This is a genomic window from Enterobacter quasiroggenkampii (genome assembly GCF_043972695.1).
GTDB classification, from domain to species: domain Bacteria; phylum Pseudomonadota; class Gammaproteobacteria; order Enterobacterales; family Enterobacteriaceae; genus Enterobacter; species Enterobacter quasiroggenkampii.
The window spans coordinates 3,383,612-3,498,626 of the sequence record NZ_CP143745.1; the positions used below are offsets into that span (position 1 = coordinate 3,383,612).

A 115,015-nucleotide genomic window follows, 5' to 3' on the forward strand; every position below is an offset into this window, starting at 1 on the left:
CGGGGTAGACGTGGTGATTGAAGCTACCGGCTTCTTCACTGAACGGGAGAAAGCGGCGGTGCATATCACCCACGGCGGCGCTAAGCGCGTCATCATTTCCGCTCCCGCGAAAAACGACGACCTGACGATTGTGATGGGCGTCAACCATGATCAGTACGATCCCGACCGGCACGCGGTGGTGAGCAACGGGAGTTGCACCACGAACGGTCTGGCACCGGCCGCTCAGGTGCTGCACCAGCAGTTCGGGATTGAGCATGGCCTGATGAACACGACGCACGCCTACACCAACAGCCAGGCGCTGCACGATCAGCCGGAAAAAGATCTGCGCGGTGCACGCGCGGCGGCGCTGTCGATTGTGCCCTACTCCAGCGGCGCGGCGAAAGCGCTCGGGAAAGTGATCCCCTCCCTGGACGGCAAGCTGACCGGGTACTCCCTGCGCGTGCCGGTGCCGGTGGTGTCGATTGTCGATTTAACCGTGACGCTGAGCCGCAACGTGACCGCCGAAGAGGTGAATGACGCGTTCCGCAACGCGGCCGCCAGCGGCCCCCTGAAAGATATCCTGGGCTACAGCGATGAACCGCTGGTGTCCAGCGATTACCAGGGCGACCCGCGATCGTCAATTATCGACGGGCTTTCCACGCTGGTGATTGGCGGGAATATGGTGAAGATCCTGGCGTGGTATGACAACGAATGGGGCTTCTCTAACCGCCTGGTGGATCTGGCGGTATTGATGGATAAGAAAGGGCTGTAAACCTGAGGCCGGGTGGCACGAACGCTCACCCGGCAAAAAATCACTCCGCTTTCACTTTCACACCCATAAACACAATCACCATCGCCGTTACCAGCAGGAAACCGCTGCCCGCGAACACGCCGCTGGCGCCATTAAGATCAAACACTGCCCCACCTCCGGCCGCACCGGCGCTTATCGCCAGCTGGATTGAGGCCACCAGCAGCCCCCCTGCACTTTCGGCTTCATCTGGAACAGTGGTCGCAAGCCAGGTGGACCAGCCCACCGGAACCAGGCCAAATGCAAAGCCCCACAGCGCAACCAGCAGCCCGTCCAGCATGGCCAGATGACCAAAGGCGACCATCATGAGCGCGAGAACGCCCATCGCAAACGGCACCAGCGCCAGCGTCAGGCGCAGATTACGTGCCAGCAGATGCCCGGCCACGGAGGTGCCCACAAAGTTGGCGATACCAAAGCCCAGCAGGATCAGGGAAATGGTCTCCACGCTCGCCTGGCCTACCGTCTCCAGGAACGGACGCAGATAGGTAAAGAAAGCGAAATGGCCGCTGAAGATCAGAATGGTCGCCAGCATGCCGCCGATCATCCCCGGACGGCGCAGCACGCGGAACAGCGTACTCAGGCTACCGCTGCTCTCCGGCTTCATGGACGGCAGCACCCAGAGCTGCCACAGCAGCGCCAGCATGCTCGGCAGAATGCAGAGCACAAAGACGTTGCGCCAGCCGATCAGGCTGCCCAGATAGCTGCCCAGCGGCGCCGCGACAACCGTGGCAATCGATACGCTGGAGAAGATCACCGCCAGCGCTTTCGGCACTTTATCTGCCGGAACCAGGCGCATCGTCGTGGCCGTCGACATCGCCCAGAATCCCCCGATCGCTATCCCCAGAAGCAGGCGCCCCATCAGCAGGACGTGCAGATTAGGCGCAAAGGCCACCAGCAGGCTGGAGATAATTTGCAGCACCGAGAAAAACATCAGAACCCAGCGGCGGTCGATACTCTTGGTTGCCGGGGTGATCAGCAGTCCGGTGACCAGCGCCACCAGCGCGGTGGCGGTGACAGCTTGTCCAGCCATCCCCTCAGTAACGCCCAGGCTCGCGGCCATGGGGGTTAACAAGCTGGCGGGCAGAAATTCGGCCGTAATCAAACCAAATACCCCCAGCCCCAGTGAATAGACGGCCCGCCAGGCGGGTTTTGCAGGCGCTACCGCCTCGCTCGCCGCGACACATGAACTCATCTGTTGATCTCCCGTTATAAAAATGTGACTAGTGTCGCAAAAGAATAGAAGGTTCACCCAGGACGATCTATGACATATAATCTCCACTTATTGATTATTCGTCCGGAGTTGCGCCATGACCGTACAGTCACCCGATTTGATCAGCGAACTTTTACGCGGCATGCGCCTGTCAGGCGTGAAATACCGGCGGATTGAAGCCAGTGCGCCATTTGGCGTCGCGTTTCATCAGGCTCCCGGCAGGGCGCAGTTTCATTTTGTGAGCCACGGTAGCGCCCTGTTGCGCATGGAGAGCGGTGCAACGTTCGAACTGAGCGGTGGCGACGCCCTCTTTATTCCCGGCGGAAATTCTCATGCCCTGCTCTCTGACGAACAGGCCACCCTTACCCCGGTCAACGCCTTTCCGAGCGAGCCTATCTGCAGCTCGGTCTGTGCTATCACCTGCGAGCCCTGCCCGGAGAGCGAGAACACCCTTATCTTTAGCGGATGCATGGATTTTGAGCTGGGCGGCATGCAGCCGCTGATCAAGGCGATGCCGGAAGTGATGATGGTCAGTCGGCTGATGTCCACCTGGCCGGAAATTCATCCGCTGCTGGCGGCAATGGAGCGGGAATCCGCGGCGCGTCAGGCTGGTTATGCCGGGATCCTTGCGCGGCTGGCCGATGTGGTGGCGGCGTTAATTGTGCGGGGCTGGGTTGAAGGCGGCTGCGGCAAAGCCACCGGCTGGGTGCAGGTGCTGCGCGACCCGCGCCTGAGCCGGGCCATTTACGCTATGCACCAACAGCCTGGCCTGAACTGGAGCGTCGCCGATCTGGCAAAAGAAGCCGGGACTTCCCGATCCGTTTTCGCGGAACGGTTTCTCGCGGCGACGGGAACGACACCGGCAAAATATCTCAGCGAGCTGAGAATGCGGCTGGCCATTCAGTATATTCGTCATGAAAACCAGCCGATCGAAACCGTCGCGCTGCGGCTGGGTTACGGATCGCTGGCGGCTTTTAGCCGGGCATTTAAGCGCATCATTGGCCATGCGCCGGGCACGCTGCGGGAAGCCAGCCAGACTCCGGAAGAAGCCTGACTGGCGTACGGCATCAGAAATAGTATTTAAAGCGTACGCGTCCGCCGTAGCGATCGTCGTTTTTATTGTCACCCTCTTTTGGAGAGGCGTTGACCCAGGACGCATACGCGCCCAGATAGATGTTGAAGTTTTTCATCTTCATGACGTTCGGAATGAGGTACGACGTATGGATGGTATGAATGTCGTACTCGCCCGGGTCGCTGATCCAGCAGTCGTTTTCACACTCGGCGTTAAAGGTTGAGGTATTAAACTCGTCGATTTCGTTATGAGCATAAATATAGCCCAGCTCAAAATTACGCCAAAGGGCATTGATGCCTGAGGTAAAGTCGGTTTCGCCCGTGGCGTCCAGGTAAGCCGTGTTGAAGTTCATGACCACCCCGTTCTCCGGATCGGTTTTAAGTCCGTCCCAGGTCATAGTAAACCCGTAGCCGGTCCGGTCTGACTGATCGACCCAGCGCCCAGCATCGTCACGATAGCCGTAAGCGTTGTTTACCAGGTTGGTCTCCATAGCGAACGCGGTTGAAAACGGTCCGCTCTGCCATGAGACAACCGGGCGCACGTAGGCGACGTTTTTATCGTTCTCAAGCTCCGCGCCGTGATAACGCTGGTCGACGTACAGATCGCTGCCGTCCTTAAACAGGGTATTCAGTTCGAAATACCAGTTGTCCAGCGTTTTGCTCACCAGGAAGTTACCGCCGCTGTCGGTTCGGCCACGCCCCTCTTTCAGCATATAGATATAGCCGTAGCCGTCGCTGTAAAGGTCGTCTGCCGTATTGCCCGAGTATTCCACAAAGGTATCCTGATTGAGCGGAAACATATCATACGCTTCGAAGCGACCAACCTTAATTTCCCAGTCTTTTTCAGAACCGAAGAAAAATACGGCGTCATCCAGATACATTTGCCCAGCAAGATCGCCGAGCGGCTGAACGGAGAATCCGGCATAATTTCCGTTATTCATTTTACGATAACCATCAAAACCCAGCAGAATACGGCCATTAATATCCCAGCGTTCTTTGTCCCCGGGTGCCCAGTCGTTATTAGCGCTTTGCTTAACAGACGTCAGGCTACCCGTTTTACTGGCGGCATCCATATTAAGCTCAACGTCACCATAAAATTTAATATCGCCAAAACCTGACAGCGTCAGTTTCGGCGGCGCCTCGTTGTTGACCGGCTCCTCTGACTGCACGGTGACCGTCGCTGCCTGCTGTACCGTCGCCTGTTGCTGCTTAAGCACTTCGATTTGCGCTTCCAGCTGCGCCAGCTTTTCCTCCACGCTTGCTGAGGACTGGGCGGCTAAAAGCGCCCCGGAATAGAGCGCACCTGTCAATATGACCATTTTCTTTAATTTCATAGATTCCGTCCTGATTAAAAAGGAAATACCCAATGATTGAGTTTCGCCATTTCGTACAAATACAGTCAGGAACGCTATTATGTTTTTTGATAACTGAATTACGAATTTTAACTTGTGTGAACCGGGCAGAATAATTCCTTTATTATTAACGAGAGAAACACAACCCGCCTCACATTATTATTTCATCGACTTGCCCGACGTTAATTATATAAAATACAAATATAATTATTTAAGATAATAATTAGACCGGTTTCATTCCCACAACAAATTATCAAACGTCCTGCAGCCTGCCTGAGAACGCGGTAATTTGTCTGGTTCTGCGCAAAATGGGATATTCAACACGCGAAGCGGGCAATATTCGTCTAAGGTTTTCAGGTGATTGACAACAGCGGTCACGCTGCCCGGTAAAGACAGGAGACGAAAAGATGATAAAACCTCGTACATTGCGCCCCGCTTGTTTACATCTCGCGCTGGGAGGCGCGCTGCTCGGTGTCGCAACGTTTGGCTATGCCAACGAACAGCCTGCGGCTCAGACAACCCCGCCCGATATTTTACTGGGGCCCCTCTTCAATGATGTGCAAAGCGCTAAACTGTTTCCCGATCAAAAAACCTTTGCGGATGCAGTCCCCAAAAGTGACCCGCTGATGATTCTGGCGGATTACAGGATGCAGCACTCGCAGTCCAGCTTTGACCTGCGCCATTTTGTCGAGATGAATTTCACCCTGCCCGAAGAGGGAGAAAAGTATGTTCCACCGGCGGGGCAATCGTTACGTGAGCACATTGACGATCTCTGGCCCGTACTGACGCGCACCACCGATAAAGCCAGCAACAAATGGGATTCCCTCCTGCCGTTACCGAAGCCTTACGTTGTGCCCGGCGGTCGTTTCCGCGAAGTCTACTACTGGGACAGCTATTTCACCATGCTGGGCCTGGCTGAGAGCGATCATTGGGACAAAATCAGCGACATGGTGGATAACTTTGCGTATGAGATCGACACCTTCGGCCACATTCCCAACGGCAACCGCAGCTATTACCTGAGCCGCTCCCAGCCGCCGTTTTTCTCACTGATGGTTGAACTGCTGGCGACCCATGACAGCGACGCGCTGAAGAAATATCGTCCGCAGATGGAGAAAGAGTATGCCTACTGGATGGACGGCGTCGATGCCCTGCAGCCGGGCCAGGCCAGCAAACGCGTGGTGAAACTGGATGACGGCGCGATCCTCAACCGCTACTGGGACGATCGCGACACCCCGCGCCCGGAGTCCTGGCTTGACGATGTGAATACCGCGAAAAGTAACCCTAACCGACCGGCAACCGAGATCTACCGTGATTTGCGTTCCGCCGCGGCCTCGGGATGGGACTTTAGCTCCCGCTGGATGGACGATCCGCAAAAACTCGGCACCATCCGGACCACCAGCATTGTGCCCGTGGACCTGAATGCTCTGATGTTCAAGATGGAAAAACTGCTGGCCCGGGCAAGCCAGGAAAGCGGCGATGCCGCCAGCGCAAACAAGTATGAGGCGCTGGCCACCGCGCGCCAGAAAGCCATCGAGAGCCACCTGTGGAATGATAAAGAGGGCTGGTACGCCGATTACGATCTGAAGAGTAAGAAGGTACGCAATCAGCTCACGGCTGCGGCCCTGTTCCCGCTTTACGTGAAGGCGGCGGCGCAGGATCGTGCCGATAAAGTCGCTGCGGCAACCTCCTCACGTCTGCTGCAGCCGGGCGGAATAGCGACCACCACCGTCAACAGCGGTCAGCAGTGGGATGCGCCAAACGGCTGGGCTCCGCTGCAATGGGTGGCGGCGGAAGGGTTGCAGAATTACGGGCAAGAGAAGGTCTCAATGGATGTGACCTGGCGCTTCCTGAAAAACGTTCAGCATACTTATGACCGGGAAAAGAAACTGGTCGAGAAATACGACGTGTCGACGACCGGTACGGGCGGCGGCGGCGGCGAGTATCCGCTGCAGGACGGCTTCGGCTGGAGCAACGGGGTGACGCTGAAGATGCTGGATCGGGTCTGCCCGAAAGAGAAACCGTGCGACAGCGTGCCGGAGAATCGGCCTGCCGCGAATGATGAGGTGGCGCCGGTGAAGGCGACGGCGCAGTAAGTGAGTATTGCCGGGTGGCGGCTACGCCTTACCCGGCCTACTTTTTAAACTTACAGGGCTTTGCTTAGAAACTGTAACTCGCCCCTAACTGATACGTTCTGTCGCGCCCAATCCAGCAGTTGGTCGCATCGTAGCAGGTCAGCGTCTCTTTGTTGGTGATGTTCTGCGCGCTGGCCTTAAGCGTCAGCCCTGCCAGCGAAGGCAGGATTTCGCCCATCCGATAGGATGCCGCCAGATCGTACTGGGTGGTACCGCCCAGCTTACCCGCATCGTTAGCGGGTGAGATTTCCATCGGGCCGGTATAGCGCGCCCCCGCCCCCAGCATCAGCCCTTTCAGCGGCGTGTTCTCAAAGGTGTAATCCCCCCAGAGATTGAAGGCATTCTCCGGCACCTGCGTTGGACGTTTCCCTTTGTACTTATCATCTTCCGTATTGATCGCGTGGGTGTAGGCATAGTTCGCAATCAGCGTCAGGTTGTCCGTCGGGCGGCTGATGGCAGACAGCTCAGCCCCTTTGGATTCCACCTCCCCGGTCTGACGATAGTTCAGGAAGCCCGGATCGGAGGTGACGACATTTTTCTGACGGATGTTGAACACCGAGGCGGTAAAGGTAGTGGCGTAGTCGGCCAGCAGATATTTCACGCCGCCCTCCACCTGCTTGCTGGTGGTCGGTTTGACGTCTTTCGCCGCGAGCGTTCCCTTCGGCGACACCGGTGCAAAGCCTTCGGAATAGCTGATAAACGGTGACAGACCATTATCAAAAGCGTAAAGCGCGCCCAGGCGTTTGGTGACGCGATCCTGAGAGACCCAGTCCTTATCACCGTTTTGCAGATAATTGGTGGTCACGGAGCGATAATCGTCGTAGCGCAGGCTGCCCAGCAGATTTAAGCCCCCCCACTCCACCTGATCCTGCAGGTAGTAGCCGTTCTGCTGATAGCTCAGACGGTTTTTCTGGGCGGTATACAGGCCCAGCGCGCTTTCGCCGATCTGCGAATAGTCAGGGTTGCGCATATCCATGCCCGGCGTGGCCGACGCGTAACGGTAGTGGAAATGGGAATTCAGCTTCTGATAGTCAAACCCGGCCAGCAGATGGTGTTGCCAGTCGCCCAGCGCCACGGTTTTCGTCACCTGGTTATCGATGTTAAAGCTCTGCAGATCTTCATCGGTGGTGTAGGCAAAGCGGTTGAGCTGATAGACCTCGCTTCCCGTGCCCGTCGCATAGACGCTGCGCTGATGCGTATCGACGTCGAAATAGCGCGCCTTCTGGTTAAAGCCCCAGCCGCTGTCGAACGCATGTTCAAAGCTGTAGCCCAGCATCCACTGGCGCTGCTTAAATCCGTTCCACTCATCACCGGCGTAGTCGCGCTTGCCCGCGTATTTCGAGCGCAGGTAGGCGAGCGGCAGCGGGTTCGACGGCGTCAGGCTCGGGGAGTTCTGCGCCAGCGCATCCAGAGTCAGGCGGGTTTTGCTGTCGGGTTGCCAGGTGACGGACGGGGCAACCAGGTAGTTTTCATACCGGGTGGTGTGCGGCTGATCGTCATTTTCCGTCGCTTTACCCAGCAGGCGATAGTTCCAGTCGCTATCGGCGATCTGCCCGGTTGAGTCGAGATAGCCCTCTTTCAGGTTGCGGTTACCGGTGTTAAATCCGAATTCGGTTCGCGCTTCTCGCTGCGGCTTTTTACTCTGGATATTCACCAGCCCGCCCGGCGAGCCGCCGCCGTAGAGAACCGATGAGGGGCCTTTCAGGATATCAACGCTGTCAATCAACAGCGGATCGATGCGGGCTTTGGTATTGCCGGTGACGTTATAGGGCAGCTGCAGCCCGTTGTAGAACTCCTGGTCGACGGTAAAGCCACGAATTTTATATTCGCTCATGTAGGAGGTATTTCCCCGCACCTCGGTTGAGACCCCTGGTGCATAGCGCAGGATTTCATTCACGGAATTCGCATGGCGCTTGTCAATTTCCGGTGCAGAAACGGTCGTGATGACCTGCGGCGTTTTACTTTCAGCAACGGCCGATTTCGTGGCGCTGTTCGTCCAGGCCGGCAGCGCGCTGCCCTGCTCTGCGCCGGTGACGACGATAGTGGATTCTTCGGCGAATGCCGGAACGTGCAGTGCGAGCGAGACGGCGCCTGCCAGGGCGCATAGCGTAAAACGTGAAGGAGTCATAATGTCGTCTTGTTGTTAGATGCAATACGGAACGACAATTATTATCATTTAGATTAACAAATCAATACGCAGGCAAAAAAACGGCCCTCCGCAGAGAGCCGTTTACGTCATGTTATGCTCGTCGCAGTAACCTGAATATGCCCAGCACCACAATGGCACCCACGACAGCGACCAGAAAACTGTGCAGGTCAAAACCACTTATGTTGCCTCCGAAGCCAAACATCGTCGCCAGCCAGCCGCCCACAACCGCACCAACGACCCCGAGTACACAGGTCAAAATAAAGCCGCCGCCATCGTTTCCCGGCATGATCAATTTCGCGATAGCGCCAGCAATAAGACCAAAGATAATCCAGGCGATGATACCCATAGCGATGCCCTCTTGCAGGTTTAACGCATGCGCAGAAAACCTTCTGCACAGCTAACATAAGTATAGGTCATCGCCGGAAAATCATTTTCTTCTCACCGACTTATCTTTGTCTAAACAGGCAAAAAAAACTCACCGGTTTGTATTAAGTTTCATCGCAGATTGCCGATAACGCTAAGACAGTCTGTCATCTATCAAGGAGCCATCCGGCGTGAGTCATTACAGTGAGCAGTTCCTCAAGCAAAATCCGCTGGCTGTATTAGGGGTATTACGCGACCTGCAAAAAGGTGAAGTGCCGCTGCGCATCAGCTGGTCGAATAATCAGTTCATCAGCAAGATCCTTGACGCCTCGCAGGAGCGGCTGGTGATTGATTTAGGCAGCCAGGAGTATGAAAACCGCGCGGCGCTGAAGGCGGAGAATATCGCCGTGATGGCCGAAACGCAGGGCGCCAAAGTGGAGTTTGTCCTGTCGCGACTGGAACTGAGCGAATATCAGGGGCTTCCGGCCTTTGTGACCCCCCTTCCTGGCAATCTCTGGTTTGTCCAGCGTCGCGAATATTTCCGCATCAACGCCCCGCTTCATCCCGCTTACTTCTGCAAGGCCAAAATGCCGGACAAAAAAGAGATCCGCTTCCGTCTCTTCGATCTGTCGCTGGGCGGCATGGGCGCGCTGATGGATACGCCGAAGCCTGACGGACTGGTAGAGGGCATGCGGTTCACGCAAATTGAACTGGATATGGGGGGCTGGGGGCGCTTTTATTTCGATGCACAGCTGATTGCCATCAGCGACCGCACCGTCGTGGACAGCAAAAATGAAACCATCACCACGCCGCGTCTGAGCTTCCGTTTCCTGAATGTCGGGCCCGGCGCAGAGCGCGAGCTGCAGCGCATTATCTACTCCCTGGAGCGCGAGGCGCGGGAACGCGCAAATAAAGTTCTGTAAGGAACATCGGGCAGCGTGACCGCCGCCCGTCTGCGGCATTACATGGCATCCATCGCTTTCTGTACTTTCCAGATATAACGAGGCGCCTGTGGTGCCGGGTGATTTTTCGCCACATGCTCAAAGAATTCGTCTTTGTCCATGCCGTTAATCTCTTCTATCGCCTCTTTGCGGTCAGAGGAGAAGGTTCTCAGCAACGCGCCGGCACCGTTAACGTAAGAGACCACCAGCGCGTACTGCATCACCTCCGGATCCTTAATGCCCTTCAGCACGCCGTGCTCCATGATGCTCAGATAGGCCGTGCCCATTGAAATGTTGCGTTCCGGATTCTTCAGCTCGCTGGTCGACGGCTGACCGCTCCAGCCCATATAGCGGTAAACTTCTTTCCCCGCCGTTGACGCTTTAAGCTGCATCAGCCCCACCGCGTTGGACTTGCTGACAAGCGTGGGGTTACCGCCGGACTCCACCGCAATGATCGCCGTGATGAGACGCGGACTGACGCCCCAGGCTTTCCCGGCTTGTTCACTGATCGGCATCCACTGCATCGCGCGCTTCACCGGCACTTCCGGGTTCCAGGGTGGGTTTTGATAATCATGTTTTGAACTACAGCCAGCGAGCAACACAATCAAAAAAGCAAACCATCTCAATTTCACGTCATCTATCCTTATAGCCGGTCATCGCGGTGCGCCGCTCTTGAAGCAGGCGGCGTATAAGCGGCATGATATAGACAATTAGTTTCTCATTCAGCAAGGAATTGCCATGTCTCAGTTTCATCTCATCGCGCCGTCGGGCTACTGCATTAACCAGGACGCGGCGCAGCGGGGCGTTCAGCGTTTGCTGGAGTCGGGCCACCGGGTAGAAAATCAGACGATTATCCCCCGCCGCCAGCAGCGTTTTGCCGGTACCGAAGCGCAGCGGCTGAATGATATCAACAGCCTGGTGAACCTGAAGGGTGAAAACAGCATAGTGCTGGCGGTGCGCGGCGGATATGGCGCGAGCAGGCTGCTGGAGAGCATTGACTGGCAGGGTCTGGCGCAGCGCCAGCAGCAGGATCCGCTGCTGATATGCGGCCACAGCGATTTCAGCGTCATCCAGCTTGGGCTGCTGGCGCTGCATAACGTTATCACCTTCAGCGGCCCGATGCTGGCCGGTAATTTCGGCGCCCCGGAGCTGAATGCGTTCACCGTGGAACACTTCTGGCGCGCGCTGCGCAATCCCACCTACAGCGTGGAGTGGCAGGGGAATGGACCGCACTGGGAATGTGAAGGCCAGCTCTGGGGCGGCAACCTGGCGATGCTGGTTTCGCTTATCGGTACGCCGTGGATGCCGCACATCGAGGACGGCATTCTGGTGCTGGAAGATATCAACGAACATCCGTTCCGCGTCGAGCGCATGCTGTTGCAGCTCTATCATGCCGGTATTCTTGAGCGCCAGTCCGCGATCGTGCTGGGCAGCTTCAGCGGCTCTGCCCCGAATGACTATGACGCGGGTTACTCCCTGGAAACCATGATTGAGTTCATTCGCTCGCGGCTGGATGTTCCGGTGATCGCCGGTCTGGATTTCGGCCATGAGCAGCGCACCGTCACCCTGGCGCTGGGGGCGCACGCCTCCCTGATCCATAATGATTCCGGCTCCCGGCTGACCATCAGCGGCCATCCTGTCATAAAGGCATAAAAAAGCCGTTATACCCCCTTAATAAAACGCTGTTGCCGTCGTTAATATGTTAGGGTTTTAGTAACAGCGTTAACATTGAGGTGGGAGTAAGAGAACATTGGATGCCGCAGCGATAATCAGCCTTTTCATTCTGGGTTCGGTCCTTGTAACCAGCAGTATTTTATTAAGTTCATTTTCATCGCGTCTCGGCATACCTATTCTTGTTATTTTCCTCGCCATCGGCATGCTGGCCGGCATTGATGGCATTGGCGGTATCCCATTCGATAACTATCCTTTCGCCTACATGGTGAGTAACCTGGCGCTGGCGGTGATCCTGCTGGACGGCGGCATGCGCACCCAGGCAAGCTCCTTCCGCGTGGCCTTAGGGCCCGCGCTGTCGCTCGCGACGGTTGGCGTGTTGATAACCTCCGGCCTCACCGGAATGATGGCCGCGTGGCTTTTCCATCTCAACATCATGGAAGGTTTGCTGATTGGCGCGATTGTCGGCTCAACCGATGCGGCAGCGGTGTTTTCTCTGCTTGGTGGAAAAGGGCTCAACGAACGTGTTGGCTCCACGCTTGAGATTGAATCCGGCAGTAACGACCCGATGGCGGTGTTTCTCACCATTACGCTTATCGAGATGATTCAGCAGCACGAAAGCGGGCTGAGCTGGACGTTTGCGTGGCATATCCTGCAGCAGTTTGGCCTGGGGATTGTCATCGGCCTGGCGGGCGGCTATCTGCTTCAGCAGACAATCAACCGCATATCGCTGCCGTTGGGGCTTTACCCGTTGCTGGCGCTGAGCGGCGGCATCCTCATTTTTGCCGTTACCACGGCGCTGGACGGCAGCGGCATTCTCGCCGTCTACCTCTGCGGGTTCCTGATGGGCAACCGCCCTATTCGCAACCGGCATGCCATTTTGCAGAACTTCGACGGTCTGGCCTGGCTGGCGCAGATCGGCATGTTCCTGGTGCTGGGGCTTCTGGTCACCCCCTCAGACCTGCTGCCCATCGCGGTTCCGGCGCTGCTGCTGTCCGCGTGGATGATCTTCTTCGCCCGTCCGCTGTCGGTATTTGCAGGTTTGCTGCCGTTTCGCGGCTTCAACCTGCGCGAGCGGATATTCATCAGTTGGGTGGGCCTGCGCGGCGCGGTGCCGATTATCCTTGCCGTCTTCCCGATGATGGCAGGTCTGGATAACGCCCGGCTGTTCTTTAACGTGGCGTTCTTCGTGGTGCTGATTTCGCTGCTGTTCCAGGGAACGTCCCTCGGGTGGGCGGCGAAAAAAGCCAAAGTGGTGGTGCCTCCCGTGGGCTGGCCGGTTTCCCGCGTGGGGCTCGACATTCATCCGGAAAACCCGTGGGAACAGTTCGTTTATCAGCTGAGCGCCGACAAATGGTGCGTGGGGGCTTCGCTGCGCGATTTGCACATGCCGGCCGAAACGCGCATTGCCGCCCTGTTCCGCGACAATGTTCTGCTGCACCCTACCGGCAGCACCCGCCTGCGCGAAGGGGATATTCTCTGCGTGATTGGCCGCGAGCGCGACCTGCCCGCGCTGGGCAAGCTGTTCAGCCAGTCGCCTCCGGTGGCGCTGGACCAGCGTTTCTTCGGCGATTTCATTCTGGAAGCCAGCGCCAGATTTGCCGATGTGGCGCTGATTTACGGCCTGGATGAAGGTGCTGAAGACGGAGATAGCCAGCAAACGCTGGGCGAAATCATCCAGCAGCGGCTTGGCGCTGCCCCGGTCGTGGGCGATCAGGTCGAGTTTGCCGGGATGATCTGGACGGTAGCAGAGAAAGAAGATAACGCTGTGAGGAAAGTCGGTTTGAGGCCGATGGAAGAGGAAGCGGAGTAGCGGTTTTTTTGCCGGGTGGCGCTAACGATTACCCGGCCTACACTCGAGGATTTTGTAGGTCGGGTAAGGCGAAGCCGCCACCCGACACAAACATTTGTTACACCGTCACAACAGGCACCCTTGGTGCCAGCGCGCACATCAGTTCATACCCTACCGTCCCTGCTGCGGCCGCCACGTCATCAATTTTGATTTCGTTACCCCACAGCTCAACCGGCGAACCGATACCCGCCTGCGGACATGGCGTCAGGTCAACGGCCAACATATCCATTGATACGGTGCCTACCGTCCCCGTGCGAACCCCATCGACCCACACAGGCGTGCCGGTCGGCGCAATCCGCGGGTAGCCGTCGGCATAGCCGCCCGCCACGATACCAATTCGCTGCTCGCCCTTTGCCCGATAGCGGCTACCGTAGCCCACCGTGTCGCCGGCCTTCAGGGTTTGCACACCAATGATTTCGCTGCGCAGGGTCATTACCGGCTTCAGGCCGCTGTTGGCGATATCCTGCCACTGGCCCGAGGGCGACGCGCCGTACAGAACGATCCCCGGACGCACCCAATTGTAGTGCGCCTCGGGATGCCAGAGCGTGGCCGCCGAGTTGGACAGCGAGCGCGGACAGTCCAGCCCTTCTGCCGCCTGCTCAATGCGGACCATGGCATCGGCAATGCCGTCCGGTTTTTCCGCGTCGGCAAAATGCGCCATCAGCGTCATTTCACCTACGTTCTTCAGCGCGCGCAGCTGCTGCCAGACCGTATGCACCCGCTCAGGCTGGAAGCCCAGGCGGTTCATGCCGCTGTTCACCTTGAGATAGATATCCAGCGGCGCGTGGAGCTTCGCATCCTGAATCGCTTTGATCTGCCAGTTGCTGTGAACGCTGGTGGTCAGCCGGTACTTATCCAGCAGCGGCAGATCGTCGGCGTGGAAGAAGCCCTCGAGCAGCAGTATGGGCCCTTTCCAGCCGCGCTCGCGCAGCAGAATAGCCTCTTCCAGATTAAGTAACGCAAAGCCATCGGTGGCGCTCAGCGCGCTCCAGATACGGTCAATGCCGTGGCCGTAGGCATTCGCTTTCACGACCGACCACACGCGTGCGCCAGGTGCCGCCCGGCGAACAATCTGCAGGTTATCCTTCAGGGCCTGCAGGTTCAGCTGAGCCAGAACAGGACGGGACATGACAACTCCTTAGTTATGCGCGCCGTGCAGGTGCTGTGGACGCGACGGCGTAAACCCCGATTGATAGCGCGCGGCGCTTAAATCGTCAAACGGAATGGCTGGCGTGCGTCCGGAAATCAGGTCACTCAGCAGTTGGCCGGAGCCACAGGCCATCGTCCAGCCAAGCGTGCCGTGTCCGGTATTGGTCCACAGGTTTTTGAACGGCGTGCGCCCCACAATCGGCGTACCGTCCGGCGTCATCGGACGCAGGCCGGTCCAGAACGTCGCCTGCTCGACAAAGCCACCGCGCGGGAAGAGATCTCCAACCACCATCTCCAGCGTTTCACGACGCGGTTTCAGCAGCTCGGTATTGAAGCCAACGATCTCCGCCATGCCGCCTACGCGGATGCGGTTATCGAAGCGGGTAATGGCAATTTTGTAGGTTTCATCCAGAATGGTAGAAACCGGTGCGCCGCTCTCCTCTTTTACCGGAATGGTCAGCGAGTAGCCTTTTAGCGGGTAGACCGGAATATCGAGAATGCCCTTCAGCATGGCGGTGGAGTACGAGCCAAACGCCATGACGTAAGCATCTGCTTTGATCACCTCTTCGCCACACTTCACGCCGTAAATTTTTTCCCCTTCCGACAGCAGCTTGTCGACAGCAGTGTTAAAGCGGAACTTCACCCCCGCCTGCTCGCACATCTGCGCCAGACGCTGCGTAAAGAGCTGGCAGTCGCCGGTTTCGTCGTTCGGCAGGCGCAGGCCGCCCGTCAGCTTATGCGCCACTTCCGCCAGCGCCGGTTCAACCTGACCAAGCTGGCTGGCTTCCAGCAGCTGGTACGGTACGCCAGCATCTTCCAGCACGGCGATATCGCGGGTGGCATTTTCGTACTGCTGCGCCGTGCGGAACAGCTGCAGCGTTCCGCCCTGACGGCCTTCGTACTCAATCCCCGTTGACGCGCGCAGCGCTTTCAGGCAGTCGCGGCTGTATTCCGCCAGGCGCACCATGCGCCCTTTATTCTCCATGTAGTGGCGGGTGTCGCAGTTACGCAGCATCTGCCACATCCACTTCAGCTGAAACTGCGTGCCGTCAAGGCTGATGGCCAGCGGCGCGTGGCGCTGGAACATCCATTTAATCGCTTTCAGCGGAACGCCCGGCGCTGCCCATGGTGCCGCATAGCCGGGAGAGATTTGCCCGGCGTTCGCCGCGCTGGTTTCCAGCGCAGGGCCTGACTCACGATCGATAACGGTGACGTCATGTCCCGCCTGACTTAAATACCAGGCGCTGGTTACCCCAACGACACCACTTCCCAGTATGACAACACGCATAGCCACTCCATTATGTGCAAAAGAACAATCTTCTAATTACAGATTGATAACCTAGTTGAAAATATTATTCAACATACGACTTTTTTATGGTGACTTACCTCACACATCCCCCAGCATCAGGGGATAGTGCTAATTTGGGATCTCCTGCTGCGCGTTATTTTTAACCAGCATAATATGCTGAGGGACGCCCTTTTTTTGCCGTATCAAAAACGCGAAATCGCAAAGAAAAAATTTCTGCCTCAGCACGCTTTTTAACACGTTGATCTATGCTTGAAAGGAGGCTCTCCAGACAGAGAGAGCACCCACAACGAGGGCGCGCTAATGGCTACTATTGATTCCCTGAACAAGGACAACACACGTCTGAGCGATGGACCCGACTGGACCTTCGAGCTGCTGGATGTTTACCTCGCCGAGATCGACCGGGTCGCAAAACTGTATCGCCTGGATACCTACCCCCATCAGATTGAAGTCATTACGTCCGAACAGATGATGGACGCCTACTCCAGCGTCGGGATGCCGATCAACTATCCGCACTGGTCGTTTGGTAAGAAATTTATTGAAACGGAGCGGCTGTATAAGCACGGCCAGCAGGGTCTGGCGTATGAAATCGTCATCAACTCCAATCCGTGTATCGCCTATTTAATGGAAGAGAACACCATTACCATGCAGGCGCTGGTGATGGCGCACGCCTGCTACGGGCATAACTCTTTTTTCAAGAATAACTATCTGTTCCGCAGCTGGACGGATGCCAGCTCCATCGTCGATTACCTGATCTTCGCCCGTAAATACATTACCGACTGCGAAGAGCGCTACGGCGTGGACGAAGTGGAAAAACTGCTCGACTCCTGCCACGCGCTGATGAACTACGGCGTTGATCGCTACAAACGTCCGCAGAAAATCTCCCTCCAGGAGGAGAAAGCGCGGCAGAAAAGCCGCGAAGAGTATCTCCAGAGCCAGGTGAACATGCTGTGGCGTACCCTGCCGAAGCGTGAGGAGGAAAAAACGATCGCCGAAGCGCGTCGCTATCCGTCCGAGCCGCAGGAAAACCTGCTCTATTTTATGGAGAAGAACGCCCCGCTGCTGGAGCCGTGGCAGCGTGAGATCCTGCGTATCGTGCGCAAGGTCAGCCAGTATTTCTATCCGCAAAAGCAGACGCAGGTGATGAACGAAGGCTGGGCGACATTCTGGCACTACACCATTCTCAACCACCTGTATGACGAGGGGAAAGTTACCGAGCGGTTCATGATGGAATTTCTCCACAGCCATACCAACGTGGTGTTCCAGCCGCCCTACAACAGCCCGTGGTACAGCGGCATTAACCCGTATGCGCTTGGTTTTGCCATGTTCCAGGATATCAAGCGTATCTGCCAGTCACCGACGGAAGAAGACAAGTACTGGTTCCCGGATATCGCCGGATCTGACTGGCTGGAAACGCTGCACTTTGCGATGCGCGACTTTAAGGATGAGAGCTTCATCAGCCAGTTTATGTCGCCGAAGATCATGCGTGACTTCCGCTTCTTCACCGTGCTGGACGATGACCGCAACAACTATCTGGAGATCTCCGCAATCCACAACGAGGAGGGATACCGTGAGATCCGCTCTCGCCTCTCTTCCCAGTACAACCTGAGCAACCTTGAACCGAATATTCAGGTCTGGAACGTGGATTTACGCGGTGACCGCTCCCTGACGCTGCGATATATCCCGCACAATCGCGCGCCGCTGGATAAAGGGCGTAAAGAGGTGCTTAAGCATGTGCATCGCCTGTGGGGCTTTGACGTGCAGCTGGAGCAGCAGAATGAAGACGGGAGCGTCGAGCTGCTGGAACGCTGCCCGGCGCGGTTGAATACGCTGTAGTGCAGCCTTTTTTGCCCGGTGGCGCTACGCTTACCGGGCCTACAAGACCCGTAGGTCGGGTAAGGCGTAGCCGCCACCCGACGAAAAAAAACCTCTCATACGAGAGGTTTTTTATTTCAGCGGCTCTGAATCGCCAAATCACCCGGCAGCGTTTTCTGCATACGGTGCCAGATTTCACCGGAATCGTGACCGTAGCGGCGCACCGTCTCATAAACCTGATCGTGCAGGCCTTCAGAGCACAGCTTGCTCAGCTTATGGTAGAAGCCCAGCGCCAGGCTGCGGGCTTCTGGATTGGCAAAGTAGTGGCGGCCAATGCGGGTGTAGAGCCCTTTCATGCCGTTGAGGATCAGACCGTACACCGGGTTGCCGGAGGCAAACGCCAGCCCACGGAAGACGTTGTAATCGAGGGTGGCGAACGCGTCGGCGTGATCTTCCACTTCGTTGGCACTGGCCAGTACCGCAAGCGCATCTTCCGGATGCTGACGGAAAGCCGTACGAATGAAGATCGTCGCGATGTTGGTGCGAACGGAGAGCAGATTATCAATGAGCTGTGGCACGCTTTCATGATCGAGACGCGCCAGCGTTTCAAGAATGTTCAGCCCGGAGGTTTCCCAGAAGTTGTTCACTTTTGTTGGCTTGCCGTGCTGGATCGTCAACCAGCCATCGCGCGCCAGTCGCTGAAGCACTTCACGCAGCGTGGTGCGAGTGACGCCAATCAGTTCAGAGAGTTCGCGTTCAGCCGGAAGAATGGACCCCGCAGGGAAACGATTATTCCAGATGCTTTCAATGATGTACTCTTCCGCGAAACCCGCCGGGCTCTGCGCCTTAATGACCATAGTGAGATTTCCATTACACAGCTTTAGCAAATTGGACTCATCATACCAGAGGCACGCAGTGGCAGGTAGCGCGGCAAAGAGAGAAAAGAGGGATCGCCGTTTCATTTTTGTGAAATTTACACTGCAGCGTTATCCGCCTCCGGCCCGCGATTTTTGCGTATACTGATGTTTTGTCTTACTTGACGGGGAAGGACGTCTGTCGTGGAAATTTCATTTGGGCGCGCGCTGTGGCGCAATTTTTTAGGCCAGTCTCCTGACTGGTACAAACTTATACTTCTGGTGTTCCTGGTCGTAAATCCCCTCCTCTTTAGCGTGAACCCGTTTATGGCCGGGTGGCTGCTGGTGGCGGAATTTATCTTCACCCTGGCAATGGCGCTGAAATGTTATCCCCTTCTGCCGGGCGGACTGCTGGCGTTTGAGGCCGTCGTCATCGGCATGACCCGCGCTGAGCACGTCAAGGCCGAGCTGGCAACCAATCTTGAAGTGCTTCTGCTGCTGATGTTTATGGTGGCGGGCATCTACTTTATGAAACAGCTGCTGCTGTTTATCTTCACGCGTCTGCTGCTCAGCATTCCGTCGAAAATGTTCCTCTCGCTGGCGTTTTGCCTTGCGGCTGCCTTCCTGTCGGCCTTCCTGGACGCGCTGACGGTCGTCGCGGTGGTGATAAGCGTAGCGGTGGGGTTTTACGGTATTTATCACCGCGTGGCCTCCTCTCGTCCGGGCGAGGATTTGCAGGATGATAGCCACGTCGATGCGCATAACCGTGAGGTACTGGAGCAGTTTCGTGCCTTCCTGCGCAGCCTGATGATGCATGCCGGCGTCGGTACCGCTCTGGGGGGCGTGATGACGATGGTGGGCGAGCCGCAAAACCTGATCATTGCCAAAGCGGCGGGCTGGCACTTCGGTGATTTCTTCCTGAGAATGGCGCCAGTGAGCGTGCCGGTGCTGATCTGCGGTCTGGCGACCTGTCTGCTGGTGGAGAAGTTTCGCCTCTTTGGGTACGGAGCACAACTTCCGGAGCCGGTGCGCCAGGAGCTGCATAAATTTGATCTGCAGAGTCGACGCCAGCGGACGCGCCAGGAGACGCTGCGCCTGATTGCTCAGGGGATCATCGGCGTCTGGCTGATCGCCGCGCTGGCGTTCCATCTGGCTGAAGTGGGGCTGATTGGCCTGTCGGTCATTATTCTCGCCACCACCTTTACCGGCGTAACGGATGAGCATGCCATCGGCAAAGCCTTTACCGAAGCCCTGCCGTTTACCGCCCTGCTGGCTGTGTTCTTTGCGGTCGTGGCGGTGATTATCGACCAGCATCTGTTCGCGCCGATTATTGCTTTTGTCTTAAAGGCGTCGCCGGATGCTCAACTGTCGCTGTTTTATCTGTTTAATGGCCTGCTCTCGTCGATCTCAGATAACGTCTTTGTCGGGACGGTCTACATCAACGAGGCCAAAGCGGCCATGGAGCAAGGCGTTATCAGCGCCGGACAGTTTGAGCTGCTGGCCGTGGCGATCAACACCGGTACCAACCTGCCGTCGGTGGCGACGCCAAACGGCCAGGCCGCCTTCCTGTTCCTGCTGACCTCCGCCCTCGCCCCCCTCATACGTCTTTCTTATGGCCGGATGGTGTGGATGGCGCTGCCCTACACGCTGGTGCTCACGATCGTGGGATTGCTTTGCGTCAAAATTACCCTCATTCCCTGTACGCAATGGTTGATACAAGCGGGTATACTTGCGGCGCAGTAAATACTGCAACTCGGGCAGTTCGCTGCCCGTTTGCCTTTTCGCACGATAAACATCCAATTACGTTTTATTTCGCCAGGTACAGGTGGCGCGAAAAACGAATTCGTTTACACTGCGATTTCTAAGCATGTTCCAGGGAAATGATTATGTTGAGATTTTTAAACCAGTGCTCCCGCGGTCGCGGAGCGTGGTTGTTAATGGCCCTGACCGCCTTTGCGCTGGAAATGGTGGCGCTATGGTTCCAGCACGTAATGGGACTGAAACCTTGCGTACTCTGTATTTACGAACGCTGCGCCCTGTTCGGCATTATGGGTGCGGGCCTGGTGGGCGCGATTGCCCCGAAATCGCCGCTTCGCTATGCCGCTATCGCGATCTGGCTGTACAGTGCCTGGAAAGGCATTGAACTCTCCTGGCAGCACACCATGATGCAGCTGCATCCGTCACCGTTTATGACCTGCGATTTTGCCGCCCGCTTCCCGAGCTGGCTGCCGCTGGACAAATGGCTGCCGCAGGTGTTTGTTGCATCCGGTGACTGCTCAGTTCGCCAGTGGGAATTCCTGACCCTCGAGATGCCGCAGTGGCTGGTGGGCATTTTTGCCGCCTACTTCGTCGTGGCGCTGCTGGTGCTGATCGCTCAGCCGTTCAAACCGAAGAAACGCGATTTATTCGGAAGGTAAAAGCAAAACGGCAACCTCGGTTGCCGTTTTTAGTGTTTGCGCCCTCTCCCGTGGGAGAGGGTTGGGGTGAGGGCATCAGGCCGCACAAACATAATAAAAAACCCGCCTCGGCGGGTTTTTTAATCTCAGCGCGTCGGGTGGTTCATGATGTGGTCTTCCCAGTCACGCACCTCAGACTCTTTCACCGCAATGTGACGCACGGAGATACGCTCGCCGTGCATCGCCGCTTTTGAACCGGTCAGCAGCGGATGCCAGGCCGGCAGGTCTTTCCCTTCCGCCAGCAGGCGATACGCGCAGGTATGCGGCAGCCATTCGAAGGTGGGCAGATTATCCCGGGTTAACTTGATGCAGTCCGGCTCGAACTCGAAGCGGCGCTCATAGTTGCGGCACTGGCAGGTCTTAATGTTGAGCTGCTTGCAGGCCACGTTGGTGAAGTAGATTTCGTCCGTGTCTTCATCCATCAGCTTGTGCAGGCAGCACTGACCGCAGCCGTCGCATAAGGATTCCCATTCCGCATCAGTCATGTCGTCGAGAGTTTTGCTTTGCCAGAAAGGGATGTCGTTCATCAGGATGTCCACACGTCAAAAGAAAGCGCACCTTATAACGAGTCTGGCACGTCGTTGCAAGTTTTGCCGCCCTTTTCAGGCGGCAAGAGGAAGTTACAGCACGCGGGTTTTCAGCGACAGGCCGTTAAAACCGACCTCAAGTTCATCACCGCTCACGAGCGGACCAACGCCTTCCGGCGTGCCGGTCAGGATCACATCACCCGGTTTCAGGGTAAAGAAGCGGCTCATGTAGGCGATCAGCGGCACAATCTTATGGATCATGTCTGCCGTGGTGCCCTGCTGGCGGATTTCACCGTTAACCTTCAGGCTGAGCGGGGTATCCTGCGGATCGCCGGTAAATTCGCTCACCGGCACAAACGCCGAAATCGGGCAGGAATTATCAAACCCTTTGGCTTTTTCCCACGGCTGTCCGGCTTTCTTCATTTTGCCCTGCACGTCGCGTAGCGTCAGATCCAGCGCCACGCCGTATCCGGCAATCGCTTTCTGAACATGCTCTTCGGAAGCCTGACGCAGCGTCGCGCCGATCAGTACGGCGAGTTCAACCTCGTGATGCACCGAGCCGAGCCCCTGCGGCAGGGCCAGCGGCTGGCGGATATCGCAAAGCGCCGTTTCAGGCTTAATAAACAGAACCGGCTCTTCTGGCGTCGCACTGCCCATCTCCTGAATATGTTTTGCATAGTTGCTGCCCACGCAAACCACTTTGCTGACGGGATAATCCAGTAATGCACCTTGCCAGTTATGATGTTGATACATGGTCGACCCCTAAACGGTTGATGTGTTGTGCTCAAAAACAGTTGAGACTATTTTTTTCCGTTCGCCTCAAGATGCTCTTTTAATAAATTCTCCGGAGGCGGCGGAAGCTGTAAATAATAGCCCTGCTCGGCTAATGCCGTTTTCACTTTCTCCAGATCGGCATTCACCAGTTTCTTGCGACCATCAAGCGGCAGCAGCATCGCCATCTGCGGTCGGCCAAAGCTCTTCATTAATTCTTCAGGCACGCGTGAAAAATCGTCTTTCTTTTCGACATAAAGATAGGTCTGGTCACGGGTTGTACTTCTGTAGATCACACAAAACATGTTTTTACTCTGAATTAATGGGTGGTTGCTTGCCTCAATATACTCCTGACTATAACATGCCTGATACTCTTCGGAATATCGCAGCGAGTGGTTGCGGTTAATAGCAAATTGAGTAAGGCCAGGATGTCAAACACGCCCATCGAGCTTAAAGGCAGTAGCTTCACCTTATCAGTGGTACATTTGCATGATGCAAAACCCGAGGTTATTCGTCAGGCGTTAGAAGACAAAATCGCCCAGGCTCCCGCCTTTCTGAAGCACGCCCCTGTTGTGATCAACGTCAGCGATCTTGAGGCGCCGGTTAACTGGAAACTTCTCCAGCAGGCCGTCTCCTCCACCGGACTGCGTATTGTCGGCATCAGCGGCTGCAAAGATACTGAACTGAAAGCGGAAATCGACCGTGCGGGGCTGCCGCTTCTGAATGAAGGCAAAGAAAAAGCCCCCCGTGCGGCCCCCGTTGCCGTCGAAACGCCCCCTCCTGCGGCGCAAAACGTTACACCCATCACAAAAACGCGAATGATTGATGTGCCGGTTCGTTCCGGTCAGCGCATTTATGCACCAAACTGTGATCTGATTGTTACAAGCCACGTCAGCGCTGGCGCTGAGCTGATTGCAGATGGCAATATTCACGTATACGGTATGATGCGTGGACGTGCGCTCGCGGGTGCAAGTGGCGATCGGGACGCGCAAATATTTTGTACTCACCTGACGGCGGAACTGGTGTCCATCGCAGGTGAATATTGGCTGAGCGACAAGATCCCAGCCGAATTTTATGGCAAAGCGGCTCGCCTGCTTCTGGCAGACGACGCGTTGACCGTTCAACCGTTGAATTGATCCCTTTTTAACAAGGAATTTCTATGGCACGCATTATTGTTGTTACTTCGGGTAAAGGAGGCGTTGGCAAGACCACCTCCAGCGCGGCCATCGCTACTGGTTTGGCCCAGAAGGGAAAGAAAACCGTCGTTATCGACTTCGATATCGGCCTGCGTAACCTCGACCTCATCATGGGATGTGAGCGTCGCGTCGTGTATGACTTCGTGAACGTCATTCAGGGCGATGCCACGCTGAACCAGGCGCTGATTAAAGACAAGCGCACCGAGAACCTCTACATTCTCCCGGCCTCTCAGACGCGTGACAAAGACGCCCTGACCCGTGAAGGGGTAGAAAAGGTGCTCGACGAGCTGAAAAAAATGGAGTTCGACTTCATCGTCTGTGACTCCCCTGCCGGCATCGAAACCGGTGCTCTGATGGCGCTCTACTTCGCTGATGAAGCGATCATCACCACCAACCCTGAAGTTTCATCCGTGCGTGACTCAGACCGTATTCTCGGGATCCTCGCCTCTAAATCCCGTCGTGCGGAAAATGGCGAAGACCCGATTAAAGAACACCTGCTGCTCACCCGCTACAACCCGGGCCGCGTGAACAAAGGTGACATGCTGAGCATGGAAGACGTGCTGGAGATCCTGCGCATTAAGCTGGTGGGCGTTATCCCGGAAGATCAGTCCGTGTTACGCGCCTCTAACCAGGGCGAGCCAGTGATCCTGGATACAATGGCAGATGCAGGTAAAGCTTACGCCGATACCGTTGACCGTCTGCTGGGAGAAGAACGTCCTTTCCGCTTCATTGAAGAAGAGAAGAAAGGTTTCCTCAAACGCCTGTTCGGAGGATAAGTTATGGCATTACTGGACTTTTTTCTCTCGCGGAAAAAGAACACCGCCAACATCGCAAAAGAACGTCTGCAAATTATCGTTGCGGAGCGTCGTCGTAGCGACGCCGAGCCTCACTACCTGCCGCAGCTGCGTAAGGACATCCTGGAAGTGATCTGTAAGTACGTGCAGATTGACCCGGAGATGGTGACGGTGCAGCTGGAACAAAAAGACGGGGATATTTCGATTCTGGAGCTGAACGTGACGCTCCCGGAAGCGGAAGAGTCGCGTCCGTAGATTTATGATTTCGTAGCCCCGGTAAGCGCAGCGCCACCGGGGGAATATGCCGGGTTATCACCCGGCATATTTTTTATCGCGGATAACCTTCCAGCAGCGTATTCAGGCGATCGGCCATCAATTCCCCGCGCCATCCCGCCATCATTTCCGGTACGCCATTCTGCGGCTTCAGCTTCCAGTGCCAGTTCAGCAGCTGATTAATCTGACGGCGTGAGGCGAGCAGTTCCGCGCTCAGCTTGCTTTCCGTTGCCACCGTCTGCACCAGCGCTTTGATATCTTTAAACGCTTTGCGATAGCCCGGCATATCCATCAGGTTCAGCAGCGGTTCCGGCAGCGCGTCGTCGGGTAATTCTTGCGCTTTTGCGACCAGCGCCAGCAGGGTTTTGCCGTGGAAACGGATCTCACTGCCCGAAAGCCCAATGCTGTCCAGCTCGCCAAGGCTGCCCGGCATATAGCGCGCCACCGCCCAGAGATGTTCTTCGCGGACGACAAAGTTAACGGCCAGATCGCGCTCGCGCGCTTTACGCAAGCGCCAGTCTGCCAGCAGCTGCAGGCATGCCAGCTGACGCGTGCGCAGCTGCCAGGCGTTGCTGATGTCGCGCCAGGCCTCTTTCGGATCCACCACTTCCTGACGACGCTGCTGGGTCATACGGCACTCATCCAGCGCTGCCGGGAGCCATCCGGAGGCTTCCGCCTCTTTCATCAGCTGTCCAGCGATCGGCAGCAGGTAAAACACGTCAGCCGCCGCATACTCCAGCTGGCGGGCGGTAAGCGGACGCGCCAGCCAGTCGGTACGGGATTCGCTTTTATCCAGGGTCAGGCCCGTATACTCCTCCACCATGGCGGCAAAGCCCCATGAGAGCGGGCGACCGCTGAACGCCGCGAGGATCTGCGTATCAATCAGCGGCTGAGGCATGATGCCAAAGGTATTCAGAAAGACTTCCAGATCTTCACTGCCTGCATGCAGGTATTTCGTGACGGCGGTATCGAGCAGCAGGTCGCGCATCGGCGTCCAGTCGGTAATGCCGAGAGGGTCGATCAGCGACACGTTTTTACCGTCGTACATCTGAATCAACCCCAGCTGCGGATAGTACGTCCGGGTACGGACAAACTCGGTATCCAGGGCAATGGCAGGAAAGTCGCGCGTCACTTCGCACAGCGAAGCCAGCTCGTCGTTGGTCGTGATCATCTGGTAATTCAAATCGGATTCTCTTTTGTTTGCGCCCATAAAAAACGCCGGCTTAACCGGCGTCTGGGCGATTAACGTGTAGCTCAGGCCTTATTGTCTACTTTGGCACGGGCTTCGTCACGTAATTCTCGTCGTAATATCTTCCCGACGTTGGATTTCGGCAGCTCATCGCGGAATTCCACCAGCTTCGGCACTTTATAGCCCGTCAGCTGACGACGACAAAACGTTACCAGCGCTTCCTCGGTGAGAGAAGGATCTTTCTTGACCACAAATATCTTCACCGCTTCACCGCTGCTGCCGGAAGGCACGCCGACCGCTGCCACTTCGAGTACGCCGCTGTGCTGCATGACTACGTCTTCGATCTCATTCGGATAGACGTTGAAGCCGGAGACCAGGATCATATCTTTCTTGCGATCGACAATGCGCAGGAAGCCCTCGTCATCCATCACCGCGATATCACCGGTATGCAGCCAGCCGTCTTTGATGATTTCGTCAGTCGCGTCGGGACGCTGCCAGTAGCCCAGCATCACCTGTGGACCTTTGACGCACAGCTCACCCGGCTCACCCGGCGCAACTTCATTATCGTTATCATCGACCAGTTTCGCTTCAGTGGAAGGAACGGGCAGACCAATGCTTCCGCTGTGGTAGTCGATGTCATGCGGGTTAACGCTGACCAGCGGCGCGCATTCCGTCAGGCCATAGCCCTCGAGCAGATACTGACCGGTGAGCTTCACCCAGCGCTCGGCCACCGCCTGCTGAACCGGCATACCGCCGCCCGCAGAGAGGTGCAGCGTGGAGAAGTCCAGCTGCTGGAACTCTTTGTTATTAAGCAGCGCGTTGAAAAGGGTATTTACCCCAGTCATGGCGGTGAACGGGTATTTTGCCAGCTCTTTCACCAGCCCCGGGATATCACGCGGGTTGGTAATCAGCACGTTTTGACCGCCCAGCTCAATAAACAGCAGGCAGTTCATGGTCAGTGCGAAAATGTGGTACAGCGGCAGCGCCGTGATGACCAGCTCTTTGCCGGGATGAAGCAGCGGCCCGTAGGTTGCGTTGACCTGCTCAAGGTTCGCCAGCATGTTGCGGTGGGTCAACATAGCGCCTTTCGCCACGCCGGTGGTGCCACCGGTATACTGCAGGAAGGCGAGATCTTCTGAGACCACTTCCGGCTTGACGTACTGCATCCGATAGCCCGCATGCAGCGCGCGGCGGAAGGAGATAGCGTCCGGCAGATGGTATTTTGGCACCAGACGTTTGACGTATTTGACGACAAAGTTAACCAGCGTGCCTTTGGCGGTAGAGAGCTGGTCCCCCATGCGCGTCAGGATGACGTGTTTCACCTGGGTTTTGTCGACCACTTTTTCCAGCGTATGGGCAAAGTTGGACACAATGACAATCGCAACCGCGCCGCTGTCGTTCAGCTGATGCTCCAGCTCGCGCGGGGTATACAGCGGGTTGACGTTGACGACGATCATCCCGGCACGCAGGATACCGAACAGCGCCACCGGGTATTGCAGCAGGTTCGGCATCATCAGCGCGACGCGATCCCCTTTTTGCAGCCCCAGCCCTTCCTGCAGATACGCCGCAAACGCCCGGCTGCGCTCCTCCAGCTTACGGAACGTCATCACCTCGCCCATATTCACAAATGCGGGCTGATCCGCGTAGCGCCTTACCGAGTGTTCAAATAATTCCACCAGGGATTGATAACGGTCAGGATTGATCTCAGCAGGAACATCTGCGGGATAACGGTTAAGCCAAACCTTCTTCAATGCATCACCTCTGAAATGAGTGTTCGTCGTCATCACAACCCCGATAATAAACAGTTTGTTAACATTATATTAACTCAGCGTACCAGTTTATTAATTGTTCAGATTTAAGGTTGCGAAGCGCGTCACTCTTTTTTTTCGTTTTATCCGTAAAAAAACAGAGACAGCGGCTGAGCCGCTGTCTCTTTTCTAACAATAACAGTAAGTTACTCAGTAACGATCGTCTGTACCTGTGCAGGTCCCGGGTTATACCAGCCCCAGCCCGGGTAGCCATAGCGATAGGGATGCGGACCCCACATCCACGGATCGATCGGCTGCGGCGGCATGATCACCTGCTGGGCCAGCCGCCAGCGCTTGTATCCGTTGACCTGCATGGTCATAAATTTATACGGCGTGTTGCCGATTTTGCCCTGTACGGCGCCGGTAATCGGCCCGACGACGGTCACCAGCTGTCCGCGAAAATCGACCGGATCGAGGAACCCGCTGACGTCCGCATAGATACGTCCCCGGGAGGCCTCGCCCAGTACAGGCCGCGCGCCGCTGTCCAGCGGAACGGTGGCGATCTCCAGGCGGGTTTTCCCCTGCTGGTTTTGTACGTCAATCACCTTACCGCCAAAGCGCGCTTCCTGGCCCACGTACAGCTCAGGCGCATTCATCACCCGAACCAGATCCTGCTGTGGCGTCGGGCTGCTGCCCTTAATCGCATCAGGAACGGAAACGCATCCGCTCAGTGCTATGGCAACCGCGCCTGCCATAATAAGGCGTACTACTTTAGTCTGAACCGCCATGATGCGACTCCTTTTTCTCAGTTCCTGTTACTGAGATTCACTCGCGGCCCGGAAGTTTCTTCCACGCGACGGTGTTTCGCAAATAAACCGGTTCCGCCTGTTCAACAGCCACGGTTTTGCCTGCTGCGAGCAACTGGCTGGCAATCGGAAGCATATCTTCCGCAGCCGGCAGAAGCATGTTGCCGTCCACCAGCGTCAACCCGGTGTCGTTCGCCATCTCAGGCCACGCTGGCCAGCCCGTGCCGACGGTCGCCCACTCGCCGGACAGCTGCTTCAGTCGTTCTGTCACCGCTTCTGGCTTAAGCACGGCCTCCGTCTCTTCACCGTGCCACACGCCCTGCTCGTCACGGGTGTATTCGGCCCAGTAGACTTCGCCCATGCGGGCATCAATCGCTGCCAGGACGCGCGTTGCCCCGGTCGTGCGCCATGCGCCCTGCGCCATGGTGGCGAGGGTAGAGACACCGATCATCGGCAGTTCGGCGCCCAGCGCCAGCCCCTGCGCAATGCCAATCCCGATACGTACGCCCGTAAAGCTGCCGGGGCCGCGGCCAAAGGCCAGCGCGTCGAGGTCGGTTAAGGAGGTGTTTCCCTGGGTTAAAATGGCTTTTACCAGGGGCAGAATGCGTTGGGTGTGTTCCCGTGGGCACTCTTCGAAATGGGCAGAAACAGCACCGTCGTTCAACAGGGCAACAGAGCAAGCCTCTGTCGCGGTATCAATAGCCAGAATTCGCATCGGTCGTCGCGCTCTCGCAAGGGTCAGTCACAAAATGGCGCGCATCTTAGCACACTCCGGGGTAAATTACTCCGCCGTTGGGTTTGCCAGGAAACGCACCGCGCGTTTTATGTCCCGCGTCCGCGGCGCGGGCGGCAGGCTTGCAAGGAAAGTCGCACCGTAAGGACGCATCACCAACCGGTTATCGCAGATGACCAGCACGCCGCGGTCTGTGACGTCACGGATTAGGCGCCCTACCCCTTGCTTAAGCGTAATGACCGCATCCGGCAGTTGAACCTCGTCAAACGGATCGCCGCCGCGCAGACGACAGTCATCCATCCGCGCCTTCAGCAGCGGATCGTCCGGGGAGGTAAACGGTAGCTTATCAATGATCACCAGCGAAAGCGTGTCGCCGCGCACGTCCACCCCCTCCCAGAAGCTGCTGGTTGCGACCAGCAGGGCATTACCGGCACTCACGAACTGCTGCAGAAGCTGGCCTTTGCTGGTTTCGCCCTGCAACAGCACCGGCAACGTCATCGTAGCGCGAAACTGCTCGGCGAGGTCGCGCATCATGGCGTGGGAGGTGCAGAGCATAAAGCAGCGGCCGTTATTGGCCTCGATCATTGGCTTCAGCATCGCCGCCAGCAGACGGGCCGCACCCGGCTGGTTGGGAAGCGGCAAATTGCGCGGCACGCAGAGCAGCGCCTGCTTTTCGTAATCGAACGGGCTGGGCAGAAGCAGCGATTCCGCCTGCTCAATGCCGAGGCGCTCGGTGAAGTGGTGCAGATCGTCATTCACCGACAGGGTTGCCGACGTAAAGATCCAGCTGCCCGGCTTCTGCGCCATCACCTCTTTAAATTTATCCGCCACCGTCAGCGGCGTCAGCGCCAGGGTAAAGTGGCGCGAAGTGCACTCGTACCAGTAGCTGTAACCCGGCTGGTTAATCTCTTTCAGCCGTTTGAGCCGCCCGCGATAGAGCGTGGCGCGCTCGAAGGCCGCATCCAGCAGCGCGGAGCGGCCGAGTGACAGTTTTGCCACGTCGTAGCAGAGCTCAAGGGCATCATCGAGCAGCAGCAGCGCACGCTGGATGTTTTTATCCGCCAGCAGCTCGCGCAGGTTACCGCGATAGCCCGGCTCGCCGAGCTGTAAACGGAAATCCTGCGCGCTCTGCGCCAGACGGTCGGCGCACTTCTGCAGCTGCTGGGTATCTTTGAGTTCGGTCCGGTAAGCAATGGTGAAATCTTTCGCCAGATCCTGCAGCTGACGGCTGGAGAGCGACTGACCAAAGTACTGGCTGGCGATGTCCGGCAGCTGGTGGGCTTCGTCGAAGATCATTACGTCCGCTTCCGGGATCAGCTCGCCGAAACCGCTATCCTTGACGACCATATCCGCAAGGAACAGATGGTGGTTCACCACCACCACATCCGCATCCATCGCCGTTTTGCGCGCTTTCACCACGAAGCAGTCTTTATACAGCGGGCAGTCGCTGCCGAGGCAGTTGTCGTTGGTGCTGGTCACCAGCGGCCAGGCGGGAGAGTCTTCCGGCACGCTCGCGCAGGTGCTGATATCGCCCTCTTCCGTCTGGTTCGCCCAGGCGCGAAGGATAATGACGTCGCTCAGGGTTTGCACCGGCAGGTCGCCGCCCGCCAGCGCCTGCTGCTCAAGGCGTTCCAGGCAGAGATAGTTGGATCGCCCCTTCAGCAGGGCCAGACGGCCTTTATATTTCAGCGCTTTTGCCACGGTGGGTAAATCGCGGCTGTAGAGCTGATCCTGCAGCGCCTTCGAACCGGTGGAAATAATCACCTTCTTTTTCGCCCGCAGCGCCGGCGCAAGGTAAGCATAGGTTTTACCCGTGCCGGTACCGGCTTCGACCACCAGCGGCTGAGCCTTATCGATGGCGCGTGCAACGGCGTGCGCCATCTGTCGCTGAGGCTCACGGGGTTTGAAGCCGGGGATAGCCTGCGCTAATTGACCTTCAGGGGAAAAATCGTCTGCCACGGTGCTCTCTCACTGTATTTTTGCACAGGGATTATGTCAGCCCATCCACTCATGTGCCACCCCAAATAGTGACGACAGATGAACAATATGGCAGTCTTGCCGCCTGACGACGAAAAATAACGAGGAAACGTTTATGACAATTGTGCGCATTGATGCCGAAGCCCGCTGGTCTGATGTGGTGATCCATAACCAGACGCTCTACTACACCGGCGTCCCGGCTAACCTGGACGCGGATGCGTTCGAGCAGACGGCCAATACCCTGGCGCAGATTGACGCGGTGCTGGAAAAACAGGGCAGCGACAAATCCCGCATTCTGGATGCGACGATTTTCCTGGCAAACAAAGATGACTTCGCGGCAATGAACAAAGCCTGGGACGCGTGGGTGGTGGCGGGTCACGCGCCTGTACGTTGCACCGTACAGGCCACGCTGATGAAGCCGGAATACAAGGTAGAGATTAAGATTATCGCGGCGGTTTAAGCCCGATCACTCTTCATCTTCATCCTCGAAACGCGCCACGATCCGCTCGCCGGTATGCGTGGCGCGCAGTTCTTCCGCCACCTGGGAAATCGCCTGTCCGCTGCTCATCCCCTGGGACATCAGTTCCTGAATTCGCTCAACCGCTTTCTGCTGCTGTTCATGGCTCAGAGAAGGTAAACCTGCAAACATCGTCAACTCCTGCTAAATTATTCGCGCTAATTATTTCACGCTGCCCGGTAGTATGCCACACATGAACATGCGCTTCCCCACTGTTATTACCCTGCCCTGGCGGACAGACGCCGCTGAATACTGGTTTGCCCGCCTGAGCCATCTTCCGTTTGCGATGCTGCTGCACTCCGGCCATGCGGACCATCCCTATAGCCGCTTTGATATTCTGGTCGCCGATCCGCTGAAGACGCTGACAACCGATGACCTGTCGCTGACGGACGATCCGCTGGTGCAGCTTCAGCACGACATTAACGCGCTGGGCTTATCTGCCACACCCAACCCGGATCTTCCTTTTCAGGGGGGCGCGCTGGGCCTGTTTGGCTACGATTTGGGTCGCCGTTTCGAAACGCTGCCCGAGCATGCGCAGGCTGATATCCCCCTGCCCGACATGGCCGTGGGGCTGTATGACTGGGCGTTAATTGTCGATCACCAGAAAAAAACGGTTTCCCTGCTGAGCCATCGTGACGTGCAGGCGCGTCTGGCCTGGCTTGAGGCGCAACAGGCTGCACCCGCAGAGACGTTCACGCTGACCTCCGGCTGGCGCTCCAACATGAGCGCCGCGGAGTATGGCGAAAAATTCGCGCGCGTTCAGGCGTATCTGCAAAGCGGCGACTGCTATCAGGTTAACCTCGCCCAGCGCTTCGAGGCGACCTATCGGGGAGATGAGTGGCAGGCGTTTACCCGTCTTAATGCCAGCAATAAGGCGCCGTTCAGCGCCTTTGTGCGTCTGGAACAGGGGGCGATCCTCAGCCTGTCGCCCGAGCGTTTTATTCATCTGGCCGAGGGCACGATTCAAACCCGCCCGATTAAGGGCACGCTTCCACGCCTTGCCGATCCCGACGCCGACCGTCAGCAGGCGGAAAAACTGGCCGCCTCGCCAAAAGACCGCGCCGAAAACCTGATGATTGTCGATCTGATGCGTAACGACATTGGCCGGGTGGCCGTGCCGGGCAGCGTCCGCGTGCCGGAACTGTTTGTCGTTGAGCCTTTCCCGGCGGTGCATCATCTGGTCAGCACCATTACCGCGCGGCTGCCTGACTCGCGCACGGCCTGCGATCTTCTGCGCGCCGCGTTCCCGGGCGGCTCCATCACCGGCGCGCCGAAGGTGCGGGCAATGGAGATCATTGATGAGCTGGAGCCCCACCGCCGCAATGCCTGGTGCGGTAGCATCGGCTATATCAGCCTGTGCGGCACGCTGGATACCAGCATTACCATTCGTACGCTGACCGCCTGCAACGGAAACCTTTACTGTTCGGCCGGGGGCGGCATTGTTGCCGACAGCCAGGTCGATGCGGAATATCAGGAAACCTTTGATAAAGTTAACCGTATTCTGAAACAACTGGAGTAAACACGGGTGGAAAAAGAGAATCTGACGCTGGATGACTTTTTATCTCGCTTTCAGCTACTAAGGCCGCAGGTCAACCGCGAAGCGCTGAATCAACGTCAGGCGGCCGTGCTGATCCCGGTCGTGCGTCGCGCGCAACCGGGCCTGCTGCTCACCCAGCGTTCCGCCCATTTACGCAAGCACGCGGGTCAGGTCGCTTTTCCGGGGGGCGCGGTAGACAGCTCCGACGCCTCGCTGATTGCCGCCGCGCTGCGCGAAGCGCAGGAAGAGGTTGCCATTCCGCCGGAGGCCGTTGAGGTCATCGGCGTGCTGCCGCCCGTCGACAGCGTCACCGGTTTTCAGGTCACGCCGGTGGTCGGCATTATCCCACCGGGCCTGCAGTATCACGCCAGCGTCGATGAAGTCTCCGCGGTGTTTGAAATGCCGCTGGATGAAGCCCTCCGACTGAGTCGTTATCACCCGCTGGATATTCAGCGTCGTGGGCATGACCATCGGGTCTGGTTGTCCTGGTATCAGCATTATTTTGTCTGGGGCATGACGGCGGGCATTATTCGTGAGCTGGCGTTGCAAATCGGCCTGAAGCCTTGACTATACTTTACATTCCGCCCTCTTCTGCCAGGTTTGCGATCTGCGTCGCGCTATTAGCAAAACCCATCGTTAACCATTAGTTTAATTCATGTGAATAGTTAAGCCGAGGTCGGTGTTCCCTCTTACACTATGCGCAGTTATAACATCGTTACTGGAACCCCGGTAACCCTGTCAGGAGTGTGAAAGTGATTAGTATATTCGACATGTTCAAAGTGGGAATTGGCCCTTCGTCTTCCCATACTGTTGGCCCGATGAAGGCCGGTAAACAGTTCGTCGATGATCTGGTCGAAAAAGGATTACTGGAAAGCGTTACCCGTGTCGCCGTGGATGTTTACGGCTCGCTGTCATTAACGGGTAAAGGCCACCACACCGATATCGCCATTATTATGGGTCTGGCAGGCAATATGCCAGATACCGTTGATATTGATGCCATCCCGGCATTCATCCGCGACGTGGAAACACGCGGCCGCCTGCTGCTGGCAAACGGCCAGCAGGAAGTCGATTTTCCGCAGGATGACGGCATGCGTTTCCGTAGCGACAACCTGCCGCTGCATGAAAACGGCATGACCATTCACGCTTATAGCGGTGAAAAAGAGATTTACAGCAAAACGTACTACTCCATCGGCGGTGGTTTCATCGTGGATGAAGAGCATTTTGGCAAAGACAGCGTCGGCGACGTCAGCGTACCGTACCCGTTCAAATCGGCGACCGAGATGCTGGGTTACTGCAAACAGACCGGTCTTTCCCTGTCCGGCATGGTGATGCAGAACGAACTGGCGCTGCACAGCAAACAAGAGATTGAAGACTATTTTGCCAACGTCTGGCAAACCATGCGCGCCTGTATCGATCGCGGGATGAACACTGAAGGGGTTCTGCCGGGTCCGCTGCGCGTGCCGCGTCGTGCCTCTGCTCTGCGCCGTATGCTGGTGACCACGGACAAATTCTCCAACGACCCGATGAACGTGGTCGACTGGGTGAATATGTTTGCACTTGCGGTTAACGAAGAGAACGCCGCCGGTGGCCGCGTCGTGACGGCGCCAACCAACGGCGCGTGCGGCATTGTTCCTGCGGTGCTGGCGTATTACGACCACTTTATTGAGCCCGTGACGCCGGACATCTATATCCGTTATTTCCTGGCAGCAGGTGCCATTGGCGCGCTGTACAAGATGAATGCCTCCATCTCCGGTGCGGAAGTGGGCTGTCAGGGTGAAGTCGGCGTGGCCTGCTCCATGGCGGCAGCAGGTCTGGCAGAGCTGTTGGGTGCAAGCCCTGAGCAGGTCTGCGTGGCGGCTGAAATCGGTATGGAACATAACCTCGGTCTGACCTGCGATCCGGTCGCGGGCCAGGTGCAGGTGCCGTGCATTGAGCGTAACGCGATTGCCTCGGTGAAAGCCATCAACGCCTCACGTATGGCGATGCGCCGTACCAGCGAACCTCGCGTATCGCTGGATAAGGTGATTGAAACCATGTACGAAACGGGCAAAGACATGAACGCGAAATACCGCGAGACGTCCCGTGGTGGCCTGGCCATTAAGGTGCAGTGCGACTAATACTGCCTTTCGCCCATCTGCAACGGATGGGCGAATTTCCCTCTTCTTCCTCGTCTCCTTCTGCTTTCCCCACTACACTTTTACTGTTGCGTCCGGCTTTTGTGGCTGGTGGCTTATCAGGCGACCGTTCATGCAAACTGCACAAACGATCATTAAAAACTATCGCCGAAAACGCGTTATCGTCTGTGTGACGGTTGCGCTCCTCACGCTCATCCTGACGCTGGGCATTCGCTTTATTTCCCAGCGCAACGTTAACCAACAGCGGATCCTCGATTTTACCAGCCATACCGTTCGCGCCCTTGATAACGTTTTGCTTTCCCTGGAAAACCACCGCAACGTGCTGCAGCCGCTGGTGGGACAGCCCTGCCCGCAGGTGCAGCTGGCGCTGCGACAGCAGGCAGCCATTTTGCAGACGGTACGTTCTATCGCCCTGATTAAAGACGGAATCCTGTATTGTTCGAGTATTTTCGGCAGCCGCAGCGAGCCTGTCCGTGACTTCCTTCAGGAACTCCCCGCCAGCACGGCGAAGCTGATTTTATCGACCGACCAGTGGCTGCTTAAGGGCAGCCCTGTTTTGATCCAGTGGTATCCCGTCTCCCAGGACGGTGAAGAAGGCGTCGTCGAGATTATTAATATCGACCTGATCGCCAGAATGATCCTCGAGCCCCAGCGTCCGCTCATCAATGACGTGGTGCTGACAGTCGGCGATCGTTTTTTACGCTACGGTCAACGCGTCACCGACAGTCTGACGTTTGATGAAGAGAGCGCCCTTTTCCAGCAGTCATCAACCCGAAATCCTTTCACCATTACGGTCAGCGGACCTGGCCCCGGTGAGTTAGCCTTAAAAAGCCTGCCCGCCCAGCTGCCGCTGGGGCTGATGCTCAGCCTGCTGCTGGGCTATCTCGCCTGGCTGGCGACGGCAAACCGGATGAGCTTTACGTGGGAGATCGATATGGGCATTGCGGCGCGGGAATTTGAGCTTTTCTGCCAGCCGCTGGTGAATGCCCGCACCCAGGCGTGCACGGGCGTTGAGATCCTGCTGCGCTGGAATAACCCCCGTCAGGGTTGGATCACTCCGGAGGTGTTTATCCCTCTGGCAGAAGAACATAACCAGATTGTCCCCCTGACCCGCTATGTCATCGCCGAAACGGTGCGCCAGATAGGCTACTTCCCGTCCAGCGCCGGTTTCCACATCGGCATTAACGTTGCCGCCAGCCACTTCCGTCACGCTGTACTGGTACAGGACCTGAACCGTCTCTGGTTCAGCGCCAATCCGCGACAGCAGCTGGTGATTGAACTCACGGAACGGGATGCGCTGCTGGACGCGGATTATCGCATCGTGCGCGAACTGCATCGCAAAGGGGTGAAGCTCGCTATCGACGATTTTGGCACCGGGAACAGCTCCCTCTCCTGGCTTGAAAAGCTGCATCCGGACGTCCTGAAAATTGACCAGTCCTTTACCACCGCCATTGGCACGGATGCCGTGAATTCAACGGTGACGGACATGATCATTGCGCTTGGCCAGCGGTTGAATATCGAGCTGGTTGCGGAAGGGGTCGAAACGGAAGAGCAGGCGCGCTATTTACGCCGTCATGGCGTTCCAGTCCTGCAGGGCTTTTTCTATGCGCGGCCGATGCCGCTACGGGACTTTCCAGACTGGCTGGCGGGAAGTGCTCCCCCGCCAGCGCGTCATAACGGGCACATCGTACCCTTAATGCCGCTGCGTTAAGCAGACTTACTCATCTTCGTCGTGGGCAGATTGTTCTTTAACAATACGGACCATATCAACGCGATAGTCGTTGGCTTCGACAATGGTAATATGCAGCGGCGGCAGTTCTATCACATCGCCAACACGCGGGATCTGGCCATTTACGGCGATAACCAGACCGGCAACGGTCGCGATGTCTTCTTCATCGTTGACCACGTTTTCCAGCCCCAGCGTGTGCGAGAGCGCGTGCAGGTCGGTGGTACCTTTAACCAGCCAGCCTTCGCCATCGGCAACAATTTCCGGCGTTTCGTCTTCATCCGGGAATTCACCGGCGATCGCTTCCAGCACGTCCAGCGGCGTCACCAGCCCCTGCACCACGCCAAACTCGTTGGTGACAATAACAAAGCTACCGCGAGCGCGGCGCAGCACCCCGAGCAGGTTGATCGGATCCAGCGTTTCCGGCACCACAATCGCAGGCGATGCAGCAGCAACGGCTTCGACGTTAACGCCCTCTTCCAGGGCGACCAGCATCTCTTTCGCCCGCACCACGCCGATGATCTCATCCAGTTCACCACGACATACCGGGAACAGGCTGTGCGGTGAAGAGAGCAGCTGCTGGCGAATTTCATCAACGCTCAGGTTAGCATCGACCCAGCTGATCTCCCCGCGCGGCGTCATGATGCCGCGCAGCGAACGGGAGGCCAGAGAGAGCACGCCGTTAATCATGTAGCGTTCCTGTTCCACAAACGCCCCTTCCGGGACCGGAACCGGGTTGTGGTTTTCGGAATCAGACTGCACATTCACCTGACGACGACCGCCCATCAGGCGCAGAATGGCATCTGCGGTACGGGCGCGCAGCGGCTGATTTGACTGCTGCTTGATAAAGTTACGGCGCGCAATCTGGTTGAACAGCTCGATCAGGATCGAGAAGCCAATCGCGGCGTACAGGTAGCCTTTCGGAATATGGAAGCCAAAGCCTTCCGCCACCAGGCTCAGACCAATCATCAGCAGGAAGCTCAGACACAGTACCACCACCGTTGGATGCTGGTTCACGAAACGCGTCAGCGGTTTCGACGCCAGCAGCATGACCGCCATCGCAATAACCACCGCTGCCATCATGACCGGCAGATGGTTCACCATGCCGACCGCCGTGATCACCGCATCCAGCGAGAAGACCGCATCCAGCACCACGATCTGCAGCACCACCACCCAGAAACTGGCATAGCCTTTACCGTGCCCATCATCGTGCTGACGGTTTTCCAGCCGCTCATGAAGTTCTGTCGTCGCTTTGAAGAGCAGGAATATCCCCCCGATCAGCATGATTAAATCACGGCCGGAGAAGGTGTAATCCATGACGGAGAACAGCGGTTTGGTCAGCGTGACCATCCACGAGATGACGGAGAGCAGCCCCAGTCGCATGACCAGCGCCAGCGAGAGTCCAATCAGACGCGCTTTATCACGTTGTTTTGGCGGCAGCTTATCCGCAAGAATCGCGATAAACACCAGGTTATCAATGCCGAGAACGATCTCCAGCACCACCAGCGTGAGCAATCCCACCCAGATTGACGGGTCCATTAAGAATTCCATGACAAGCTCCTGCTAAAGGAATGACGAAACGGTGCCCCACTCAATGTGGGCAAAACAGAGGCAGACAGAGTCGATACGTGGCGAGGATCGCCGGTGAAAAAGGCGCGAAATGGCCTGGAAGATGACTGACGTCGGTGACGGTCCATATAGTGGGCTGGAGCCCTATACTCCTGAACAATTAAACGGAGGCTAAACATATCAGAGAGACTGTGTTTTTAGCAAAGATTTACGTTCCTTTGCAAAGTTCTGTAACACAGCGGCTTTACGCTACAGATAATTCTGTAACGCGTGGCTAAATTACGGATCTTCATCACATAAATTATTTTTTCACTATCTAAAATAATTCGCGGAAGTCTTAGTTTTTTGAACTCTAACCCTTATCTGAATCGATTCGGTTCGCCAATACGATTCTCAGTACGACTGCCTGGCAGGCGTATTAATGATAATAAAAGGAGGTAGCAAGTGACCATTGCTATTGTCATAGGCACACATGGTTGGGCTGCTGAGCAGCTACTCAAAACGGCAGAGATGCTGTTGGGCGAGCAGGAAAACGTCGGCTGGATCGATTTCGTTCCCGGTGAAAACGCCGAGACGCTGATAGAGAAGTACAACGCTCAGCTCGAGAAGCTGGATACCAGCAAAGGCGTGCTGTTTCTCGTTGATACATGGGGCGGCAGCCCGTTCAATGCTGCCAGCCGCATTGTCGTCGATAAAGAGCACTATGAAGTTGTCGCCGGGGTCAATATTCCCATGCTGGTGGAAACCCTTATGGCACGCGACGACAATCCGTCCTTCGATGAGCTGGTTGCACTGGCTGTTGAAACCGGCCGCGAAGGGGTTAAGGCCCTGAAGGCACAGCCGGTTGAAAAACCTGCCCCTGCGCCTGCAGCGGCACCGAAAGCGGCGGCACCGGCAAAACCGATGGGCCCGAATGATTACATGGTGATCGGCCTTGCGCGTATTGATGACCGCTTAATCCACGGTCAGGTAGCCACGCGCTGGACCAAAGAGACCAACGTTCGACGCATTATCGTGGTCAGCGACGAAGTGGCCGCTGATACCGTACGTAAAACCCTTCTGACTCAGGTTGCTCCTCCTGGCGTTACCGCGCACGTTGTGGATGTCGCCAAGATGATTCGCGTATACAACAACCCGAAATATGCGGGCGAACGCGTGATGCTCCTGTTCACTAACCCGACAGACGTTGAGCGCATTGTTGAAGGCGGCGTGAAAATCACCTCCGTTAACATTGGTGGTATGGCATTCCGTCAGGGCAAAACGCAGGTCAACAACGCCATTTCAGTCGATGCGAAAGATATCGAAGCATTCAACAAGCTGAATGCACGCGGTATTGAGCTGGAAGCCCGTAAGGTTTCCACGGACCAGAAACTGAAAATGATGGATTTGATCGGCAAAGTTGGGAAATAAGCCCGCGCCGGTTTTTCACATAATGCTTATGTAATAGGAGAAGTACAATGGAGATTACCACTCTTCAGATTGTGCTGGTGTTCGTGGTCGCATGTATTGCGGGTATGGAATCCGTACTTGATGAATTTCAGTTCCACCGTCCTCTGGTGGCCTGTACGCTGATTGGGGCCGTTCTGGGTGACATGAAAACCGGTATCATCATCGGTGGTACCCTGGAAATGATCGCCCTGGGCTGGATGAACATCGGTGCGGCGGTTGCGCCCGATGCCGCGCTGGCCTCTATCATTTCTACCGTTCTGGTTATTGCCGGTCACCAGAGTATTGGTGCAGGTATCGCCCTGGCAATCCCGCTGGCAGCCGCAGGCCAGGTTCTGACCATCATCGTTCGTACGATCACCGTTGCCTTCCAGCACGCGGCGGATAAGGCGGCCGACAATGGCAACCTCACGGCCCTGTCATGGATCCACGTTTCATCCCTGTTCCTGCAGGCGATGCGTATCGCAATCCCGGCGGTTATCGTCGCGATCTCTGTGGGTACCAGTGAAGTCCAGAGCATGCTGAACGCCATTCCTGAAGTGGTCACCGGCGGCCTGAACATCGCGGGCGGTATGATCGTGGTCGTTGGTTATGCGATGGTCATCAACATGATGCGCGCAGGCTACCTGATGCCGTTCTTCTACCTCGGCTTCGTGACCGCGGCCTTCACCAACTTCAATCTGGTTGCACTGGGTGTGATCGGTGCGGTGATGGCGATTCTCTACATCCAGCTCAGCCCGAAATATAACCGCGTCGCGGGTGCCCCAGCGCAGGCTGCTGGTAACAACGATCTCGATAACGAACTGGACTAACAGGTGAGCGAAATGGTTGATATGACAAAAACTACCACCGAGAAAAAACTCACTCCGGGTGATATTCGTGGCGTGTTCATCCGTTCTAACCTGTTTCAGGGTTCATGGAACTTCGAACGTATGCAGGCGCTGGGCTTCTGCTTCTCCATGGTACCGGCGATCAAACGCCTGTACCCGGAAAACAACGAAGCACGCCGTCAGGCCATCAAGCGTCACCTGGAATTCTTTAACACCCATCCTTACGTTGCTGCCCCTGTACTGGGCGTAACGCTGGCGATGGAAGAGCAGCGTGCAAACGGCGCAGAGATTGACGATGGTGCCATCAACGGTATCAAAGTCGGTCTGATGGGTCCGCTGGCCGGTGTCGGTGACCCTATCTTCTGGGGTACCGTGCGTCCGGTCTTCGCGGCACTGGGTGCCGGTATCGCGATGAGCGGCAGCCTGCTTGGCCCGTTGCTGTTCTTCATCCTGTTCAACGCCGTGCGTCTGCTGACCCGTTACTACGGCGTGGCCTACGGCTACCGTAAAGGGGTGGACATCGTTAAGGACATGGGCGGCGGCTTCCTGCAGAAACTGACTGAGGGGGCGTCAATCCTCGGCCTGTTTGTCATGGGCGCGCTGGTAAACAAATGGACGCACGTGAATATCCCGCTGGTGGTATCGACCATCACCGGACAGGATGGTCAGACCCGCGTCACCACCGTACAGACGATTCTGGATCAGCTGATGCCGGGCCTGGTCCCGCTGCTGTTGACCTTCGCCTGTATGTGGCTGCTGCGTAAGAAAGTGAACCCGCTGTGGATCATCGTTGGCTTCTTCGTCATCGGTATTGCGGGCTACGCCGTCGGCCTGCTGGGTCTGTAAGTATCAATGCTATAGGCCGGGGGCTTGCCCCCGGTTTTTTTTATCTGGAGGATGAATGACTGTCACGGACATCGTACTGGTTTTATTTGTTGTTGCCCTTCTGGCTTACGCGATCTATGACGAGTTCATTATGCCCCGCCGTCACGGCGAGACGCTGCTCTCCCTTCCCCTGCTACGACGCGGGCGCGTGGATGCCTTTATCTTCGTGGGTCTCATCGCCATTCTTATTTACAATAACGTCACCAGCCATGGTGCATTATTAACCACATGGTTATTATGTGCGCTGGCATTAATGGCGATTTATCTGTTCTGGATCCGCACGCCAAAAATCATTTTTAAATCCCACGGATTCTTCTTCGCCAATGTATGGATAGAATATAACCGTATTAAAGAGATGAATTTATCCGAAGACGGCGTGCTGGTGATGCAATTAGAACAACGCCGCCTGCTTATTCGGGTGAAGAATATTGATGACCTGGAAAAGATATACAAGTTACTCGTTAAAACTCAATGAGTTAGATATATAGCAACGGCTATATCCTGTGTTTATTTTGCGCAAGAAATATAGCCGAAGCTATATCCCCACCGCTAATTTGAACGCTATTTGTTAACGATATTTTCACGATAAAAGACAAATGAAAATCGTTATCAATAAACGTTTTAAATAATGCCTTTTCATTGTTGTTTTATATTCTCAAAATATGTTAAGGTTGCGCCCGTCGTTGGGGAGTAGCCGATTTCCTGTTCACAGGAAATGTACGTGTCAACATACTCGTTGAAAAACGTGGCACGTACGGATCGCTTACCGCACATCTTATGTGCATTGCGATCAGGCGAGACCATAGATACATCAACTGCTGTTTACTGGGGGCAGTGATGTGTCATATGGATATCCCCGGTCTGGACGCTGTTATGAATATCTCCGCTACGATCCTTCTCGCTTTTGGCATGTCCATGGACGCATTCGCTGCTTCCATCGGAAAAGGCGCCACGCTACACAAACCTAAATTCTCAGAAGCCCTGCGTACCGGCCTGATTTTTGGCGCTATCGAAACGCTAACCCCGCTTATCGGCTGGGGACTTGGCATGCTCGCCAGCCAGTTCGTGCTGGAGTGGAACCACTGGATTGCCTTCGTCCTGCTGGTGTTCCTCGGAGGCCGAATGGTCATTGAAGGTTTTCGCGGCGGTGATGATGAACACGAGGAGCCGCAGCATCGCCACGGCTTCTGGCTGCTGGTCACCACCGCCATTGCCACCAGCCTTGATGCGATGGCCGTTGGTGTGGGTCTGGCATTTCTGCAGGTCAATATTATCGCCACCGCGCTGGCTATTGGCTGTGCAACCCTGATTATGTCCACACTGGGCATGATGGTCGGACGGTTTATCGGCCCGCTGCTGGGTAAACGCGCCGAGATCCTCGGGGGAATAGTGCTGATTGGCATTGGCGCCCAGATCCTCTGGGCACACTTCGCCGGTTAATCTTCGCGCTGCCAGATGTGGATGCTGAAGTCCGTCTGGCAGCGAAATGTTGAATGTGCCGCCAGCGTTTCCCACACCTCCGGTTTTGCCCGCCACGCGAACGGCGTCATCTGCAATAACGCGACGGCCTCTTCCCCTTTCAGCGTCATTTCGTACGCCACTGATTCCGCTTGCTTCAGGGTAAAACCGCCCAGCTGCTCTGAATTCGGGGCATGCAGACGCACTTCGTCGTAGATCAGCCCTTTCAGCTCCATCAGATGACGCGGGCCTGGGGTCACGGTGACCACCCATCCGCCCGGCTTCACCACGCGCGCCAGCTCCTCTGCCTTACACGGCGCGTAGATGCGGATAACCGCGTCCATGCTGGCATCGTCAAACGGCAGCCGGTGGCTGGACGCCACGCAGAACGTCACGTCGGTATAACGCTTTGCCGCCGCGCGTATGGCCACTTTCGACACGTCCAGACCGAATGTCTGCGCGCCCTTCTCACGAGCAACCTCCGCAAACCGTGCGGTGTAGTATCCTTCCCCACAGCCGATATCGAGCATGGCGGTGGCTGAAGCAGACAGAATGTCATTGAGCATCTGCGTGACGGCCTCCCGCAGCGGCAGATAGTGTCCGGCATCGAGAAACGCGCGGCGCGCCCGCATCATCTCAGCACTGTCGCCAGGATCGCGGGAACGCTTATGCTGGACCGGCAGAAGATTCACGTAGCCTTCTTTTGCCCGGTCAAACTGATGCCCCTGCGGGCAGGTATACCGTTTATCTGAGTGCGTCAGGGGGGCGTGGCAAAGGGGACAGCTGAAGGACATGGCAACTCCGGAGCATAATCAAAGGGCGAAGTGTACCGCTATTCGCCCCTGTTATAAACGCCCGGTTAGCGCATGACGATAAGGTGATCGGACCCCGCCGGTAACCCGTCAGGTTTGATATTCTCCAGACGCAGCACGTTACCCATAATCTCACTGAAGACAGGGGCAGAGACGGCCCCGCCGTAGTAAGCCCCGTTTTGCGGATCGTTAATCACCACCACCAGGGCAAAACGCGGATTGCTGGCAGGGGCAACCCCCGCCGTGTAGGCGACGTATTTATCGACATACTTCCCGCTATCGTCAATTTTCTTCGCCGTACCGGTTTTCACCGCCACCCGGTAATCACGCACGGCAGCCTTAACGCCTCCGCCGCCCGGCAGCGCAACGCTCTCCATCATGTGCTCCACTTCATGGGCAATCTCTTCCGGCATGACGCGATGCCCGATAACGGGGGGATCGATGCGGGTGATCGAGAGCGGACGCTCAAGCCCGTACCCACCAATCGTGGCGTAGACGTGGGCCAGCTGGAGCGGCGTAACCATCAGCCCGTAGCCGAAGGCAAAGGTCGCGCGATCGAGCTGGCTCCAGTATTTACGCTGTGGCAACAGCCCCGAGCTTTCCCCCGTTAAGCCAAGCCCCGTATTGGTGCCAAAACCAAAGTTTCGATAGGTATCGATGAGATGCTGGACAGGCATCGCCAGCGAAAGTCGGGAAACGCCGGTGTCGCTCGATTTTTGCAGGATCCCGGTCATTGTCAGCTCAGGGTAAAAGCCCACGTCGCGAATGCGATGTCCGTCAAGGGTATACGGGTGGGTGTCAATCACACTGTCCGGCTGGACCAGCCCCTGCTGCAGAGCCGTCATCAGCACCAGCGGCTTGACGGTTGAACCGGGTTCGAACGTATCACTGATTGCGCGATTGCGAAAATCGTTTATCGTCGCCCCTTCACGATTATTGGGGTTAAAATCCGGGTAGCTCGCCATGGCGAGGATTTCCCCGGTTGGGATATTAATGAGCACCGACGCCCCCGACTCGGCCTTGTTCCAGGCCACGGCATTGTCGAGCGCATCTTCGGTGATGGTTTGCAGCCGCTCGTCAATACTTAACTGGATGTTATGCGCCGGTGCGGGCGCAATTTCGGTCAGGTTTTCAACCACGCGTCCATAGCGATCTTCCCTAACCTGACGCACACCCGGCTTGCCGGTGAGTTGCGCGTTGAAGCTCTTTTCCACACCTTCGATGCCCTGCCCGTCAATATTGGTGAAGCCAATCAGGTTCGCTGCCACATGGCCAGCAGGATAAAAACGGCGGGACTCATCGCGCAAATTGATGCCGGGCAGATTCAGTTTGTCGATCCACTTTGCCTGCGCAGGATCGACCTGACGGGCAAGGTAAATAAAACGGCCCTGTGGGTTGGCGTTGATGCGTGCCGAGAGTGTGCCGAGGGAGAGATGCAGCGCGCTGGCCAGCGCCTGCCAGCGCTCATCAAGGCCGACGCCCCCTTTTGCCAGCACCGTTTTAGGATCGGCCCAGACGGCCTGGACAGGCACGCTCACCGCCAGGGGGCGACCCTCACGATCCATTATCATACCGCGCGGCGCATCAATCGCCAGCTGACGGAGGGATCGCATATCCTCCTGCTTCACCAGATTGTCAGGCTTGATGATTTGCAGCCAGGCAACGCGCCCCAGCAGAAAAGCCAGACTACAAAAAATAGCTAAACAGAGCAGAGCAAAACGCGCCGGCGTGAAATTTCCAGTTGCTGTTATCAATGTCTTCTTCACCTGAACCCCAGGGCTGTAAAACAACGCCCTGATTTAACGGGAAAAGACGGCGAGAAGGTGGCGAAACAGTGCTACTAACCTCGCAGCTTTGCAACAAGTTACTAACAAGACCGCGGATGGTAATATTTTGAAAGATAAGGGACATAAAAAAGCCCCGCGACAGGCGAGGCTTTATGTCTGAGAGTGAAGTGCCGGGCACTTCAGTCAACAGCGGTTCGATCAGATAGCAGTTACGTTAACTGCAGCTGGGCCTTTCTGGCCGTCCTGAATTTCGAACTCAACGTTCTGGCCTTCAGCCAGAGTTTTGAAGCCGTTACCCTGGATTGCAGAGAAGTGTACGAACACGTCTTTGCTGCCGTCGGCAGGAGTAATGAAACCAAAACCTTTAGACTCGTTGAACCACTTAACTTGACCTTTAATCTTTGCCATTTTGCAAAATTCCTTAGAGTGTTTTCTTAGCCCGCAGGCATTAACTGAGATAAAACTGAGACATTACTGCATGAGGCACTAATATAAGGTTCGGCAGAGAAGCGGTATTCAACGACAACGTGTTTACTCAGGACTTCTTTACTGAAAATGCCACACATAAACAGAACTGTACCTCGTTTGACCCAAAACGTGTTATCACACACTATGTTTAATATGGCAAGCCATTTTTAAACATGTCTCGATCCGCCGCACAAATTCGAACAGTGCCTGTCAGGTTTTGCACAATTATGCGCATCACGTACAGACAGCCCTGCTGCGTAACAAAGACCCAGCGTTGCTTTCACACCCGCTGTAATCTAAGACTTTTTTAACATAGCTCAATCATTACGAACCGTCCAGCAAACGGGAAAAGAAATCTTACGTCTTGATTGAGTTAGAACAATTTGTGAAAACTTATGCTTAAATCATTGTAACGCGACCAAATTGTTTCAGAGAAAAAACAGTGTTAATAACCCGCGCCCAGCTGTATTAAAATGCAGCAGCGAATAAACAGCGTTATGCACCAAAATAATGAAATTTTTATGACTCTGCATCAAAAGAAGGCAAGCAAAACGTTTCGATAAAAATAAAACATTCCTGCGCGCGTTTACATCAACAATATATGCAACAATTTATCGCTTCGTTTATAAGGATAAATATTCACCAATTTTCAGTATCCTGAAAGAATGGTTAACTGGTGCTAAATTATCGAGTGCGTGAGTTAACTCCTGCACAGGTTCATCTAAGGCTTCATCTGCCAGTTCAAACACGCCCCAGTGAATGGGGAATGCCAACGGTGAGCCCAGCTGCTGCCACAATGCCACCGCAGATTGCGGATCCATATGATGGACAGCCATGAACCATCGTGGGGCATAGGCACCAATCGGTAACGCGGCGGCATCTATCTGGCCCAGGCGTTCAGGAATTAACAGCAGCTCAGGTGAATAACCGGTATCACCGCTAAACCAGAAACGGTGATGCCGTCCTTCCATCACCCAGCCGCACCATAAGGAACGATTGCGGTTCCATGGCGTGCGCATGCTCCAGTGCTGTGCCGGTACGGCGGTCAGCGTCATCCCCTGCCAGGTGAAACTCTGCCACCAGTCGAGTTCGACCACGCGTTTTGCTCCCCGGCGGCGAAACCAGTCGGCGAGGCCCAAAGGAACAAAAATACTGACGTCGGGAAAGCGTTTGAGGATTCGGCGAAGGGTTGCGTCATCAAGATGATCGTAATGATTATGGGAAATGACGACCGCATCCAGCTGATGAAGTTGCTCGACAGACAGTACGGGGGGTGTCTTACGCTGGGGTCCCAGGAAAGGCAGCGGAGAAGCGCGTCGAGAAAACACCGGATCGGTAAGGATGGTATTGCCGTCCAGCTGCAGCAACACGCTCGCGTGTCCGAGCCACCATACCCCATCTTCCTGAGGTTGCGTAAGCTCAACCGGTTGCCACCACTGGCGGATAAAGTCTTCATAACCCAGCGCGGGCGGCTTCGGTAATCCGGCCTCTTTACGCGCTTTACGCCAACGGTCAAGGTCGCCGGGTTGATGTCCGACAGGATCGGTATTACAAAAACCGTTTGGGGTGTGATGTTTCAGGGAGGGGTCATACCAGGGATTTTTCCAGACCACAGCCACCTCCCAGGACAAAAAGATTAACGCTCAGCCACCAGGCGGATAAAGTCGTCTTCGTCTTTGTTATCTTCAGCGACCGCGTCTTTCGGCGCGTCTTTCTCTTCCGGTTCGTTAGCCTCACACAGACGGCGTAGCAGCGCATTCTGACGTTTTTGCTGATCGAGCAGCGCTTCCAGCAGTTCGATCTGCTCGTTAGTACGGGAACTGGCGCGGTTCACGAAAAACCAGATGACCAGCCCCACAAGCAGTACCACCAAAGAAATCATCAGGGATGCTATATTCAGCAGCCCTGAATTCAGTAACTCACCCATTTCACCACCTCAATAAAAACGTCTATTTTACCACTGGCGCGAAGGAAGGAAATCACGTTGAGAAAAAATGTCTATTACCACGGAATAAACTTGTTTATTGCGCAAACGCCGCTAAAAAACTGTACATCCTGATCGCACATCACATTGATCGTCTGCGTCCATAACACCACGCACGCTATCAGCACGATAATCAGAATTACCCAGCGTATTTTTTTCACTCCACACTCCGTCTAAGGACCTGATGTAACGAGATTATCACGCTTATCTTAAACAAGGACTAACTGTGCCTCCATCGCGTTTTTTTTCAGAATCCTGCACTTGTTTCATCGCGTAAACGCTTTACGCTAGCATTACGATAACAACGATAAAAGAGGTAATGATGCGATTCATCATTCGAACAATTATTGCACTGGCCCTTGTCTGGATTGGCCTTCTGTTAACGGGCTATGGCGTGCTCGTGGGGAGCACCGAAAACGCAGCCGGGCTAGGCATTCAGTGTAAATATCTCACAGCACAGGGAATGAGCACTGCCCAATATCTGCATACTGACAGTGGGATCGTTGGCTTAACCCACTGCCCTGTACTGCGTAAAACATCCGTCGTGATTGATAATGGCTAATCAGCCTGGTGAATGACATACAAAAAACGCCGCATCAGATGCGGCGTTTTTTTCTACCAGCAGGGATTAAAACGGGTAGTCGTGATATCCCATCTGTTCAGAAATTTTCCGTGCCGCAGTGTGCAGAATAGCCACATACTCATGCAGACGCTCTTCGGAGAAGCGTAAGGTTGGGAAGGAGATACTCAAGCCCGCGATCACCACGCCAAAGCGGTCAAATACCGGAACGCCGATGCAGCGCAGCCCCTCTTCCTGCTCTTCGTTATCTTCGCCATATCCCTGCTCGCGCACGCGGTCGAGCACCGTCAGCAGCGCATCCGTGCTGGTAATGGTTCGTTCCGTGCTGCGTTTGTATTCCACGCCTTCGAGGATCTGTTTCACTTCCTCGCGATCGCGCCACGCCAGCAGAACTTTACCAATGGCGGTACTGTAGAGCGGGTTGCGGCGACCAATGCGCGAATACATGCGCAGATTGTACATGGAGTCGATTTTATGGATGTAAACGATGCTGTCTTCATCCAGGGCACCGAGATGAATGGTCTCTTTGGTCAGGCGAGAGATTTCACGCATCTGAATGTCAGCGCTGCGGATCAGGTCAACATTTTGTAGCGCACGCGCACCCAATTCAAACAGCTTAAGCGTCAGAGAATACTTTTCAGATTCGCCTTCCTGCGCAACGTAACCCAGTGACTTCATGGTTTGCAAAAAGCGATAAACGGTGCTTTTTGACATCATCACGCGCTGCGACAGCTCTGTAATACCTATTTCACGCTCTTCTCCAAGCGCCTGTAAGATGCCAAACACCTTCAGCACGGAAGAAACAGAATCTGGCTGTTTATCCAAATCCGCAATAGCCATTTACCACCTCATAGCGAGTGTTTTATAAAAATCAGAACCGGTTTTTATTATAAGTTCCCGTCATGTCACCTGCAATCAATCCGCGTTTACTTCGTTACAAATCTGCGACATATCGCGGCTGTAACAATGCTAAAATAGTTACCCTGAGAATAATTTCACGCTGAGCTTTTTACTCCTGATGGAAAAGAATCTTTCTGATGGCCTGCCATTACCCCAGCGGTATGGCGCAATAGCGACCATCATTATCGGTATCTCAATGGCCGTCCTTGACGGCGCGATTGCAAACGTTGCCCTGCCAACCATCGCCAGCGACCTGCATGCCTCACCCGCCAGTTCGATTTGGATTGTTAACGCCTACCAGATTGCGATTGTGGTGTCACTGCTCTCGTTCTCTTTCCTCGGCGATATGTTCGGCTACCGCCGGGTATATCAGTGCGGCCTGGTGGTTTTCACTTTTACCTCCCTGCTCTGTGCCCTTTCAGATTCACTGCATACCCTGACGCTTGCGCGTATTGCGCAGGGTTTTGGCGGCGCGGCGCTCATGAGCGTAAACACGGCGCTGATCCGCTTGATTTATCCGCAGCGTCATCTGGGGCGCGGAATGGGGATAAACTCGTTTATTGTCGCCGTCTCTTCTGCCGCCGGGCCAACAATTGCGGCGGCGATCCTCTCCGTTGCGTCATGGCAATGGCTGTTCGCCATTAACGTGCCACTGGGTATCGTCGCCATCTTTTTTGCTCTGCGCTTTCTTCCCGCTAACGGCTCCAAAAGCAGCATGCCGCGCTTCGACGTGGCAAGTGCGGTGATGAATGCTCTGACCTTCGGCCTGCTGATTACGGCGCTGAGCGGCTTTGCCCAGGGACAATCTCTGGTGCTTACCGCCGCGGAGCTCATCGCCCTGCTGGCGATCGGCTTCTTCTTTGTACGCCGCCAGCTCACCCTGCCAGTTCCTTTGCTGCCCGTTGACCTGCTGCGTATTCCCCTCTTTTCGCTCTCCATCTGCACGTCTGTCTGCTCGTTCTGCGCCCAGATGCTGGCTCTGGTCTCCCTGCCCTTCTTTCTGCAGAGCGTAGTTGGCCGCTCAGAAGTGGAAACCGGGCTGCTGCTCACCCCCTGGCCGCTGGCGACGATGGTGATGGCACCGCTGGCAGGTTATTTAATTGAACGTGTTCATGCCGGTTTATTGGGCGCTTTGGGGCTGGCGGTGATGGCGACAGGCCTTTTCGCGTTAGCATTGTTGCCCTCGTCGCCTTCGGATCTGGACATCATCTGGCGCATGATCCTCTGCGGCGCAGGGTTTGGCCTGTTCCAGTCCCCCAATAATCACACCATTATCACCTCAGCACCACGGCATCGCAGCGGTGGGGCAAGCGGTATGCTGGGAACCGCGCGTCTGCTGGGCCAAAGCAGCGGTGCGGCACTGGTCGCCCTGATGTTTAACCTTGCCGGACAAAACGGTAACCACCTTGCGCTCCTCACCGCAGGCGCCCTTGCCACCCTAGCGGCGGTCGTCAGTGGCCTGCGGGTGACCCAGCCCAGGGTTCAGGCATAAAAAAAGCCGGGCGGAGTGTTCTCCCGCCCGGCTTTTTGTGTTTTGTTGCGTTACTTCAGGTATTCCCCACTGCGCAGCGCTTCAATACGCTTATCCAGCGGCGGGTGAGACATAAACAGCTCGCTCAGCGATTTGGATTTACCGTTAATGCAGAAGGCCATCATGCTGTTCGCTTCCTGCGGCTCGTAGGAGGTTTTGAGACGCTGCAGCGCGGCAATCATCTTCTCACGACCAACCAGCTTCGCAGAGCCGGCATCCGCGTGGAATTCACGGTGACGGGAGAACCACATGGTGATGATGCTGGCCAGAATACCAAATACCAGTTCCAGAACCATCGACACGGCAAAATAGATCAGCGGGTTGCCGTTGCTCTCTTCGCCTTCGTCGCGGTTGCCGCCCATAAAGCCCGCGGCAATCTGCGCCAGAATACGGGAGATAAAGATCACGAAGGTGTTTACCACGCCCTGAATCAGGGTCATGGTCACCATGTCACCGTTGGCGATATGGCTGATTTCGTGGGCGATAACTGCTTCGGCTTCGTCACGGCTCATGTTCTGCAGCAGTCCGGTGCTGACAGCAACCAGTGACGCATCGCGACGGGCCCCCGTGGCGAACGCGTTGATATCCGGAGCATGGTAAATGGCCACCTGCGGCATGGCGATCCCGGCCTGACGGGACTGCTGAGCCACCGTATTCATCAGCCACTGTTCCATATCGTTACGGGGTTGCTCAATGACCTCACCCCCTACCGATTTCAGTGCCATCCACTTCGACATCAGCAGGGAGATGAACGAGCCACCAAAACCAAACAGCAGCGCCATAATCAACAGACCCTGAACGCTGCTCGACTGAATTCCTGTCAGGCTTAGCACGAGCCCGAAAACCACCATCACCGCCAGGTTGGTGAGCAGGAAGAGCGCGATTCGCATCATAATTTTCTTTTTACCTCAGTTTAACAAAACGCACTATGCGATTACCCACATCGTATGGGTATTGCGGCTATTTTCAAGCATCCGGCGGGCGTAAGTCACCAGAAAGACACAACTTTACACAATTGAAAATCTGGCTGACGGAAGGATAAAGTACAAAAAGAAACAGGCACAATGTCTTGTGCCTGTTGGGAGGTTATTTTGCCGGAGCGGGCTGTACGGCAGGTTTCTCTTTTTCCTGATTCGCCAGGTCGAGAGCGATATGCACCGTCTCGTCGAGATACGGATCCGGCTCCTGGTAATCTTTTGGCAGATCGTCCAGTTTCTTGAGCAGAGGTTTGCCTTCACGCTTGAAGCGATCGTTGATACGCGCCAGGCGGGTTGCATCGTCTTCGTTGTTCTCTTTTTCACGCTGAGCGTAGTTCAGAGAAACAATATTCCGCTTATCCTTCAGAGCATTGAATCGCGCAATGTCCTTCATGATGTACTGGAACTCCGGATCTTTCGCGATGCGGTCGTTATGCGCCTTCAGCAACTCAGGGCCAAACTGCGTCATATCACCCGCTTTCACGTAGGTCGCGGCATTGATGCTGTCCCACGGCAACGCGTTATCTTCAAACTTCTCGCCGGTTTCCGTCTCCTGGGTGCCAGTCGGCATGATGATGTCCGGCGTGACGCCCTTACGCTGCGTACTGCCGCCGTTTACGCGGTAGAATTTCTGAATGGTGTACTGAACCGAGCCCAGCGCAGGCCATTCCGGACGCAGCATCTGATCGTAAATACGATTCAGAGAGCGGTACTGCTGAACAGTGCCTTTCCCGAAGGTTGGCTCACCGACGATCAGCGCGCGGCCGTAGTCCTGCATGGCTGCGGCAAAGATCTCAGACGCGGAAGCGCTGAAGCGGTCAACGAGAACAACCAGCGGACCTTTGTAGTAGACCACACCGTCATTGTCCGCATCTTCGCGCACTTTACCGTTGTTATCGCGCACCTGAACCACCGGGCCAGATGGGATGAACAGGCCAGAGAGAGAAACCGCTTCCGTCAGCGCCCCGCCGCCGTTACTGCGCAGGTCGATGATGATGCTGCTGACGTTCTGCTTTTCAAGCTTCTGCAGCTGAACTTTCACATCGTCAGTCAGCCCGACGTAGAAGCCAGGAATATCCAGGACGCCCACCTTCTCTTTACCCACGGTTTTCACCGACATTTTCACCGCGCGGTCTTCCAGACGGATACGCTCACGGGTCAGGGTAACGATACGGGTTTTGGTGCCTTTTCCGGCTGGCAGAATTTCCAGACGAACCTTGCTGCCTTTCGGACCTTTGATCAGCGCAACCACGTCATCAAGACGCCAGCCGATCACGTCGACCATGTTCTGGCCGGTTTGTCCCACACCCACAATACGATCGCCTACGCTAATCGCTTTGCTTTTAGATGCCGGGCCACCCGCGACCATCGAATTGATCACCGTGTAATCATCGTCCATCTGCAGCACCGCGCCGATACCTTCCAGAGACAGGCTCATTTCGGTATTGAACTGTTCGGTGTTGCGTGGTGAGAGATAGTTGGTGTGCGGATCGATTTCGTGCGCAAAGGCCGTCATGGCCAGCGAGAAGACATCCTCACTGTTGGTCTGGGCCAGGCGACGAATGGCAAATTTGTAACGACGCGTCAGCGTGTCACGGATCTCTTTTTCGTCTTTGCCGGTGAGCTTAAGGCTCAGTTCGTCGTATTTAACTTTGCCGTCCCACAGCGCATTCAGCTCGGCTTCATCTTTTGGCCAGGGCGCTTTGCTGCGGTCCAGATTGAAGGTGTCGTTGCCGGTGAAGTCCATTGGACGTTCCAGCACTTTCAGCGCGTACTGATAGCGTTCGAAGCGGCGCTTTTGCGACAGGTTGTAGAGATCGTAGAACAGATCCAGCTTGCCTGAACGCAACTCGTCACCCACCTCGGATTTTCGCTTAGCGAACTGCTCGACATCGCTGGCGAGCAAAACGTTATGGCTGTAATCCAGCAAGTTCAGATAGCGGTCAAAGATTTTGGCCGAAAAGGCCTGATCGAGATCGAACTGACGATAGTGCGAACGGGTGAAACGTGAGGTCACGCGCTCGCTCACCGTCGCGTGCTGCGTCTCTTCCTTGAGTACCGGAATTTGATCAACACGCGTGATATCGTCCACTGCAAAAGCGTGACCTGTTATAGCAAACAGACCCGCCAGCGCGGTGAGCTTAAAAAAAGTGTTCATGCCAGGCTTGGCCTCCGTTTCAGAACAACAAGTGTTCTGCGCGTACAATCATTGACATACCAGAAGTCAGCTGTACACGAACGCCATCTTTGGTGATTTCCAGTACGGTGGCGTCCATAGCATTGTTACCCGCTTTTACCTTCAGTGCCTGACCGACGCTCAGGGCGTTAATGTCAGAAACCGGCGTATGGCGCGGCTCTTCACGAGGCGCACGCGGGGCTTTTGCTGCTGGTTTGTCTGCACGCGGTTTGCGATCGTTATTATCGTGACGACGCGGCGCAGGGCGTGGTTTACGCTCACGACGAGGCGCTTCTTCCTGGCCGTTTGCCGCGGCGGCTTCGCGTTTTTTCGCTTGCTGTTCCGCACGTTGTGCCTGAACGCGTGCTTTGGCTTCTTCCAGCTGCTTGCGCGCATGCTCAACGTGCTGCTCGTCCAGCTCACCGCAAGGGTTGCCGTCGAGATCCACGCGAGTCGCGCCAGGTTTGATACCGTACAGGTAACGCCAGCTCGAAGTATAAAGACGTAAGGCGGAACGCAGCTGAGTTTTGCTGAGGTTCATTTCCCCTTCAACACGTGCCACCAGATCCTGAAAAATACCGACTTTCAGGGGACGAGCTTCACCTTCCGCGCTGAAGCACTGCGGGAAACGCTCGGCCAGAAATGCGATAACTTCTTTACTGCTATTCAACTTAGGTTGATTTTCCATGAAATTTCCTGATTACAACGGACGTTGCCAACAAGCGCAGGCATGAACAGGCGTCATTATAATGACGCTATCAGTAAATGCTACGTTATCCGTTGATTATCCTGCGACGCTCGCAAAGAATTTTTGATAATCGGTTGCTGCGAGTACGTTTTCCAGATTCGCCACCAGCTCGCGCAGCCCCTGTTCGTCCTCGGTTGTAAAGCGACTGAAGACCGTACTGTCGATGTCCAGAACGCCAATAATCTGATTTTTGACCACCAGCGGCAGAACGATTTCAGAATTACTGGCAGCATCACAAGCAATGTGTCCGTCAAACGCATGAACGTCTTCCACACGCTGGACCTGATTCTCGGCCACCGCCGTGCCGCATACGCCACGCCCAACCGGGATACGCATGCAGGCCAGTTTGCCCTGGAACGGACCAAGCACCAGCGTTTCACCTTCCAGAAGGTAAAAGCCCGCCCAGTTTACGTCAGAGAGACGTTCAAACAGCAATGCGCTAGTATTTGCCAGAGTGGCTAAGAAGCTGGTCTCACCCGCCATCAATGCCTTAAAATCGCGGTTCAGATCCGCGTAGAATTCTGTTTTGTTCATTATTCAATCACTTAGTTGTCTTACAAAATTACCGCATAGCCTATTAAAATAAGCATTAAATGCGCTCATGCTCAAGATGAATCCGTTCATGAGTTATTATAACTTTCAACAATACTTATTTGTGCGCAGCTGATGGCCTTAAAAACAACCAAAATTACGCCGACGAGAAAGATAACTGTCCATACGGTAAGCGAAGCTTTGCCTCGTGCACATTATCAGCGTTGCCCCCAGTGCGATACGCTTTTTATGTTGCCGAAGATGAAATCGCACCAAAGTGCCTTCTGTCCCCGCTGCGACGCTAAAATTCGCGATGGCCGCGACTGGTCGTTGACCCGCCTCGCCGCCATGGCCGTCACTATGCTGCTGCTGATGCCCTTCGCCTGGAGCGAACCGCTGCTGAAGCTCTACCTGCTTGGCGTGCGCATTGATGCCAACGTGCTGCAGGGTATCTGGCAGATGACCCGTCAGGGCGATCCGATTACCGCCGCGATGGTGCTGTTCTGCACCGTTGGCGCACCGCTGGTGCTGGTTGCCGCCATTGCCTATCTCTGGTTTGGCAATATTCTTGGCATGAACCTTCGCCCGGTGCTGCTGATGCTGGATAAGCTCAAAGAGTGGGTCATGCTGGATATTTATCTGGTCGGCGTGGGCGTTGCGTCCATAAAAGTCCAGGACTACGCCTTTTTGCAGCCCGGCATTGGACTCTTTGCTTTCATCTGTCTGGTGTTGCTGAGCATCCTGACCCTGATCCACCTGAACGTTGAGCAGCTCTGGGAGCGTTTTTACCCTCAGCGCCCCGCCACGCGCCCCGATGAAAATCTGCGCGTCTGTCTGGGCTGCCACTATACCGGGTTGCCCGACCCGCGCGGACGCTGCCCGCGGTGCCACATTCCATTACGGCTGCGGCGCAACAACAGCCTGCAAAAATGCTGGGCCGCGCTGATCGCCTCCCTGGTGTTCCTGATCCCCGCAAATATGCTTCCGATTTCCATCATTTACGTGAATGGCGGACGCCAGGAGGATACTATCCTCTCCGGAATTATCTCCCTTGCGCACAGCAATGTCGGGGTGGCGGCGATCGTCTTTATTGCCAGTATCCTGGTTCCCTTTACCAAAGTGGTAGTGATGATTACCCTGCTCATCAGCATTCACTTAAAGTGTGAACAAGGTTTACGGACCCGCATTCTGCTTCTGCGATTCGTCACCTGGATTGGCCGCTGGTCAATGTTAGATTTGTTCGTGATTTCGCTGATGATGTCGCTCATCAATCGCGATCAGTTACTTGCTTTTACAATGGGACCCGCGGCTTTTTATTTCGGCTCTGCGGTGATATTGACTATTCTTGCTGTGGAATGGCTGGATAGCCGCTTACTTTGGGATGCACATGAGTCAGGAAACCCCCGCTTCGCCGACTGAAGCGAGAATTAAAACAAAACGCCGCATTTCGCCATTCTGGTTGCTGCCCGTCATCGCCCTGATGATTGCAGGCTGGCTTATCTGGACAAGCTATGAAGATCGCGGGAGTACGGTCACCATTGATTTCCAGACCGCCGACGGCATCGTCGCCGGACGAACGCCCGTTCGCTTCCAGGGGGTTGAGGTCGGTACGGTTCAGGATATCTCCCTTGGAAAAGGGCTGAATAAGATTCAGGTGCGGGTCAGTATCAAATCTGACATGCAGGATGCCCTGCGCAGCGAAACACAGTTCTGGCTGGTGACGCCAAAAGCCTCTCTGGCCGGTGTCTCCGGGCTGGATGCGCTCGTGGGCGGGAACTATATTGGCATGATGCCGGGCAAAGGCGAGCCGCAGGATCACTTTGTTGCGCTGGATACGCAGCCCAAATACCGTCTTAATAACGGCGATTTGATGATTCATCTCCAGGCGCCGGACCTCGGTTCCCTGAACAGTGGCTCCCTGGTCTATTTCCGTAAGATCCCGGTTGGCCGCGTGTACGATTACTCGATTAACCCGAACAAACAGGGCGTCACTATTGATGTGCTGATCGAGCGTCGCTTCACCAATCTGGTGAAAAAGGGCAGCCGCTTCTGGAACGTGTCCGGCGTGGATGCCGACCTCAGCCTGAGCGGCGCCAAAGTGAAGCTGGAAAGTCTGGCCGCCCTGGTGAACGGCGCCATTGCCTTTGACTCCCCGGAAAACTCGAGCCCTGCCACCGCTGATGACACGTTCGGATTGTACGCCGACCTGGCGCACAGCCAGCGCGGCGTGATCGTCAAACTTGCCCTGCCCGATGCTAAGGGGCTAAAAGCGGGTTCAACGCCGCTGATGTATCAGGGTCTGCAGGTCGGCCAGCTCACCAAAATGACGCTCAACCCGGGCGGGTCGGTCACCGGCGAAATGACGGTCGATCCGAGCGTGGTCGATCTCCTGCGCGAGAAAACGCGCATCGAAATGCGCAGTCCAAAGATCTCGCTGAACGATACCAGCCTCAGCACGCTGCTGACCGGCAATACCTTTGAGCTGATCCCGGGTGAAGGTCAGCCCAGCAACAGCTTCGTGATTGCTCCGGCGGATAAAGCTCTGTTGCAAAAACCGGGCGTGGTGACGGTTACCCTGAATGCGCCTGAAAGCTATGGGATTGAAGCCGGTCAGCCGTTGATTTTACACGGCGTGCAGGTGGGACAGGTGCTGGAGCGCAAGCTCTCCGCGGATGGGGTGCAATTCTCCGTCGCCATCGACCCGCAATACAGAGATCTGGTGCACGGTGACAGTAAATTCGTGGTGAACAGTCGCGTCGACGTGAAGGTGGGTCTGGACGGCGTGGAGTTTCTCGGCGCCAGCGCCAGCGAATGGGTCAACGGCGGTATCCGCATTTTACCGGGGGATAAAGGCCCCGTGCGCGACAGCTACCCGCTGTATGCCAACTTGGAGAAAGCGATTGAAAACAGCCTGAGCGATCTTCCTACCACCACGCTGACGTTAAGCGCTGAGACCCTGCCGGACGTTCAGGCGGGATCCGTGGTGCTGTATCGCAAGTTTGAAGTCGGGGAAGTGATTACCGTTCGCCCGCGTGCCGACGCCTTTGATATCGAACTGCACATCAAGCCGGAGTACCGCAAGCTGCTGACGCCGAACAGCGTCTTCTGGGCCGAAGGCGGCGCGAAAGTTCAGCTTAACGGTAACGGACTGACCGTGCAGGCCTCTCCGCTCTCACGCGCGTTGCGGGGGGCGATTAGCTTCGATAACCTCAGCGGTGCGGGCGCGAATCTGCGCAAGGGCGACAAACGTATTCTCTTTCCGTCCGAGACCGCCGCCCGCGCCGTGGGTGGGCAGATTACCCTGCACGCGTTTGACGCCGGTAAGCTGGCAGAAGGCATGCCCATCCGCTATCTGGGTATTGATATCGGGCAGATCCAGAAGCTGACGCTGATCACCTCGCGTAACGAGGTGCAGGCCACTGCCGTACTTTACCCGGAATATGTGCAGACCTTTGCCCGGACGGGTACGCGCTTCTCGGTGGTCACGCCGCAGATCTCGGCCGCAGGCGTTGAGCATCTCGATACCATTTTGCAGCCGTACATCAACGTGGAGCCAGGCCAGGGCAATGCCCGTCGTGATTTCGAGCTGCAGGAAGCCACGATCACCGACTCGCGCTACCTTGGCGGCCTGAGCATCGTGGTGGAAGTGCCGGAAGCGGGCTCGCTGAGCATCGGCACCCCTGTGCTGTTCCGCGGTATTGAAGTAGGTACTGTCACGGGCCTGACGCTCGGGACGCTCTCCGACCGCGTAATGGTGGCGTTGCGCATCAGTGAACGCTACCAGCACCTGGTACGTAATAACTCGGTATTCTGGCTGGCATCCGGCTATTCGCTGGACTTTGGCCTGACGGGAGGCGTGGTGAAAACCGGCACCTTCAACCAGTTCATTCGCGGTGGCATTGCTTTTGCCACGCCGCCGGGAACGCCGCTGGCACCGAAAGCGCAGCCGGGTAAACACTTCCTGCTGCTCGAAAGCGAACCGAAAGAGTGGCGCGAATGGGGAACCGCCCTGCCGCGTTAATCTGCAAGGCTCCGGTGTCAACGCACCGGAGCCTTTATGCTACACTGCGCACCTGAACTTTTCCCTGTGGTGTGCCCGTGGCTCAAAACTCCGTATTTCTTCCTGAACAATTCCTGGCGCAGATGCGCGAGGCGCTTCCTTCTCACCTGTCGTTAGACGATTTTATCGCCGCCTGCCAGCGTCCGTTACGCCGCAGTATTCGCGTCAACACGCTGAAAATCAGCGTCGAGGATTTTCTGGCACTGGTCGCCCCGTACCGCTGGCAGCTTACGCCGGTACCGTGGTGCGCTGAGGGGTTCTGGATCGAGCGCGATGACGAAGACGCCGTGCCGCTGGGAAGCACCGCTGAACATCTGAGCGGCCTGTTCTATATCCAGGAAGCCAGCTCGATGCTGCCGGTGGCAGCCCTGTTCGCCGATGGCAATTCGCCTGAACGCGTAATGGATGTGGCCGCGGCGCCTGGCTCAAAAACCACGCAGATTGCCGCCCGTATGGGTAATCGGGGCGCGATCCTCGCCAACGAGTTTTCCGCCAGCCGCGTGAAGGTATTGCATGCCAACATCAGCCGCTGCGGTATTCATAATGTTGCCCTGACGCACTTCGACGGACGCGTGTTTGGCGCCGCCTTGCCGGAAGCCTTCGACGCCATCCTGCTGGACGCCCCCTGCTCCGGCGAAGGGGTGGTGCGTAAAGACCCCGATGCGTTAAAGAACTGGTCCGTGGAAAGCAACCTTGAGATCGCCGCCACGCAGCGGGAGCTGATCGAGAGCGCATTCCATGCCCTGCGCCCTGGCGGCACGCTGGTCTATTCAACGTGCACCTTAAACCGCGATGAAAACGAAGACGTCTGTTTGTGGCTGAAAGCGCAATACCCGGATGCGGTCGAGTTCCTGCCACTCGACGATCTGTTTGCCTCAGCACAGGAGGCGGTCACCCCTGAGGGTTTCCTTCATGTGTTCCCACAGATTTACGACTGCGAAGGCTTCTTTGTGGCACGTCTGCGTAAAACACAGGCGGTTGCTCCCCTGCCAGCACCTAAATTCAAGGTCGGCAACTTCCCGTTTGCCCCCCTCAAAGGTCGCGATGCAGCACAGCTTGTCGCCGCCGCCGAAAAAATTGGCCTGGTCTGGGATGAGAGCCTGCGCCTCTGGATGCGAGATAAAGAGGTATGGCTGTTCCCGGCTGAGATCGAACCGCTCATCGGAAAGGTCCGTTTTTCCCGAATCGGGATCCGCCTGGCGGAAGTGCATAATAAAGGCTATCGCTGGCAGCATGAGGCCGTCATCGCCCTTGCCGGACGCGAGAATACCTTTGCCCTGACGCATCAGGAAGCCGAAGAGTGGTACCGTGGTCGCGATGTCTATCCTGACAGCACGCCATCAGGCGATGAAGTGATCGTGACGTATCAGGGATACCCGCTCGGGCTGGCAAAAAAAGTCGGTTCACGACTGAAAAACAGCTATCCGCGCGAGCTGGTTCGCGATGGACGGCTGTTTACCGGTAACGATCGCACGGCCTGAAAAAAAGCGCATTTTTTTACTGGCGATTTTGCTCTCCTTGTCTACGATCAAAAATGGGTGGCCGCACTGGTCATACCAGATTTTGACAACCGACCCGGAGAGCACTATGACGAAAACCAGCGTGCGTATTGGCGCTTTTGAAATCGACGACGCAGAGCTGCGCGGCGAAGCACAAGGCGATCGAACGTTAAGTATTCCCTGCAAATCCGACCCGGATTTGTGCATGCAGCTCGATGCATGGGATGCAGACACCAGCGTCCCGGCAATACTTGATGGCGAACACTCAGTCCTTTACCGTGAGCATTACGATAGTAAAACCGATGCCTGGGTCATGCGTCTTGCTTGACCTAAAGAGAACCCGCCCGAAGGCGGGTTATTTATTACTGCAGCTGCGCCAGCGTAAAGTAACCGTCAAATACGGCGCCCGTATCAATGTAGTGAAGATTGTCAAAATCATACCTTCTGTCGACAGGCGTATGTCCGAACCAGAAATGATCCGCACCGCTGATGCCCTGCCCTTTGCCCACCATAAACCCCATCAACCGATCGCGGTCCCATAAAACGCGATGGGCACTGACCGGTTTTTGCCAGCAGTATTCCGCTGCCGGATAATCCGCATGGGCAATCACGTTCAGACCGTTCGCACAGGTTATCTCAATGATATGCGGTAAATCGCGACAGGCCTCGAGCAACGACAGCGCAAGCTGTTGCTGGTCGCGTTCAAGTTGCGCAAACCACATTCCGCCATTCATCATCCAGAGAGAAAAATCGTTATTATCCAGACCGTCGAGCGCCATTTGCTCATGGTTGCCCCGGACGGCACGAAACCATTTTTCATGAATTAGCTGCAGGCATTTCACGCTATCAGGCCCACGATCGATCATATCCCCAACGGAAATAAGCAAATCCTCATACGGGTTAAAATGACGGCGTTTAAGCTCCTCCATAAGCCACTGATAACAGCCATGTATATCGCTGACAACCCAGACGTGGCGCCACATCCCACCTTCAATTCGCTGATACATAACCCCTCCTGTTAACAGTATAGCCGCCGCAGAAAATGCAACAGGCGGGCGTGGTCCTCACGAAGTGAAACAAACGGTAAACCAAACAGAAATAAAGATCCTCGCGCTATTAATCCCTTTTTCCTGGCTCTTTAGAATAAAGGGAGAAAAAAAGAGGGGTCTTCACGTGTCTAATACGCACCTGCATAACGATGTTTTCTATCCGCATCGCACAAATATTATTTCCGAGCTGGTGAACGGCAAACGCGTCCCGGGACCGATCTGGCGCAAACGCGAATATCGCCTGAAGTTCCTGTTACGTTCGCTGGTGTTCTGGTCTTCTACCCATCGAATGCTGGAGGCGCTTTCTGGTCGCGACGATTTCGACAAACTGCTGGCCTCTCAAATTACATTGCCAAGCAAAACCCACCGGCAGTACCTGATGCGCGGCCTGACGGCTAACGATCGCGCCGACGCGATCGTTAGTCATTATTACTGGATTGATAGCCTGAAAGAGAGCTGCCTCGCCCTGGCCCTGACCAGCCCGCAGGAGCAACCCGTTGCGCAGTTCCATGCAAAAGACGGTGTTATCTATACGGTCAATGCGTCCTCTGCGGGGAAAGCCGAGCGTGAAGGTGAAAGCACGCTGTGGCTTCGCGACAACGAGGATACGCTGCTGGCCAGCCTGACCTTTAGCGTCGCGCGCAGCAATGGTCAGCAAGTCATGGTCATTGGCGGGCTTCAGGGTCCCCGCCGCAGCGTAACGCGTGACGTGATTAAACAGGCCACCCGCGCCTGCCACGGCTTGTTCCCAAAGCGCGTGTTGATGGAAGTGCTTTTCCAGCTGGCTGCACAGTCCTCTGTCCGGGCGATTTTTGCCGTCAGCGATGAGGGCCACGTATTCCGCGCGTTGCGCTATCGCCTCAGCAAAGGCCGCCATTTCCACGCCAGCTACGATGAATTCTGGGCATCTCTGGACGGTAAAAAACTCTCCGCTTTCTGCTGGCAGCTGCCGCTGCAAATGGCACGCAAATCCCTTGAAGAGATCGCCAGTAAAAAACGCGCTGAATACCGCCGTCGCTTTGAGCTGCTTGATGAAATCGAGGCGTCGGTTAAGTCGCACTTTTAGACCCCGCACCCACTTTGTTGAATTGCTATAGAAAAATTAACAAGGCAGGCAAACGGGCTGAATTTAGCTATGTCGTGTTGTGAATTACAAAAAAGTTCTTAAGGGATGCTCTGTATCGTAAAGGTAGTGTTCGAAACGATTTCTTTTACGCCACAATTAACCTTCTACCATTCAAAGAGTTAAGCATTAAAAACCCGTCAAATACGGGTTTTAATGCTTACCAATACATCCATTCGGTCTGAATGTCGGTGTGCGCTGAGTTCCAAAATATTATCAAACTGAAGAACAAGCAGAGAGCTTTAATTCAGTTACATGCTTTTGCATAAAGTTCATTAAATGCTTTGATCTGAGATCGAACTTCATCGACCAGAAATTTATCATCAGTTGCGTAAGCTATCGGTCGTCGTGAATACTTGAAGCCCAGAACCAAATGATATGGTTCGGCAGCAATAAAACGAGCACCTATTTTTCGGCCTAGTTGAGTCTCACCAGAGAGAATACCGCAAACATAGGGATGCCCTTCAGAATGATGTAATGACATTTCCGTAAAAGAAACTGGCTTGGTTGTATCTAAGTCGCTGTCACAGAGACCAATCATCATTTTCCTTGTTTGCTTATCTTCAAAATTTCTTGCTAGCTGCTCTTTGAACACATTGCAACTATCAGAATTTCCTGCCCCGCGCTTAAAGAATTCAATCACTGCAGGTTTTACAGCTTCAAAATTGTATTGTTCTTGAGCATGACTGCCCTGGGCCACGGTTAAGAGTATAAACAGGAGTAAATTCTGTGTCTTCATGGACGCCATTCCCTAAAAATATCTCTTAACATATCGGCAGATTTTGGATTTACCCAACTTATTTTATCCAAATGTTCGAACCCCGCTCTGCGGAGAAAGAAAACCTGGACCGCTAACTCCTGACGGTCTTCCCCGGGCGTTCGAGAGATAAGGGATTCACCCGGGTTGAAATTCGGACCTTACTCGCCACCTTTCCATGAGAGCAGAAGCCTCGCGAACAGACCCTATGAAAAGGAGCGCGGAGAGGAGTTTGCTCAATGCTTGCTCGGCCACAAAAATTTAACAATGACCAAAAAATACCTGGACGTACGCGGTGCAGATTATGTTATGGTTTAGACAGGATATGGAATATTCGAGTAATTTTCTGGGCATTTCGGGTAAAGACCGAAAAACGCTTGAGAAACAAATAGATAAAAAGAGACCGAATACGATTCCTGTATTCGGTCCAGGGAAATGGCTCTTGGGAGAGAGCCGTGCGCTAAAAGTTGGCATTAATGCAGGCTAAGTCGCCTTGCCTTTTAAGAATAGATGACGACGCCAGGTTTTCCAGTCCACAGCTAAAGCGGTCGGAAAAAAAGCGCCAGAGCATCATAAAATGTGAAAAACCGCAGTGCTTTCGCAAGCATCTGCGGTTTTTTATTGGAAACCTGAACGTTAGCAGAGCTTGTCGGCGCGCTCGATAAACGGGGCCAGACTCATTTTCTGGCCCGGATTCGCCGGGTCATCGATCTGAATAATGCTAATCGGCTGGCCGCTGCTCTTTCCGCTGGCCACCTGCTGCTCGGCGGTTTCATTTAACGGGTATTGCACCAGCGTGCTCGGGTTGATGGCATACAGCGCATGGCCCGGACGGCAGGTCAGCATCACCTCTTCGCGGTTGAACGCCCATTTATCCTTGCCCACTTCAAAACGGCTGACGGTGATAACCTGCGGTGCGGCTAACGCGCTCCCCGTGCAGGCCAGCAATATGAGAGAAAGTACTGTCTTTTTCATATGATATTTAACCTTGTCAGAAGGGTTCCCAGGTGGCGAACAGACTGACCGTTGCCAGTACCAGCGCCCCCAGCACCACTTCTGCCTGTGTCATCCTGATAAAAATCTGTTGTGCTCGCCCGGTCTCCGGACGAAACCGTGGCACCAGAAAATACCGATTTGCCAGCGCAATTACCACCATCAACGCCACCAGCGCACATTTGAACAACAAAAACTGCACGTAGTCAGCCTGCCATGGAATATGGACGCCCAGTATCATGAGCGCATTGATCGCTCCGCTGAGCAGCACGCCCGCGACCGCATAATGGCCCACGCGCGAGAAGCGCATCATGGTATAGATGGCGGCATTCTGCCAGCGCCCTTTCGCCAGACGCATACAGAACAGCAGGGGCAGTAATCCGCCAAGCCAGGTAGCAGCACAGATCAGGTGAAACGCGTGATTAAGGCGCTGCAACGCCCCCATCGGACCGTCGTTCATCGCCGCGTGCCCTACCCCCGCCAACAGAATAAGCTGGCCCATGGCGAGCAGCAGCAGCCGCGAACCTTTCAGCGGCGCGAGCCATGCTGCAGCGACCGTCATCACAGCAAGAATTATTTGCCACAGCCAGACGCCGCCAAACTGTGTCCTCATCACGCCGAACCAGACCTGCGGGGCAAACACATCTCCCCAGCCGTTACCCATCAGTCCGCCCTGAAGCATAAACATCAGGAGTGCAGCCGTCAGGCTCACTAAGGCCGCCACTTTCTGCTGCAGCTGAAAACGCCGGGACATCAGCCGCTGGAGAGAGGAAGGCGCAAACCAGACGCTGTAAAGCGCGTTGCCAAAAACCAGCATCAGCGCCCCGAAATGGATAAAGCGCAACCCGATATAACACAGCGCCAGCATGCTATTTCACGCTAAAGTGATAGCTGCCTTTGGTTTTATGACCGTCTACAGAGACGACATGCCAGTCTACCTGGTACGTCCCTGACGTCAGCGTTTGTTCCAGCGGAACGGTGAGTTGCGCCTTGTTCTTTTCGTCTCGCGTAGCGGTACCCGTTTTGATGACCTGCTTTTGTGCGTCCGTCACCACCACACCGCTAAATCCCGGTTCGATGCCTTCTGAAAAATGCAGCGTAAGTGCCTGTGGAGCGCTCACCACGCTGTCCGCTGCCGGGATCGGCTGCTTAAGATGCGCATGCGCCAGCGCGGAGGAGGTCATCATTGTAGAGGTCAGAAAAACCAGTGCGCATACCGCGCGGGAAGCGGAGAAACCCATCGCAATCATTCCTTTTTGTTATGTCTGTATGCTAAAGAATAACGCTGTATAATAAACGAGTCGAGGAACATCCTGCCTCCGCTTGTCATCGTCGTGCAATCGCGGTAACGTTGCCGCCGCAGAAAAAGGAGAAGGTAATGAAGATCAATCTGGCCGCCCTTCCACAGGACGAGATGGATAAAGTGAATGTCGATCTCGCTGCCGCTGGCGTCGCGTTCAAAGAGCGTTACAACATGCCTGTCGTGGCTGAAGTCGTTGAACGGGAACAGCCCGCCCATCTGCGCGACTGGTTTCGCGAAAGACTCATCGCCCACCGTCTCGCCTCGGTTAACCTCTCCCGTTTACCGTACGAACCTAAAGTTAAATAAGCTTAACGAGCCGTTACACTTCCTTACGCTGAATCTGGCAGGATAAGAAAACCCTGATAAATTTAGGTGTATTCTTAAATTTCTGCGACTCAGTGTATAAGGAAGTCACGATGTCACATTGGAATATAGCGGCAGCCCAGTATGGTGGGCAGCATCAGAGTGTCGATGACCATATCACGCACCACCTGCGCTTCATCGCCGAAGCAGCACGGCAGCGGTGCGATCTGCTGGTATTCCCTGAACTCTCATTAACAGGCTCGGGTACGACGACGCTACCTCCCCCACCCGATGACGCGCAGCTGGAACCGCTGCTGGACGCGGCGCATTTTTACCGGATTACCGTGATTGCCGGGCTCCCCCTGGAACGGAACGGTCAGCGCCAGAAAGGCCTCGCGCTCTTCACGCCCGCCCGTCACCGCATCCTGCGTTACCCGCAAGGTAGCGGTGCCAGCCTGGTGCCAGGGGAGAAACAGCTCAGCATTATTGATGCGCATGCCGATTCCCCCAATCTCGATCCCAGAGCGTCGCTGTTTACCAGCAGCCAGTCCGTGGAGGATCACCGCTGGCGGCAGTCCATCAGTACCCTGCAGCGCTTCGCGCATAAATATGCCATTGCGGTGCTGATGGCGAACGCCTGCGGCGGTAGCGCGCTGTGGGATGAAAAAGGTCAGTTGATCGTCCGCGCCGATCGGGGCGAGCTGCTGTTGACCGGCACGCTCGGCGGAGAGGGTTGGCAAGGCGATATCATTCCTTTAGGCTAGGCGTTTTAAGCTCAGGAGTGTTCAATGCTGCGCGTCATCGATACCGAAACTTGCGATCTTCAGGGCGGAATTGTGGAAGTGGCCTCTGTCGACGTGGTTGATGGTAAAATCGTCAACCCAATGAGCCATCTGGTGCGTCCCGACCGCCCCATCAGCCCTCAGGCGATGGCTATCCATCGCATTACCGAATCGATGGTGGCGGACAAGCCGTGGATCGAAGAGATCATTCCCCACTATTACGGTAGCCCCTGGTACGTCGCGCATAACGCCAGTTTTGACCGCCGGGTGCTTCCTGAGATGCCGGGGGAATGGATTTGTACCATGAAGCTGGCGCGTCGCCTCTGGCCGGGCATTAAATACAGCAATATGGCGCTGTACAAGTCCCGCAAGCTCAGCGTCCGCACGCCTGAAGGGCTTCACCATCACCGGGCCCTGTATGACTGCTATATCACCGCCGCGCTACTCATCGATATTATGAACACCTCGGGCTGGACGCCGGACGATATGGCAACGATTACCGGACGCCCCGCACTGCTGACCACGTTTACTTTTGGTAAATACCGGGGCAGAGCGGTGTCGGATATTGCGGATAAAGACCCGGGCTATTTGCGCTGGCTGTATAACAACCTCGACAAAATGAGCCCGGAACTGCGCCTGACGCTGAAACATTATCTGGGCGAAGCTTAACGCTCCGCACGGCCTGGCAGCGTCTCCTGCGCCAGGCCAATCAGGAAGGCATATTCCAGAGCAACCCCTTCGTAGGATTTAAATCGACCCGATTTCCCGCCGTGACCGGAGTCCATATCGGTACACAGCAGCAGCAGGTTGTCGTCGGTTTTCAGCTCCCGCAGTTTCGCCACCCATTTTGCCGGCTCCCAGTACTGCACCTGAGAATCATGCAGACCGGTGGTGACAAGCATGTGGGGATAGGCTTTCGCTTCCACGTTATCGTACGGGCTGTACGTTTTCATATAGCGGTAGTAAATCTCATCCTGCGGATTGCCCCACTCTTCGAACTCCCCTGTTGTAAGCGGGATGGATTCATCGAGCATGGTCGTCACCACATCGACAAACGGCACCTGCGCGACAATCCCCTTAAAGCGCTCGGGGCGCTGGTTGATCACCGCCCCCATCAGCATGCCTCCCGCGCTGCCGCCCATGCCAAAGCAGAGCTGCGGATCGCCATAGCCCTGCTCAATCAGCGCATCGCAGACGTCGAGGTAGTCATTGAAGGTGTTTTTCTTTTTCAGGAATTTCCCGTCCTCGTACCAGTGCTGCCCCAGCTCACCGCCGCCGCGAATATGGGCGATGGCGAAAACAAAGCCGCGGTCGAGCAGGCTTAATCGGCTGCTGCTGAAATCGGCATCCATGCTTGAGCCGTAGGAGCCGTACCCGTACACCAGGATCGGGTTTTTGCCTTTCTGGAAATGGGCTTTGTGATAGACGAGCGAGACGGGGACCTCGACGCCATCCCGGGCGGTGACCCACAGGTGCTCGCTGCGGTAGTTTTCAGACTCAAACCCTTTGACCTCGGTCTGTTTAATCACCTGGCGCTGCCCGGTATCCATGTCCAGCTCAAACAGGGTGTCCGGTGTGGTCATCGATGAGTAGCCGTAGCGCAGCCGCGAGGATTCAGGTTCCGGGTTGAAACCAATCCACGTCACATAGGCCGGGTCGTCGAACGCGATCCCCACCACTTCCCGCGTTTTACGGTTGATTTGCCGGATACTGGTCAGCCCGCGCTGACGCTCCTCCACCACCAGCCAGTCGGTGAACAGGGTGAACCCTTCCAGCATCACCTGATCCCGCGCGGGGATAAGCACCTCCCATTTGCGCTCATCACGCACTTTGGTTTTATAGAGACCAAAGTTTTTACCCTCGCGATTCGAACGCAGATAAAAGCTGTGCTGAAAGTGATCCAGGCTGTACTCATGATCCTTCCGGCGCGGCAGGAAACAGAGCGGCTGGGCGTCGGGCAGCTCGGCATCCAGCAGCAGGACTTCCGACGTCGTGGCGCTGGCCAGGAAGATAATCACATAATGGCGCGAGGAGGTTTTATGCAGGCTGACATAGAACGTTTCGTCTTTCTCTTCATAGACCAGCTCGTCGTCTGCAGAGTCCGTTCCCACGGTATGCCGCCATACCTGATAGGGCAGCAGCGTAGAGGCATGCTTTTTGACGTAGTAAACCGTCTCGGAATCATTCGCCCAGACAAAATCCGGGGAGACGTTTTCCAGCATTTCAGGATACCAGTTGCCGGTGTCCAGATTGCGAAAACGCAGGCCGTACTGGCGACGCGAGAGATAATCCTCCGCCAGCGCCATTACCGCGTTATCCGGTGAAATGGACATGCCGCCCAGAGTATAAAACTCGCTGTGGGCGGCGCGCTGGTTGGCATCCAGCAGAATATCCCACGCATCCCATTCGGCGCTCAGCACCGACTGACGCTGGTAGATGGGATACTCGTTGCCGGGCTCGTAAATATGGCGGTAGCGATAGCCGTTTTTGGTCCAGGGCGCCGAGATATCGCGCTGAGGAATGCGCTGCACCATCTCATTCAGCAGCTGGTCCTGAAGCGTCTGCTGGCTGGACATGACCTTGCGGCCGTAGTCATTTTCCTCGTGCAGATAGTCGAGCACCTCTGGCCGGGAGCGCGAATCGTCCCGTAGCCAGTAATAGTTGTCTATACGCGTATCGCCATGCGTGGTGATCGCATAAGGTATACGTCGGGCTTTCGGTGGCATGTCATCATTCTTTTTAGTTTTACACCCTATAAGGTTGGCAAAACCCACGCATGATGCAAGCGAAACCGGATCGCAACGGCGAGCACTATCCCTGTAACGCCTGTTTTTGTTCCCGGATATCCCGCTCAATGCCCTCACGCACGTCCTGGGGGATCTTCAGCGCGTCTCCAAGCGCATTCAGGTAGCTGCGTTCCATAAAGTGATCGATATCGATGGCGGCACAGCTGAGGAAATAGAGTTCAAGCGCCTCTTCCTCATTTTTCACGCTTTGCGCCAGACGCTGCGGCTCCAGAGGCTGTTCGATGGCCTGCGCCACCAGCGCTCTGCCCTTCTCTTCAACGCCAGCTTCACGCAGTTGCTGTTCGATCGCCAGTCGTTCCTTATCGTCAATATGCCCGTCACTTTTCGCGGCAAAAACCAGCGCCAGGATCAGCCGTTCAGTACGCAGATCCAGCGGCGAGGTATGCTCGCCATAATGCGGTTCGTCGCTGTGCGCGGTCCGGACCCTGTCCTTGTATTTATTCCACAGGACGGTGCCCGCAATGGCGCCCCCACCGGCCAGCAACGCGCCTGTCCCGTACTTTGCCAGCAGCTTGCGCGAGGATTTATTCGCGACCAGCAGGCCAGCCAAGCCGCCGAGCGCCCCGGGTACCAGCAGTTTACTGAGGTCCCGCTCGCCGGAAGACGATGTTTTCTGCCCTAACAGTGATTGCAATTGATTTAGCCAGCCAGACATGGTTTCCCTCACTTAACGGTGAATATGTTCCACAGCGTAAGCGAGCAGGCGTCAGGAAATGTCTGGCCGGGCTAAAGAAGCGCAAATTTCTTCCTCCCGCGCTTAGCAGTGCACAAGACAGACGCAAACGTTTTCGTTTATACTGCCCGCAACTTTTTCAGGGGGATTGTTATGATTCGTTTAGGAACCGCGCTGCGACCTGCGGCGACGCGAGTGATGCTGTTGGGATCGGGCGAGCTGGGAAAAGAGGTCGCCATTGAGTGCCAGCGTTTAGGTGTGGAAGTCATTGCCGTAGACCGTTACGCCGATGCGCCCGCCATGCACGTCGCCCATCGTTCTTATGTGATTAACATGCTGGATGGCGATGCCCTTCGCGAGCTGATTACGCGCGAGAAACCCGATTTCGTGGTACCGGAAATTGAAGCCATCGCCACCGATACGCTGATTGCGCTTGAGCAGGAAGGCCAGCGCGTGGTGCCCTGCGCGAAAGCCGCAAAGCTGACCATGAACCGCGAGGGCATTCGTCGCCTGGCGGCGGAAGAGCTGGAATTGCCCACCTCGAGCTATCGTTTTGCTGGCGATAAGGCCGCATTCCTGCAGGCCGTAGAGGAGATTGGTTACCCGTGCATCGTTAAGCCGGTGATGAGCTCCTCCGGTAAAGGACAGAGCTTCATTCGCGACAGCAGCACGCTCGATAAGGCGTGGGATTACGCCCAGCAGGGTGGCCGCGCCGGTGCCGGTCGCGTCATCGTCGAAGGCGTGGTGAAGTTTGATTTCGAGATCACCCTGCTGACCGTCAGCGCCGTTGACGGCGTCCATTTCTGCGACCCGATTGGCCACCGCCAGGAGGATGGCGATTACCGCGAATCCTGGCAGCCGCAGCAGATGAGTGCTCTGGCGCTGGAGCGTGCGCAGGCGATCGCCCGTAAAACCGTCCTGGCGCTGGGCGGCTATGGCCTGTTTGGCGTGGAGCTGTTTGTGTGCGGTGATGAGGTGATTTTCAGCGAGGTCTCCCCGCGCCCGCATGACACCGGCATGGTCACGCTCATTTCGCAGGATCTTTCCGAGTTCGCTCTGCACGTGCGCGCCTTCCTCGGCCTGCCCGTCGGCGGTATCCGTCAGTATGGCCCGGCCGCCTCGGCGGTGATCCTGCCGCAGTTAACCAGCCAGAACGTTACGTTTGATAACGTCGACGCGGCGGTGGGTGCCGGGTTGCAGGTACGTTTGTTCGGTAAGCCGGAGATCGACGGAACCCGCCGTCTCGGCGTGGCATTAGCCACCGGGGATAACGTTGACGACGCCGTGGCGAGAGCGAAAGCGGCCGCTGCGAGCGTCAAGGTTGCAGGATAAAAAAAACGGGCCGTAAGGCCCGTTTTTCATGCGGCGAATGACTTACTGCTTCGCACCTTCCACCGCTTCGCGAGCCAGTTTTGTGATGCGATCCCAGTCGCCCGCTTCCAGCGCATCCGCCGGAACCAGCCATGAGCCACCGATGCACAGCACGCTTTTCAGCGCCAGGTAGTCACGGTAGTTGGCAGGAGAAATACCGCCCGTCGGGCAGAAGCGTACCTGGGAGAAAGGACCGGCAATGGCCTGCAGCGCTTTGGTGCCGCCGTTCGCTTCCGCCGGGAAGAATTTAAACTCTTTCAGACCGTAGTCCATGCCCAGCATCAGTTCAGAGACGGTGCTGATACCCGGGATCAGCGGAATAGTGCCTTCGGTCGCGGCCTTCAGCAGCGACTCGGTCAGGCCCGGGCTGATGGCAAACTGTGCGCCCGCTTCGGTCACTTCAGCCAGCTGTTTTGCGTTCGTCACGGTACCCGCACCGATGATGGCGTCCGGCACTTCTTTAGCAATGGCGCGAATGGCGTCCATCGCGCAGGCGGTACGCAGGGTCACTTCCAGAACGCGAACGCCGCCCGCAACCAGCGCTTTCGCCATCGGTACAGCGTGCTCCAGCTTGTTTACCACGATAACCGGCACGACAGGGCCCGTGGTCAGGATTGCTTCTGCACTTGTTTTCCAGTTTTTCATCAGAGTTTTCTCTCGCCAGATCGTTAAAATCAAGTCGTCTTAAAACGTAATACAGGTTGCGCCCTGCTCAGCACCGGAGAGTTTCTCACGCAGCGCGCCAAACATTTCGCGTCCTGTTCCCACGCGCGACGCGCTCAGGTCAGGAATATGGGGCTGACGTGCCGCCAGTTCGGCATCATCCACCAGCAGGGTTAACTCGCCTGTCTGACCGTTAACGCGGATCATGTCACCGTCACGCACTTTCGCCAGCAGGCCACCGTCGTACGCTTCCGGCGTCACGTGGATGGCTGAAGGCACTTTACCTGAGGCGCCAGAGAGGCGTCCATCGGTCACCAGTGCAATTTTGAAACGGCGGTCCAATAATACACCAAGTGGTGGCATAAGTTTATGTAATTCTGGCATCCCGTTGGCTTTTGGCCCCTGATGACGCACCACTACCACGCAGTCTTTATCGAGCAGACCGGCGTCAAAGGCAGGTAATACGTCGTGCTGGCTTTCAAATACCACCGCCGGCGCTTCGATAATCTGGTTCTCTTCCGGTACGGCAGAGGTCTTCATCACCGCGCGACCGAGGTTACCGCTGAGCACTTTGGTGCCACCGTGAGGAGAGAACGGTTTGTCGATGGTGGCGATAACCTGCGCATCAAGAGACGCGCTCGCCCCTTCACGCCAGTCCAGCTCGCCGTTGTTCAGCCATGGCTCCTGGGTGTAGCGCTGCAGGCCAAAGCCCGCCACGGTGTTGACATCTTCATGCAGCAGACCGCCTTTCAGCAACTCGCGCATCAGCAGCGGTACGCCGCCCGCGGCCTGGAAGTGGTTGATGTCCGCCGGGCCATTCGGGTACAGGCGTGCCATCAACGGCACCACGGAAGAGATCTCGGAGAAGTCATCCCAGTTAATCAGAATGCCCGCAGCACGCGCCATGGCCACCAGGTGCATGGTGTGGTTGGTTGACCCACCGGTTGCCAGCAGCGCGACAATCCCGTTGACGATGACCTTTTCGTCGACCATTTTGCCCATCGGCATCCATTCGTTGCCGTTGCCGGTAAGACGCGTGACCTGACGGGCCGCAGCCTCGGTCAGCGCTTTGCGCAGCGGCGCGTCCGGCTGGATAAAGGATGAGCCCGGAAGCTGCATCCCCATAAACTCCACCACCATCTGGTTCGTGTTCGCGGTACCGTAGAACGTACAGGTGCCCGGCGCATGGTAGGACGCGGCTTCCGCCTCCAGCAGCGCCTGACGGTCTGCTTTCCCTTCCGCGTACAGCTGGCGAATGCGCACTTTTTCTTTGTTCGGCAGGCCGCTTGCCATTGGGCCCGAGGGCACGAAGATCGCAGGCAGATGACCAAACGACAGCGCGGCCATCACCAGGCCCGGAACAATCTTGTCGCACACGCCGAGATAGAGCGCGCCATCAAACATGTTGTGTGACAGACCCACCGCCGCGGACATGGCAATCACTTCGCGGCTCAGCAGGGAGAGCTCCATACCGTCCTGACCCTGTGTTACGCCGTCGCACATGGCGGGTACCCCACCCGCCACCTGGCCGACCGCATTCACGCTGTGCAGCGCTTTACGGATGATATCCGGATAAACCTCATAGGGCTGGTGCGCGGAGAGCATATCGTTATAGGCGGTAATGATGGCGATATTGTTACGCAACATGCTTTTCAGCGACGCTTTATCGTCAGGCTGGCAGGCGGCGAAGCCGTGCGCCAGGTTACCGCAGGCCAGTTGAGATCGGTGGACGGTGTTGCTCTTTGCCTGCTCAATCCGGGCGAGGTAGGCCGAACGGGTCTCTTTCGAGCGCTCAATAATGCGCTGTGTTACGCGTAACAATGTCGGATTCATAAAAGCTCCTCTCATTTATCTGTCCGGGCTCGGGAGTTTACAAAGTCGCTGGCAGTTGTTAACAACGCTGAAACGCTTGCTGTCCGGAGCTCAGGGGCAAAATCACTTCCGGCAGTGTAATAAAAAAAGCTCCGCGGGTGAATCCACGCGGAGCTTAAAAGTTGAAAATTGTGCCACGAGCTGTGTTAGATCATGTTACCGGTAAAATAACACTTTCGGGCTAGCGGATTATCTTACTCAAACTCATTCCAGGAGCGGCCATCGCGGGTGATCATCGCCACCGATGCGACAGGCCCCCAGGTACCCGCCTGATACGGTTTTGGCGCATCCTGATCGGCAGCCCAGGCTTCGGTGATGGAGTCGACCCATTTCCACGCCTCTTCCACTTCATCGCGACGCACGAACAACGCCTGAATACCGCGCATGGTTTCCAGCAGCAGACGCTCGTACGCATCGGCCAGGTGCGTCTGGTTGAAGGTTTCGGAGTAGCTCAGATCCAGCTTGGTGGTCTGCAGGTTGTGTTTATGATCCAGGCCCGGCACTTTGTTCAGGATCTGGATATCCACGCCCTCGTCCGGCTGCAGACGAATGGTCAGCTTGTTCTGCGGCAGCTCCTGCCAGGACTCTTTGAACAGGTTCAGTTCCGGGTTCTTAAAGTAGACAACCACTTCGGAACATTTCGCAGGCAGACGCTTACCGGTGCGCAGGTAGAACGGAACACCCGCCCAGCGCCAGTCGTCGATATCCACGCGGATCGCCACGAACGTCTCGGTGTTGCTGGACTTGTTCGCGCCCTCTTCTTCCAGGTAGCCCGGCACTTTTTTGCCCTGCGCAAACCCGGCGGTGTACTGGCCGCGAACGGTCTTCTCACGCACGTTGGAGCGGTCGATGCGGCGCAGCGATTTCAGCACTTTCACTTTTGCGTCACGGATGCTGTCCGCCGTCAGGTCAGACGGTGGAGACATGGCAATCATGCACAGAATCTGCAGCAGGTGGTTCTGGATCATGTCGCGCATCTGGCCGGCCTGGTCAAAGTAACCCCAGCGGCCTTCAATACCCACCTCTTCTGCCACGGTGATTTCCACGTGGTCGATAGTGCGGTTGTCCCAGTTATTCACAAACAGCGAGTTAGCGAAACGCAGGGCCAGCAGGTTCAGTACCGTCTCTTTACCGAGATAGTGGTCGATACGGTAGACCTGGCACTCTTCAAAGAACTCGCCCACCTGGTCGTTGATTTCACGCGAGGTTGCCAGCGACGTACCCAGCGGCTTCTCCATCACGACGCGCGCCGGTTTGGCATTCAGTTTGGCTTCGCCCAGGCCTTTGCAGATGGCGCCGAAGGTGCTTGGCGGCATGGCGAAATAGTTAATCGTGACACGGTTTTTCTGATCCAGCATCGCGCCTAAGCGGGTAAACGCGCTGACGTCATTAACGTCCAGGTTGCAGAAATCGAGACGTCCACTCAGGGTATCCCACAAACTTTCATCAATTTTTTCCTTCATGAAAGTTTCGAGCGCCTCGCGGACGACTTTGGTATAAGCGTCCTTGTCCCAGTCGGCGCGCCCTACACCCAGGATACGGGTATCCGGATGAATTTGGCCCGCTTTCTCCAGTTGATACAGGGAAGGCAGCAATTTTCGGCGTGCAAGATCGCCTTTCGCGCCGAAAATGACCAGGTCACATGCCTGGGCTGTTTGCGTTACCGCCATGTCATTCTCCTCAGTTAGATCACCTGGTACTTCTGCCAGGTATCGTTGTAATTTTATTACAATGCACTGTACTGCTTTTACGTCATTCCCGAAACCATTAGCGCTTATCGTCGCGTGCGATACCGCGATTTTTCACCCTTTGGATGATTTCGACGGCTTAATGACGCAACAACCGTCGTTTCTTTGCGCAACAGGGTCATAGCAAAACCCGACACCGATCAAGTAATGAAAAAAAACAACAACATTATCTTGTCGATTGTTACCCTTAATGGAAGCCACAAGGGTAATATCGGCTAAATCGAATCACGATTTCATCAATTTATGAAATCGTTTACACCCATGAGCATCCTGTTAACATGAACATGCTGGAAAAAATCCAGTTTCAACTGGAACACCTTAGCAAATCCGAGCGAAAAGTGGCCGAGGTCATTCTCGCCTCTCCCGCTCAGGCGATTCATTCAAGCATCGCCGCTCTGGCACAGGAAGCGGGTGTTAGCGAACCCACGGTCAATCGCTTTTGCCGCAGCCTGGAAACGCGCGGCTTTCCTGATTTTAAACTGCATCTGGCGCAAAGTCTGGCTAACGGCACCCCTTATGTTAATCGTAATGTGGATGAAGACGACAGCGTTGATGCCTATACCGCGAAAATTTTTGAGTCGGCCATGGCTTCGCTCGACCACGTCCGTCAGTCACTGGACATGAGCTCCGTGAATCGCGCGGTGGATTTACTCACCCAGGCCAAGCGAATTGCGTTCTTTGGGCTCGGGTCGTCGGCAGCCGTCGCGCATGACGCCATGAACAAATTTTTCCGCTTTAACGTCCCGGTGATTTATTCCGATGACATTGTCCTGCAACGCATGAGCTGTATGAATTGCAGTGAAGATGACGTCGTGGTACTGATTTCGCATACCGGCCGCACCAAGAGTCAGGTTGAGCTGGCGCAGCTGGCCCGTGAAAACGATGCCATGGTGATTGCGCTGACCACGGCAGGCACGCCGCTGGCGCGTGAGGCAACGCTGGCGATCACCCTCGACGTGCCGGAAGACACCGACATTTATATGCCGATGGTCTCCCGCCTGGCCCAGCTCACCGTGATTGACGTGCTCGCGACCGGTTTTACCTTACGTCGGGGGGCAAAATTCCGGGATAACTTGAAGCGGGTCAAGGAAGCGCTGAAGGAATCGCGTTTTGATAAAGAATTGCTTATAAAGAGCGATGTTCCCTGATAGTTGATAACGAATACGTCACGAATAATGACGATGTAACGATTTACGGCATTCGGTCCCCTCGCCGCTGCCTTGCAGCAGATGAAGGCCGATTCAATGTTCACGCAACACCAAAGTTGTTTCAGTCAACGGAGTATTACATGTCCAGAAGGCTTCGCAGAACCAAGATCGTAACCACCTTAGGCCCGGCCACCGATCGCGATAATAATCTCGAAAAAATTATCGCCGCCGGTGCCAACGTGGTGCGTATGAACTTCTCTCACGGTACGCCAGAAGACCATAAATTACGTGCCGATAAAGTGCGTGAAATCGCAGCTAAACTGGGCCGCCACGTTGCTATCCTCGGCGATTTGCAGGGTCCTAAAATTCGTGTCTCCACCTTTAAAGAGGGGAAAGTTTTCCTCAATATCGGCGACAAATTTCTGCTGGATGCCAACCTGGGCAAAGGCGAAGGCGATAAAGAAAAAGTCGGTATCGACTATAAAGGCCTCCCGGCTGACGTCGTACCTGGCGATATCCTGCTGCTTGATGACGGCCGCGTACAGCTGAAAGTGCTGGAAGTTCAGGGCATGAAAGTGTTCACCGAAGTTACCGTCGGCGGCCCGCTCTCCAACAATAAAGGCATCAACAAACTGGGCGGCGGCCTCTCTGCAGAAGCTCTCACCGATAAAGACAAAGCGGACATCGTGACGGCTGCGCTGATCGGCGTTGATTACCTGGCTGTCTCCTTCCCGCGCTGCGGCGAAGATCTGAACTATGCGCGTCGCCTGGCACGCGATGCAGGCTGCGATGCCAAAATCGTCGCCAAAGTTGAGCGTGCGGAAGCCGTTTGCGATCAGGACGCCATGGACGACGTGATCCTCGCGTCTGACGTGGTGATGGTTGCACGCGGCGACCTGGGTGTGGAAATCGGCGACCCTGAGCTGGTCGGTATTCAGAAAGCCCTGATTCGTCGCGCACGTCAGCTGAACCGCGCGGTGATCACCGCGACTCAGATGATGGAATCGATGATCACTAACCCGATGCCAACCCGTGCCGAAGTCATGGACGTGGCAAACGCCGTGCTGGACGGAACCGATGCGGTGATGCTCTCCGCAGAAACCGCAGCGGGCCAGTATCCGGCAGAAACCGTGGCCGCCATGGCGCGCGTCTGCCTGGGCGCTGAAAAGATCCCTAGCATCAACGTCTCTAAACACCGTCTGGACGTGCAGTTCGACAACGTGGAAGAAGCGATTGCGATGTCGGCAATGTATGCGGCAAACCATCTTAAGGGCGTTACCGCGATCATTACCATGACCGAATCTGGCCGCACCGCGCTGATGACCTCGCGTATCAGCTCGGGTCTGCCGATCTTCGCCATGTCCCGTCACGAACGTACGCTGAACCTGACGGCGCTGTACCGCGGCGTGACGCCGGTTCACTTCGACAGCACCAATGACGGCGTGGCCGCCGCGCACGATGCCGTAAACCTGCTGCGCGACAAAGGCTATCTGGTGTCCGGTGATATCGTCATTGTGACCCAGGGCGATGTGATGAGCACCATCGGCTCAACCAACACCACCCGCGTTATGACCGTCGAATAATAATGTCTCTGTTAAAAAGCCCTCTCCAGATGGAGAGGGCTTTTTTTATTTCGTTGGATACAGCTCTTTGCGTTTATACGGCTCTGTTTCACCCGGTTTGCGCGTTTTAAGCAGCTTCAAAATCCACGTGTACTGTTCCGCATGCGGTCCCACCAGAATCTCCACCTCTTCGTTCATCCGACGCGCAATGGTGTGGTCATCGGCGGTGAGCAGATCGTCCATCGGCGGACGAACCTCAATACTCAGGCGATGCGTTTTGCCGTCATAGACCGGGAACAGCGGGATCACCCGGGCACGACAAACTTTCATCAGGCGACCAATCGCGGGGAGCGTCGCTTTATAAGTCGCAAAGAAATCGACAAACTCGCTGTGCTCGGGGCCATGGTCCTGATCCGGCAGATAGTAGCCCCAGTACCCCTGGCGTACCGACTGAATGAAGGGCTTAATGCCATCGTTACGGGCATGCAGGCGTCCACCAAAACGACGACGCACCGTATTCCAGACAAAATCGAAAATCTTATTGCCCTGATTGTGGAACATTGCCGCCATCTTCTGGCCCTGAGAGGCCATCAGCATCGCCGGAATATCAACGCCCCAGCCGTGTGGGACAAGAAAAATGACTTTCTCGTCATTGCGACGCATCTCCTCGATGATTTCCAGCCCTTTCCAGTCAACGCGATCGACAATTTTATCCGGCCCTTTCAGCGCCAGCTCCGCCATCATCGCCATGGCCTGCGGTGCGGTGGTATACATCTCATCAATGATTGCCTCGCGCTCGGCATCACTCTTTTCCGGAAAACAGTAATAGAGGTTGATCTGCGCGCGACGGCGGGCACTCTTGCCAAAACGTCCGGCCAGACGGCCAATTTTACCCAGGACAGGATCGCGGACGGAAGCCGGCAGCATCGCTATCCCCGCAAAGGCATAAACGCCAAGCCAGGCGCCCCAGTTGCGCGGATGACGAAAGGATTTTTCAAACTCAGGAATGTATTCAATATTGTTTTTTTGGGTTTCCATGCTGGATCCAGGGTCTGATGACGCAAAAAATTATTCAGATAGTGTAGCGAGGCAGTCGTCCGCGCACAAAAGAAAAAGCCGGCGTCAGTGTGCGCCGGCTTTTTTAACAAAAACAGAGGGCTTAGTCTAAGCTCAGCTGCGGCAATACCTCTTTCACCTGCGCCAGATAATCAGTACGATCTTTACCTGTCAGGCCTTCGGTGCGCGGCAGTTTCGCCGTCAGCGGGTTCACAGCCTGTTGGTTAATCCACACTTCATAGTGCAGATGCGGGCCGGTAGAGCGTCCGGTATTACCAGAGATCGCAATACGATCGCCACGTTTCACCTTCTGGCCCGGTTTAACCAGCAGCTTACGCAGGTGCATGTAGCGGGTCGTATACGTACGGCCATGACGTACCGCGACGTAATACCCGGCTGCACCGCTACGTTTGGCCACCACCACTTCACCATCCCCTACCGCCAGAACCGGTGTCCCCTGCGGCATGGCAAAGTCAACGCCACGGTGTGGTGCGACACGCCCGGTTACCGGGTTCAGACGACGCGGGTTAAAGTTCGAGGAGACGCGGAACTGTTTAGCCGTCGGGAAGCGCAGGAAGCCTTTTGCAAGGCCCGTACCGCTGCGGTCGTAGAACTTACCGTCTTCGGCACGGATCGCGTAGTAATCTTTGCCCTCGGAGCGCAGACGCACGCCCAGCAGCTGGCTTTGCTCGCGCTTACCATCCAGCATTTCGCGGGACATCAGAACGGAGAACTCATCGCCCTTCTTCAGTTTGCGGAAATCCATCTGCCACTGCATGGCTTTGATCACCGAACTGATTTCAGCGCTGGTCAACCCTGCATCACGCGCGCTGGAAACAAAGCTTGCCCCCACGGTGCCTTTCAGAACGCTGTTAACCCAGTCGCCCTTCTGCATTTCGCTGGTCATTTTAAAGCCCGTCGCCGTGCGATCGTAGGTGCGGGTTTCGCGGCGGGACATTTCCCAGGTCAGACGCTGCAGATCGCCATCGGCCGTTAGCGTCCAGGAGAGCTGTTGCCCAATTTTCAGGTTGCGAAGATCTTTATCTGCCGCCGCCAGCTGGCTGATATTCCCCATGTCGATGCCGTACTGGTTCAGCACGCTGCTCAGCGTGTCCCCGGTAGAAACAACATATTCGTGAATACCCGCTTCGTTCTCGGTTTTATCGTCCAGTTCATCCTGTGGAATAGCTTCATCTTCCTGAGCCGACTGGTCGATAGGCTCGCTGGCTTCAGGCAGCAAAGAGCGGATTTCGCTCTTTTCAAGCTCGATGGTTTTGATGATAGGGGCAGAACTCGGGTGGTAAACATAGGGCCGCCAGACGGCGACCGCTAAGGTGAGTACTGTAAGCGACCCCAGCATGACGCGGTGGGGTCGGGGCAGATTGTTAAATGCCAGGGCGACAGAGCGGGCTATCTGTTGCACGTATTCACTTCCTCGTTAATCTCCTTTCAGGCAGCTCGCATACTGGTTCGCCAGTTGGCTGAGGAACTGCGAATAGCTCGCTTTGCTCAACTGGATATTCGTTCCTAGCGGGTCAAGGGTCCCCATGCGCACGGATGTCCCCCTGGCCACGGCTTCTACGACCGCTGGCCTGAACTGTGGCTCAGCAAAAACGCATGTCGCTTTTTGCTCAACCAGCTGTGTTCTGATTTCATGTAAACGCTGCGCACCAGGTTGAATTTCAGGGTTGACGGTAAAATGACCCAACGGGGTCAAACCGTAGTGTTTTTCGTAATAGCCGTAGGCGTCATGAAAAACGAAATACCCTTTTCCTTTCAACGGTGCGAGCTCATTACCAACCTGCTTATCGGTTGCGGCTAATTGTGCCTCAAAATCTTTCAGGTTGGCGTCTAGTTTGGCTCGACTTTGCGGCATAAGTTCCACTAATTTGTCATGGATTGCAACCGCTGAAAGCCGCGCTATCTCTGGGGATAACCAAAGATGCATGTTGTACTCGCCGTGATGGTGATCTCCATCACCTTTTTCACCGTCGGCAGCATGATGGTCATGTTCGTCGCCGTCGTCATCCGCCCCTTTCATGAGTAACGGTTTCACGCCGGGGAGGTCGGCAATCGCGACCTGTTTTTCACCCGCCACCTGTTTTGCTGACTTCTGCATAAACGCTTCCATTTCCGGACCGATCCAGACAACTAAGTCCGCGTTTTGTAAGCGTTTTACATCGGAAGGGCGCAGGGAATAATCATGCTCCGATGCACCATCCGGGAGCAGAACCTGGGTTTCTGTTACCCCGTCAGCAATGGCTGACGCGATGAACCCGAGTGGTTTAAGCGAAGCGACAACCGCAGCGTTAACATCTTGTGCGGTTGTACCCCAAAGGGCAGCGGATAATGCTGCGAAAAGAAGCGTATTTTTATGTAACATAATGCGACTAATCATCGTAGTGAATGCGTGGAATGTGATATTATAACATTAGTTGACTTCTTCAAGCTTAAAATGACATGACGACATTGGTTTCCCTTGAAAATATTTCGGTCTCATTTGGTCAGCGCCGCGTCCTCTCTGACGTGTCGCTCGATCTGAAGCCCGGCAAAATTCTGACGCTACTCGGCCCCAATGGCGCAGGCAAATCCACTCTGGTGCGCGTGGTGCTGGGTCTGGTCGCACCCGATGAAGGCGTGATCACGCGCGAGGAAAAATTGCGCATCGGCTATGTGCCGCAAAAACTGCACCTCGACGCCACACTGCCGCTGACGGTGAGCCGTTTCCTGCGCCTGCGTCCCGGCACGCGTAAAGCCGATATTCTCCCGGCGCTGAAGCGCGTGCAGGCGGGCCATCTAGTCGATGCGCCGCTGCAAAAACTGTCCGGCGGAGAAACGCAGCGCGTTTTACTTGCCCGCGCGTTGCTCAGCAGCCCGCAGCTGCTGGTACTGGATGAGCCGACGCAGGGTGTAGACGTCAACGGCCAGGTCGCGCTATACGACCTCATTGACCAGCTGCGCCGGGAACTGAACTGCGCGGTGCTGATGGTATCCCACGACCTGCATCTGGTGATGGCAAAGACTGACGAAGTGCTGTGTCTTAACCACCATATCTGCTGCTCCGGCACGCCAGAAGTGGTCTCCATGCACCCGGAATTTATCTCCATGTTCGGCCCTCGCGGCGCTGAACAGCTCGGCATCTATCGCCATCATCATAATCATCGCCATGATTTGCAGGGACGAATCGTTCTGCGTCGGGGAAATGGACATTCATGATTGAACTGTTACTGCCCGGCTGGCTGGCCGGGATTATGCTTGCCTGCGCCGCAGGCCCGCTCGGCTCGTTTGTGGTGTGGCGCAGAATGTCTTACTTCGGTGATACCCTGGCGCACGCGTCCCTGCTGGGCGTGGCTTTTGGCCTGCTGCTGAACGTCAACCCGTTCTACGCGGTGATTGTGGTCACGCTGCTGCTGGCGGCCGGTCTGGTCTGGCTGGAAAAGCGCCCTCACCTCGCCATCGATACCCTGCTTGGCATCATGGCGCACAGTGCCCTGTCGCTGGGCCTGGTGGTGGTCAGCCTGATGTCGAATATCCGCGTGGATCTGATGGCTTACCTGTTCGGTGACCTGCTGGCCGTCACGCCAGACGATCTCATCGCTATCGCGATTGGCGTTGTGGTGGTGCTCGGCATTTTGCTCTGGCAGTGGCGTAACCTGCTGGCCATGACCGTCAGCCCGGACCTGGCGTTTGTCGACGGCGTGAAGCTGCAGCGCGTTAAGCTGCTGCTGATGCTGGTAACAGCGTTAACCATTGGCGTGGCGATGAAGTTTGTCGGCGCGCTGATTATTACGTCACTGCTGATCATCCCTGCGGCTACGGCGCGTCGTTTTGCCCGTACGCCGGAGCAGATGGCCGGTGTGGCCGTGATTGTCGGAATGATTGCGGTAACGGGTGGACTCACCTTCTCGGCGTTCTATGACACGCCTGCCGGGCCGTCCGTGGTGCTGAGTGCGGCGGTGCTGTTTATCTTCAGTATGATGAAGAAGACCGCGCAGTAGTGGACATGTCCCCGGTGGCGCTTCGCTTACCGGGGCTACAAATTATCGCTGCTTACGGCATTGCCGGTGGCGTAATGCCGAAATGATTCCACGCCCGCACCGTCGCCATACGTCCACGCGGTGTGCGCTGCAGGAAGCCCTGCTGGATCAGATACGGTTCAAGCACATCCTCAATGGTTTCACGCTCTTCCCCGATTGCCGCCGCCAGGTTATCCAGCCCGACCGGGCCACCAAAGAACTTGTCCAGCACCGCCAGCAGCAGCTTGCGGTCCATGTAGTCAAAACCTTCGGCATCGACGTTCAGCATATCCAGCGCCTGCGCGGCGATCTCAGCGGAGATCGAACCGTTGTGCTTCACCTCAGCAAAGTCACGCACGCGGCGCAGCAGGCGGTTGGCGATACGCGGCGTACCACGGGACCGTTTCGCCACTTCAAACGCCCCCTCTTCGCTCATCTCCAGCCCCATATAGCGGGCGCTGCGGCCAACGATGTGCTGGAGGTCGGCCACCTGGTAAAACTCCAGACGCTGCACGATCCCGAAACGGTCGCGCAGTGGAGAGGTCAACGACCCGGCTCGCGTTGTTGCGCCAATCAGGGTAAACGGCGGCAGATCGATTTTGATGGAGCGTGCCGCCGGACCTTCACCAATCATGATATCCAGCTGATAATCTTCCATCGCCGGATAGAGCACCTCTTCCACCACCGGTGACAGACGGTGGATCTCATCGATAAACAGCACGTCATGCGGTTCGAGGTTGGTCAGCATGGCCGCCAAATCGCCCGCCTTCTCCAGCACCGGGCCGGAGGTGGTGCGCAGGTTTACGCCCATTTCATTAGCGACGATATTCGCGAGCGTGGTTTTGCCCAACCCCGGAGGGCCAAAAATCAGCAGGTGATCGAGCGCATCGCCGCGCAGTTTTGCCGCCTGGATAAAAATCTCCATCTGGGAACGAACCTGCGGCTGGCCAATGTACTCATCAAGCAGTTTTGGGCGAATCGCGCGATCCACCACATCCTCTGCCTGAACAGTGCCTGCCGAAACCAGGCGGTCTGCTTCAATCATCCTTTACCTCACAATGCAGCGCGCAGCGCTTCACGAATCAGGGTTTCACTGCTGGCATCCGGTTTGGCAATTTTACTTACCATGCGGCTGGCCTCCTGAGGTTTATAGCCCAGCGCCACCAGCGCGGCAACCGCTTCCTGCTCGGCGTCATCATCCGTCGCAGGCGCGCCTGGGGAGGTCAACACCAGATCGGTCGCCGGCGTGAAGAGATCGCCATGCAGGCCTTTGAAGCGGTCTTTCATCTCGACAATCAGGCGCTCTGCCGTTTTCTTACCAATGCCAGGAAGCTTAATCAGCGCCGCAGGATCTTCACGCTCAACGGCATTCACAAACTGTGGTGCTGACATGCCGGATAAGATCGCCAGCGCCAGCTTTGGCCCGACGCCGTTGGTTTTAATCAGCTCGCGGAACAGCGTGCGTTCTTGTTTGTTGTTGAAGCCGTACAGCAGTTGAGCATCTTCACGCACCACAAACTGAGTAAAGACGATCGCCTCTTTGCCCGCGTCCGGCAACTCGTAGAAGCAGGTCATCGGCATATGGACTTCATAGCCCACGCCACCCACTTCCAGCAGCACTAACGGGGGTTGTTTTTCAATGATGATGCCTCTGAGTCTGCCTATCACGTGACGCTCCTGCGTTCTGGAAGAAATTAACTGCCGACATAATAAAAAAAGGCTGGATAAACATCCAGCCTGATTTGTCATTATCGTAACCTGCCTCGCGCCAGATTGAGCCGCGACTCGCTCATTTGCATCGCGTTCTGGCTGACGTGACAGTGGGTAATCGCAATCGCCAGCGCATCCGCGGCGTCAGCCTGCGGGTTTGCAGGGAGCTTCAGCAGGGTACGCACCATGTGCTGCACCTGACTTTTCTCCGCGCTACCGATGCCCACCACCGTCTGCTTGACCTGACGTGCCGCGTATTCAAATACCGGCAAATCCTGGTTTACCGCAGCCACGATGGCCACTCCGCGCGCCTGACCGAGCTTTAGCGCCGAATCGGCGTTTTTCGCCATAAAGACCTGCTCGATGGCGAAATAGTCCGGCTGGAACTGGGTGATGATCTCCGACACGCCCGCATAAATGAGCTTCAGGCGCGAAGGCAGATCGTCCACTTTGGTGCGAATACAGCCGCTGCCGAGGTAGGTTAACTGGCGTCCCACCTGGCGGATAACGCCATACCCGGTGACGCGTGAGCCTGGGTCAATCCCGAGAATAATCGACATCACGCGTCTCCTGTAACGGATCTACACGCTCTCATTAGAGAGTCGCTGCAACCTCATCAGAGATTTCACCGTTGTGGTACACTTCCTGAACGTCGTCGCAGTCTTCGAGCATGTCGATCAGACGCAGCAGTTTTGGTGCAGTTTCCGCATCCATGTCCGCTTTGGTGGACGGGATCATGGAGACTTCAGCGTTGTCCGCTTTCAGGCCAGCCGCTTCCAGCGCATCGCGCACGGCACCCATCTCTTCCCACGCGGTGTAAACGTCGATAGCACCGTCGTCAAAGGTCACCACGTCTTCCGCACCGGCTTCCAGCGCCGCTTCCATGATCGCATCTTCGTCGCCTTTCTCGAAAGAGATGACGCCTTTTTTGCTGAACAGGTATGCAACGGAACCGTCAGTGCCCAGGTTGCCACCGGTTTTGGTGAACGCGTGGCGCACTTCCGCAACGGTACGGTTACGGTTGTCGGACAGGCACTCAACCATTACCGCCGTACCGCCAGGACCGTAACCTTCATAGATGATGGTTTCCATGTTCGCGTCTTCATCGCCACCCACGCCACGTGCGATAGCACGGTTTAGGGTGTCACGCGTCATGTTGTTGGACAGCGCTTTATCCACCGCCGCGCGCAGACGCGGGTTAGAAGCCGGGTCACCGCCGCCCAGACGCGCTGCCGTCACCAGCTCGCGAATGATTTTGGTAAAGATCTTACCGCGCTTGGCATCCTGTGCCGCTTTGCGGTGTTTGGTGTTGGCCCACTTACTATGACCTGCCATAAAAAGTTCTCCAAAAATCGCGCCTTTTCAGGCTGCGTTAATTACAAATTCTTCAATCGCCTGCCGGTTGCTCCACGACTTGGTCAGTGCGGCGGCATCCGCCGCATTCACCCAGCGGTAGGTCAGGTGTTCGGTAAACACGATCTCCCGTTCATGGGGGAGCGCGAGACAGAACCACGACTCCGTATTGCGCTCGGTACCCGGCGCGTAGCGATGACGTAAATGGCTAAAAATTTCAAACTCCACCGTGCGCTGACAGTCCTTCAGGGTCAGTTGCTCGCGGGCAACGTCAATGGCGACCTCTTCCTTTACTTCACGCGCGGCGGCCTGCGGCGCGGTTTCTCCCTCTTCCAGACTGCCGGTAACCGACTGCCAGAATTCAGGGTCATCGCGCCGCTGCAACATCAGCACCCGCTTCGTGTCTTCTGCATAAATGACCACCAGGACCGAAACGGGGAGCTTATATGTCATATCAGTTTTTCTCTTCCTTCTTCACCACCTCAATGCCCAGCTCAGCCAGTGCGGCCGGGTTGGCAAAGCTTGGCGCTTCGGTCATCAGACACGCGGCGGCAGTGGTTTTCGGGAAGGCGATCACATCACGGATGTTATCGGTGCCGGTCAGCAGCATGGTCAGACGGTCAAGACCGAAAGCCAGACCCGCGTGCGGAGGCGTACCGTATTTCAGCGCGTCCAGCAGGAAGCCGAATTTCTCACGCTGCTCCTGCTCGTTGATGCCCAGGATGCCGAACACGGTCTGCTGCATTTCACCGCTGTGAATACGCACGGAACCGCCGCCCACTTCGTAGCCGTTAATGACCATATCGTAGGCGTTCGCGACCGCCTCTTCCGGTGCCGCTTTCAGCTCTGCCGCCGTCATCTCTTTTGGCGAGGTGAACGGGTGGTGCATCGCGGTCAGGCCGCCTTCACCGTCGTCTTCAAACATTGGGAAGTCGATAACCCACAGCGGCGCCCATTTGCTCTCGTCGGTCAGGTTCAGGTCTTTGCCGAGCTTCAGACGCAGCGCGCCCATCGCATCCGCAACGACTTTCTTGTTGTCTGCACCGAAGAAGATCATGTCGCCGTCCTGCGCGCCGGTGCGCTCCAGGATCGCTTCCACGATGTCTGCGTTCAGGAATTTCGCGACCGGGCTGGTGATACCTTCAAGACCTTTCGCGCGCTCGGTCACTTTAATATAGGCCAGACCTTTCGCGCCGTAGATCTTGATGAAGTTACCGTAGTCGTCGATCTGCTTACGGCTCAGAGCCGCGCCGCCCGGTACACGCAGCGCTGCTACGCGGCCTTTGACGTCGTTAGCCGGGCCCGCGAATACCGCGAACTCCACGTTTTTAACCAGATCAGCTACGTCTACCAGCTCCATTGGGTTACGCAGGTCTGGTTTGTCAGAGCCATAGCGACGCTCGGCTTCCGCGAAGGTCATGATTGGGAAATCGCCCAGCTCAACGCCTTTCACGTCATTCCACAGGCTACGCACCAGAGCTTCCATCACTTCACGCACCTGCTCGGCGGTCATGAAGGAGGTTTCCACATCGATCTGGGTAAATTCAGGCTGGCGGTCAGCACGCAGGTCTTCGTCGCGGAAGCATTTCACGATCTGATAGTAGCGATCGAATCCGGACATCATCAGCAGCTGTTTGAACAGCTGCGGAGACTGCGGCAGCGCGTAGAACTTGCCTTTATGAACGCGGGATGGCACCAGGTAATCGCGCGCGCCTTCCGGCGTGGCTTTGGTCAGCATCGGGGTTTCGATATCCAGGAAACCATGGTCATCCATAAAGCGACGCACCAGGCTGGTGATTTTCGCGCGGGTTTTCAGGCGCTGAGCCATTTCCGGGCGACGCAGATCCAGGTAGCGGTATTTCAGACGCGCTTCTTCGGTGTTGACGTGGTTGGAGTCCAGCGGCAGCGCTTCAGCACGGTTGATGATAGTCAGATCGGACGCCAGCACTTCAATGGCACCCGTCGCCATGTCGGCGTTAACGTTTTTCTCGTCACGCGCACGTACGGTGCCGGTGACCTGAATGCAGAACTCATTACGCAGCTCAGAGGCCAGCTTCAACGCATCTGCGCGATCCGGATCGAAGAACACCTGAACGATACCTTCGCGGTCGCGCATATCGATGAAGATAAGGCTACCAAGATCACGACGACGATTGACCCAACCACACAGGGTGACCTGCTGTCCGACGTGGGACTGACGCAGCTGCCCGCAATATTCTGTACGCATGAGATATCCCTTAATTAGCCGCAGGCTAAATGTCGCCTGGTATGCAGGCTACTATGTCGCAGCTTTCTGTATGTCACAACTGGATGAAAAAAGGCGGCTATTATACTGGAAATTCCGCCGGACGATAAGAGCGAACCACGGCCAGGCGGTCGTTTGCTGCACTCTTATTGCGCATTCTCACAAAAATTAACAAAATTATGCGACCAATAACAGGCCATCACGTCGTATGGTGTCTGGAAGTGATTAATTTAACGGGAGTAACGATGTTAACCCTTGATGCCAGAAAAACCGCGCTTGTAGTCATTGATTTACAGGAAGGCATTTTGCCCTTCGCCGGTGGCCCGCATACCGCGGACGATGTAGTCAGCCGCACCGCCCGCCTGGCGGAAAAATGCCGCGCCAGCGGTGCCCCGGTTGTCATGGTGCGCGTCGGCTGGTCTGCGGATTACGCCGAAGCGTTAAAACAGCCCGTTGATGCGCAGGCACCCGCGCGAGCCCTGCCGGAAAACTGGTGGACGTACCCGGTCTCGCTTGGCAAACGCGACAGCGACATCGAAGTCACCAAACGCCAGTGGGGCGCATTTTACGGCACCGATCTAGAGCTGCAGCTCCGCCGTCGCGGCATTGACACCATTATCCTGTGCGGTATTTCCACCAACATCGGCGTGGAATCGACTGCCCGCAACGCGTGGGAGCTCGGCTTTAATCTGGTGATCGCCGAAGATGCCTGCAGCGCGGCCTCCGCGGAACAGCACCAGGGCAGCATGACCCACATCTTCCCGCGCATCGGCCGCGTGCGCAGCACGGATGAGATTGTCAGCGCGCTATGATGTATGTCGGTTTACCCCAGTGGTCGCACCCGAAATGGGTGCGCCTTGGCATCACCAGCCTTGAAGAGTATGCCCGACACTTCAACTGCGTCGAGGGTAACACTACCCTCTATGCGCTCCCGAAAGCCGAGATTGTTGCGCGCTGGCGGGAACAAACGACCGACGACTTCCGCTTCTGCTTCAAGTTTCCGGCGACCATTTCTCACCAGGCCGCGCTGCGAAACTGCGGTGAGTTGACCGACGAATTCTTTGCCCGGATGGCGCCTCTGGCAAACCGCATTGGCCAGTACTGGCTGCAGCTTCCGGCCGTCTTTGGCCCGCGCGACCTGCCCGCACTGTGGACGTTTCTGGACGCCCTGCCCCGGGAGTTTACCTACGGCGTGGAAGTTCGACACCAGGACTTCTTCGCGAAGGGCGAAGCAGAAAAAGCGCTCAACCGCGGCCTTCTCGAGCGTTCCGTTAACCGGGTGATCCTCGATAGCCGTCCGGTGCACAGCGCGATACCGCACAGTGAGGCCATCATTGAGGCGCAGCGTAAAAAGCCAAAAGTACCCGTTCATGCTGTGGTGACCGCGCAGAACCCCATGGTCAGGTTTATCGGCAGCGATAACATGCCGCAAAACCAGGCGCTGTTCGCCGTCTGGCTGGAAAAACTGGCCTCGTGGGAACACACCACCACGCCGTATCTCTTTTTGCACACGCCGGATATTGCTCAGGCCCCCGAACTGGTCGATGCTCTGTGGCAGGCCTTGCAGACTGCGGTGCCGTCCGTGGGCAGCGCCCCTTCCATCCCACAACAATCTTCTCTTTTCTGATATCACCCCCTATCATAGTGAAGTGCCATCTGCCAAAAACAGGGAGTTTGTATGGTCAGCGCGCTGTATGCGGTGTTAGGTGCATTACTGCTGATTAAATTTTCATTTGATGTTGTGCGCCTCAGAACGCTCTACCGCGTCTCCTACGGTGACGGAGGATTTTCCGAGCTGCAAAGCGCAATCCGCATTCACGGCAATGCGGTCGAATACATCCCCGCGGCCTTAATCCTGCTGCTGTTTATGGAGATGAATGGCGCAGAAACCTGGATGGTGCACATCTGTGGCCTGCTGCTTATCGCTGGCCGCCTGATGCACTATTACGGTTTTCACCACCGCTTAATCCGCTGGCGTCGTTCCGGCATGAGTGCGACCTGGTGTTCACTTTTGCTGATGGTGCTGGCTAACCTGTGGTATATGCCGTGGGAGTTGGTTTTCTCCCTCCATTAGCGCACAATACGCCACTTTATTTTTCCCGGATTTTTACGTTATGTCAGATCGCGACACGCTTTTTTCCGCGCCTATCGCCAGCCTGGGCGACTGGACCTTCGATGAACGGGTAGCCGAAGTCTTCCCGGATATGATCCAGCGCTCTGTTCCCGGTTATTCCAATATTATCTCTATGATCGGCATGCTGGCTGAGCGCTTCGTTCAACCCGGCACGCAGGTCTATGACCTGGGCTGCTCGCTCGGCGCGGCAACGCTGTCGGTTCGTCGTAACGTTCACCACGAAGGCTGCCGAATCATAGCCGTCGATAACTCCCCGGCGATGGTTGAACGCTGCCGTCGCCATATTGACGCCTACAAAGCCCCTGTGCCAGTGGACGTGGTGGAAGGCGATATCCGCGAGATTGAGATCACTAACGCGTCGATGGTCGTGCTGAATTTCACGCTGCAGTTCCTGGTGCCGGAAGACCGCCAGCTGCTGCTGGACAAAATTTATCAGGGGCTGAATCCTGGCGGCGCGCTGGTGCTCTCAGAGAAATTCAGTTTTGAAGATGCCGAGGTTGGCGAGCTGCTGTTCAATATGCATCACGATTTCAAGCGTGCGAACGGCTACAGCGAGCTGGAGATCAGCCAGAAGCGCAGCATGCTCGAAAACGTGATGCTGACGGACTCCGTAGAAACCCACAAGGCGCGCCTGCGTCAGGCCGGATTTGAGCATAGCGAACTGTGGTTCCAGTGCTTCAACTTTGGTTCGCTGGTGGCGCTGAAAGCGGGGAAACCGGCATGATCGAGTTCAGTAACTTCTATCAGCTGATTGCCAAAAATCAGCTCTCACACTGGCTGGAGACGCTGCCTGCGCAGATTGCCGCCTGGCAGCGCGATCAGCAGCACGGCCTGTTAAAGCAGTGGGCGAATGCGGTGGAGTTTCTGCCCGAGCTGACCCCGCATCGTCTGGATCTCCTGCACAGCGTCACCGCTGAGAGTGAAGAACCGCTTCCGCCAGGACAGATCAACCGCATCGAAACGCTGATGCGCAACCTGATGCCGTGGCGCAAAGGGCCGTTCTCGCTGTACGGCGTGAACATCAATACCGAATGGCGCTCAGACTGGAAATGGGATCGTGTTCTGCCCCACCTTTCCGACCTGACCGGGCGCACCATTCTGGACGTGGGCTGCGGCAGCGGTTACCACATGTGGCGTATGATTGGCGCGGGCGCGCATCTGGCGGTGGGTATTGACCCGATGCAGCTGTTCCTGTGCCAGTTTGAAGCGGTACGTAAGCTGCTGGGTAACGACCAGCGCGCACACCTGCTGCCGCTGGGTATTGAGCAACTGCCCGCTCTGAAAGCGTTTGATACCGTGTTCTCCATGGGCGTGCTGTACCACCGTCGTTCCCCGCTGGAGCACCTGTGGCAATTGAAAGATCAGCTGGTCAGCGGCGGCGAGCTGGTGCTGGAAACGCTGGTCATCGAAGGGGATGAACATGCCGTTCTGGTGCCGGGCGATCGCTACGCGCAGATGCGCAACGTTTACTTCATCCCTTCTGCGCTGGCGCTGAAGAACTGGCTGGAGAAATGCGGGTTTGTGGACGTGCGGATTGCCGATGTCAGCGTGACCTCAATCGAAGAGCAGCGCCGCACCGACTGGATGATCACCGAATCGCTGGAGCAGTTCCTCGACCCAACCGATCACAGCAAAACCATCGAAGGCTATCCGGCCCCGATGCGAGCGGTGCTGATAGCGACAAAACCGTAGCCTGTTAGCCGGGTGGCGGCTGCGCCTTACCCGTCCTACGCGTCGCACGTTTTCTCCAAAATAGTTCAAGTTGCAGCAAGGCGGCAACGCAGCGAATCCCCGGGAGCTTACATCAGTAAGTGACCGGGGTGAACGAGGCGGCCAACGCGGCTGCGGCTTGAAATATGAAGGAGAAAAAAAGGCCCCTGTGTAATTTGCAGGGGCCTGGTACAAGCAAGCATCATATTGGGCGACATGATGCGCGGTAAAAATCGGTACGTTGCTACACGTGATGGCGCTCAATCAGCGACTTCATTTCCGCAACCGACTCTCCCTCGACACCGTAGCGTGAATACTCATCCGCTTCAGCATCCGTCGACATAGACAATCCTGTATTGCGATAACGCATGGGTGACGGCATCCATTTGCCTGCCGAGCTGTGCAGCTCTTTTACCCCGGCGTTTAAAAACAGTTCCAGATTGCTGGCACGGACTCCCGCACCCGCCATTATTATTGGAACGCGGGAATGTGCGTTTAGTTCCGTAATTAATTGCATTCCTTTTTCTGCGGACGCCTGTTGACCCGAGGTCAGAACGCGCGCCACGCCAAGTTCTCCAAGCGTTTCAAAGGCCTGAAGCGGATCTTTACACATATCAAATGCGCGATGAAACGTGACGGCCAGCCCCTTCGCGGCGCTCATGACCTGACGCATGCGCGGGATATCAATATTGCCGTCCTCATCCAGCAGGCCAGTGACCAGCCCCGGGAACCCCAGGTCGCGAACGAGGGCGATGTCTTCAAGCATGGCACCGAACTCGCCCGCCGTGTAGCAAAAATCACCGCCGCGCGGACGAATAATCGGGTGAACGGGAATGGTGACGGCCTGACGGGCGGCCCTCAGCACACCGTAAGAAGGCGTCAGCCCGCCCTCTTTGGGTGCCGCACACAGTTCAATGCGGTCAGCCCCGTGTTTTTGCGCGGTGACGGCGCACTCCACGCTGTAACAGCAAATCTCCAGCAGCGCCATTTAATCCTCCTTTACTCCCACCAAACGAGTCATCATGACATGCCGTCCGCTTTCAGTCCCGGCGGGAACTCACATCTCTTGCGCTTCACTGGCAACGATCTGCTCAATGGTCCAGGGATGAAACTTCACCGTGACCTTCCCGTCCGTGACGGCCAGCGTCGGATTCGGTAATCGCTCGCGCTCACCTTTGGGTGAACTGGTCTTCACAAAAATCCCTGGCTGGCTTAAGCCTTCGTCAGCTAACAGGGCCAGCGCGCGCGCGTTTAATGTCTCCGGCTCACCCGGCAGGACAATTTCAATGTGCTCCCACCCTTCGTGCGGATAGCGCTTCTCGCCCGGCCACGGCAGTTCAACCACGGTGAATTGCCAGTGGGCCACGTTCACCGGCTCACGCAGCCTGAACAGGCAAATAGGCCGACCGTTAATGATGTTCTCGGAAAGTAACTCGCCGCACTGTTCGAACCCACGACGCCAGCGCTCTGCGGTAGCATTTTGATGGCAGCGCAAAGAGATGTGATCGGCCTCAAGCGGCGCAATTTCCAGACCCAGACGGGTGGCAAGTTCTGTGAACGCCTGGGTGAAGCGCGGTAAATCTGCGGAAATATCATGCAGTTCGTCAATGGATTGCCAGTTCGCCATAAGTCACTCTCTTTTCGTGTCGCAAAGCCGCTAATTTACTCTGTTGCCCTGTTTTGACCAACCGCAGAATCCGGCTTTTTATGACTGCATGTTTATGCACACCTTCTTAGCCTGGATTCTGAGCAATCTTCAGGCCCCGCGATGCTGACGGCAGAAGGCATTTGCAGTATACTCCCGCCCTAAATTCTCTAACTGGCGCGGGTGGTTGTGAGCCCGCATCAAAAAAGTAAGGTATCCAGGTGAATATTCAGGCTCTTCTCTCCGAAAAAGTCAGTCAGGCACTGATTGCCGCAGGTGCGCCTGCGGATTGCGAACCGCAGGTTCGTCAGTCAGCAAAAGTACAGTTTGGCGACTATCAGGCTAATGGCGTGATGGCAGTGGCTAAAAAACTGGGCATGCCGCCGCGACAGCTCGCTGAGCAGGCACTGACGCATCTGGATCTCGCCGGCATTGCCAGCAAAACCGAAATCGCCGGCCCGGGCTTTATCAACATCTTCCTTGAGCCTGCCTTCCTGGCAAGCCACGTTGACGCGGCACTGAAATCTGACCGTCTGGGTGTTTCCCAGCCGGAAGCGCAGACCGTCGTGATCGACTACTCTGCCCCGAACGTGGCGAAAGAGATGCACGTTGGCCACCTGCGCTCCACCATCATCGGTGATGCCGCGGTGCGTACGCTCGAGTTCCTCGGTCACAAGGTGATCCGCGCGAACCACGTGGGCGACTGGGGTACCCAGTTCGGGATGCTGATTGCTTACCTGGAAAAACAGCAGCAGGAAAACGCGGGCGAAATGGCGCTGGCGGACCTGGAAGGGTTCTATCGTGAAGCCAAAAAACACTACGACGAAGACGAAGCCTTTGCCGAGCGCGCGCGCAGCTACGTGGTAAAACTGCAGGGCGGCGATCAATACTTCCTCGAGATGTGGCGCAAGCTGGTTGACATCACTATGTCTCAGAACCAGCTGACCTATAACCGTCTGAACGTCACCCTGACCCGTGACGACGTGATGGGTGAAAGCCTGTATAACCCAATGCTGCCCGGCATTGTGGCTGACCTGAAAGCGAAAAACCTGGCGGTTGAGAGCGAAGGCGCAACGGTTGTGTTCCTTGATGAGTACAAAAACAAGGAAGGCGAACCGATGGGCGTGATCATCCAGAAAAAGGATGGCGGCTACCTCTACACCACGACCGACATCGCCTGTGCGAAATACCGTTACGAAACGCTGCATGCTGACCGCGTGCTGTACTACATCGACTCCCGCCAGCACCAGCACCTGATGCAGGCGTGGACGATCGTGCGTAAAGCCGGTTACGTGCCGGACAGCGTTCCGCTGGAACACCACATGTTCGGCATGATGCTGGGTAAAGACGGCAAGCCGTTCAAAACCCGTGCGGGCGGGACCGTGAAGCTGTCCGACCTGCTGGACGAAGCGCTGGAACGCGCCCGTCGTCTGGTGGCCGAGAAGAATCCGGACATGCCGGCCGACGAGCTGGAAAAACTGGCCAACGCCGTGGGTATCGGTGCGGTGAAATACGCTGACCTGTCCAAAAACCGTACCACCGACTATATCTTCGACTGGGATAACATGCTGGCGTTTGAAGGCAACACGGCGCCATACATGCAGTACGCCTATACCCGCGTGCTGTCGGTCTTCCGTAAAGCCAATATCGACGAAAGCGTGCTGGCGAATGCCACCGTGACCATCACGGAAGATCGTGAAGCACAGCTGGCAGCGCGTCTGCTGCAGTTCGAAGAGACGCTGACCGTGGTCGCACGTGATGGCACGCCGCACGTAATGTGTGCTTACCTGTACGACCTGGCGGGTCTGTTCTCCGGCTTCTACGAGCACTGCCCTATTCTCTCCGCGGAGAATGAATCGGTCCGCAACAGCCGCCTGAAGCTGGCGCAGCTGACGGCGAAGACCCTGAAGCTGGGTCTGGATACCCTGGGTATCGAAACCGTAGAACGTATGTAATGCAAAAAACCCGGCGCAAGCCGGGTTTTGTTTTGTAGCCCCGGTAAACGCAGCGCCACCGGGGATATCCACAGGTTCAGAAGTATTTTCGCAAATACTCCGTCAGACACAGTATCGCCATCGCCTGCCCATACGGCATTGAGGTCAGCGGGATCTGACGATAAAACTCAAGATCGCTCCCCATGCCCGTGCCGAACGACGTTTGCAACAGCTCGCCTTCCGGCGAGATATTCCTGACGATACCGCGAATCGCTTTTTCTGCCACCTCAGCATACTCCGCGCCAACATAGCGCTTGCGCACGGCTTTCAGAATGCCGTAGGCAAACCCTGCCGTGGCGGACGCCTCAAGATAAGAATGTGGATCGTCAAGCAGCGTGTGCCACAAACCACTCCCGTCCTGACACTTCGCCAGCGCGGCAATCTGCGCGTTCAATACCTGCACCAGGTAGCGGCGCACGGCGTTGTTTTCCGGCAGATCCACCAGTTCGAGGAAGTCCGGGATCACGATGGTGAGCCAGCTGTTGCCGCGCGCCCAGCGGGCACGGGCAAAGTTATGATTACCGTCATAGCTCCAGCCGTGGAACCACAGCCCGGTCTCCCGGTCCATCAGATTCTGCACGTGCAGCAGGAACTGATACACCGCCTCTTCAACGTATTCAGGTTTGTTGAGCAGCTTACCGATTTTCGCCAGCGGCAGCACCGTCATCATTAGCGTGTCGTCCCACATCTGCTGATGGTTCTCTTCCGCCAGGGTGATGTGCTGCATCCCGCCGTGTTCAGTGCGCGGCATCTCCGCCATCGCCCATTCCGCCCAGCTTTCCAGCCACGGCAACCAGGCCTGATTTTGGCTCTCTTCGTAACGATAAGCGAGCGTCAGGAACGGCGACATGGTATTCACGTTTTTGGTGGTTGCGCCTTCCGCAAAGCGGTCGGCAAACCAGCTGTCGATGATGTCGCGCATACCTTCGTCGCCGGTCTGGCAGTAATACTGCCAGATACCATACAGGCCGACGCCGTGCGTCCACTCCCATCCGGCCCAGCCTTTGGTGTCGATCACGCGCCCGTCGTCCAGCCGCAGCAAAAATTCACCCGTTTTGTCGCGGATATTGACCAGATTATGCGTCACCTTTTGAATCAGCGATTTCAGCTCGTCCCGGGCGATAAAGCGCTCTGGCTGACGTAATAACGGGCTATGTTTGACAGGCCAAACTTTCATCATCTTAACCTCTGTTGTATGTCGAATTCAGTACCGCGCGATCCTTGAGAGAAGGTGCCGCTGGCTTATTGCGATTCAGATAACCGATGTTGTTATTGCCCCACAGTGACTCATAAGGCATACCGGCCAGCATCTCGACGGTGGCGCGGGCGTGTGGCGTCGCTGACTCAGGCATCGCATGACCACTCTCACGCATTTTCGCGGTCTCCTCGCGCAGCGTGCTGTGGGTTTGCAAGTTGAGTTTGAAGCGCAGGGAAACAAGAAAGCCGCAGAACAGCACCAGGATGGTGCCCACGCTCAGGATCATCAAAATGGTGTGGCTCACTTCTGCAGGCTGCACTTTCTGACCACTGACAAAGCCGGACATCTGCATCACGATGCCCACCAGCATCACCGCACCGGCCTGCGACGCCTTGCGGGTCAGGGTCATGATGCCCGCGAAAATCCCTTCGCGGCGCTGGCCGGTGATCACTTCATCCACGTCAGCAATGTAGGTGTAGGTATTCCATGGGACGTAGTTGATACCGCCACGACCCAGCCCTGCGACCGCAGAGATCAGCAACAGCAGAGCGTAGACGTCGCTCAGGCCAGCATAATAGAGTACGGCGTATGAGAGAGACGCCAGGCCAAACAGCACCACAACCATGCGGTAGGACGGTGCAGGCCCGAAGCGGATACACAGCGGGATCATGGCGATAACCGCAATGAACTGGAAGATAGCCATCGTGCCCAGCAGACTGGACGCCATTGACGCTTCCTGCATCAGCACGAACACCACGTAGTAGGTGAATACCGCGTTAAACACGTCCTGCGCGATATAGCCGCCGAGGTACATGCCCAGGTGCTGACGGAAAATTTTGATGCGCAGCGTGGAGCTTAACTCAACGATCAGCCGGTTGAGGCTCTGCCCCAGCGTCAGTTTCTTCTTCTCTTCTTCAGCACGCAGCGCCGCTTCAGACCACTCTTCGCGCGGGCGCTCCCAGGTGAAGCACCAGACAAAGGTCAGCATCAGCGCGCAGAGCACAGAAAAGACCAGGCTTGCGTAGAAGAAGGAAACCGCGTTGTCTTTGCCGAAGTGGGTCAACAGGATCCCCGGCAGGAAGGAGGCGAGAATGGCGGACATCTGCGCCATAGAGATGCGCGCACCGGAGAACTTCGTTTTCTGTTTAAAGTCGTCAGTCATTTCCGGCACCAGCGTTTCGTACGGCACCAGAATCATGGTGTAGACAATATCAAACACCAGATAGGTCAGCAGGTAATACCAGAAGCTCATGTCCCCAACCCACATCAGCGAGTAGCTGAACACGCACGGAATACCCAGCAGGATAAAGAACTTACGACGGCCAAAGCGCTTACCGAGCCAGGTCGTACCAAAGTTATCGGTTAAAAAGCCCATTAACGGGCTAACTACGGCATCCAGCACCCTTGCCGCGGCAAAGATGAACGTTGCTTCGATCGGTGTGAGCCCGCAGAAGGTGGTATAAAAATATAAAAGCCAGGCCGCCGTCAGGGCGGTGGTACCCGCCCCAAGGAAATCGCCTGATCCGTACGCAAGATAATTCGCGAGTCCAATTTTACGTGTTTTCATTGCCGTCAACCCTAATCAGTTTTGGGAGACTCCCTGCAAGCAAGCCTCGTCCGGGAGCTTTAATACGGCTACAGTAATTGCATCGGCTTGTTGATACCTTTCTGTTTCTGCCATTGCAAAGAGGGGGAATGGCAAAAATACAAAGAGTATGGTTACGCGCGTCACTGATTTATAAAACAGCGTTTCTTTTTGATCAAAAGGCGAGGTCAGTTTTGAGAGCCAGCCATCAAAATTGCCTGATGGCTGGTGAAAAGGCAGGGTGTTAGCGGTAGTTCACGATGACAGAATTGCTCTGTACCTTCAGCGCCGGGATCAAACGTCCTCCGCCCGGCACTTCCCAGATGAAACGCAAAGGCTCAATAGCTGGCACGCCGTTGAACGCCTGCGTTGTTCCATTTTCGCCGTCGATTTCGGTACAGCGCGTCTGAGAGCAGAGGCGCACCCGCAAGCCCGCTGGCGTAGGGCCAATCAGCCGGTAGTTCCAGACCACAAGGCCCATCTGACCGGAAACCTCTTCCGAAGCCGACAGCGGGTTAGACGACATAGCAACACCGCGGTTGCTGAGGGTCACCCCCATGCTGCTCGCCTGCCAGGTACCTCCCCCGGCAGCCTGCGCTGCCAGTGGGAAGAGCACTATCCAAAGCCACTTACGCATTATTTTCCTCCAATCGTCGCGGTCATGCGGATATGACGGTTATCCGACAGCTCCAGATTCGACAGCACGACCAGCTGGTTCAGGCTGCGACGCAGGAAGCGCGACAGCAGCGGACGCAGCGCGTGGTTCACCAGCAGCACCGGCGGCGCCCCCAGCATCTCCTGACGCGCCAGCGCCTCCTGGGTTTGCGCCAGCAGACGGTCCGCCAGGCCCGGCTCCAGGCCGCCCCCGCCTTGCAGAGCCTGCAGCAGCAGACGCTCAAGCGGCGTATCGAGGCCGATGACCTGCACTTCTCCGGTTCCCGGGAACCACTGCTGGGTGATTGCCCGTCCCAGCGCCACGCGCACCACCGCCGTCAGCTCGTGCGGATCGCTTTGTATCGGCGCGTGCTCGGCAAGGGTTTCCAGAATGGTGCGCATATCGCGGATCGGCACCTTCTCGTCGAGCAGGTTTTGCAGCACCTTATGCAGCGTGGTTAAGGTCAGCACGCCGGGGACCAGATCTTCCGTCAGCTTCGGCATCTCCTGCGTGACGCGGTCAAGCAGCTGCTGCGCTTCCTGACGGCCAAACAGCTCCGACGAGAATTGCCCAATCAGGTGATTAAGATGGGTCGCCACCACGGTACTGGCTTCCACAACCGTATAACCCTGGATCTGCGCCTGCTCTTTCAGCGCGCTTTCAATCCAGATCGCGGCCAGACCAAAGGCCGGGTCGATAGTTTGCTCGCCCGGCAGCGTGCCTGCGGCGGTGCCGGGGTTAATCGCCAGCCAGCGGCCCGGATAGGCATCACCGCTGCCGATTTCAACGCCTTTCATCAGGATGCGGTAGCGCGCGGGTGGCAGGTCCATATTGTCGCGGATGTGAACGACCGGCGGCAGGAAGCCCATGTCCTGGGCGAATTTTTTACGGATACTGCGGATACGACCGAGCAGCTCGCCGTCCTGCTGGAAATCGACCATCGGGATCAGGCGATACCCGACTTCCATTCCCAGGGAATCTTCGAGCTGAACGTCGTTCCAGGTCGCTTCAACGGCCTGGTTATTCTCCGGCATTTTGACCGGCACAGGTTCCGCTGCCGGTTTGGTTTCACGGCCACGCATCCACCAGGCAAGGCCCAGCAGCGCCGCCGTAAACAGCAGGAAAACGAGGTTTGGCATACCCGGCACCAGACCGAGCAACCCGAGAACCGCCGCGGCCAGCAGCATCACGCGCGGGTTACTGAACAGCTGGCCCACCATCTGCTCGCCAACGTCCTGATCGGTGCTCACGCGGGTCACGATGACACCCGCCGCAGTGGAAATCACCAGCGCCGGGATCTGCGCGACCAGACCGTCACCGATGGTCAGCAGCGTATAGCTTTCCGCCGCGTGGCCCATGTCCATCCCATGCTGCAACACGCCCACCAGCAGGCCGCCGACCACGTTAATCACCATGATCAGAATGCCCGCGATGGCGTCACCGCGGACAAACTTACTCGCACCGTCCATGGAGCCGTAGAAGTCCGCCTCCTGCGTCACTTCCGCACGGCGCTTTTTGGCTTCATCTTCGGCGATAAGACCGGCGTTCAGGTCGGCGTCGATCGCCATCTGCTTGCCGGGCATCCCGTCGAGCACAAAGCGCGCGCCCACTTCCGCAATACGCCCTGCACCTTTGGTGATGACCATAAAGTTGATGATCACGAGGATGACGAACACCACGATACCGATAGCGAAATTACCGCCCACCAGGAAGTGGCCGAACGCTTCCACCACTTTACCTGCCGCTGCCGCCCCGGTGTGACCTTCCATCAGGATGATACGCGTGGACGCCACGTTCAGCGCCAGTCGCAGCAGAGTGGTAAACAGCAGGATGGTCGGGAACGCGGCGAACTCCAGGGTACGCTGGGTGAACATCGCCACCAGCAGCACCATAATGGACAGCGCGATATTGAAAGTGAAAAGCAGGTCGAGGATGAACGCCGGGAGCGGCAGTACCATCATCGACAGAATTAGCAGGATCAGAATCGGCCCGGCCAGGATCTGCCATTGGGTCGATTTCAGGTTGCCGGGCAGGCGCAACATTGCCACCAGATTAGCCATCAGTGTCCTTCTCGTTCATAAAATCCAGCGCGGCAGGCACCGGAAGGTTCTCAGGTTTCACAGGCCGTTGACCGCCGGCCAGACGCCAGCGCTTCAACTGCCATACCCAGGCCAGCACTTCCGCCACGGCGGCGTAGAGTTGTCCCGGGATCTGTTGTCCAATATCCGCATGGCGGTACAGGGCACGCGCCAGCGGAGGGGCTTCGAGGATCGGCACGCGGTGTTCGGTGCCAATTTCACGGATACGCAGCGCGATCAGCCCCGCCCCTTTCGCCACCACTTTCGGCGCGCTCATTTTGTTTTCGTCATAGCGCAGCGCAACGGAGTAGTGTGTCGGGTTGGTGACGATGACGTCGGCCTTGGGCACATCGTCCATCATGCGGCGACGGGCGGCGGCACGTTGCATCTGGCGGATACGCCCCTTCACGTGCGGGTCACCTTCCATCTGCTTATATTCGTCACGGATATCCTGACGTGACATCCGCAGTTTCTTGAAGTGGGTATAGAGCTGGAAGATCACGTCAAAACCCACCATCGGGATAATGCTGAGCACCACCAGCAGCGCGCAGAGTCCCACCAGATTCAGGGCATTGCTCATCGCGGTGAGAGGCGATTCGCTGATGAGACGCATCATTTCCGGCCAGTGGTACCAGAGGTAAAACCCCGCGGAGCTGCCCATCAACACCGATTTGAGAATAGCTTTGAGCAGCTCGGCCCCGGTCTGCGCAGAGAACATTTTCGCAATGCCCGGCAGCGGGTTCAGTTTGGAAAATTTCGGCTGCAGCGATTTGGCGCTGAAGACCAGACCGCCGAGCATCACCGGCGAGACCAGCGCGACCAGCACAACCCCGGTGATCAGGGGCAGTAGCGCAACCATGGCCCCTTTAATCAGCTGGATAATCTGGCTGAGGATCAGATTCGGATCGTTGACCATACTGTGGTCAAAACGTAAGCCGGTTGACAGCATGCCCGCCAGCTTGCGGGCGAGCGACTCCCCGCCCCACCAGATAATGCACACGCCTACGATAAGGATCAGCAGGGAGGTCAATTCTCGGGATCGGGGGATTTGCCCTTCCTCACGCGCCTTTTCTAGTCGGTGGGGTGTGGGGGCTTCCGTTTTGTCGTCGTTCTCTTCTGCCACTGTGCACGCTCAGCCCATTACGTCACGGGTATCATGCCAGCGCAGCGGAAATCCAATGGCGGGAAAAGCCCGTTTATTCGGGCTCTTTTCGGTGATTTTGTCGCAAACCGCCTCAGGGGGCATCCATCCCCTGAGGCGCAATGGACCATCAGAAGCCGAGGCTGTCCAGCAGGTCGTCTACCTGATCCTGGCTTGCCACCACGCCCGCCTTGCTGGCGTCGAGCTGTGGACCATTGAGCAGGCTTTCGTTCTCGCGTTTTGGACGGGCTGCCGGTTCCGGGATGTTCTCCAGCAGCACCATCAGCAGCTGGCGCTCAATCTCCTGGATCACATCCATCATGCGCTTGATAACCTGACCGGTCAGGTCCTGGAAATCCTGCGCCATCATGATGTCCAGCAGCTGGGCATTGGTGAAGCTGGTGTGACCCGGCACATCCCCCAGGAACTGGCGGGTATCGGTCACCAGCTCGCGGGCATCCGCCAGCTCGATAGGGTTCTCAAACCACTCGTCCCAGCGTTTGGTCAGCGCTTTCGCTCCCTTTTCCATCGCATCCTGGTGCGGCTGTGACGCTTCAACGCTGTTCAGCGCACGTTCAGCGGCCTGAGCGGTCATCTGCACGACGTAGTCCAGACGATCGCGGGCATCAGGAATCGCTTCCGCCGCTTCCGCAATCGCCTGATCCAGACCCAGCTCACGCAGGCTGTCACGCAGCATGCGCGTCAGGCTGCCGATGCGGACGATGATGTCGCTCGGCGAGTGTTCTTCAACGGGTTTCATAGCAGGTTGCATCATAACCAACACCTCACATGCCGAGTTTCTCGAAGATCTTACCGAGCTTCTCTTCCAGGGTCGCCGCGGTGAATGGCTTCACCACATAGCCGCTTGCGCCCGCCTGTGCAGCGGCAATGATGTTCTCTTTCTTCGCTTCTGCCGTGACCATCAGAACCGGCATGGACGCCATTCCCGCATCAGCACGAATGGTTTTTAACAGTTCCAGACCGTCCATGTTTGGCATGTTCCAGTCGGAGATCACAAAACCAAACCCGCCAGCCTGCAGTTTGTTCAGCGCATCAACGCCGTCTTCTGCTTCTTCAACGTTGTTGAAGCCCAGCTCTTTCAGCAGGTTGCGCACAATGCGACGCATGGTGGAAAAGTCATCCACAACCAAAAACTTAAGCTCTTTATCCGCCATAAAATAATACTCCTGAGTCAAATACGTATTGCCTGTCCGGCACTGATTTTCGCCAGCATCTGCTGGCTTACCTGGCTAAGATCGACCACTTCGCTCACGCCACCCATATTGATGGCCTCGCGCGGCATGCCGAACACCACACAACTTGCTTCATTCTGCGCAATCGTCCAGGCGCCAGCCTGGTGCATTGCAAGCATTCCGGCGGCACCGTCGTTGCCCATCCCCGTCAGGATCACCCCCACGGCGTTGCGCCCCGCATGTTTCGCCACCGAATGAAACAGCACATCCACCGACGGACGGTGCCGGTTGACCGGCGGTCCGTCATGAATTTTGATTTGATAGTTAGCGCCGCTGCGCGCCAGCTCCATATGCTTGTCGCCCGGCGCGATATAGGCATGCCCCGGGAGCACGCGCTCGCCGTCTTCCGCCTCTTTCACGCTGATCTGGCACAGCTTGTTCAGGCGTTCTGCGAACGAACGGGTAAAGCCTGGCGGCATATGCTGAGTGATCAGAATACCCGGACTTGAGAGCGGCAATGGCTGGAGTACATGACGAATAGCCTCTGTTCCTCCGGTTGACGCCCCAATGACCAGCAGTTTTTCCGAGCTGAGTAAGGGACCGGCCTTCAGGGTCGCCGGCGCGGCCATCGGCGTGTGGGCGGCAAGCTTCGCCCGCGACGCGGTGCGGATCTTCTCGGCGATCATCTCGCTGTACGCCAGCATCCCTTCACGGATGCCGAGCTGCGGCTTGGTGACAAAATCGACCGCCCCCAGCTCCAGCGCGCGCAGGGTGATTTCCGATCCTTTCCCGGTCAGGGAGGAGACCATCACCACTGGCATGGGCCGCAGCCGCATTAATTTTTCGAGGAAATCTATGCCATCCATGCGCGGCATCTCGACATCCAGCGTTAGCACGTCGGGGTTATATTTTTTAATTAAATCCCGCGCTACCAGCGGATCAGGCGCGGTTGCCACCATCTCCATGTCGCTGTGGCTATTGATAATTTCAGTCATGATCTGACGCATCAGCGCTGAATCATCGACAGACAATACCCTGATTTTACTCATGCTTTTTCCTTACTCAGCGCATATACCGTTTGCCCACGCAGGCTAAACTCACGCACGAGGTTGCTGAAGTTTTCCGAGTGCCCGGCAAACAGTAAACCGTCAGGCTTGAGCAACGGAACAAACCGACGCAAAATGTCCTGTTGCGTCGTTTTATCAAAATAGATCATGACGTTACGGCAAAAAATGGCGTCGAAAGGCCCCGGCACGTTGTACTGCTTATCCAGCAGGTTAACGGGCGCGAATTCGACGCAGTTCGCCAGCTCCTGGCGTACGCGTACCAGGCCTTCATGCGGGCCCGTCCCGCGCATGAAATAACGCTGCAGCTGCTGCGGCGACAGCGTTTTCAGTTCATCCTGGCGATAAACGCCGTTACGCGCCTTCTCCAGCACTTCGGTATCGATATCGCTGGCGTAGACCTTCCAGCGCCCGGGCGCCATCCCCAGCGTATCGGCAAGGGTGATCGCCAGCGAGTACGGCTCTTCACCCGTCGAGGCGGCCGCACTCCAGACGCGATACTCCCCGGTGCGACGGCGCGCATGCTCGGCCAGAACCGGGAAGTGGTGAGCCTCGCGGAAAAACGCCGTCAGGTTGGTGGTTAACGAGTTAATAAAAGCCTGCCACTCTGCGCTGTTCTGGTTCGCCTCGAGCATGCTCAGATAGCGGCCAAAATCATCCAGCCCCAGCGTACGCAAGCGCCGCACCAGACGGTTGTAGACCATGTCCCGCTTATGATCCGCAAGCACGATCCCCGCACGCTGGTAGATTAACTGACATATCCGACGAAAATGCGCGTCGGACAGCGCGAGGCGCTGTGTCATCTGCAACAATAATGACGTTTGCCCAGGGGGCATTGGTGATGTCATAGCGCCTTCTTAATTACATTCAGGATACAACTGGCACGGCCTGCGACCGCCCGACTTCTGTTACTGCTTCAACGTGCTCTTTCACATTAAATACCGCGACCAGCCCGGTCAGACGATCCGCCTGGCTGGCCAGCTGATCGGTTGCCGCTGCCGCTTCCTCAACCAACGAGGCGTTCTGTTGCGTCACCTGATCCATCTGGCTCACCGCCTGGGCAACCTGCTCAATGCCGCGACGCTGTTCATCCGACGCCGAGGCAATCTCGCCCATGATGTCGTTCACCCGCGTCACGGAGGTGACGATTTCGTGCATGGTTTTCGCCGCGGTATCCACAAGCGTTGAGCCCTGCTGAACGCGTGAGACCGACTCTTCGATCAGCACCTTAATTTCTTTCGCCGCGTTGGCGCTGCGGCTCGCCAGGTTACGCACTTCACCCGCCACCACCGCAAATCCCCGCCCCTGCTCCCCGGCACGCGCGGCTTCTACTGCGGCATTCAGCGCCAGAATATTGGTCTGGAACGCGATACCGTCGATCACGCTGATGATGTCACCAATTTTCTGTGAACTGGTGGCGATCTCCTGCATGGTGCTGGCGACGTGGGACGCCTGGTCGCCGCCCTTCTTCGCCGTCATCGCCGCCTGTTTTGACAAGTCAGACGCCTGACGCGCGTTATCGGCGTTCTGGCTTACCGTCGCGGTCAGCTGCTCCATACTGGCTGCCGTCTGCGCCAGCGAGGCCGCCTGCTGCTCGGTGCGGGACGAGAGATCGTTGTTACCCGCCGCAATCTCTGAGATCCCGGTGTGCATGGCATAACTGCCCTGACGCACGTCGGATACCGTTTCCCGCAGCGATCCCTGCATCGCCTTCAGGCTGGCAAAAATTGCCGAAATTTCGTTCTTGCCGAACACCGCCACCGGACGCGCCAGGTCGCCTTTCGCAATACTGTCGAAGTGGCTGCTGATAATGGACAGCGGCTGCACAATCATTCTGCGCGACCAGAGCAGCGCGGCACCGGTCAGCAACCCTGCCAGAATCACCACCACGGCAAAGATGACGCCCGACATGTGATAGCTTTGGCGGCTCTGTTCACCGGCACGCTGTACAGACTGGTTAATATCCTGCTGCCACGCGTTAAAGCTGCCGTCAAACGCGGCCTGCGAGGCCTGAACCGGCGCGGTCATAAAGTCCGAAAGCTGGTTGTTCTCAAGCCACGTTGCCTGATGGTCCAGATCGCTGTACCACTGTTCAAAATGGGTCTTCATGGCGGCCTTCAGCGCTTTCTCTTTCTCGCTACCGGTGGCCTGTGCCGTAAAGGCCTTAAACTGTGCGTCAGCCTGTTTCAGGCTGTCGCGCGCGGTGGCCATCAGCGCCTTAATGTCATCCGGCGGATAACTTAGCGCGGTTAAGGTTCCCGCCTTGTTCAGCGCAGTGCTTGCCTGCAACAGCACGGCACGGGTTTGTGCCAGTGCGGAGCGCTGCTGATTACTCGCCTCAACGTCCTGCAAATTCTGATAGCCATCGCGAAACGCCCAAAAAGACAACCCGTTACTGCCAACCTGCAACACACCGCAAAGGATCAGAATCAAAAACAGTGTGGTCGAGATACGAATACGATTTAACATCCACGCTCCCATCAAGCGGCAAGCAGCCGCGGTTTAATTGTCAGTCAAAATGTTTCCCAGTTTTCATCTTGTCCGGTCGTCGCGGTACGCGTACGGTTTGCAGCCGGTTCAGCGGCTGGCGCGCGGTACGTCGCCTGCGGGGTGACCGTGTTTCCAGCGAGTGAAGCGAGACGAAACGCCGAGACCGCCATCTTCAGACGGCTTGCCTGGTCTTCCAGCGCAGCGGCCGCCGCAGCGGACTCCTGCACCAGCGCGGCGTTTTGCTGTGTCACGCGATCCATTTCCGATACCGCCAGGGCAACCTGGTCGATACCACGACTCTGCTCATCAGACGCAGAGGCGATTTCACCCATGATGTCCGTCACGCGGGTGACGGCATTCACGATGTCATTCATGGTCTCCCCGGCGCTTTCCACCAGCACGGAGCCGGTATCCACGCGGGAGACGGAATCTTCAATCAGCGACTTGATCTCTTTTGCCGCGTTGGCGCTGCGGCTGGCCAGGTTGCGCACTTCCCCGGCCACCACGGCAAACCCGCGTCCCTGCTCGCCCGCACGCGCCGCTTCCACGGCGGCGTTCAGCGCCAGAATGTTGGTCTGGAAGGCAATGCCGTCGATGACGCTGATGATGTCGGCGATTTTCTTCGAGCTCTCGGCGATGTCGTGCATGGTTTTCACCACACCATCCACCACGCGGCCGCCACGCTGTGCCGTCTCGGAGGCGCTTTCCGCCAGCTGAGACGCCTGGCGGGCGTTATCGGCGTTCTGCTTCACGGTCGCGGTGAGCTGCTCCATGCTGGCCGCCGTCTCTTCCAGGGCGGACGCCTGCTGTTCGGTGCGCGAAGAGAGGTCGTTATTGCCCATCGCAATTTCGCTGGTGCCGGTATAGATGGCATCCGTGCCGCTACGCACGTTGGCGACGGTATCGATAAGCGAACGCTGCATATGGTCAACGCTGTTTGCCAGCTCGGTGATCTCATTGCGCCCGGACACGGTCAGCGTTTTGGTCAGGTCACCGCCGGCAATGTCACGAATGTGGGCAATGACGCGACCGAGAGGGTTCAGCAGGATATGGCGAATGCCGTACCAGACCGCGATCAGCACAATGACTAGCGCCAGCGCCAACACCGCCATCTGCCACTTCGCAAAGCGGTAGTCATTCTGGCTTTCAGCAAACGCGGAGTGATACAGATCGCCACTGACCTTCGCGTACTCCCCCAGCGCCGCGCCGAGGGCGTTTTGCATCCCCTGCGTCGGCTGCGCGAAATAGGCGTCCATGTTGCCGCTCTCAAGGAACTGAATCAGCTCTGCCAGACCGGCATGGTAGGCGTTGTATTTTTCATCAATGTTCTGGCTCACCTGCTCCATCGCAGGCTGCGGGGTAATCTTTTTGAAGGCGTCGTAATGTTTTGCGGCGTCAGCGAGGGTGGCACGGGCATTTTTCAACAGATCGGTTTTCGCGCTGCTCTGCTGATTGTTGGGATCCATCATCATGCGCGCGGACGAGCGGCTCAGGTTGATACGCGTTTGCAGCATCAGATCCCACGTTGAGGTGAGCTCACTCTGCTGCAGGCGGAGATCGTTCGAGGCCGCAAAGCTGTCCTGGTTCTGTTTTAATGACGAGAAAAAAAGCCCGCCGGAGATAAGCTGAAGTAGTGCGAAAATGACCAGCACCATCATGAGCATTGTGACAACGCGGATACGGTTCAACATACAACACCTTCTCATAGATTTATTAACGGTGTTATCGGCACAGCCAACAGGAACTTTACATTTGCGAAAGGGAAAAGCGCGGGGTTAGAAAGCCACGTCGACAATCAACGTATCGGTGTAGGTTCCGGCGGGTGGCGTGGCCTGATTGGTCAGCACTTTCGCGGTGTAGTTGTAGGTACGCAGGAGACCATCGGTACTGACCTGCGACGACGTCGCGCTGGTCCAGCGTTCGCTGCCGCTGCCGCCCCAGCGGTTACCCGTGGCTTCTTTATAGATGTCATAACTCAGGTAGTTACTGCCGCTTACCATCCGGCGCACGTTATTCAGCGCGTTAGCACCGTTGTTAATGCCGATGGTATACGTACTGCCTTTGGTACAGGTGACGGCAATCGCCTGCGAGACGGTAGGGAAACTTTGCACCAGCGGCGCGCTGTTGAAGTTGACGTCCGGCGTGGTCATGGCGCTGCAGTCGTTGGTCACGGTCAGGTTAAGGAGAATGGTGGTCGTCGCCGTGCCCGTCTGATTGATTGTGCAAATACCGAGCGCGCCCACGGAGCAGACGCTGTAGTTAACGCTGAAGGTTAACTGCACCTGATACGGCCCGGCAGAAACGTTCTGTCCGGCGACGGTACGGAAATAGAGCGGGATGTTGTACTGCTTTGACCCCAGCAGCCCCAGTAGCGTATTCCCGCTCCAGGTATACGATTTGCTTATCTGTACCTCGCTGCTGCTCGCGCAGCCCGCGAGTCCGCACAGCCGGGTGGGGATCACGTCCGTGATGGCCGCGTTGTCCGTGCGTTTCATGGTGGCCCGACTGCTGCCCGAGACCGATGCCGCGGTATAGGTCAGCGTCACCGAGTCGTTGGTCAACAGATTCAGTATGGCATCGCACGCCACCACCAGCGTGCCGGTGGTTTCCACCTCCCCGGTTCCGCTGAGCGCAAACGACGTGACGCTGCCAAACGAGGCGTTGACCGTACTGACGGTACACGCCGCCCAGCCGCCGCCGGAAAACAGCAGCAGTATCAACAGCAGCAGGCGCTTCATGGCACCTCCCGGCACACCAGCGGACCGTAGGTTTGCAGCTTGTGCTCCGGGTTGGCTCCCACGGTCAGGGTAGCCCTGCAGCGTTTTCCATCAGGCGCGATCACCTCCAGCGGGTTCACATCGCTAAGATTTTCCAGCCAGGTGATGCCGTCATACCCCACCACCGCATTGCTGCGCGAGGTGCGTCGGACCTGGCTTCCCACCGGTAGCGCCTGGCCGCGCGCATCGTGCAGAATGACGCTTGCCACCCGCTCTTGCTCCATTGGGAAATCAACCAGATAGCCGCTGTGACGCCGGATCGCGATCCGCCGCTCGGTCTCTTTCAGACGGGTATCCGCCGGCAGGTTCAGGGTATCAATGCGGTAGCTAGCCGGATAATACGCCGACACCCCGCTGACCAGCAGGTAACCGTTGTTATTCGTTTTACCGACGGGCTGATTCTCATAGCTGACGGGCACGTCCGGATGACCGTCGGTACTGATGACGACAAACGCATCGTTGATCTTATTCGCGGCAAACAGCTCGCCGTCCATCAGAACAATCGCGCCCATCGCCTCGCCCCACCAGGTCATCATGTCCCTTTCGCCGTAGCCGCCGCCCTGCAGTTCAATATTGTTATTACGCCAGCCCAGCGTGCCCTGTTGATAGTCACTGGATTTTGACTGGTTGGCCCAGGCCATGTTCCAGCTAAAGCCGCCGTCAGACGGCATGGCGTGGTTATAGTTAATGCGCTGGGTACTGCCGGCATCCGGGGTGTTTTCAACGGTGAACGCGGCGCTGTCGCGTGCCCCCAGCGGCACCTGCAGCGACAGCGCGACCGTCCAGTCTCCCCGCTGCTGGTCCCGGCTTCCGGCGAGGTAAATACTGCTCGCGCCCCACAAATTGCGGCTCCATGAGAGATTAAGCAGCTCGGTTTTTTGACTGTCAAAACTTTCCACGCCGATCCAGGCCGCGCCGATGTTGCCGTACTGTCCCAGGTTGAAGGTCAGAGAATACTGGTCCGTATTGCGGCTGAAGCTGGCGATGGGTTTATTGTTCTCGTCATACACTGTCGGCTGGTCGTAAAGGGCCAGATTGCCAAAACCGCGGTCGCGACGCGTGTGTTGAGTGGCGACGCTGAACTCGCTGGTGCTGTACTGGTAACCCCAGTTGATTTGCCCGCCCGTATCCCCCCGCATGCGGCTCTGCGAGTAAGCGGTATTCACCACGCCAAACTGGCCGAGTTTTATTACAGTCCCTGCCCCGCCCAGCGCCAGCTCCTGCGCCCCTTCCGCATGCCCTTCCAGGGTCAGCCAGTCCGTCACCCCGTAGCGATACGAGCCGCTGCCTGCCGCGGAGCCGTAGTCAAAATTCCTGATACCGTAATTACGCCGCAGGCTGCCCAGCGTCACGGCGCCGTCGCTCAGCCCTTTTTTTAGCAAGTCGCTGGTGACGTAAAACGGCAGCGTGGTGCTGACCTGTCGCCCCAGCGCATCCGTCGTGACCAGCACCGCATCCCCGGCGCCGTTGATATAGGGCAAATTGGTCAGGGTGAAGGGACCCGGCTGAAGCTGGGTTGAGCCGGAGCGATACCCGTTGATAAAAAGATCGACCGAGGTGGGTACCGCCGCTTCCCCGGCGAACTCGGGCAGCGGCCACGTCACCAGGTCAGGGCGCAGGGAGAAATCCCGCCCGACGCTGATCCCCCCCATCCGCACGCTGGAACTCCAGCTCAGGGCATCGCTGATCACGTCCCCGACGCTCCAGCTCATCGCGTCATCCTCATTGGTGAACAGCAGGGTTGTGTCATAGCGGACATATCCCTCCTGCTGCCCCTCGTTGCCGGTGAAATTTTCCCGGGCATAGCCGGTGGAGGAAAACGAACCGTTCTCGTTAAAGTAGCGGAACTCATGCCAGAGAGACGCCTGTCCGCCGATATGCTCCGTGTGGTTGGTGTAAAGATCGTAATTGAGCAGCGCGCCGCGTCCGAAGTGCGGTTTGGCCTGCGTCGCTTGCGCGCTGAACGGCGTCACACGGGACGCGACCCAGTCGCGGGGAACGGTCAGCAGCAGGCGCTGCGCGGCGCTGTCGTACTCGACCCTCACCTGAGAAAGCGAAGAGAGATTCACCTCTCCGGCAGGAACATGTTCCGGTGGCAGCCCCGCGCGCAGCAGGTCGGCGCTGGAGATAAAGAAAGCGCCTTTACGCTGCGTCACGGGCACGACCAGACCGGTGTCGTAGTGGTTAAGCACGAGGGCAAGCTGGAAGACCGCTTCATCATGTATCGCCTGTGCCTGGGGCGGCGGCGGCAGGCTGTCATCGCCGGGCTCAGCCCAGGTCGCGGAACTGACGCAAAGCAGTATCATCATCGCCGGCTTCAGTTGACGGGCGTCGACTGCCATTGTGCGTCCCTGGCATTAATCTGCGCGCTCATCCGCTCCGGCTGACGAACGCCCGCGGGTACCGGCCAGCTACGGGTGCTGCCGGGAAGTACGTAACCCAGCAATCCCTCCGCAACCGTGCGTTTCTGTCCTCCCTGCTCCAGCGCCACCTGGCTCAGCCTGACATGGACATCCCCCCGATTCCGGATCTCCAGTGCCGGCTGCCCATCCGTTCGCGTCACCCGCCAGCTCAGGTTCCGGGTCTCTACCAGCGCGTGATGCGCCCCCTCTTTTATGGTCGGGATCCCCTGACCATATACAAACAGCGGAATGGAGTAACGCATCTGCAATTTGAGGCCGATGGTGGGTTCTGCTTTGGCATCAGGCTGAGGAATTTCATCCACGATAATGCGGTAGGCTTGTTCAATGCCTGCGGGAACGGGAGCCTGCTTAATAAGGCGGATAAGCTGCTTGCTGCCTGTGCCAATCGTGACGATGGGCGGGCTGGCGACCACATCCTGCTGTGCGGTGTAGCGCTCGTGTCCGTCCTCCTGTTTCCAGCGCACAATGCGCACCTGCATCGTTGTGGCGCTGTTTCCCTGGTTCTGGATCCACAGTTCCGTGGCGTTGGCGTCTGCCGCAAGCCACGGGTCGATCGGCCAGAGCAGAATGGTGGCTGCCGCCTGCGCCTGACCGGTTGCCACAGCCATTCCCAACGCGCCCGCCAGACAAACAGGTCTGAAAATTGGCTTCATCAACACTCTCCCTTTATTACCATGACAAGGTCACGGTGAGCTGATCGGAATACGTTCCTGCCGGGCTAAATCCGGTCAGTAGCGCCACGCCAAAAAGCGGCAGCGCGATGTTATTGCTGTTGCTATAGGTCACCGGTATCGCCTGGTTGACGCCAATCTCGCTGTTCGCGGCCAGCGAGCTGCTGCTGTAAAGCCGATATCCCACCACGTCGGCGCCGTTCGAGCGTTTCATGCGGCGAACGGTTGAATAATTCTGGCCGCCATTAATGCTCATGCTCAGCGCCACGCCTGGCGTGCAGGCGATAGACAAAGCCCCGTTTGGCACAAAACTGGTGCTGACCGGTGCGCTCTCGACGCCGTTATGGGTGCCAAAATCCAGCGTCCCGAGAAGCCCTCCGCTGCCGGTGGTCACCACACATCCCGGGACGATGGTCGCGCTGACTTTAAAGGACTGTGATGTCAC

109 protein-coding genes, 1 pseudogene and 1 riboswitch (2 of these 111 cut by a window edge) are annotated in these 115,015 nt (G+C 56.4%); of the genes and pseudogenes, 43 read left to right on the forward strand and 67 right to left on the reverse strand.

Going from position 1 to position 115,015, the window contains the following annotated elements; translation table 11 throughout:
• Positions 1–751, forward strand: partial view of a type I glyceraldehyde-3-phosphate dehydrogenase gene (gap, locus tag V1572_RS16220; RefSeq protein WP_048223692.1) — the 3' portion only. 260 nt of this gene lie to the left of the window's left edge; 751 of the gene's 1,011 nt are visible here — the last part of the coding sequence; its start codon lies off the left edge, out of view; it ends in the stop codon at positions 749–751.
• Between the two features lie 40 nt (positions 752–791).
• Here the strand turns inward: gap and V1572_RS16225 are convergent, their stop codons facing one another.
• Positions 792–1,979: an MFS transporter gene (locus tag V1572_RS16225; RefSeq protein WP_032675011.1), complete on the reverse strand. Its 1,188-nt coding sequence runs from the start codon at positions 1,977–1,979 to the stop codon at positions 792–794.
• Positions 1,980–2,094: 115 nt separating this feature from the next.
• Here V1572_RS16225 and V1572_RS16230 point away from each other — a divergent pair, with 115 nt between their 5' ends.
• Positions 2,095–3,051 carry an AraC family transcriptional regulator gene (locus tag V1572_RS16230; RefSeq protein ID WP_048029460.1) on the forward strand — a complete coding sequence of 319 codons (957 nt, stop codon included), beginning with the start codon at positions 2,095–2,097 and terminating at the stop codon, positions 3,049–3,051.
• Between the two features lie 13 nt (positions 3,052–3,064).
• On the opposite strand, the gene V1572_RS16235 is transcribed toward V1572_RS16230, so the two are convergent.
• Entirely contained in the window at positions 3,065–4,402 is a 1,338-nt protein-coding gene (locus V1572_RS16235) for a carbohydrate porin (RefSeq protein WP_395299381.1), read from the reverse strand.
• A gap of 425 nt (positions 4,403–4,827) precedes the next feature.
• On the opposite strand from V1572_RS16235, the gene V1572_RS16240 reads away from it, so the two are divergent.
• Positions 4,828–6,513: an alpha,alpha-trehalase gene (locus tag V1572_RS16240; protein WP_353142874.1), complete on the forward strand. Its 1,686-nt coding sequence runs from the start codon at positions 4,828–4,830 to the stop codon at positions 6,511–6,513.
• 64 nt (positions 6,514–6,577) lie between these two features.
• Here V1572_RS16240 and V1572_RS16245 read toward each other — a convergent pair whose 3' ends face one another.
• Positions 6,578–8,680 carry a TonB-dependent siderophore receptor gene (locus tag V1572_RS16245; RefSeq protein ID WP_334761025.1) on the reverse strand — a complete coding sequence of 701 codons (2,103 nt, stop codon included), beginning with the start codon at positions 8,678–8,680 and terminating at the stop codon, positions 6,578–6,580.
• A gap of 112 nt (positions 8,681–8,792) precedes the next feature.
• Positions 8,793–9,047, reverse strand: a complete 255-nt coding sequence (locus tag V1572_RS16250) for a GlsB/YeaQ/YmgE family stress response membrane protein (protein ID WP_008502662.1) — start codon at positions 9,045–9,047, stop codon at positions 8,793–8,795.
• A 208-nt stretch (positions 9,048–9,255) separates the two neighbouring features.
• On the opposite strand from V1572_RS16250, the gene V1572_RS16255 reads away from it, so the two are divergent.
• Complete coding sequence (locus V1572_RS16255) at positions 9,256–9,987, forward strand: flagellar brake protein (protein WP_048029456.1); 732 nt, start codon at positions 9,256–9,258, stop codon at positions 9,985–9,987.
• A gap of 38 nt (positions 9,988–10,025) precedes the next feature.
• On the opposite strand, the gene emtA is transcribed toward V1572_RS16255, so the two are convergent.
• Positions 10,026–10,637, reverse strand: coding sequence for a membrane-bound lytic murein transglycosylase EmtA (gene emtA, locus V1572_RS16260; RefSeq protein ID WP_024909815.1), 612 nt, complete (start codon positions 10,635–10,637; stop codon positions 10,026–10,028).
• Positions 10,638–10,743: 106 nt separating this feature from the next.
• Between emtA and ldcA the strand changes: the two genes are divergently transcribed.
• Entirely contained in the window at positions 10,744–11,658 is a 915-nt protein-coding gene (gene ldcA, locus V1572_RS16265) for a muramoyltetrapeptide carboxypeptidase (RefSeq protein WP_343666109.1), read from the forward strand.
• A 97-nt stretch (positions 11,659–11,755) separates the two neighbouring features.
• Positions 11,756–13,489 (forward strand): potassium/proton antiporter, encoded by a 1,734-nt coding sequence (locus V1572_RS16270; protein ID WP_045908249.1) that lies wholly within the window; start codon positions 11,756–11,758, stop codon positions 13,487–13,489.
• 97 nt (positions 13,490–13,586) lie between these two features.
• On the opposite strand, the gene dadX is transcribed toward V1572_RS16270, so the two are convergent.
• Both dadX and V1572_RS16280 read right to left on the reverse strand, forming a co-directional pair.
• Complete coding sequence (gene dadX / locus V1572_RS16275; protein ID WP_008500515.1) at positions 13,587–14,657, reverse strand: catabolic alanine racemase DadX; 1,071 nt, start codon at positions 14,655–14,657, stop codon at positions 13,587–13,589.
• A 9-nt stretch (positions 14,658–14,666) separates the two neighbouring features.
• Positions 14,667–15,965: a D-amino acid dehydrogenase gene (locus V1572_RS16280; protein WP_045908248.1), complete on the reverse strand. Its 1,299-nt coding sequence runs from the start codon at positions 15,963–15,965 to the stop codon at positions 14,667–14,669.
• A gap of 321 nt (positions 15,966–16,286) precedes the next feature.
• On the opposite strand from V1572_RS16280, the gene V1572_RS16285 reads away from it, so the two are divergent.
• Positions 16,287–17,819, forward strand: coding sequence for a SpoVR family protein (locus V1572_RS16285; RefSeq protein WP_023293929.1), 1,533 nt, complete (start codon positions 16,287–16,289; stop codon positions 17,817–17,819).
• Positions 17,820–17,935: 116 nt separating this feature from the next.
• Here the strand turns inward: V1572_RS16285 and fadR are convergent, their stop codons facing one another.
• On the reverse strand, positions 17,936–18,655 hold the full coding sequence (fadR, locus tag V1572_RS16290; RefSeq protein WP_008500512.1) for a fatty acid metabolism transcriptional regulator FadR: 720 nt from the start codon (positions 18,653–18,655) through the stop codon (positions 17,936–17,938).
• Positions 18,656–18,856: 201 nt separating this feature from the next.
• Between fadR and nhaB the strand changes: the two genes are divergently transcribed.
• Together nhaB and dsbB are read left to right on the forward strand one after the other, a co-directional pair.
• Complete coding sequence (gene nhaB / locus V1572_RS16295) at positions 18,857–20,395, forward strand: Na(+)/H(+) antiporter NhaB (protein ID WP_395299382.1); 1,539 nt, start codon at positions 18,857–18,859, stop codon at positions 20,393–20,395.
• A gap of 143 nt (positions 20,396–20,538) precedes the next feature.
• Positions 20,539–21,069, forward strand: a complete 531-nt coding sequence (dsbB, locus tag V1572_RS16300) for a disulfide bond formation protein DsbB (RefSeq protein WP_045908244.1) — start codon at positions 20,539–20,541, stop codon at positions 21,067–21,069.
• 125 nt (positions 21,070–21,194) lie between these two features.
• Here the strand turns inward: dsbB and V1572_RS16305 are convergent, their stop codons facing one another.
• The 3 genes from V1572_RS16305 to V1572_RS16315 all read right to left on the reverse strand — a co-directional run bounded on the left by V1572_RS16305 (position 21,195) and on the right by V1572_RS16315 (position 22,711).
• On the reverse strand, positions 21,195–21,635 hold the full coding sequence (locus V1572_RS16305) for a YcgN family cysteine cluster protein (protein ID WP_045908282.1): 441 nt from the start codon (positions 21,633–21,635) through the stop codon (positions 21,195–21,197).
• 93 nt (positions 21,636–21,728) lie between these two features.
• On the reverse strand, positions 21,729–22,388 hold the full coding sequence (locus tag V1572_RS16310; RefSeq protein WP_024909871.1) for a fumarylacetoacetate hydrolase family protein: 660 nt from the start codon (positions 22,386–22,388) through the stop codon (positions 21,729–21,731).
• 47 nt (positions 22,389–22,435) lie between these two features.
• Entirely contained in the window at positions 22,436–22,711 is a 276-nt protein-coding gene (locus V1572_RS16315; protein ID WP_395299383.1) for a YcgL domain-containing protein, read from the reverse strand.
• Between the two features lie 123 nt (positions 22,712–22,834).
• On the opposite strand from V1572_RS16315, the gene minC reads away from it, so the two are divergent.
• Genes minC through minE form a run of 3 tightly spaced genes read left to right on the forward strand, consistent with a single transcriptional unit; the run spans position 22,835 to position 24,651 of the window.
• Positions 22,835–23,542: a septum site-determining protein MinC gene (gene minC / locus V1572_RS16320; protein WP_395299384.1), complete on the forward strand. Its 708-nt coding sequence runs from the start codon at positions 22,835–22,837 to the stop codon at positions 23,540–23,542.
• 23 nt (positions 23,543–23,565) lie between these two features.
• Positions 23,566–24,378 carry a septum site-determining protein MinD gene (minD, locus tag V1572_RS16325; RefSeq protein WP_008500505.1) on the forward strand — a complete coding sequence of 271 codons (813 nt, stop codon included), beginning with the start codon at positions 23,566–23,568 and terminating at the stop codon, positions 24,376–24,378.
• Between the two features lie 3 nt (positions 24,379–24,381).
• Complete coding sequence (minE, locus tag V1572_RS16330) at positions 24,382–24,651, forward strand: cell division topological specificity factor MinE (protein ID WP_008500504.1); 270 nt, start codon at positions 24,382–24,384, stop codon at positions 24,649–24,651.
• Between the two features lie 73 nt (positions 24,652–24,724).
• On the opposite strand, the gene rnd is transcribed toward minE, so the two are convergent.
• The 5 genes from rnd to V1572_RS16355 form a co-directional block, all read right to left on the reverse strand.
• Complete coding sequence (gene rnd, locus V1572_RS16335; protein ID WP_111967062.1) at positions 24,725–25,852, reverse strand: ribonuclease D; 1,128 nt, start codon at positions 25,850–25,852, stop codon at positions 24,725–24,727.
• Between the two features lie 71 nt (positions 25,853–25,923).
• Positions 25,924–27,609, reverse strand: coding sequence for a long-chain-fatty-acid--CoA ligase FadD (gene fadD, locus V1572_RS16340; protein WP_074180385.1), 1,686 nt, complete (start codon positions 27,607–27,609; stop codon positions 25,924–25,926).
• Between the two features lie 203 nt (positions 27,610–27,812).
• On the reverse strand, positions 27,813–28,394 hold the full coding sequence (locus tag V1572_RS16345; RefSeq protein ID WP_028018678.1) for a Slp family lipoprotein: 582 nt from the start codon (positions 28,392–28,394) through the stop codon (positions 27,813–27,815).
• Between the two features lie 37 nt (positions 28,395–28,431).
• A complete protein-coding gene (gene tsaB / locus V1572_RS16350; RefSeq protein WP_045908240.1) occupies positions 28,432–29,127 on the reverse strand; it encodes a tRNA (adenosine(37)-N6)-threonylcarbamoyltransferase complex dimerization subunit type 1 TsaB in 696 nt (231 codons plus the stop codon).
• A gap of 66 nt (positions 29,128–29,193) precedes the next feature.
• On the reverse strand, positions 29,194–31,104 hold the full coding sequence (locus tag V1572_RS16355; protein ID WP_325841229.1) for an ATP-dependent DNA helicase: 1,911 nt from the start codon (positions 31,102–31,104) through the stop codon (positions 29,194–29,196).
• Positions 31,105–31,237: 133 nt separating this feature from the next.
• On the opposite strand from V1572_RS16355, the gene V1572_RS16360 reads away from it, so the two are divergent.
• A complete protein-coding gene (locus V1572_RS16360; RefSeq protein ID WP_008500498.1) occupies positions 31,238–31,582 on the forward strand; it encodes a RidA family protein in 345 nt (114 codons plus the stop codon).
• A 6-nt stretch (positions 31,583–31,588) separates the two neighbouring features.
• On the opposite strand, the gene V1572_RS16365 is transcribed toward V1572_RS16360, so the two are convergent.
• Positions 31,589–31,771, reverse strand: a complete 183-nt coding sequence (locus V1572_RS16365) for a YoaH family protein (RefSeq protein WP_008500497.1) — start codon at positions 31,769–31,771, stop codon at positions 31,589–31,591.
• Positions 31,772–31,832: 61 nt separating this feature from the next.
• On the opposite strand from V1572_RS16365, the gene pabB reads away from it, so the two are divergent.
• The 4 genes from pabB (at position 31,833) to V1572_RS16385 (ending at position 37,022) form a co-directional block, all read left to right on the forward strand.
• On the forward strand, positions 31,833–33,158 hold the full coding sequence (gene pabB / locus V1572_RS16370) for an aminodeoxychorismate synthase component 1 (RefSeq protein WP_325841801.1): 1,326 nt from the start codon (positions 31,833–31,835) through the stop codon (positions 33,156–33,158).
• Positions 33,159–33,164: 6 nt separating this feature from the next.
• A complete protein-coding gene (locus V1572_RS16375) occupies positions 33,165–33,743 on the forward strand; it encodes a CoA pyrophosphatase (RefSeq protein ID WP_045908238.1) in 579 nt (192 codons plus the stop codon).
• Positions 33,744–33,928: 185 nt separating this feature from the next.
• Positions 33,929–35,293, forward strand: coding sequence for an L-serine ammonia-lyase (gene sdaA, locus V1572_RS16380; protein WP_008500494.1), 1,365 nt, complete (start codon positions 33,929–33,931; stop codon positions 35,291–35,293).
• A gap of 130 nt (positions 35,294–35,423) precedes the next feature.
• A complete protein-coding gene (locus V1572_RS16385; RefSeq protein WP_069719002.1) occupies positions 35,424–37,022 on the forward strand; it encodes a cyclic diguanylate phosphodiesterase in 1,599 nt (532 codons plus the stop codon).
• Between the two features lie 6 nt (positions 37,023–37,028).
• Here the strand turns inward: V1572_RS16385 and yoaE are convergent, their stop codons facing one another.
• Together yoaE and V1572_RS16395 are read right to left on the reverse strand one after the other, a co-directional pair.
• The gene (yoaE, locus tag V1572_RS16390; RefSeq protein WP_008500492.1) at positions 37,029–38,588 is read right to left on the reverse strand and encodes a CNNM family cation transport protein YoaE; all 1,560 of its coding nucleotides are present in this window, start codon (positions 38,586–38,588) and stop codon (positions 37,029–37,031) included.
• Complete coding sequence (locus V1572_RS16395; RefSeq protein WP_072052259.1) at positions 38,576–38,785, reverse strand: protein YoaL; 210 nt, start codon at positions 38,783–38,785, stop codon at positions 38,576–38,578. Before V1572_RS16395 ends, yoaE begins: the two co-directional genes overlap by 13 nt.
• Positions 38,786–39,050: 265 nt before the next feature.
• Here V1572_RS16395 and manX point away from each other — a divergent pair, with 265 nt between their 5' ends.
• The 5 genes from manX to mntP all read left to right on the forward strand — a co-directional run bounded on the left by manX (position 39,051) and on the right by mntP (position 43,207).
• Entirely contained in the window at positions 39,051–40,016 is a 966-nt protein-coding gene (manX, locus tag V1572_RS16400) for a PTS mannose transporter subunit IIAB (RefSeq protein ID WP_045908235.1), read from the forward strand.
• A gap of 47 nt (positions 40,017–40,063) precedes the next feature.
• Positions 40,064–40,864 (forward strand): PTS mannose transporter subunit IIC, encoded by an 801-nt coding sequence (gene manY / locus V1572_RS16405; RefSeq protein WP_024909729.1) that lies wholly within the window; start codon positions 40,064–40,066, stop codon positions 40,862–40,864.
• A 12-nt stretch (positions 40,865–40,876) separates the two neighbouring features.
• Entirely contained in the window at positions 40,877–41,728 is an 852-nt protein-coding gene (locus tag V1572_RS16410; RefSeq protein ID WP_006810994.1) for a PTS mannose transporter subunit IID, read from the forward strand.
• Positions 41,729–41,783: 55 nt separating this feature from the next.
• Positions 41,784–42,242: a DUF986 family protein gene (locus V1572_RS16415; RefSeq protein ID WP_048029444.1), complete on the forward strand. Its 459-nt coding sequence runs from the start codon at positions 41,784–41,786 to the stop codon at positions 42,240–42,242.
• Between the two features lie 198 nt (positions 42,243–42,440).
• Positions 42,441–42,630, forward strand: a riboswitch (yybP-ykoY riboswitch).
• A gap of 10 nt (positions 42,631–42,640) precedes the next feature.
• On the forward strand, positions 42,641–43,207 hold the full coding sequence (gene mntP, locus V1572_RS16420) for a manganese efflux pump MntP (RefSeq protein ID WP_045908281.1): 567 nt from the start codon (positions 42,641–42,643) through the stop codon (positions 43,205–43,207).
• On the opposite strand, the gene rlmA is transcribed toward mntP, so the two are convergent.
• From rlmA to mgrB, 7 genes and pseudogenes are all read right to left on the reverse strand, one after another.
• Positions 43,204–44,019 (reverse strand): 23S rRNA (guanine(745)-N(1))-methyltransferase, encoded by an 816-nt coding sequence (gene rlmA / locus V1572_RS16425; protein ID WP_395299385.1) that lies wholly within the window; start codon positions 44,017–44,019, stop codon positions 43,204–43,206. The genes mntP and rlmA overlap by 4 nt on opposite strands.
• A 65-nt stretch (positions 44,020–44,084) precedes the next feature.
• Positions 44,085–45,803 carry a peptidoglycan glycosyltransferase FtsI gene (ftsI, locus tag V1572_RS16430; protein ID WP_045908232.1) on the reverse strand — a complete coding sequence of 573 codons (1,719 nt, stop codon included), beginning with the start codon at positions 45,801–45,803 and terminating at the stop codon, positions 44,085–44,087.
• A 219-nt stretch (positions 45,804–46,022) separates the two neighbouring features.
• Positions 46,023–46,232: a transcription antiterminator/RNA stability regulator CspE gene (gene cspE, locus V1572_RS16435; RefSeq protein ID WP_001062678.1), complete on the reverse strand. Its 210-nt coding sequence runs from the start codon at positions 46,230–46,232 to the stop codon at positions 46,023–46,025.
• A 13-nt stretch (positions 46,233–46,245) separates the two neighbouring features.
• Positions 46,246–46,390, reverse strand: a pseudogene (locus tag V1572_RS16440) (DUF2627 domain-containing protein).
• 525 nt (positions 46,391–46,915) lie between these two features.
• The gene (locus tag V1572_RS16445) at positions 46,916–47,905 is read right to left on the reverse strand and encodes an MBL fold metallo-hydrolase (RefSeq protein ID WP_252076986.1); all 990 of its coding nucleotides are present in this window, start codon (positions 47,903–47,905) and stop codon (positions 46,916–46,918) included.
• Between the two features lie 23 nt (positions 47,906–47,928).
• A complete protein-coding gene (locus tag V1572_RS16450) occupies positions 47,929–48,219 on the reverse strand; it encodes a YebO family protein (RefSeq protein ID WP_024909723.1) in 291 nt (96 codons plus the stop codon).
• A 74-nt stretch (positions 48,220–48,293) separates the two neighbouring features.
• Positions 48,294–48,437, reverse strand: coding sequence for a PhoP/PhoQ regulator MgrB (mgrB, locus tag V1572_RS16455; RefSeq protein WP_006175995.1), 144 nt, complete (start codon positions 48,435–48,437; stop codon positions 48,294–48,296).
• 161 nt (positions 48,438–48,598) lie between these two features.
• On the opposite strand from mgrB, the gene V1572_RS16460 reads away from it, so the two are divergent.
• Positions 48,599–48,838 carry a YobH family protein gene (locus V1572_RS16460; RefSeq protein WP_045908230.1) on the forward strand — a complete coding sequence of 80 codons (240 nt, stop codon included), beginning with the start codon at positions 48,599–48,601 and terminating at the stop codon, positions 48,836–48,838.
• A gap of 66 nt (positions 48,839–48,904) precedes the next feature.
• Here V1572_RS16460 and kdgR read toward each other — a convergent pair whose 3' ends face one another.
• Positions 48,905–49,696 carry a DNA-binding transcriptional regulator KdgR gene (gene kdgR, locus V1572_RS16465; protein ID WP_048029440.1) on the reverse strand — a complete coding sequence of 264 codons (792 nt, stop codon included), beginning with the start codon at positions 49,694–49,696 and terminating at the stop codon, positions 48,905–48,907.
• A 178-nt stretch (positions 49,697–49,874) separates the two neighbouring features.
• Between kdgR and V1572_RS16470 the strand changes: the two genes are divergently transcribed.
• On the forward strand, positions 49,875–51,248 hold the full coding sequence (locus V1572_RS16470) for an MFS transporter (protein WP_252076984.1): 1,374 nt from the start codon (positions 49,875–49,877) through the stop codon (positions 51,246–51,248).
• A 50-nt stretch (positions 51,249–51,298) separates the two neighbouring features.
• Here V1572_RS16470 and htpX read toward each other — a convergent pair whose 3' ends face one another.
• The 4 genes from htpX to V1572_RS16490 form a co-directional block, all read right to left on the reverse strand.
• Positions 51,299–52,180, reverse strand: coding sequence for a protease HtpX (htpX, locus tag V1572_RS16475; protein WP_014884290.1), 882 nt, complete (start codon positions 52,178–52,180; stop codon positions 51,299–51,301).
• 193 nt (positions 52,181–52,373) lie between these two features.
• Positions 52,374–54,422 (reverse strand): carboxy terminal-processing peptidase, encoded by a 2,049-nt coding sequence (gene prc, locus V1572_RS16480; RefSeq protein WP_025910096.1) that lies wholly within the window; start codon positions 54,420–54,422, stop codon positions 52,374–52,376.
• A 19-nt stretch (positions 54,423–54,441) separates the two neighbouring features.
• Positions 54,442–55,128 carry an RNA chaperone ProQ gene (gene proQ, locus V1572_RS16485; RefSeq protein WP_014884292.1) on the reverse strand — a complete coding sequence of 229 codons (687 nt, stop codon included), beginning with the start codon at positions 55,126–55,128 and terminating at the stop codon, positions 54,442–54,444.
• A gap of 96 nt (positions 55,129–55,224) precedes the next feature.
• The gene (locus tag V1572_RS16490) at positions 55,225–55,722 is read right to left on the reverse strand and encodes a GAF domain-containing protein (RefSeq protein WP_395299386.1); all 498 of its coding nucleotides are present in this window, start codon (positions 55,720–55,722) and stop codon (positions 55,225–55,227) included.
• 132 nt (positions 55,723–55,854) lie between these two features.
• On the opposite strand from V1572_RS16490, the gene yebS reads away from it, so the two are divergent.
• The 4 genes from yebS (at position 55,855) to V1572_RS16510 (ending at position 61,606) form a co-directional block, all read left to right on the forward strand.
• On the forward strand, positions 55,855–57,138 hold the full coding sequence (gene yebS, locus V1572_RS16495) for a membrane integrity lipid transport subunit YebS (RefSeq protein WP_045908227.1): 1,284 nt from the start codon (positions 55,855–55,857) through the stop codon (positions 57,136–57,138).
• Entirely contained in the window at positions 57,107–59,740 is a 2,634-nt protein-coding gene (locus V1572_RS16500; protein ID WP_045908226.1) for a PqiB family protein, read from the forward strand. The genes yebS and V1572_RS16500 overlap by 32 nt, the downstream gene beginning before the upstream one ends.
• A 77-nt stretch (positions 59,741–59,817) precedes the next feature.
• Positions 59,818–61,260, forward strand: a complete 1,443-nt coding sequence (gene rsmF, locus V1572_RS16505) for a 16S rRNA (cytosine(1407)-C(5))-methyltransferase RsmF (protein ID WP_395299387.1) — start codon at positions 59,818–59,820, stop codon at positions 61,258–61,260.
• Positions 61,261–61,366: 106 nt separating this feature from the next.
• Positions 61,367–61,606 (forward strand): YebV family protein, encoded by a 240-nt coding sequence (locus V1572_RS16510; RefSeq protein WP_008500472.1) that lies wholly within the window; start codon positions 61,367–61,369, stop codon positions 61,604–61,606.
• A gap of 34 nt (positions 61,607–61,640) precedes the next feature.
• Here the strand turns inward: V1572_RS16510 and pphA are convergent, their stop codons facing one another.
• Positions 61,641–62,285, reverse strand: coding sequence for a protein-serine/threonine phosphatase (gene pphA, locus V1572_RS16515; protein ID WP_048223724.1), 645 nt, complete (start codon positions 62,283–62,285; stop codon positions 61,641–61,643).
• 166 nt (positions 62,286–62,451) lie between these two features.
• Here pphA and V1572_RS16520 point away from each other — a divergent pair, with 166 nt between their 5' ends.
• Positions 62,452–63,393 (forward strand): VirK/YbjX family protein, encoded by a 942-nt coding sequence (locus V1572_RS16520; RefSeq protein ID WP_395299388.1) that lies wholly within the window; start codon positions 62,452–62,454, stop codon positions 63,391–63,393.
• A gap of 304 nt (positions 63,394–63,697) precedes the next feature.
• On the opposite strand, the gene V1572_RS16525 is transcribed toward V1572_RS16520, so the two are convergent.
• From V1572_RS16525 to yobA, 4 genes are all read right to left on the reverse strand, one after another.
• A complete protein-coding gene (locus V1572_RS16525) occupies positions 63,698–64,189 on the reverse strand; it encodes a hypothetical protein (protein WP_395299389.1) in 492 nt (163 codons plus the stop codon).
• A gap of 654 nt (positions 64,190–64,843) precedes the next feature.
• Complete coding sequence (locus V1572_RS16530; RefSeq protein ID WP_048029434.1) at positions 64,844–65,182, reverse strand: YebY family protein; 339 nt, start codon at positions 65,180–65,182, stop codon at positions 64,844–64,846.
• 16 nt (positions 65,183–65,198) lie between these two features.
• Complete coding sequence (copD, locus tag V1572_RS16535) at positions 65,199–66,068, reverse strand: copper homeostasis membrane protein CopD (RefSeq protein WP_126533677.1); 870 nt, start codon at positions 66,066–66,068, stop codon at positions 65,199–65,201.
• Between the two features lies 1 nt (position 66,069).
• Positions 66,070–66,441 carry a CopC domain-containing protein YobA gene (gene yobA / locus V1572_RS16540; RefSeq protein ID WP_048029432.1) on the reverse strand — a complete coding sequence of 124 codons (372 nt, stop codon included), beginning with the start codon at positions 66,439–66,441 and terminating at the stop codon, positions 66,070–66,072.
• A gap of 137 nt (positions 66,442–66,578) precedes the next feature.
• Here yobA and V1572_RS16545 point away from each other — a divergent pair, with 137 nt between their 5' ends.
• The 3 genes from V1572_RS16545 to exoX all read left to right on the forward strand — a co-directional run bounded on the left by V1572_RS16545 (position 66,579) and on the right by exoX (position 68,257).
• Entirely contained in the window at positions 66,579–66,809 is a 231-nt protein-coding gene (locus V1572_RS16545) for a DNA polymerase III subunit theta (protein WP_008500465.1), read from the forward strand.
• A 110-nt stretch (positions 66,810–66,919) separates the two neighbouring features.
• Positions 66,920–67,570, forward strand: coding sequence for a carbon-nitrogen hydrolase family protein (locus V1572_RS16550; RefSeq protein WP_048223735.1), 651 nt, complete (start codon positions 66,920–66,922; stop codon positions 67,568–67,570).
• 24 nt (positions 67,571–67,594) lie between these two features.
• On the forward strand, positions 67,595–68,257 hold the full coding sequence (gene exoX / locus V1572_RS16555) for an exodeoxyribonuclease X (protein WP_008500463.1): 663 nt from the start codon (positions 67,595–67,597) through the stop codon (positions 68,255–68,257).
• Here the strand turns inward: exoX and ptrB are convergent.
• Positions 68,254–70,314, reverse strand: coding sequence for an oligopeptidase B (ptrB, locus tag V1572_RS16560; protein ID WP_045908214.1), 2,061 nt, complete (start codon positions 70,312–70,314; stop codon positions 68,254–68,256). The genes exoX and ptrB overlap by 4 nt on opposite strands.
• A gap of 85 nt (positions 70,315–70,399) precedes the next feature.
• Complete coding sequence (locus V1572_RS16565; protein ID WP_008500461.1) at positions 70,400–71,050, reverse strand: tellurite resistance TerB family protein; 651 nt, start codon at positions 71,048–71,050, stop codon at positions 70,400–70,402.
• A 171-nt stretch (positions 71,051–71,221) separates the two neighbouring features.
• Here V1572_RS16565 and purT point away from each other — a divergent pair, with 171 nt between their 5' ends.
• Positions 71,222–72,400, forward strand: a complete 1,179-nt coding sequence (gene purT, locus V1572_RS16570; protein ID WP_395299390.1) for a formate-dependent phosphoribosylglycinamide formyltransferase — start codon at positions 71,222–71,224, stop codon at positions 72,398–72,400.
• Positions 72,401–72,442: 42 nt separating this feature from the next.
• On the opposite strand, the gene kdgA is transcribed toward purT, so the two are convergent.
• The 3 genes from kdgA to zwf form a co-directional block, all read right to left on the reverse strand.
• Positions 72,443–73,084: a bifunctional 4-hydroxy-2-oxoglutarate aldolase/2-dehydro-3-deoxy-phosphogluconate aldolase gene (gene kdgA / locus V1572_RS16575; RefSeq protein ID WP_008500459.1), complete on the reverse strand. Its 642-nt coding sequence runs from the start codon at positions 73,082–73,084 to the stop codon at positions 72,443–72,445.
• Positions 73,085–73,123: 39 nt separating this feature from the next.
• A complete protein-coding gene (gene edd / locus V1572_RS16580; protein WP_045908212.1) occupies positions 73,124–74,935 on the reverse strand; it encodes a phosphogluconate dehydratase in 1,812 nt (603 codons plus the stop codon).
• A 233-nt stretch (positions 74,936–75,168) separates the two neighbouring features.
• On the reverse strand, positions 75,169–76,644 hold the full coding sequence (gene zwf / locus V1572_RS16585; protein ID WP_023312228.1) for a glucose-6-phosphate dehydrogenase: 1,476 nt from the start codon (positions 76,642–76,644) through the stop codon (positions 75,169–75,171).
• 356 nt (positions 76,645–77,000) lie between these two features.
• On the opposite strand from zwf, the gene V1572_RS16590 reads away from it, so the two are divergent.
• Positions 77,001–77,870: a MurR/RpiR family transcriptional regulator gene (locus tag V1572_RS16590; RefSeq protein WP_023312229.1), complete on the forward strand. Its 870-nt coding sequence runs from the start codon at positions 77,001–77,003 to the stop codon at positions 77,868–77,870.
• Positions 77,871–78,010: 140 nt separating this feature from the next.
• The gene (gene pyk / locus V1572_RS16595) at positions 78,011–79,453 is read left to right on the forward strand and encodes a pyruvate kinase (protein WP_008500455.1); all 1,443 of its coding nucleotides are present in this window, start codon (positions 78,011–78,013) and stop codon (positions 79,451–79,453) included.
• Between the two features lie 45 nt (positions 79,454–79,498).
• Here pyk and lpxM read toward each other — a convergent pair whose 3' ends face one another.
• From lpxM to znuA, 3 genes are all read right to left on the reverse strand, one after another.
• Positions 79,499–80,470 carry a lauroyl-Kdo(2)-lipid IV(A) myristoyltransferase gene (gene lpxM, locus V1572_RS16600; RefSeq protein WP_045908211.1) on the reverse strand — a complete coding sequence of 324 codons (972 nt, stop codon included), beginning with the start codon at positions 80,468–80,470 and terminating at the stop codon, positions 79,499–79,501.
• Between the two features lie 121 nt (positions 80,471–80,591).
• Entirely contained in the window at positions 80,592–81,911 is a 1,320-nt protein-coding gene (gene mepM / locus V1572_RS16605) for a murein DD-endopeptidase MepM (RefSeq protein ID WP_048029426.1), read from the reverse strand.
• Between the two features lie 15 nt (positions 81,912–81,926).
• On the reverse strand, positions 81,927–82,871 hold the full coding sequence (znuA, locus tag V1572_RS16610; protein WP_045908280.1) for a zinc ABC transporter substrate-binding protein ZnuA: 945 nt from the start codon (positions 82,869–82,871) through the stop codon (positions 81,927–81,929).
• A gap of 77 nt (positions 82,872–82,948) precedes the next feature.
• Between znuA and znuC the strand changes: the two genes are divergently transcribed.
• Both znuC and znuB read left to right on the forward strand, forming a co-directional pair.
• Positions 82,949–83,704 (forward strand): zinc ABC transporter ATP-binding protein ZnuC, encoded by a 756-nt coding sequence (gene znuC, locus V1572_RS16615; protein ID WP_048029425.1) that lies wholly within the window; start codon positions 82,949–82,951, stop codon positions 83,702–83,704.
• Positions 83,701–84,486 carry a zinc ABC transporter permease subunit ZnuB gene (gene znuB / locus V1572_RS16620; protein ID WP_048029424.1) on the forward strand — a complete coding sequence of 262 codons (786 nt, stop codon included), beginning with the start codon at positions 83,701–83,703 and terminating at the stop codon, positions 84,484–84,486. The genes znuC and znuB overlap by 4 nt, the downstream gene beginning before the upstream one ends.
• A gap of 52 nt (positions 84,487–84,538) precedes the next feature.
• Here znuB and ruvB read toward each other — a convergent pair whose 3' ends face one another.
• The 6 genes from ruvB to aspS all read right to left on the reverse strand — a co-directional run bounded on the left by ruvB (position 84,539) and on the right by aspS (position 89,794).
• Entirely contained in the window at positions 84,539–85,549 is a 1,011-nt protein-coding gene (ruvB, locus tag V1572_RS16625; RefSeq protein ID WP_008500449.1) for a Holliday junction branch migration DNA helicase RuvB, read from the reverse strand.
• Positions 85,550–85,557: 8 nt separating this feature from the next.
• Positions 85,558–86,172: a Holliday junction branch migration protein RuvA gene (gene ruvA / locus V1572_RS16630; RefSeq protein ID WP_048223742.1), complete on the reverse strand. Its 615-nt coding sequence runs from the start codon at positions 86,170–86,172 to the stop codon at positions 85,558–85,560.
• 80 nt (positions 86,173–86,252) lie between these two features.
• On the reverse strand, positions 86,253–86,774 hold the full coding sequence (gene ruvC / locus V1572_RS16635; protein ID WP_003859749.1) for a crossover junction endodeoxyribonuclease RuvC: 522 nt from the start codon (positions 86,772–86,774) through the stop codon (positions 86,253–86,255).
• A gap of 34 nt (positions 86,775–86,808) precedes the next feature.
• Positions 86,809–87,549, reverse strand: coding sequence for a YebC/PmpR family DNA-binding transcriptional regulator (locus V1572_RS16640; RefSeq protein WP_008500447.1), 741 nt, complete (start codon positions 87,547–87,549; stop codon positions 86,809–86,811).
• Between the two features lie 27 nt (positions 87,550–87,576).
• A complete protein-coding gene (gene nudB / locus V1572_RS16645; RefSeq protein ID WP_008500446.1) occupies positions 87,577–88,020 on the reverse strand; it encodes a dihydroneopterin triphosphate diphosphatase in 444 nt (147 codons plus the stop codon).
• A gap of 1 nt (position 88,021) precedes the next feature.
• Positions 88,022–89,794 (reverse strand): aspartate--tRNA ligase, encoded by a 1,773-nt coding sequence (aspS, locus tag V1572_RS16650; protein ID WP_126533671.1) that lies wholly within the window; start codon positions 89,792–89,794, stop codon positions 88,022–88,024.
• A 263-nt stretch (positions 89,795–90,057) separates the two neighbouring features.
• On the opposite strand from aspS, the gene V1572_RS16655 reads away from it, so the two are divergent.
• The 5 genes from V1572_RS16655 to cmoB are packed head-to-tail and all read left to right on the forward strand — an operon-like array spanning position 90,058 to position 93,638.
• Positions 90,058–90,624: a hydrolase gene (locus tag V1572_RS16655; RefSeq protein WP_048029423.1), complete on the forward strand. Its 567-nt coding sequence runs from the start codon at positions 90,058–90,060 to the stop codon at positions 90,622–90,624.
• Complete coding sequence (locus V1572_RS16660) at positions 90,621–91,439, forward strand: DUF72 domain-containing protein (RefSeq protein ID WP_045908205.1); 819 nt, start codon at positions 90,621–90,623, stop codon at positions 91,437–91,439. Before V1572_RS16655 ends, V1572_RS16660 begins: the two co-directional genes overlap by 4 nt.
• A 51-nt stretch (positions 91,440–91,490) precedes the next feature.
• Complete coding sequence (locus V1572_RS16665; RefSeq protein ID WP_021240443.1) at positions 91,491–91,886, forward strand: MAPEG family protein; 396 nt, start codon at positions 91,491–91,493, stop codon at positions 91,884–91,886.
• A 40-nt stretch (positions 91,887–91,926) separates the two neighbouring features.
• Positions 91,927–92,670 carry a carboxy-S-adenosyl-L-methionine synthase CmoA gene (gene cmoA / locus V1572_RS16670; RefSeq protein ID WP_045908204.1) on the forward strand — a complete coding sequence of 248 codons (744 nt, stop codon included), beginning with the start codon at positions 91,927–91,929 and terminating at the stop codon, positions 92,668–92,670.
• Positions 92,667–93,638 carry a tRNA 5-methoxyuridine(34)/uridine 5-oxyacetic acid(34) synthase CmoB gene (gene cmoB / locus V1572_RS16675; protein ID WP_045908203.1) on the forward strand — a complete coding sequence of 324 codons (972 nt, stop codon included), beginning with the start codon at positions 92,667–92,669 and terminating at the stop codon, positions 93,636–93,638. Before cmoA ends, cmoB begins: the two co-directional genes overlap by 4 nt.
• Positions 93,639–93,900: 262 nt before the next feature.
• Here cmoB and cutC read toward each other — a convergent pair whose 3' ends face one another.
• Together cutC and V1572_RS16685 are read right to left on the reverse strand one after the other, a co-directional pair.
• Positions 93,901–94,644, reverse strand: a complete 744-nt coding sequence (gene cutC / locus V1572_RS16680; RefSeq protein WP_045908202.1) for a copper homeostasis protein CutC — start codon at positions 94,642–94,644, stop codon at positions 93,901–93,903.
• 69 nt (positions 94,645–94,713) lie between these two features.
• Positions 94,714–95,283 (reverse strand): VOC family protein, encoded by a 570-nt coding sequence (locus V1572_RS16685; RefSeq protein ID WP_395299391.1) that lies wholly within the window; start codon positions 95,281–95,283, stop codon positions 94,714–94,716.
• Between the two features lie 239 nt (positions 95,284–95,522).
• Here V1572_RS16685 and argS point away from each other — a divergent pair, with 239 nt between their 5' ends.
• The gene (gene argS, locus V1572_RS16690; RefSeq protein WP_395299392.1) at positions 95,523–97,256 is read left to right on the forward strand and encodes an arginine--tRNA ligase; all 1,734 of its coding nucleotides are present in this window, start codon (positions 95,523–95,525) and stop codon (positions 97,254–97,256) included.
• A gap of 76 nt (positions 97,257–97,332) precedes the next feature.
• On the opposite strand, the gene V1572_RS16695 is transcribed toward argS, so the two are convergent.
• The 15 genes from V1572_RS16695 to V1572_RS16765 all read right to left on the reverse strand — a co-directional run.
• A complete protein-coding gene (locus V1572_RS16695) occupies positions 97,333–98,472 on the reverse strand; it encodes a glycoside hydrolase family 105 protein (RefSeq protein ID WP_262796582.1) in 1,140 nt (379 codons plus the stop codon).
• A gap of 4 nt (positions 98,473–98,476) precedes the next feature.
• Complete coding sequence (locus tag V1572_RS16700) at positions 98,477–100,060, reverse strand: MFS transporter (RefSeq protein ID WP_048029419.1); 1,584 nt, start codon at positions 100,058–100,060, stop codon at positions 98,477–98,479.
• A 262-nt stretch (positions 100,061–100,322) separates the two neighbouring features.
• The gene (locus V1572_RS16705) at positions 100,323–100,715 is read right to left on the reverse strand and encodes a flagellar protein FlhE (RefSeq protein WP_045908198.1); all 393 of its coding nucleotides are present in this window, start codon (positions 100,713–100,715) and stop codon (positions 100,323–100,325) included.
• Complete coding sequence (gene flhA, locus V1572_RS16710; RefSeq protein WP_395299393.1) at positions 100,715–102,793, reverse strand: flagellar biosynthesis protein FlhA; 2,079 nt, start codon at positions 102,791–102,793, stop codon at positions 100,715–100,717. Before flhA ends, V1572_RS16705 begins: the two co-directional genes overlap by 1 nt.
• The gene (flhB, locus tag V1572_RS16715; RefSeq protein WP_021240449.1) at positions 102,786–103,934 is read right to left on the reverse strand and encodes a flagellar biosynthesis protein FlhB; all 1,149 of its coding nucleotides are present in this window, start codon (positions 103,932–103,934) and stop codon (positions 102,786–102,788) included. Before flhB ends, flhA begins: the two co-directional genes overlap by 8 nt.
• 148 nt (positions 103,935–104,082) lie before the next feature.
• Positions 104,083–104,727, reverse strand: a complete 645-nt coding sequence (gene cheZ, locus V1572_RS16720; RefSeq protein ID WP_008500432.1) for a protein phosphatase CheZ — start codon at positions 104,725–104,727, stop codon at positions 104,083–104,085.
• 10 nt (positions 104,728–104,737) lie between these two features.
• Positions 104,738–105,127, reverse strand: coding sequence for a chemotaxis response regulator CheY (gene cheY, locus V1572_RS16725; protein WP_008500431.1), 390 nt, complete (start codon positions 105,125–105,127; stop codon positions 104,738–104,740).
• A 17-nt stretch (positions 105,128–105,144) separates the two neighbouring features.
• Positions 105,145–106,194 (reverse strand): chemotaxis response regulator protein-glutamate methylesterase, encoded by a 1,050-nt coding sequence (locus V1572_RS16730; RefSeq protein ID WP_008500430.1) that lies wholly within the window; start codon positions 106,192–106,194, stop codon positions 105,145–105,147.
• Positions 106,191–107,057 (reverse strand): protein-glutamate O-methyltransferase CheR, encoded by an 867-nt coding sequence (gene cheR, locus V1572_RS16735; protein WP_008500429.1) that lies wholly within the window; start codon positions 107,055–107,057, stop codon positions 106,191–106,193. The genes V1572_RS16730 and cheR overlap by 4 nt, the downstream gene beginning before the upstream one ends.
• A 19-nt stretch (positions 107,058–107,076) precedes the next feature.
• Positions 107,077–108,678: a methyl-accepting chemotaxis protein IV gene (tap, locus tag V1572_RS16740; protein ID WP_069718978.1), complete on the reverse strand. Its 1,602-nt coding sequence runs from the start codon at positions 108,676–108,678 to the stop codon at positions 107,077–107,079.
• A gap of 44 nt (positions 108,679–108,722) precedes the next feature.
• Positions 108,723–110,390, reverse strand: coding sequence for a methyl-accepting chemotaxis protein II (gene tar, locus V1572_RS16745; protein WP_063621994.1), 1,668 nt, complete (start codon positions 110,388–110,390; stop codon positions 108,723–108,725).
• 84 nt (positions 110,391–110,474) lie between these two features.
• The gene (locus V1572_RS16750) at positions 110,475–111,437 is read right to left on the reverse strand and encodes a spore coat protein U domain-containing protein (protein WP_045908193.1); all 963 of its coding nucleotides are present in this window, start codon (positions 111,435–111,437) and stop codon (positions 110,475–110,477) included.
• Positions 111,434–113,818 (reverse strand): fimbria/pilus outer membrane usher protein, encoded by a 2,385-nt coding sequence (locus tag V1572_RS16755; RefSeq protein WP_395299394.1) that lies wholly within the window; start codon positions 113,816–113,818, stop codon positions 111,434–111,436. Before V1572_RS16755 ends, V1572_RS16750 begins: the two co-directional genes overlap by 4 nt.
• Positions 113,794–114,552, reverse strand: a complete 759-nt coding sequence (locus V1572_RS16760; RefSeq protein ID WP_248221796.1) for a molecular chaperone — start codon at positions 114,550–114,552, stop codon at positions 113,794–113,796. Before V1572_RS16760 ends, V1572_RS16755 begins: the two co-directional genes overlap by 25 nt.
• A gap of 16 nt (positions 114,553–114,568) precedes the next feature.
• On the reverse strand, positions 114,569–115,015 hold the 3' portion of the coding sequence (locus V1572_RS16765; protein ID WP_045908190.1) for a spore coat U domain-containing protein. The gene runs 102 nt beyond the window's last position; only the last 447 of its 549 coding nucleotides appear in the window; its start codon lies beyond the right edge, outside the window; the stop codon is at positions 114,569–114,571.

Excerpts from the sequence above, each read along its gene's own strand:
- ldcA (WP_343666109.1), top strand. The coding sequence starts at position 10,744 with ATGTCTCAGTTTCATCTCATCGCGCCGTCGGGCTACTGCATTAACCAG.
- V1572_RS16750 (WP_045908193.1), bottom strand. The coding sequence starts at position 111,437 with ATGAAGCGCCTGCTGCTGTTGATACTGCTGCTGTTTTCCGGCGGCGGC.
- V1572_RS16410 (WP_006810994.1), top strand. The coding sequence starts at position 40,877 with ATGGTTGATATGACAAAAACTACCACCGAGAAAAAACTCACTCCGGGT.
- V1572_RS16700 (WP_048029419.1), bottom strand. The coding sequence starts at position 100,060 with ATGAAAACACGTAAAATTGGACTCGCGAATTATCTTGCGTACGGATCA.
- V1572_RS16705 (WP_045908198.1), bottom strand. The coding sequence starts at position 100,715 with ATGCGTAAGTGGCTTTGGATAGTGCTCTTCCCACTGGCAGCGCAGGCT.
- mntP (WP_045908281.1), top strand. The coding sequence starts at position 42,641 with ATGAATATCTCCGCTACGATCCTTCTCGCTTTTGGCATGTCCATGGAC.
- V1572_RS16510 (WP_008500472.1), top strand. The coding sequence starts at position 61,367 with ATGACGAAAACCAGCGTGCGTATTGGCGCTTTTGAAATCGACGACGCA.
- ruvB (WP_008500449.1), bottom strand. The coding sequence starts at position 85,549 with ATGATTGAAGCAGACCGCCTGGTTTCGGCAGGCACTGTTCAGGCAGAG.
- zwf (WP_023312228.1), bottom strand. The coding sequence starts at position 76,644 with ATGGCGGTAACGCAAACAGCCCAGGCATGTGACCTGGTCATTTTCGGC.
- V1572_RS16395 (WP_072052259.1), bottom strand. The coding sequence starts at position 38,785 with ATGTTTAGCCTCCGTTTAATTGTTCAGGAGTATAGGGCTCCAGCCCAC.
- V1572_RS16760 (WP_248221796.1), bottom strand. The coding sequence starts at position 114,552 with ATGAAGCCAATTTTCAGACCTGTTTGTCTGGCGGGCGCGTTGGGAATG.
- V1572_RS16415 (WP_048029444.1), top strand. The coding sequence starts at position 41,784 with ATGACTGTCACGGACATCGTACTGGTTTTATTTGTTGTTGCCCTTCTG.
- nudB (WP_008500446.1), bottom strand. The coding sequence starts at position 88,020 with ATGACATATAAGCTCCCCGTTTCGGTCCTGGTGGTCATTTATGCAGAA.
- cmoA (WP_045908204.1), top strand. The coding sequence starts at position 91,927 with ATGTCAGATCGCGACACGCTTTTTTCCGCGCCTATCGCCAGCCTGGGC.
- minC (WP_395299384.1), top strand. The coding sequence starts at position 22,835 with ATGTCAAACACGCCCATCGAGCTTAAAGGCAGTAGCTTCACCTTATCA.
- znuC (WP_048029425.1), top strand. The coding sequence starts at position 82,949 with ATGACGACATTGGTTTCCCTTGAAAATATTTCGGTCTCATTTGGTCAG.
- tap (WP_069718978.1), bottom strand. The coding sequence starts at position 108,678 with ATGTTAAATCGTATTCGTATCTCGACCACACTGTTTTTGATTCTGATC.
- pyk (WP_008500455.1), top strand. The coding sequence starts at position 78,011 with ATGTCCAGAAGGCTTCGCAGAACCAAGATCGTAACCACCTTAGGCCCG.
- V1572_RS16245 (WP_334761025.1), bottom strand. The coding sequence starts at position 8,680 with ATGACTCCTTCACGTTTTACGCTATGCGCCCTGGCAGGCGCCGTCTCG.
- yebS (WP_045908227.1), top strand. The coding sequence starts at position 55,855 with ATGGCCTTAAAAACAACCAAAATTACGCCGACGAGAAAGATAACTGTC.
- V1572_RS16345 (WP_028018678.1), bottom strand. The coding sequence starts at position 28,394 with ATGGCGGTTCAGACTAAAGTAGTACGCCTTATTATGGCAGGCGCGGTT.
- proQ (WP_014884292.1), bottom strand. The coding sequence starts at position 55,128 with ATGGAAAATCAACCTAAGTTGAATAGCAGTAAAGAAGTTATCGCATTT.
- V1572_RS16470 (WP_252076984.1), top strand. The coding sequence starts at position 49,875 with ATGGAAAAGAATCTTTCTGATGGCCTGCCATTACCCCAGCGGTATGGC.
- V1572_RS16500 (WP_045908226.1), top strand. The coding sequence starts at position 57,107 with ATGAGTCAGGAAACCCCCGCTTCGCCGACTGAAGCGAGAATTAAAACA.
- V1572_RS16240 (WP_353142874.1), top strand. The coding sequence starts at position 4,828 with ATGATAAAACCTCGTACATTGCGCCCCGCTTGTTTACATCTCGCGCTG.
- cmoB (WP_045908203.1), top strand. The coding sequence starts at position 92,667 with ATGATCGAGTTCAGTAACTTCTATCAGCTGATTGCCAAAAATCAGCTC.
- V1572_RS16285 (WP_023293929.1), top strand. The coding sequence starts at position 16,287 with ATGGCTACTATTGATTCCCTGAACAAGGACAACACACGTCTGAGCGAT.
- cheZ (WP_008500432.1), bottom strand. The coding sequence starts at position 104,727 with ATGATGCAACCTGCTATGAAACCCGTTGAAGAACACTCGCCGAGCGAC.
- ruvC (WP_003859749.1), bottom strand. The coding sequence starts at position 86,774 with ATGTCGATTATTCTCGGGATTGACCCAGGCTCACGCGTCACCGGGTAT.
- purT (WP_395299390.1), top strand. The coding sequence starts at position 71,222 with ATGATTCGTTTAGGAACCGCGCTGCGACCTGCGGCGACGCGAGTGATG.
- V1572_RS16695 (WP_262796582.1), bottom strand. The coding sequence starts at position 98,472 with ATGAAAGTTTGGCCTGTCAAACATAGCCCGTTATTACGTCAGCCAGAG.
- htpX (WP_014884290.1), bottom strand. The coding sequence starts at position 52,180 with ATGATGCGAATCGCGCTCTTCCTGCTCACCAACCTGGCGGTGATGGTG.
- yoaE (WP_008500492.1), bottom strand. The coding sequence starts at position 38,588 with ATGGAATTCTTAATGGACCCGTCAATCTGGGTGGGATTGCTCACGCTG.
- aspS (WP_126533671.1), bottom strand. The coding sequence starts at position 89,794 with ATGCGTACAGAATATTGCGGGCAGCTGCGTCAGTCCCACGTCGGACAG.
- cheY (WP_008500431.1), bottom strand. The coding sequence starts at position 105,127 with ATGGCGGATAAAGAGCTTAAGTTTTTGGTTGTGGATGACTTTTCCACC.
- tsaB (WP_045908240.1), bottom strand. The coding sequence starts at position 29,127 with ATGCGAATTCTGGCTATTGATACCGCGACAGAGGCTTGCTCTGTTGCC.
- V1572_RS16450 (WP_024909723.1), bottom strand. The coding sequence starts at position 48,219 with ATGGGTGAGTTACTGAATTCAGGGCTGCTGAATATAGCATCCCTGATG.
- dadX (WP_008500515.1), bottom strand. The coding sequence starts at position 14,657 with ATGTCCCGTCCTGTTCTGGCTCAGCTGAACCTGCAGGCCCTGAAGGAT.
- V1572_RS16640 (WP_008500447.1), bottom strand. The coding sequence starts at position 87,549 with ATGGCAGGTCATAGTAAGTGGGCCAACACCAAACACCGCAAAGCGGCA.
- V1572_RS16305 (WP_045908282.1), bottom strand. The coding sequence starts at position 21,635 with ATGAACGACATCCCTTTCTGGCAAAGCAAAACTCTCGACGACATGACT.
- V1572_RS16525 (WP_395299389.1), bottom strand. The coding sequence starts at position 64,189 with ATGAAGACACAGAATTTACTCCTGTTTATACTCTTAACCGTGGCCCAG.
- V1572_RS16655 (WP_048029423.1), top strand. The coding sequence starts at position 90,058 with ATGTTAACCCTTGATGCCAGAAAAACCGCGCTTGTAGTCATTGATTTA.
- minD (WP_008500505.1), top strand. The coding sequence starts at position 23,566 with ATGGCACGCATTATTGTTGTTACTTCGGGTAAAGGAGGCGTTGGCAAG.
- V1572_RS16545 (WP_008500465.1), top strand. The coding sequence starts at position 66,579 with ATGAAGATCAATCTGGCCGCCCTTCCACAGGACGAGATGGATAAAGTG.
- manY (WP_024909729.1), top strand. The coding sequence starts at position 40,064 with ATGGAGATTACCACTCTTCAGATTGTGCTGGTGTTCGTGGTCGCATGT.
- ptrB (WP_045908214.1), bottom strand. The coding sequence starts at position 70,314 with ATGCCACCGAAAGCCCGACGTATACCTTATGCGATCACCACGCATGGC.
- znuA (WP_045908280.1), bottom strand. The coding sequence starts at position 82,871 with ATGTTACATAAAAATACGCTTCTTTTCGCAGCATTATCCGCTGCCCTT.
- V1572_RS16660 (WP_045908205.1), top strand. The coding sequence starts at position 90,621 with ATGATGTATGTCGGTTTACCCCAGTGGTCGCACCCGAAATGGGTGCGC.
- cspE (WP_001062678.1), bottom strand. The coding sequence starts at position 46,232 with ATGGCAAAGATTAAAGGTCAAGTTAAGTGGTTCAACGAGTCTAAAGGT.
- V1572_RS16280 (WP_045908248.1), bottom strand. The coding sequence starts at position 15,965 with ATGCGTGTTGTCATACTGGGAAGTGGTGTCGTTGGGGTAACCAGCGCC.
- V1572_RS16685 (WP_395299391.1), bottom strand. The coding sequence starts at position 95,283 with ATGGCGAACTGGCAATCCATTGACGAACTGCATGATATTTCCGCAGAT.
- kdgR (WP_048029440.1), bottom strand. The coding sequence starts at position 49,696 with ATGGCTATTGCGGATTTGGATAAACAGCCAGATTCTGTTTCTTCCGTG.
- cutC (WP_045908202.1), bottom strand. The coding sequence starts at position 94,644 with ATGGCGCTGCTGGAGATTTGCTGTTACAGCGTGGAGTGCGCCGTCACC.
- V1572_RS16590 (WP_023312229.1), top strand. The coding sequence starts at position 77,001 with ATGAACATGCTGGAAAAAATCCAGTTTCAACTGGAACACCTTAGCAAA.
- tar (WP_063621994.1), bottom strand. The coding sequence starts at position 110,390 with ATGTTGAACCGTATCCGCGTTGTCACAATGCTCATGATGGTGCTGGTC.
- exoX (WP_008500463.1), top strand. The coding sequence starts at position 67,595 with ATGCTGCGCGTCATCGATACCGAAACTTGCGATCTTCAGGGCGGAATT.
- pphA (WP_048223724.1), bottom strand. The coding sequence starts at position 62,285 with ATGTATCAGCGAATTGAAGGTGGGATGTGGCGCCACGTCTGGGTTGTC.
- V1572_RS16310 (WP_024909871.1), bottom strand. The coding sequence starts at position 22,388 with ATGTATCAACATCATAACTGGCAAGGTGCATTACTGGATTATCCCGTC.
- V1572_RS16730 (WP_008500430.1), bottom strand. The coding sequence starts at position 106,194 with ATGAGTAAAATCAGGGTATTGTCTGTCGATGATTCAGCGCTGATGCGT.
- V1572_RS16315 (WP_395299383.1), bottom strand. The coding sequence starts at position 22,711 with ATGTTTTGTGTGATCTACAGAAGTACAACCCGTGACCAGACCTATCTT.
- V1572_RS16230 (WP_048029460.1), top strand. The coding sequence starts at position 2,095 with ATGACCGTACAGTCACCCGATTTGATCAGCGAACTTTTACGCGGCATG.
- V1572_RS16490 (WP_395299386.1), bottom strand. The coding sequence starts at position 55,722 with ATGAACAAAACAGAATTCTACGCGGATCTGAACCGCGATTTTAAGGCA.
- flhA (WP_395299393.1), bottom strand. The coding sequence starts at position 102,793 with ATGGCTAATCTGGTGGCAATGTTGCGCCTGCCCGGCAACCTGAAATCG.
- V1572_RS16235 (WP_395299381.1), bottom strand. The coding sequence starts at position 4,402 with ATGAAATTAAAGAAAATGGTCATATTGACAGGTGCGCTCTATTCCGGG.
- rlmA (WP_395299385.1), bottom strand. The coding sequence starts at position 44,019 with ATGTCCTTCAGCTGTCCCCTTTGCCACGCCCCCCTGACGCACTCAGAT.
- V1572_RS16250 (WP_008502662.1), bottom strand. The coding sequence starts at position 9,047 with ATGGGTATCATCGCCTGGATTATCTTTGGTCTTATTGCTGGCGCTATC.
- prc (WP_025910096.1), bottom strand. The coding sequence starts at position 54,422 with ATGAACACTTTTTTTAAGCTCACCGCGCTGGCGGGTCTGTTTGCTATA.
- lpxM (WP_045908211.1), bottom strand. The coding sequence starts at position 80,470 with ATGGAAACCCAAAAAAACAATATTGAATACATTCCTGAGTTTGAAAAA.
- V1572_RS16225 (WP_032675011.1), bottom strand. The coding sequence starts at position 1,979 with ATGAGTTCATGTGTCGCGGCGAGCGAGGCGGTAGCGCCTGCAAAACCC.
- pabB (WP_325841801.1), top strand. The coding sequence starts at position 31,833 with ATGAACATGCGCTTCCCCACTGTTATTACCCTGCCCTGGCGGACAGAC.
- znuB (WP_048029424.1), top strand. The coding sequence starts at position 83,701 with ATGATTGAACTGTTACTGCCCGGCTGGCTGGCCGGGATTATGCTTGCC.
- dsbB (WP_045908244.1), top strand. The coding sequence starts at position 20,539 with ATGTTGAGATTTTTAAACCAGTGCTCCCGCGGTCGCGGAGCGTGGTTG.
- V1572_RS16550 (WP_048223735.1), top strand. The coding sequence starts at position 66,920 with ATGTCACATTGGAATATAGCGGCAGCCCAGTATGGTGGGCAGCATCAG.
- V1572_RS16460 (WP_045908230.1), top strand. The coding sequence starts at position 48,599 with ATGCGATTCATCATTCGAACAATTATTGCACTGGCCCTTGTCTGGATT.
- kdgA (WP_008500459.1), bottom strand. The coding sequence starts at position 73,084 with ATGAAAAACTGGAAAACAAGTGCAGAAGCAATCCTGACCACGGGCCCT.
- edd (WP_045908212.1), bottom strand. The coding sequence starts at position 74,935 with ATGAATCCGACATTGTTACGCGTAACACAGCGCATTATTGAGCGCTCG.
- V1572_RS16665 (WP_021240443.1), top strand. The coding sequence starts at position 91,491 with ATGGTCAGCGCGCTGTATGCGGTGTTAGGTGCATTACTGCTGATTAAA.
- V1572_RS16365 (WP_008500497.1), bottom strand. The coding sequence starts at position 31,771 with ATGTTTGCAGGTTTACCTTCTCTGAGCCATGAACAGCAGCAGAAAGCG.
- minE (WP_008500504.1), top strand. The coding sequence starts at position 24,382 with ATGGCATTACTGGACTTTTTTCTCTCGCGGAAAAAGAACACCGCCAAC.
- yobA (WP_048029432.1), bottom strand. The coding sequence starts at position 66,441 with ATGGGTTTCTCCGCTTCCCGCGCGGTATGCGCACTGGTTTTTCTGACC.
- V1572_RS16565 (WP_008500461.1), bottom strand. The coding sequence starts at position 71,050 with ATGTCTGGCTGGCTAAATCAATTGCAATCACTGTTAGGGCAGAAAACA.
- cheR (WP_008500429.1), bottom strand. The coding sequence starts at position 107,057 with ATGACATCACCAATGCCCCCTGGGCAAACGTCATTATTGTTGCAGATG.
- fadR (WP_008500512.1), bottom strand. The coding sequence starts at position 18,655 with ATGGTCATTAAGGCGCAGAGCCCGGCGGGTTTCGCGGAAGAGTACATC.
- V1572_RS16530 (WP_048029434.1), bottom strand. The coding sequence starts at position 65,182 with ATGAAAAAGACAGTACTTTCTCTCATATTGCTGGCCTGCACGGGGAGC.
- copD (WP_126533677.1), bottom strand. The coding sequence starts at position 66,068 with ATGCTGGCGCTGTGTTATATCGGGTTGCGCTTTATCCATTTCGGGGCG.
- V1572_RS16360 (WP_008500498.1), top strand. The coding sequence starts at position 31,238 with ATGACAATTGTGCGCATTGATGCCGAAGCCCGCTGGTCTGATGTGGTG.
- V1572_RS16755 (WP_395299394.1), bottom strand. The coding sequence starts at position 113,818 with ATGGCAGTCGACGCCCGTCAACTGAAGCCGGCGATGATGATACTGCTT.
- V1572_RS16385 (WP_069719002.1), top strand. The coding sequence starts at position 35,424 with ATGCAAACTGCACAAACGATCATTAAAAACTATCGCCGAAAACGCGTT.